The organism is Cryobacterium sp. M91, from assembly GCF_002929615.1.
Classification (GTDB): domain Bacteria; phylum Actinomycetota; class Actinomycetes; order Actinomycetales; family Microbacteriaceae; genus Cryobacterium; species Cryobacterium levicorallinum.
Genome location: NZ_PJJT01000091.1, coordinates 1 through 114,342 on the forward strand (window position 1 = coordinate 1; position 114,342 = coordinate 114,342).

Here is a 114,342-nt window from a genome sequence, read left to right on the forward strand (position 1 = left end):
TCTTCATATGGGGCGCAGTCTCCGAGCCCCTCGGCCAGTTGGAGCCGCCAATCAGCCTGACACTGCGCCCAGAACACCTCGAACTCGGCACGCTCCTCGAGTGTGGACGGCGGGTAGCCGTGAGCCGCGAAGAACGGATCGACACGGCCCGGCTGGGGAGTATCGCCGCTCTGGCTCAGAGAAGAAGTATACCAAAACCATGCGCCAGAGTCGAGAGATTCTCAGATATGTTTGGATTTATGTGCGAATATGCATTCGGGCCGACCACGCGTTGTCGAGACGGCTCAGGCCAGTCCATGGCGGTCTCGGCAAGCTCGACCAACGGAAAGAGTCGCGTTCCACAAACAGGCCACGTTTGGGAAGGCACGCTCCGGCACCCACAAAAGATCGCTTGGAAGCCCGAACGCGGGGCAATTAGTCCGTGGGTGCCTCGTAGGGGTCGACCGCCAGCACGTCGACCACGATCGCGGTGACGTTGTCTCGACCACCGTTTTCGAGGGCCGCGTCGACCATCGCTGAGACGGCATCCGCTGCCAGCTTCTTTTCGAGCAAAAAATGACGAATACCGTACGAGGTCAGTTCCTTGGTGAGCCCATCTGAGCAGACCAGGATGCGCATGCCGACCTGGATCGGCAGAATGCGATAGTCGGGAATAGGCGGTTCGTGAAAGCCGACCGCCCGGGTGATGATATTGCCGTGCGGGTGCACGTCGGCCTCTTCGCGGGTAATGCGCCCCGCATCGACGAGTTCCTGCACGACCGAGTGGTCGTTGGTGATCTGCTCGAGTACACCGTTGGACAACTGATAAACCCGGGAGTCGCCGATGTTGAAGACGATCCAACTGACGGCATCCGAAACCAGGGCCAGTGCAACCCCGGTCACCGTTGTTCCGGTGCCCTGGTCGGTGACTCCGACACCCTGTGCCATATCCTCGACGGCCAGCACGAGGGCGCGGTCAATCGAACCGGCCTCGGCGACGAGCGTTCCGGACAGCTCGGCCAGCCTGGTGACGACGGCGGCACTGGCGACATCGCCGGCCGAATGCCCCCCCATGCCGTCGGCGACGGCGAACAGCGGTGGCGCGGCGAGCAGGCTGTCTTCGTTGACCTCCCGGCGATGACCAACGTCGGTCAAGGCAGCCCACGCCAGCGTTAACGACGTTCCAACGCTGGGCAGTTCGACACGAAATTCGGTCGAACCTTGACCAATCTGGGTCACGGGTAGTGCCTTCCGAGTGTGGGGCGCGAAGCCGGCCCCGCCGTTCCAACGTTCACCGAAGGACTTGCACCATAATAACGGCACCGTCCGTTGGCACCGTACCGCACCTAATGTCCGATGTAGCTCATCACGTGCTTGATCCGGGTGTAGTCCTCGAGGCCATACATCGAGAGGTCCTTGCCGTACCCGGAGTGCTTGAAACCGCCGTGCGGCATCTCGGCCACGATCGGTATGTGGGTGTTGATCCAGACGCAACCGAAGTCAAGGTGCTTGGCAAAGCGCATCGCCCGACCGTGATCCCGGGTCCACACCGACGACGCAAGACCATACTGCACGTCGTTCGCCCAGCGCAGCGCCTCGGCCTCGTCAGTGAATCGCTGCACGGTCATCATCGGGCCGAAAATCTCTTGCTGCACGGCCTCGTCGGTCTGCAGCAGTCCGCTCACGATGGTCGCTTCGTGAAAATAGCCGGCCTGGCCGACGCGATGACCGCCGAGTTCGAGCACGGCGTGGTCGGGCAGCCGGTCGACGAAACCGGAGACCTGAGCGAGCTGGTTGACGTTATTCACCGGGCCGAACAGGATTCCCTGTGCGCTGGGAGCACCGGTGCGCGCGTTCTCTCTGGCGTAGGCGGTGAGCGCGGCGACGAATTCGTCGTGAATGCCGGCCTGCACGAGCAGCCGGGTCGCAGCGGTGCAGTCCTGGCCGGCGTTGAAGAAGCCGGCGGCGACGATACCGGCCACGGCGAGCTCGATGTCGGTATCGTCAAAGACGATCACCGGTGCCTTGCCACCGAGTTCAAGGTGGACCCGTTTGAGATCATGTGAGGCAGCTTCGGCGACGGCCATACCGGCCCGCACCGATCCGGTAATCGATACCAGCTGGGGAGTCTTGTGGTCGATCATGGCCGCACCGGTCGTGCGGTCACCGGTGATTACGTTGAGCACTCCCTTCGGCAGGAACTCCGCGGCGATCTCGGCAAGCAGCAGGGTCGCGCTCGGCGTCGTGTCGGAGGGCTTGAGCACGGTCGTATTGCCGGCGGCGAGCGCGGGCGCGAATTTCCAGACCGCCATGTTCAGCGGGTAGTTCCAAGGCGTGACCTGACCGACGACACCGATCGGTTCGCGGCGAATGAAGGAGGTGTGGTCGGTCAGATACTCGCCGGCCGCACGGCCCTCCAGATTGCGGGCGGCTCCGGCGAAGAACCGAATCTGATCGACCGAGAGCAGAATCTCGTCGTCGACGAGGGTCGAACGTGGCTTGCCGGTGTCGAGCGACTCGGCGTCGGCGAATTCCTCGGCACGCGCCTCCATCGCATCCGCTATGCGAAACAGTGCGAGCTGCCGGACCGCCGGGGTCGTTTCGCCCCAAATTTCGAAAGCGGATGCCGCGGCGCGGTAGGCAGCATCGACGTCGGTCGCGTTCGAGACCGGGCTCGAGGCATAGACCGATTCGGTCGCCGGATCGATCAGGTCAAACCGTTCCGTCGACGTCGACTCGGAGTGCTGGCCATTGATGAAGTTGCGTAGTTCGGGGGCGCTCATGCGGCCCAGTGTACCGATTTCGGTTTGAAGCACACCCAGATTCACAAATGAAATCCGCAGTGTTTTGCGAAGACTGCTACGGATTCGCTTGCTGAAGTGCATTTCGACTGACACAATCGATGCATGAATGGACAAAGGCGTGGTCACCCGCCCAAGCCGGCCCAGCTCGACGATGTGTCGAAGAAGATCATCGAACAACTGCAGGTCGACGGACGCCGGTCGTACGCGGAGATCGGCAAAGCTGTCGGCCTCAGCGAGGCGGCCGTGCGGCAGCGGGTGCAAAAGCTCACCGATTCCGGCGTCATGCAGGTTGTCGCCGTAACCGACCCGATGCAGCTGGGCTTCTTTCGCCAGGCGATGATCGGCATTCGAGCCTCGGCCGACACCCGCATTCTCGCCGAGCAACTCGCTGCGATTGATGCCGTCGACTATGTCGTACTCACGGCCGGCACCTTTGACATTCTCGCCGAGGTCGTCTGCGAAGACGACGACGAATTACTTGAACTGCTCAACTCCAAGATCCGCAACCTCGATGGGGTTCTCTCCACCGAGACTTTCGTTTATCTCAAACTCCACAAACAGTTTTATAACTGGGGAACACGGTAAAGAACATGACGCTCACCACACCCATCGATTCACCGGTTGCCTTCAGCGACGCGCACAACGCCGAGTTGCAGCAAAAGGCCAAGGATCATCTCTGGATGCACTTCTCCCGTCAGTCGGTGATGGAATCCGGCGCCGGAGTGCCCATCATCGTCAAGGGCAAGGGCCACCACATCTGGGATTCCCGGGGCAAGCAGTACATCGACGGCTTGAGCGGATTGTTCACCGTCAACGCCGGACACGGACGTAAGCGCCTGGCCCAGGTCGCCGCCAAGCAGGCCGAAGAACTCGCATTCTTCCCGATCTGGTCGTATGCCCACCCGAACGCGATCGAGCTCGCTGACCGCCTCGCCTCCTATGCGCCCGGCGACCTCAACCGCGTGTTCTATTCGACCGGTGGCGGCGAAGCCGTTGAAACCGCATTCAAGCTCGCCAAGTACTACTGGAAACTGATGGGACGCCCGACCAAGCACAAGGTCATCTCCCGCAACGTCGCCTACCACGGCACCCCGCAGGGTGCGCTGGCCATCACCGGCATTCCGGCAATGAAGGAAATGTTCGAACCGGTCACCCCCGGCGGCTTCCGTGTTCCCAACACCAACTTCTACCGCGCCGACGAAATGAGCCCGGGCCTTGGCCTCGGCGACAACCTCGAGATGTTCGGCCAGTGGGCCGCCAACCGCATCGAAGAGATGATCGAGTTCGAAGGGCCGGAGACCGTGGCCGCCGTGTTCCTCGAGCCGGTGCAGAACTCCGGTGGCTGCTTCCCGCCACCTCCAGGCTATTTCAAGCGCGTGCGGGAGATCTGCGACAAGTACGACGTGCTTCTGGTCGCCGATGAGGTCATCACGGCTTTCGGTCGCATCGGCAATATGTTCGCATCGACGACCTATGACATTCAGCCCGACATGATCACCTGTGCCAAGGGCATGACGAGCGGATACTCGCCGATCGGTGCGACCATCATCAGCGACCGCATCTACGAGCCGTTCAAGCACGGCGATACGACGTTTTACCACGGCTACACCTTCGGCGGCCACCCGGTCTCCTCGGCCGTCGCCCTGGCCAACCTCGACATATTCGAGGAGGAGAAGCTCAACGAGAACGTGCGCGAGAACTCGCCGTTGTTCCGCAAGGAGCTGGAGACGCTGCTCGACCTACCGATCGTCGGCGACGTGCGCGGTGCCGGCTACTTCTTCGGCATCGAGCTGGTCAAGGACAAGGGCACCAAGGAAACGTTCAACGACGACGAGTCCGAGCGTCTGCTGCGCGGCTACCTGTCCAAGGCGCTGTATGAGGCGGGCCTGTACTGCCGCGCCGATGACCGCGGCGACCCGGTGATTCAGCTCGCTCCCCCGCTGACCATTGGCCCGAAGGAATTCGCCGAGATCAGCGAGATTCTGCACGGCGTGCTCTCGGAGGCACCGAAGCACCTGTAGTTCGTTCGCCGGGACCTGGTCTCGCCTTCAAACGAATGCGCGACCGGGTCGCCGTCGGGCAGCACCTGCCTCAACCGCCGGCGGCCCTCGCCTCGTCGTCGTCTTCGTTGTTCTCGCCCTCGAAGGACCACAGAGCGTCGTCGCTGAGCGCGGCATCTTCGCCAAAGTCTTCGTCATTTTCGTAGCCGAAATCGTCGCTCTCCGCGTCGTCCCGGCGCGGAACCGCGAACGCCCACTCCGGCAGGTGTCCCGACCCGAGCAGCACTTCCAGCAGGTTCGCCATGCTGTACCGCGGGTCGATGGCGAGCGCTTGGTCCACGAAGAATCCGGCAACGGAGCCACTGCCGAGGGCCCAGGACAGCCAGGCGAGCATGCAGAGCGGCGCCGGTCTGGCGGAACGCGGCGCCAGCGCAACCACGGTGCGCAACAGGGTGATGGCCATCCGGATCCGGTCGACATCCGGTCGTTCCTGCCGCAGCCCGAGCATGATGTCCCCGGTATGTTGGGCGCTCGAGTCACCGGAGTCCATCTCCTCGGCCACAAGATCGTCGAGGCTACGCCCGGTCTCGTGCTGGAGCAGGACGTAGTGCAGGTTGACCTTGTGGGCGCGAACGCCTTCCTCGCGGCCGAAGGCGAACTGCACCATGATCTGGTCGCGATTGGGCGGTGACTGCACGAGCACGAGCAGCGCTGCCGCGTCATCCTCGGTGGGCGGATTGCTCCAGGTCAGCGCTTCCTCCGCGATCGCGACCGGGTCGAGCAGCGCGCCGAGGGTAGGAAACAACTCCGGGGCATTTTCGGCCCGCGCGATCAGGTGGCGGTAGCGCCGGTAGACCCGGGCGAGGCGTTCCTTGGTGGCCAGATTGACGCCGACCGGTTCCGCGCCATTCTGCAGAGTGCCGAGCGGTCGCGCGGCCGGATCGGTCGCCTCGTCGTTCAGTGGGGACTCGGCAATGTCACTGAGCGGATGCCCGCCCGCCGGGCACTGCGGGTCGAGATAACTGCCCCAGGCATCCACTGACACGCAGAGCGAATCACGCAACAGAAAACCGCTGAGTTCGAGCCGCCGGTTCAGTATCTCCGCAAAACTCTCCCGTGGGATTCCGCGGGCTTCGACGAAGGAGTCGTCCGTGTAGATGACGGGAACGACAGCGTCGACGCCGGGAATCTTGCAGAGCATCCCGGCCAGTGTCGTGGCGATGCGTTGATACACCTTCTGCGGTGCGCCATCCTCGGGCAGGTTGAAGCGCAAGGCGCCGCAGGTGCGATTGCCGCGAAACGCGACGAGAACCGCGCTGGTCTCGGGCAGAAACCCGAGCAGCTGGGGAACGAGTGCCAGAAAGTCCTGGGCCTTCTGGGCTTTAACACGGGTTGGTTGCATGCCGCCACTGTGCCCGGTCGCGCGTAAACCCGCCGCTACCGACCGCGTATCTGGGGATCACCTCGGCGGCAGGCCCCCTGTGGAGGAGACGCTCTAAACCTCGTCGGCGACCGGGGCCGCGAACTGCGCCGCATACAGCGACTGGTAGGCACCGTTCGCGGCGAGCAACTGCACATGGTTGCCCTGCTCCACGATGCGGCCAGACTCCATCACGAGAATCAGGTCGGCGTCGCGAATGGTCGACAGCCTGTGCGCGATGACAAAGCTGGTGCGTTCGGCCCGCAACGCGCTCATCGCCTTCTGCACGAGCACCTCGGTGCGGGTGTCGACCGAGCTCGTCGCCTCGTCAAGGATAAGAACGCTCGGCTTGGCCAGGAATGCCCGGGCAATGGTGAGCAGCTGCATCTCCCCCGCGCTCACGTTGCCTCCCTCGTCGTCGAGCACGGTGTCATATCCGTCCGGAAGCGAGTGCACGAACCGGTCCACGTACGTGGCTGTGGCGGCAGCGAGAATGTCTTGCTCCGTCGCATCCGGTCGGCCGTAGGCGATATTGTCGCGGATGGTGCCACCGAACAACCAGGTGTCCTGCAGCACCATTCCCATACGGCTGCGCAGGTCGTGCCGGGTCATGGTCGCCACGTCAACGCCGTCGAGCAGGATGCGCCCGGAATCAATCTCGTAGAACCGCATCATGAGGTTCACGAGGGTGGTCTTGCCGGCCCCGGTCGGGCCGACGATCGCGATGGTCTGCCCGGGTTCAGCGACGAGGCTGAGCTCTTCGATCAGCGGCTTCTCGGCGCTGTAACGGAACGACACGTTCTCGAAGACCAACCGGCCGTGCGCTTCAGTCGGCGTCTCCGCCAAGTCCGGGTCTTCGCTCTGCTCCTCGGCATCGAGCAGGTCGAAGACCCGTTCAGCGGATGCGACGCCCGACTGCAGCAGGTTGGCCATTGACCCGAGCTGCGCGAGCGGCTGGGTGAACTGGCGGGAGTATTGAATGAACGCCTGCACGTCACCGAGCTGCATGGCGCCGGAGGCGACCTGCAGGCCGCCGACGACCGCGATGGCGACATAGACGAGGTTGCCGATGAAGGTCATCGCCGGCGTAATCAGGCCGCTGATGAACTGCGCGCCGAAGCTGGCCTCATAGAGTTCGTCGTTCTTGGCCTTGAACCGGGCGTCGACTTCCTTCTGCCGGCCGAACACCTTGACCAGGGCATGGCCGGTGAAGGTCTCCTCAATCTGACCGTTGAGCTCCCCGGTGTTCGCCCACTGGGCCACGAACAGCTTCTGCGAACGCTTGGCGATGAAGGCGGTGATCACGAGGGTCAGCGGCACGGTGACGAGCGCGATCAGGGCGAGCAGTGGCGACAGGATGAGCATCATCACGATGACGCCGATCACGGTGAGCAGGCTCGTGACTACCTGGCTGAGCGACTGCTGCAGGCTCTGCGAGATATTGTCGACGTCGTTGGTGACCCGGCTGAGCAGTTCACCGCGCGGCTTCTTATCGAAGTAGCTCAGCGGCAGGCGATTGATTTTCGCCGCGATCTCTTCGCGCAGCCGGTAGACGGTACGCTGCACGACTCCGTTGAGTACGTAGGCCTGCATCCAGCTGAACACGCTCGAGAGTACGTAGAGCGCGAGCGCCCAGAACAGCACGGTAGAAAGCATAGCGAAGTCGATTCCGAGCCCCGGCGTGAGCGTCATGCCGCTGAGCATGTCGGCCTGCGTGCTGTCACCGGATGCCCGCAGCCCCGCGATCACGTCGGCCTGACTGCTGCCGCTCGGCAGCGATTTCGACACCACGCCGGAGAAGATCAGGTTGGTGCCCTCGCCGAGCAGGCGCGGCCCAAGCACCGAGAACGTCACGCTGATCACCGCGAGGGCGAACACGAGCGCGAGCCACAGGCGTTCCGGCCGTAGCTTGCCGAGCAGTCGTTTGCCCGAGGCCGTGAAATTCAGGGATTTCTCGGCGGGCAGGTTCATCCCCCCGAACGGCCCACCACCGCGCTGCGGGCGCGGAGCCGGCTTGTCGTCAGCGTGTGTCTCGCTCATGCTGCTTCCTCCGCGGTGAGCTGGGATGACACAATTTCCTGGTAGGTCGTGTTGGACTCGAGCAGCTGCTCGTGCGTTCCTCGGCCGACGATGCGGCCGTCTTCCAGCACCAGAATCTGGTCGGCGTCGATGATGCTCGACACCCGCTGGGCGACGATGAGCATGGTGGCTCCATTGGCGCTCTGTTTGAGCGCGAGCCGCAGCCGGGCATCCGTCGCGAGGTCGAGGGCCGAGAACGAGTCGTCGAAAATGTACAGCTCCGGCTGTTTCACCAGGGCGCGGGCGATCGCGAGGCGCTGGCGCTGCCCACCCGACACATTGGTGCCGCCCTGGGTAATCTTCGCATCAAGCCCGCCCTCCATTTCGGTGACGAAATCCCGGGCCTGGGCGATGGTAAGCGCCTGCCAGAGTTCCTCTTCCGTCGCATCCGGCTTGCCGTAGAGCAAGTTGCTGCGCACAGTGCCGGAGAACAGGTAGGGCTTTTGCGGTACGAGACCGATATTGCCCCAGAGCAGGTCGGGGTTCAACTCGCGCACATTCACGCCATCCACCAGAACGGAGCCGCTTGTGGCGTCGAACAGTCGCGGCAACAGGTTCACTAGGGTGGTTTTGCCACTCCCCGTACTGCCGATGATCGCCGTGGTCTCGCCGTGGCGAGCGATGAAGCTCACGTTGCGCAGCACCGGTTGTTCGGCGCCGGGATAGGCGAAGCCCACGTCGAGCAGTTCGAGCTCGCCGTGGCCGACGGTCACGTTCACCGGGTTTGCCGGCGGCACGACACTCGACGCGGTGGCCAGCACTTCGCCGATGCGGTCGGCCGAGACGGCGGCCCGCGGAATCATCACGGCCATGAACGTGGCCATCATGACCGCCATCAGAATCTGCATAAGGTAGCTGAGGGAGGCGATCAGGGTGCCGACCTGCATCGAACCGTCTTCGATGCGGAATGCGCCGAACCAGATCACGGCGACGCTCGACACGTTGAGCACGAGCATAACGATGGGGAACATGAGCGCCATCAGCCGACCCGAGCCCAGGGCCACGTCGGTGACGTCCTGGTTGGCCTTGGCGAACCAGGCAATCTCTTGCTTCTCACGAACAAACGCCCGAACGACACGGATGCCGGTGAGTTGTTCCCGCAGCACCCGGTTGACGGTGTCGATGCGAGTCTGCATCTTGCGAAACAGGGGAACCATTCGTACGACGATGAGACCAACCGCGATGAGCAGTATCGGCACGCTCACCGCGATCAGCCAGGACAGCTGCACATCCTGGCGGATCGCCATGATCACGCCGCCAATGCTGAGGATGGGCGCGGAGACGAGCAGTGTGCAGGTGGTGAGCACGAGCATCTGCACCTGCTGCACGTCATTGGTGGAGCGGGTGATCAGCGACGGAGCGCCGAACCGGGTGACCTCCTGCTCGGAGAACTCCCCCACCCGGCTAAAGACCGCCCCGCGCAGGTCACGACCGACCTTCATCGCTACCTTGGCACCGAAGTACACGGCGACGATCGCGCACCCGATCTGCGCGAGCGTGATGAGCAACATCAGCCCGCCCACACGCAGAATGTAGCCGGTGTCGCCGGTAGCGACGCCCTCGTCGATGATGTCGGCGTTGAGAGTGGGCAGAAAAAGGGAAGCAATCGACTGGGCCAGTTGAAAGACGATCACCCCGGTAAGCAGTTGCCAGTACGGCCGCAGAAAACTCACGAGCAAGGACCAAAGCACGAAACTCTCCTACTGAACGGTCTAGATGCGTGAATAGGCACCGCCCAGACCGAGGGGTCGACGCAGCTACCTCTGATGCCATAGTGCACTCTTTCCGACACGTCGTCGACCGAAATATTGCGCGCTGCGCAAAAAACGCCGACTTCGGCACAACTTCACATCAGACGTTCAGGCAAAGAGGTCCGAAATGTAAGCCACCTCGTCGGCGCTCGGCTGCCACGCGGTCGCCGCGCTGGCATTTTGACGAATCTGTTCGGGCTTGGTCGCGCCGGCAATCACACTCGTCAGCCCGGGCTGGGCGAGCAGCCAGGCGAACGTCGCCGCCAACATGCTAACGCCACGCGCGTCGCACCACTCCTGGTACTGCTCGATCACGTCCCAGGGAGCATCGTCAGCGAGGTGGCGCCGGATCATCATGATGCGGCTGTCAGCTGGCCCACCCGCACGGGAGAACTTGCCCGTGAACAGTCCGTTATAGAGGGGGAAGAACGGGAGAAAGCCCAAGCCGTAAGCGTTCACGGCCGGAAGGACCTCCTCTTCGACATCGCGCACCAGCAGGCTGTACTCGTTCTGGCTTGAGATGAATTTGGGATGCCCGTTCATTTGCGCTGTGAACTCCGCCTCCGCGATCTGCCAGCCGGCCAGATTGGAGTGGCCGATGTAGCGAATCTTGCCCTCGGTGATGAGGTCATCGAGCGTGGACAGCGTTTCCTCGATCGGTGTCAATGGATCGGCGACGTGCAGCTGATACAGGTCGATCCAGTCGGTTTGCAGACGTCGCAGCGATGCCTCAACGGCCAAACGGATGTATCGGCGCGAGCCGCGCGAGCCCCAGTCCGGACCGTTCAACCCGCCCATGTCCATGCCGAACTTGGACGCGAGCACAATCTGGTCGCGTTTGCCGCGCAGCGAGTGACCCATCAGGGTCTCGCTCAGCTCTCGCTCGGCACCATAGATGTCTGCCGTGTCGAAGAGCGTCACCCCGGCCTCGAATGCCGCATCAATGACGGCGGTCGTGCCGTCCTGTCCCTCCGACGCCGTGCCGCTGCGGCCGAAGTTGTTGCAACCCAGTCCGATCGTTGAAACGGTCAGTCCGGAGGAGCCAAGTCTGCGATATTCAATCTGAGCCATTCCTTTAGACTATGACCGTTCGGCCTGCTCGGGGCAAACCGACCGTCTCCTGCACAGCGCACCGTTGCGCGCGTTCGGCACCGATGTCCGAAATCCGCGAGCGCGCTCATTTGGGTGCGGCTACAGTCGAAATATGACCACCACGCCTCCCGCGCTCCTTCGCTTGCCGAGCCCCCTCGGGCGGCTTGAGCTCACCGCCGATGATGACGGCATCCTCTCCCTCTCGATCGAAACGGACGGTCACCTTCCGCTCGCAGAATACGCCGAGAACCCCTCCCCCGTGCTGCGACAGGCGGCCGAGCAGCTGGACGAGTACTTTGCGGGCACCCGACACTCGTTCGACCTTCCGGTGCACCTGACCCGCGGCACCGAATTTCAACGCAGCGTGTGGGCTCGCCTCTCAACTCTGGGCTTCGGCGAGGTCATCTCGTACGGTGCGCTCGGCACTGACATCGGGCGCGCCGGATCGGGCCGCGCCATCGGTGGAGCTGTCGGCGCCAACCCGGTGCCGATCATAATCGGCTGCCACCGCGTGCTCGCGACCACGGGGCGAATCACCGGTTACAGTGCCGGTCAGGGCATCCCCACCAAGGCCTGGCTGCTCGACCACGAGGGCATCATGCACCACTAGCCTGCTCCCGAAGACACGTCTGCGTGCTACTGCGCCGTGAAGATCGTCGACTTCGCCGGCTGGCCCTTGCTCGCCAAGTGCTGCTCGACGAGAAGCTGAAGTTCACCGGGCGCACCGGGTGCCAGGCTGATACCGACCGACCGGGCCCAGTCGATCAGGTCGGCAACGGCCCCGAATTCCTGCCCGCTGTCGATCAATGCCCGCGCGAATTCCCCCTTGGACTTCTTGTTGAAGTGATTGAGAGCGCGCCTCTGGCTGTCGCCGCTGTCGGCGACGACCCGCAGGTAGATCGAGTTCGGGCGCACCGGACGGGCACCCAGGGCGACATAGGCCTCCGAGCGCAAATCAAGCAACAGGCCCTCGGTTCGGCCGAGGAGCTTCTGCACGTCGGCGGCCCAATGTTGTTTGAGCGAATGCTTGTTCAAGGTCAGATCCGGCACCCGGGAGTCATGCGACAGCCGGTAGGCCGGAATCGGGTCCAGGGCAGCGAGCGGCCCGAGCAGCGCGGAATGCACGACCAGGTGGGCCTGCGCGAACTCGCGCTGCGGGACCGTCAGGGTGGCAGCATCCAACCCATCGAAGAGCACCCCGGTATAACGGTCAATGACTGGCATGGTCGGCGACCGCAGAAGCTCACGGTTGCGGTCCAGTTCGAACAGCTGGGTGCGACCGAGTTTCAGGGCGGCCATCGCCGCTTCCGGGTGCCGCGACAGGCTCACCAGCGCCCGGGCCAGGGATCGGCGCTTGACGCTGAGGGCCGGGTAGGCCAGGAGCGACCAGTCCAGGGGTACAGCTTCGCCGCCGGAGCGTTTCGTCTCCGACGGCGGTAGCAGTATCAGCAAAGGTGTTCCGTTGTTAGACGAGTTCAGCCTTGCGAGCCACGACGGTCACAATGTCGTTGTCGACGGACAGAAAGCCATCTTCAGCCTTCGCGACGACCTTGGAACCATCGGCCAGGGTGAGGCGAACATCGCCTATGGCCAGAATCGCCAACATCGGTTCGTGACCGGCAAGAATACCGATCTCGCCCTCGACGGTCTTGGCGACGACCATCGTCGCTTCGCCGGTCCAGACCTGCTGGTCGGCCGACACAACGCTGACGGACAGCGACTTTGCCATGCTTAGTCGTTCTCTTTCTGAATCTGAGCCCACTTCTCTTCGACGTCGTTGATGCCACCGACGTTGAAGAATGCCTGCTCGGCGACGTGGTCGAAGTCACCGTTGGCGATCGCCGTGAACGACTCGATGGTGTCCTTCAGTGGAACCGTGGAGCCCTCAACACCGGTGAACTTCTTCGCCATGTAGGTGTTCTGGGAAAGGAACTGCTGAATACGACGGGCACGGGAAACCGTGACCTTGTCTTCTTCAGACAGCTCGTCAACACCGAGGATCGCGATGATCTCCTGGAGTTCCTTGTTCTTCTGCAGAATGGCCTTCACGCGAACGGCCGTGTTGTAGTGATCGGCACCCAGGTAGCGGGGGTCGAGGATACGGCTGGTCGAGGTGAGCGGGTCGACGGCCGGGTAGAGGCCCTTCGACGCGATTTCACGCGACAGCTCGGTCGTGGCGTCGAGGTGGGCGAACGTGGTCGCCGGAGCCGGGTCGGTGTAGTCGTCGGCAGGAACGTAGATCGCCTGAAGGGAGGTGATCGAGTGGCCACGCGTGGACGTGATGCGCTCCTGCAGGATGCCCATTTCGTCGGCGAGGTTCGGCTGGTAACCCACGGCGGACGGCATACGGCCGAGCAGTGTGGAGACCTCTGAACCGGCCTGCGTGAAGCGGAAGATGTTGTCGATGAAGAGCAACACGTCCTGCTTCTCGACATCGCGGAAATACTCCGCCATGGTGAGGGCAGAGAGCGCGACGCGCAGACGCGTTCCCGGCGGCTCGTCCATCTGGCCGAAGACCAGTGCGGTCTTGTCGAAGACGCCGGCTTCTTCCATCTCGGCGATGAGGTCGTTGCCCTCACGGGTACGCTCACCGACTCCGGCGAATACCGAAACTCCACCGTGGTCCTGCGCAACGCGCTGGATCATTTCCTGGATCAGAACGGTCTTGCCGACACCGGCACCACCGAACAGGCCGATCTTTCCGCCGAGAACATACGGCGTCAGAAGGTCGATGACCTTGATACCGGTCTCGAACAGCTGAGTCTTCGACTCGAGCTGGTCGAAGGGCGGCGGCTTGCGGTGGATGGGCCAGCGCTCCGTGATCTCGATCTTCTCGCCCGGCTTGGCGTTCAGCACATCGCCGATGACGTTGAAGACCTTGCCCTTGGTGACGTTTCCGACCGGAACCGTGATGGGGCTGCCGGTGTCGCGCACTTCCTGGCCGCGGACAAGTCCGTCGGTCGGGTTGAGTGCGATGGCACGAACCAGGTCGTCGCCGAGGTGCAGGGCAACCTCGAGGGTGATCTCGTTCGACTCGTCGCCGATGGTGATCGTGGTCTTCAGGGCGTTGTAGATGCCGGGGATCGAGTCATGCGGAAACTCGATGTCGACAACAGGGCCCGTGACACGGGCGATGCGGCCAACAGAGCCGGCCGTATCCTCCGCGCGGACTGGCGCGGTTGCGGTGTCAGTCATTGCTCTCTCTTCTCTGGTTACTTCTTGGCGGATGAGAGCGCATCGGCTCCACCCACGATCTCGGAAATCTGCTGGGTGATCTCGGACTGCCGCGCGTTGTTCGACAACCGCGTGTAGTCCGTGATCAGCTTGTCGGCGTTGTCGCTGGCCGACTTCATCGCCTTCTGACGGCTCGCGTGCTCGGACGCCGCCGACTGCAACATGGCGTTGAACAGACGACTCTCGATGTAGACCGGGAGGAGGCTGTCCAGAACCGTTTCCACGTCGGGTTCGAACTCGTAGAGCGGAAGAACCGTGTTGTTGCCCGGTTCTTCCACACCCTCGACGACCTCGAGCGGAAGCAGTCGAACGACTTCGGGAACCTGGGTAACCATGCTCACGAAGCGGTTGTAGACGATGTGAATCTCATCGACGCCGCCATCGGAGTAGTCCGTGAGGAACGACTCGAGCAGGGCCTCGCCGATTTCCTTGGCCGTTTCGAACTGCGGCTGATCGGTGCCGCCGGTCCAGACTCGCTCAGACGCGCGGCCCCGAAACGTGAAGTAGGCGATGGCCTTACGGCCCACCAAGAAGTAGACGATGTCTTTGCCCTGGCCGCGCAGCAGCTCACTGAGCGACTCCGCTTCACGCAGAACCTGCGAGCTGAACGCACCGGCCAGGCCACGGTCGGAGGCGAAGATAACGACCGCTGCGCGCTCGATCTTCTCCGGCTCCGTTGTGAGCACGTGCTCGACGTTCGAGTACGTGGCCACGGCCGAAACGGCACGAGTCACTGCACGCGAGTACGGGGTTGACGCAGCGACCCGCGCCTGCGCTTTCTGGATGCGCGAGGCGGAGATTAGCTCCATGGCCCGAGTGATCTTCTTGGTCGTCTGGGCAGACTTGATCTTCTGCCGGTAGACGCGAAGTTGCGCTCCCATGTGTCTGCTTCCTTGTCTTTCAGTTTGATGAGATCAGTGGCACCGCAAGTCGAAAAGCGACTAGCGGCGGTGCTTGACGATCTTTTCCTGGTTGACGTCTTCGGCGGCGATGGCCTCAAACTTCTCTTTGCCAACCGAGGCGAGCGGCTTGCCCTCGCCGGTCTGGAACTCGAGCTTGAACTTGTCGACACCCGCGGTCAGAGCGGCAACGGTCTCGTCGGAGAGAACGTTGGTCTCGCGCAGGTTCTTCAGGATCTCGGTATTGCGACCGAGGAAGTCGAGCAGCTCGCGCTCGAAACGCAGCACGTCGGGAACCGGAACTTCGTCGAGCTTGCCGTTGATGCCGGCCCAGATCGAGACAACCTGGTCCTCAACGGGGTACGGCGAGTACTGCGGCTGACGCAGAAGTTCGGTTAGACGAGCGCCGCGAGCGAGCTGACGGCGGCTGGCCGCGTCGAGGTCGGAGGCGAACATCGCGAAGGCTTCGAGCGAGCGATACTGAGCGAGCTCAAGCTTGAGCGTTCCAGACACCTTCTTGATCGACTTGACCTGCGCGTCGCCACCGACGCGGGAGACCGAGATACCCACGTCAACAGCGGGACGCTGGTTGGCGTTGAACAGGTCGGACTGCAGAAAGATCTGGCCGTCAGTGATCGAGATCACGTTGGTCGGAATGTAGGCGGCAACGTCGTTGGCCTTGGTCTCGATGATCGGAAGACCGGTCATCGAACCGGCGCCGAGGGCGTCGGACAGCTTGGCACAACGCTCGAGCAGACGGGAGTGCAGGTAGAACACGTCCCCGGGGTACGCTTCGCGTCCCGGCGGGCGACGCAGCAGCAGCGAAACGGCACGGTAAGCCTCGGCCTGCTTGGACAGGTCGTCGAATACGATGAGAACGTGCTTGCCGGCGTACATCCAGTGCTGGCCGATGGCCGAACCGGTGTACGGGGCGAGGTACTTGAAGCCAGCCGGGTCGGAAGCGGGGGCGGCGACGATGGTGGTGTACTCCATCGCTCCGGCATCCTCGAGCGCACCCTTCACCGAAGCGATGGTGGAGCCCTTCTGTCCGATGGCGACGTAGATGCAACGAACCTGCTTGTTCGTGTCACCGGACTCCCAGTTGGCCTTCTGGTTGATGATGGTGTCGATCGCGATCGCGGTCTTGCCGGTCTGGCGGTCACCGATAATGAGCTGACGCTGGCCGCGGCCGATCGGAATCATGGCGTCGATGGCCTTGATACCGGTCTGCATCGGCTCGTGCACGCTCTTACGGTGCATGACACCGGGGGCCTGCAGCTCGAGGGCACGACGGGCCTCGCTGACAATCTCGCCGAGACCATCGATCGGCGCGCCGAGCGGGTCGACGACGCGACCGAGGAAGGCGTCACCGACGGGAACGGACAGAACCTCGCCGGTGCGGTGCACCTCCATGCCCTCAACAACGCTGGCGAACTCGCCGAGGACGACGACGCCGATCTCATCTTCATCGAGGTTCTGGGCCAGGCCCAGGGTGCCGTCGGCGAATTTGATGAGCTCGTTGGCCATCACGCCGGGCAAGCCCTCAACGTGGGCGATACCGTCACCGGCCGTGGTGACGTAGCCGACCTCGGTCGTCGATGTCTTGTTCGGCTCATAGGACTTCACGAAGTCCTGGAGAGCGCCACGGATCTCATCGGGGCTGATCGTTAGTTCTGCCATCATCTTCCCTTTTCTGTACGGCTGTACAGGTTCTGTCTGTTCAAGACGCTGCCGCCCTGAATCTGGTACTGCGTGGTTTACGGTGCTGCTGGTTTTGCCGAACTGCGCAAAAATCAGCTGGCGAGCTGGAGTCTCAAATCGGCCAGGCGGGTTGCAATGCTGCCGTCGATAACCAGATCGCCGATCTGTACGCGTACTCCCCCGACCAGAGCCGGGTCAACGACCTGGTTGATGGTGAGTGCACGCCCATGGCGTTCCTGGAGGCTCTTGCGCAGACGGTCGAGCTGGGCGGGCGTCAAAACGCTCGCCGAAGTGATGGTGGCAATCGACGTTCCGGCTTGGTCGGCGACAACGGATGCCGCCTGCCGCAGCAATTCGCCGATGCGACGGCCGCGAGGCTGCTGCACCAGGTGGCGAACGATTGCGAGCGTCTGACCGGACACCTTGCCGGCCAGGAGCTTTTCAACGAGGGCGGCTTTGGCGTCGATTTTGCCAAGCTTGCTGGCCAGGGCCAGTTCGAGCTCGGCGTCAGAGGAGACGGTCTTGCCGAAGGAGAACAGTTCGCCCTCGATCGACGTTTCGGTCGAAACAGACAGGGCGGATGCCCGAAGGCCCAGTTCTTCGATCCCAGCGAGCAGGTCGTCGTGGCTGGACCAGCGTTCGGCAACGGCTGCGGCGAGCAGATCCAGCGCCCGAGGCGTCACGCTCGCACCGAAGACGGCACGAACGAGGGTGACCTTGGCCGCAGCATCCGCTGATGCATCGCCAAGCGCCGACAGGAGTTGCGACGACGACCCGATCACTCGACCGGCGCCGAAGAGGCTTTCGCCCGTCGCCAGATCAGTCGTGCTGCCGGGGACGGACAGTGCCGCCCTCGATGTGGCGAGTGCTTCTCTGGTGGCGCTTCCCATTGGTTAGATCTTTCCTGCTACTGGCGCTTCGCTGGCTTCAAGTTCGGCCAGGAAACGATCGACAATGGCGCTGGCCTTGGCGTCGTCGGACAGGCTTTCCCCAATGACACCCGAGGCGAGGTCAATGGCGAGAGTGCCGACCTCACTGCGCAGGGAGACAACGGCGGCCTGGCGTTCGGCTTCGATCTGCGTCTTGGCACTGGCCGCGATGCGGCCGGCCTCGGCCGTGGCCGCTTCCTTGTGCTCAGCGACAATGCGCTGGCCATCGGTGCGGGCCTGGTCACGAATCTGACCGGCTTCGGCGCGAGCTTCAGCGAGCTGAGCCGTGTACTGCACGAGTGCAGCTTCGGCCTTGCGCTGGGCGTCGTCGGCTTTGGCGATGTTGCCTTCAATGGCTTCTGCACGATCGTCAAGAAGCTTCTGCATCTTGGGGAGCACAAGCTTCCAGAAGAAGAACAAAATCACGACAAAGCAGACCGCCGACCAAATAATGTCGTACGGCTCCGGGATGAGCGGGTTTGGCGCCGCTTCTTCCGTCGCGGCTGCAATTACTGCGTGAAGCATCATGCCTCCTAACTAAGTAGTGAAGAGGACTAGTTCGTGAAGATGAAGTAGGTCGCGATGCCGATGAAGGCGAGCGCCTCGGTGAAGGCGATACCGATGTACATCAGGACCTGCAGGCGGCCAGCCAGTTCAGGCTGACGTGCGACACCCTCAATGGTCTTGCCAACGACGATACCTACACCGATTGCCGGGCCGATGGCTGCGAGGCCATAACCGACGGTCGCGATGTTTCCGCTGATTTCCGCGAGAACGGTTGTTGCGTCCACGTGTGTTTCCTTCCGTAGTGGTGAATGCGGCGATCGCCGGATTCGTAAAGTGTCTAGTGTTCCTCAGCCAGCGCGAGCTGGATGTAGACGGCGGTGAGTAGGGCAAAAATGTAAGCCTGGAGGACGGCGATCAGCACTTCGAACAGCGTGAAGGCGAAGCCGAAGACGAGGGTGCCAGCACCGAAGAGCTTGAAACCACCATCGGCAGTGAAGAAGAAAAAATGCGTGGCGCTGAAGAACAGCACGAGCAGAAGGTGTCCGACGATCATGTTCATCATCAGTCGGAGAGTCAAGGTGACCGGCCGCACCAGGAACGTCGAGATAAATTCAATCGGCGTCACGATGATGTACAGGGCCGGCGGAACTCCGGGCGGGAAGAGCGAGTTACGGAAGAACTTGCCCGGGCTCTTCTTGATGCCGGCGTAGATGAAGGTTCCGTAGGAAATGACGCCTAGCAGCAGCGGAACCCCGATCACCGACGTACCGGCGATATTGAGGAACGGGATGATGCCCGTGATGTTCATGAACAACACCATGAAGAAGATGGTCGTCAGAAGCGGCAGAAAACGCTTGCCGTCTTTCTTACCGAGCAGGTCTTCGGCGATATTGACGCGAACGAAGTCGAGTCCCATTTCGGCCAGGCTCTGGCCGCGGGTCGGAATGATCTTCATGCGACGCGTACCAAGCCAGAACACCAGCATCAGGACCGCAACCGCGAGGAAGCGAATCAGGATGATGCGGTTAATCTCGAACGGAGTATCGGCGAAGAAGATTACATCGGGGAAGAACTCATTGATGGAGGGACCGTGGAATTCACCGTCGTCGGTGGCAGACGGGACCATCAGGTTTACGGCGATTTTTAGCAGCGCTTTCTCCTGTTTCGGGGCGGTGAGCTCTGCTCGCGCATCGACGAATATGGGCAGGTTCACTACGCTGTAAAGCATGTGCAAACCGGGGTTGGATCGGTGTTTACTCTAGCAAAGATCAGGCGCTGCGCCGAATCGAGAGCGGGATGGGTCGAGGCTTGGGTGCCAAGGTCAGTCGTCGATGGGTGCAGGGGGCAACGTGACGTCACTCGTATAGGGCATTCGACTCTTCATCACCACGACCGCATCGACCACGAGGGAGCCGATCACTCCGGCAATGATGCAGAAGAACAGCACCATTGGCTGAATCCAGGCGCGGTCCTGCAGCAGCACCAAAAGCACCAGGAAGACGACGAACTTGAGCAGCCAGCCGCCCATGATGATGCCAAAGAATCCACCGATGGCGGATTCGTTTCCGGCCACGCGGTTGGCCAGGAGAATACTGCCGGCCGTGATTCCCATGAAGGCGACCGACATGGCCGTTCCGATCAGAGCGCTGAGTACCCCGGTACCGCCGTCGACGACAAAGCCCACAATGGATCCGACCACCGCGATGGCCACGGCGACGTAGACGCCGTAGATCAGGATGCGACGCAGCACGGGGATCGAGGTGGGCTGGGTGGGGGCGGGCGTGTTGGTGCTGGTCATGCGTTCTCCTCGGCAGGCGTCGCCGCGGGGGCGGTCGCTCGTGTCGTTGCGGGGTCTGATAGTACGGGTGTGTCTGTGGTGTGCTGGGCCGCGACGTCGAGCGGGTCGAGTTGATTCAGAACGACCACCGGCAGCGGCGCCGACTGGCTGGCCCACTCGCCGGTCTTGCGGCGACCGAGCGGGGCGAGGGTGACGATGGTGCAGATCAGGAGCGAGGTCACCAGGAAGATGGTCGCGTAGCCGGTGGGAAGACCGAGGTAAACCGGCAGGATGTAGTAGAGCAGGCATCCGATGGATGCTGCGGCTGTCCACCCATAGAAGATCAGCACGGCATGCAGGTGGGAATGTCCCATATCGAGCAAGCGGTGGTGCAGGTGTTTTCGGTCGGCACTGAAGGGTGACTTGCCCGCGTGTACCCGGCGGAGGACGGCGAGCCCGAAGTCCAGCAGCGGGATGATCATGATCGCCAGGGGCAGCAGGAGGGGAATGAAGGCCGGGAACAGCTGCGAACGGTTGAGGGAGGTCAGGTCGATCTGCCCGGTGATGGCTATCGCGCTCGTGGCCATGAGCAGGCCTACCAGGAGCGCACCGGCGTCGCCCATGAACATCTTCGCTGGATGCCAGTTCAACGGCAGGAACCCCACACAGGCGCCGACCAGGATGGCAGCAATCAGCGAGGCGAGGTTGAAGTAGTTGGTCGGCGAGGTGTCACGCACGAGCAGGTAGCTGTACAGAAAGAAAACGCCGTTGGCGATGAGGGCGACGCCGGTGACGAGACCGTCGAGGCCATCGATGAAGTTGATCATGTTCATGACGACGACGATGGCGACGACCGTGACGACGATCGACGTCCAGCCGCTCCAGACCGTCAGTCCGCCGATCGGCAGGGAGTAGATCTGCACGCCCTGCCAGGCCACGAGCCCGGCGGCGATGAATTGGCCGGCGAGTTTCGTCATCCAGTCGAGGTCCCAGATGTCGTCGGCCACCCCGACCAGCACGATCAGCAGCGCTGCGCCGAGGATCGCGAGGATCTGCTGCGGGTCGGCAAAGACCAGGCGCAGCGGTGCGAATGCCCCGGCCGTGAGGTAGGCGATACCGAATGCGACCAGGATGCCGAGGAACATGGCGATTCCGCCGAGGCGCGGCGTCGGGCGGGTGTGTACGTCACGTTCCCGAATCTTCGGGTAGAGACGGTACTTGTGGCTGAGCTTGTAGACGACGATCGACAGCCCGAAGGTGACGATCGCCGAAACGAGCGCGAGCAGAATGAATACTGTCATGGGCTACCGGCTGGTATCCGTGTCGTCCTGGGAGGGTGCGGAGAGTGTGGGTGCAGCATCCGTTTCGCCTGCATCGGCGGGATCGACCGCTGCGTCGGGCGCCGCCTCCGGGGCCAGCAGTACGCCGATGACGTCGGAGATCGCGTCTCGGGAGATGACCCCGGAGCGCACGATGTGCAGCAGGCCGCCATTGGTCTCAAAGCCGGTCGCGTCGACGATGGTCGAGGAGCCCTCACCAGCCAGTCCGAAGGCGCTTGCATAGGTGTTGCCGGCCGTGCCGCCGTCGAGATAGACCTCAACGCTTTCGCCGAGGGCGGCCTCGGCGGAAAGCGCGTCGAGGGCGGCGGGCGCGCCGCTGAGGTTCGCGCTCGACACCGCGAGCGGGCCGGTTGCGGCGAGCAAGTCGAGCGCGACCTGGTTGCTCGGCATGCGCAGGGCGACGGTGCCGCGGGTTTCGCCGAGATCCCAGACCAGCGATGGCTGGGCATGGACGATGACGGTCAATCCGCCCGGCCAGAACGCCGCGACCAGGTCGCGTACGGGCTGCGGTACGTCGACGGCAAGGGCATCGAGGGTGCTGACGGTGGGAATCAGCACGGGCGGCGGCGACTGGCGCCCGCGCCCCTTCGCGTCCAGGAGCAGCTGTACGGCTTCGGCATTGAACGCGTCGGCGGCAACCCCGTAGACGGTGTCGGTGGGGATGACGACGAGGGCCCCTCGGCCGATCGCCGAGCACGCCAGTGCGATGGCCGCCTGGTATTTCGATTGGCTCGTGTCGGACTCGCCCGTGTCCGAGTCGCTCGTGCAGTCGTAGATACGTGTCATTTCCGGCAATTCTAACCCAGTGCGGTTGTGAGAAGCGGATTCCACGGCCACCGGTTGCGTCGCGCGTCGCTCAGGGGTGCAACGCCGTGGTCGCCCGGTCGCGACTCGTGTAGTCACGGTGGGTGGCCGGGGCGCGCCAACCGTCCGCGGCTAGCAGAGCCCGGATAGCCGTTCCCTGCAGTTCCCCGTGTTCGATCACGAGCACACCGCCCGGTCGCAGCAGGCGCAGGCCGGTCGCCGATACGCTTCGCACCACGTCGAGGCCGTCCGGACCACCGAACAGGGCGTGAGCCGGATCGAACAGGCGCACCTCGGGGTCGCGGGGAATCGCATCCGCTGGAATGTACGGGGGATTGGAAATGACGACGGCGACCGTGCCGTTGAGTTCGACGAAGGCGTCGGCGAGGTCACCGAAGGTGAGGGTGGCGTTGCGGGCAGCGACCTCGGCGAAGTTGCGAGAGGTCCACGGGTACGCTTCCACTGAGTTCTCGACGGCGAAGATACGGGCGTGCGGCACCTCGGTGGCCAGGGCCAGGGCGATGGCGCCACTGCCGGTGCCGAGGTCGACACCGATCGGCTCCGCGTCGGGCATCGATCGCAGCGCGTCGATGGCGAACTGGGCGACCTGTTCGGTTTCGGGGCGAGGCACGAAGACACCCGGTCCAACGTTGAGGGCCAGCGCCCGGAAGGGGGCGCGCCCTGTTATGTGCTGCAGGGGCTCGCGGGCGCTGCGGCGGGCCAGCAGGAGGTCGATGGTGGCTGCATCCGCTTTGCTGACGGGTTTAGCCAGGATGCTGGCGGCCTGCACTTCGCCGCGGCTTTGACCGAGCACGTGGCCGATCAGCAGGTCGGCGTCGACCTCCGGGTCGAGGATTCCGGCGGCGCCGAGCCGGGCAATGGCCTGGTTTCTCAGGGAAGTGACGGTGGCGGGCTGGGCAGAATCTGAAGAAGGCACGTAGTGAAATGTAACGCACCCGGCCGTTAGTGGCCGAGGGCCATAGGCTGGATAAGGCCCTACACACCATATTTTGCCGAAGATCACCGAATGAAAGTTGCTCACGTGCCCAAGATCTATTCCGACATCACCGAAGCCGTCGGTGGGACCCCCCTCGTCAAGCTGAACCGTTTGACCGCCGGGCTCGGCGCCACCGTTCTCGTCAAGCTCGAGTTCTACAACCCCTCCAGCAGCGTGAAGGACCGCATCGGCGTCGCCATCATCAACGCGGCCGAGAAGGATGGCTCGCTCAAGCCGGGCGGCACCATCGTTGAAGCGACCAGCGGCAACACGGGCATCGCCCTGGCCATGGTCGGCGCAGCCCGTGGCTACAACGTCATTCTGGCCATGCCGGAGACGATGAGCAAGGAACGTCGCGTCATGATGCGCGCTTACGGCGCCGAGATCGTGCTGACCTCCGGTGCCGACGGTATGCGCGGCGCGGTCGAGAAGGCCGCCGAGATCGTTTCCAACACCCCGGGCGCCGTTCTGGCCAGCCAGTTCACGAACCCGGCCAACCCGGCCATCCACCGCGCGACCACCGGCGTGGAGATCTGGAACGACACCGAGGGCACCGTCGACATTCTCGTCGCGGGCATCGGCACCGGCGGCACCATTTCCGGCACCGGCGGCTATCTCAAGGAGCAGAAGCCAGGCCTCAAGGTCGTCGGCGTCGAGCCGATTGACTCCCCCATTCTCTCCGGCGGCAAGCCCGGCCCGCACAAGATTCAGGGCCTCGGTGCGAACTTCGTGCCGGAAACTCTGGACCGTCAGGTCTACGACTCGATCACCGATGTCACCCTGGCCGACTCGCTCGCCACGGCGCGCAAGCTCGGCACCGATGAGGGCATCCTCGGCGGCATCTCCGGTGGCGCTGCCGTCTGGGCCGCGCTCGAGCAGGCAAAACTGCCCGAGAACAAGGGCAAGACCATCGTCGTCATCGTTCCCGGCTTCGGCGAACGGTACATCTCAACCGTGCTGTACGAAGACCTGCTCGACTAAGCCGTCAGCCCCTCCATGAATCCCCCAGAGTCAGTGAGCGTTTTCGGGCGCCTCCGCGAAGACATCGCGACGGCGCGCACCCACGACCCGGCCGCGCGCAGCAACACCGAGGTCTTCCTTGCCTACAGTGGGCTGCACGCGGTCTGGTCGTATCGGATCGCGAACCGTCTGTGGCGTCGTGGACTGCACCTGCTGGCCCGCCTCCTGTCTCAGGTGACCCGGTTTCTGACCGGAATTGAGATTCACCCGGGGGCAACCATCGGGCGTCGCCTGTTCATTGACCACGGCATGGGTGTCGTGATCGGTGAAACGGCGGTGCTCGGGAACGATGTGATGCTGTACCACGCGGTGACGCTGGGCGGCAAGAGCCGGCACGGGCATTCGCGCGGCGTGCGGCGGCATCCGTTTCTCGACGACGGAGTCACCGTGGGAGCTGGCGCCAAGGTCCTCGGCCCGATCACCATCGGTGCCTGGAGCACGATCGGCTCGAACGCGGTCGTAACCAAAGATGCCCCGCCGCGGTCGCTGCTCGTGGGGGTGCCGGCGACGATACGCCCGCAGACGCCCGCGACGGTCGAGTCCGCCCGCGGAGGCACCCTGGAGCCCGAGTACTACCTCTAGAATACGACCGGGCCCGGGCCCGGAAAGTAGGCCCATGTTCTATCGTGGGCCCGCTTTCCGGGCCCGGGCCCGGTTAGGTTAATGCGGGTGCTACTCGGGGTCGCCGAGCTCGGCCAGGCGAGTTTCCTCGTCGGCGTGGATGCAGGAGTCGATCACGGGGCCGAGGGCTCCATTCATGACGGCGTCGAGGTTGTAGGCCTTGTAACCGGTGCGGTGATCGGCGATGCGGTTCTCCGGAAAGTTGTACGTGCGGATGCGCTCGGAGCGATCCATTGTGCGAATCTGCCCCTTGCGCACGAGCGAGGCCGCCGCGTCGATTTCTTCCTGCTGACGCGCCAGGACCCGGGCCCGCAGCACGCGCATCCCGGCTTCCTTGTTCTGCAGCTGTGACTTCTCGTTCTGCATGGCCACCACGATTCCGGTCGGAAGGTGGGTGATGCGCACGGCGGAGTCGGTGGTGTTGACCGACTGGCCACCGGGACCGCTCGAACGATACACGTCGATCTTGAGGTCGTTCGGGTGCAGCTCGACCTCTTCGGGCTCGTCGACCTCGGGGAAGACCAGCACGCCGGCCGCCGACGTGTGAATGCGTCCCTGCGACTCGGTCGCCGGCACGCGCTGCACGCGGTGCACGCCGCCCTCGTACTTCAGGTGCGCCCAGACACCCTCGGCAGGGTCGCTCGAATTGCCCTTGATAGCGAGCTGGATGTCTTTGATGCCGCCAAGATCGCTCGAAGTCTGCTCGATGATCTCGGTTTTCCAGCGATTGGACTCGGCGTAGTGCAGGTACATGCGCAGCAGATCGGCGGCGAACAGCGCCGATTCGGCACCGCCCTCCCCCATCTTGATCTCCATGATCACGTCGCGGGCGTCGAGTTCGTCGCGCGGAATCAGCAGGCGTCGCAGCTTCTCAGCCGTAACATCAAGCTGTTCCACCAAATCCGGAATCTCTTCGGCGAAGGCAGCGTCTTCGTCAGCGAGTTCACGAGCGGCTTCGAGGTTATCTTCAACCGCTTTCCACTCGTGGTACGCCGCGATGATGCGACTCAACTCGGCATAGCGCCGGTTGACCTTCTTCGAACGGGCCGGATTCGCGTGCAGCTCCGGATCCGCCAACTGCGACTGCAGGTCGTCGTGCTCGGCCAGCAGCGTGAGGACGGATTCGAACATTACTTATCCTTGTCTGACCCGTTCAGGGTCGGCATCGACTTCTGAACCTGCATGAGGAATTCCACGTTCGAGGAGGTCTCCTTGAGACGGCCGAGGATGAGTTCGAGCGCCTGCTGCTGCTCGAGCCCGGCGAGGGCGCGACGCAGCTTCCAGGTGACCTTGACTTCATCCGCGCTCATCAGCATTTCTTCGCGGCGGGTGCCCGACGCGTTCACGTCGACGGCGGGGAAGATGCGCTTGTCGGCCAGCTGGCGGGACAGGCGCAGTTCCATGTTGCCGGTGCCCTTGAACTCTTCAAAGATGACCTCGTCCATCTTGGAGCCGGTCTCCACGAGCGCGGAGGCGAGAATGGTGAGCGAGCCACCGTTCTCGATATTGCGCGCCGCACCGAAGAAACGCTTCGGCGGATACAGAGCGGATGCGTCGACGCCGCCGGAGAGGATGCGACCAGAGGCCGGGGCCACCAGGTTGTAGGCGCGGCCGAGGCGGGTGATCGAGTCGAGCAGCACGACGACGTCGTGGCCGAGCTCGACCAGGCGCTTGGCGCGCTCGATGGCGAGTTCGGCGACGGTGGTGTGGTCTTCGGCGGGGCGGTCGAAGGTGGAGGCGATGACCTCACCCTTCACCGTTCGCTGCATGTCGGTGACCTCCTCTGGACGCTCGTCAACCAGAACGACCATGAGGTGAACCTCAGGGTTGTTGGTGGCGATGGCGTTCGCGATCTGCTGCATGACGATGGTCTTGCCGGCCTTGGGCGGTGCAACGATCAGGCCGCGCTGGCCCTTGCCGATCGGAGCAACGAGGTCGATGATGCGCTGGGTGAGCTTGCCCGGCTCGGTTTCGAGGCGCAGGCGCTCCGTAGGGTACAGCGGCGTGAGCTTGTGGAAGTCGACACGGGCCGCGGCCTCTTCAACGGTCTGGCCGTTGATCGAGTCGACCTTGACGATGGCGTTGTACTTCTGTCGGCCGGACTGGTCCCCCTCGTGCGGCTGGCGAATGGAGCCGACGACGGCGTCACCCTTACGCAGGTTGTACTTCTTGACCTGGCCGAGCGAGACGTAGACGTCGCTCGCACCGGGCAGATAGCCGGAGGTGCGCACGAACGCGTAGTTGTCGAGCACGTCCAGAATTCCGGCGACGGGAATGAGTACGTCATCGTCGTTGACCTCGGGCTCGAAGTCATCGCCCTGGTTCGGGCCGCGACGCTTGCGGTCACGGTACCGGTTGCGGTTGCCGCGGCCATTCATGTCGTCGTCGAGACGGTCGGGACCCTGGTTGCGATCCTGACCCTGATTACGGTCCTGGCCACGGTCGTTCTGACCCTGATTGCGGTCCTGGTTGCGATCCTGACCCTGATTACGGTCCTGATTGCGATCGGCCTGCGCCTGCGCGCGCTCCTGATTGCGTTCCTGGTTGCGCTCATTGCGCGCCTGACGCTGGCTCTGTGCGCGGGTCAGGCCCTCGTCGTTTGAGCCGTTCTGGTTGCGGTCGTTCTGGTTGTTCTGGTTGCGGTCGTTCTGGTTGTTCTGGTTGTTCTGATCAACCTGGTTACGGTCGGCGACCTGCGCACGATCGCCACCGCGGCTACGGCTGCGGCTGCGGCCCTGGCGCGGCGCGTTCGTCTCGTTGGAGTCATCGGTCGATTCGTTTGAGTCGTCTACTGCCTCGACCTGCGGGGCCGCTGCGTCGGCGGGCACCTCGACCGGCGCGGCACTGTCGGTGCCAGCATCGGCTGCGGGAACGTTGCGCTGCGACGACGCCCGACGGGACGGACGGCGGGCTGCCGGTGCAGTCTCGGCTGGCGTGCTCTCGGCCGGGGCGCTGTCGGTGGCTGCGCTGTCGGTCGGGGCGCTGTCAGCGGTGTTGAGGACGACGGCGGCCGCACCATCGAGGTGAACCGGCGCAACCTGCACGCGCTTGCGCGCCTGGCGAACCGGCTTGTCGGTGACCGGTTCGGTGTTCTCGCCGGTGTTTTCAGAAGCGGATGCCGCAGCATCCGCTGTCGGCGCGCTCGTGGCGGCCGCAGCGCCACGGGCGTTGCGTGCAATACGAGAGCCGGCGGCCGGAGCGTCGGGGAGGATGATGCCGAATCCGGAGCTGGCATCGGCATTGACGTGGGATTTGGCGGGAGCGGCGGTGCTGGTGCTGGCACGACGAGGCGCACGCTTACGCGGAGCAGCATCGATGGCCTCGGCGAGGCTCTCGACCGGTGCGGACTCGGCCGGCAACGACTCAACTACGGGAGCAACATCGAGGGGAGCAACGGTCAGGGCCGGAGCAGGGTTACTGGCCTGTTTAGTGCTGGTCTGCTCGGTATCGGCCTGTTCGGTGCCGGACCGAGCCGTTTGGATTGCGTCCACGAGTTCTCCTTTACGAAGCTTGGAAGCGCCGGAGATTCCCAGCTCGAGAGCTAGAGCCTGCAGCTCGGACACGCGAAGGGTACTGAGACGGGGAAGATCCGAGCCAGTGGCGCGGAGGTTGACATCAGTCACGAAGGGGGTTCCTTTCCCCTGCCGAACAAAAATTCAGGCCAGGAGATGTATGCAGCGACGGATGCGCTGCGGGTGATCCAATCCGACAAGTGGAGGGGATTGGTGTAAACACACACAGCTACGCACGAAATCGCAATAGCAGTGAGGTACAGGGAATGCACCGGATGTCGCCGGAGGCGGTTTCTATCGGGTGCGCTTCAACCATAGCACTCCACCACCAGTCGAATCGCCAGTCGGGCCGACGCGCACGAGGCACGTCAGCCCGATCAAAACGAGCGTTACGCGGCGCTCTCGGCCGTGCTCGCGGAAGCGAGCGGATGCACGGTGGCACCCTGCACATCAACGGCGAGCATGAGCGCGCGCCACGGGGTGTCTGACTGGCTCGCGACGAGTTCGGCTGCGACCAGACGCTGGCCCGGGTCACTCGCCAGCACCAGAATGGATGGACCGGCACCGGACACGACGGCCGCGAAGCCGGCTTCGCGCAGCAGGGTGATGAGCTTATTCGTCTCCGGCATGGCCGCGGCGCGGTAGCTCTGGTGCAGCTTGTCCTCGGTCGCGGCCAGCAGCAGCTCCGGGCTCTGAATCAGCGCGGCGATCAGCAGCGCAGAGCGCGACAGGTTGAAAACGGCGTCCTCGTGCGGCACGGAAGCTGGTTGCAGGCTGCGCGCAAGCGCGGTGGACATCTCCTGCTCAGGAACGAACACGAGAGGCTTGACGCCGCGGTGCACAACGAGCTTTTTGTGACGCGGACCCTCGGGGGTGGTCCAGGCGATGGTCAAACCGCCGAACAGTGCGGGGGCGACGTTGTCCGGGTGCCCTTCCATCTCGGTGGCGAGTACGAGCAGCATTTCGGCGTCGATGTCGACCACGCCCTCCAGCAGTCCCTTGGCCGCCATGATGCCCGACACGATGGCCGCACCGGAGGAGCCGAGGCCGCGTCCGTGCGGAATAACGTTGTGCGCGACGATGTTGAGCCCGGGCATGGGCTGACCCACGGCCTCGAAGGTGTGAATGATCGCACGCACTACGAGGTTGCTCTCGTCGGTGGGCACCTCACCGGCGCCCACTCCGTGCACCTCGACAAAGACGCCGGGTTCGCTGCGCACGGTGACTTCGAGCTGGTCGTACTTGGCCAGCGCGAGCCCGAGCGTGTCGAAACCGGGGCCGAGGTTGGCCGTGGTGGCCGGCACCTGCACCGAGACGGCGCGCCCAATCAGCGAGAGCGGACTGATCATGCCTTGCCCAGGCCGAGCACGCTGGCGATTTCGGCGGTGTCGACCGGAACGATCGTGGGCACGACGTCGGAGCCGTCGGCGGTGCGCAGCGCCCAGTTCGGGTCCTTCAGACCGTGGCCGGTGACGGTGATCACGACGGTCGAGCCCTTGGGGATGAATCCGGCCTCGGCGCGCTCGAGCAGGCCGGCCACTCCAATAGCGGATGCCGGTTCTACGAAAATTCCGACCTCGGCCGAGAGGATGCGGTGCGCTTCAAGAATTTTTGCATCGGTGATGGCACCGAAATAGCCGTCGCTCTGCTCCCGCGCGTTGAGCGCGAGGTCCCACGATGCCGGGTTGCCGATGCGGATGGCGCTCGCGATAGTGTCGGGGTTGTCGACCCGGTGGCCGAGCACGATCGGGGCGCTGCCAGAGGCCTGGAAACCGAACATGCGCGGCAGTTTCGTGGTGGCGCCGCGGGCGACCTCTTCGCTATAACCGCGAAAGTAGGCGGTGTAGTTGCCGGCGTTGCCGACCGGAACGAACTGAAAGTCCGGGGCGTCGCCGAGCACCTCGACGACCTCAAAGGCGGCGGTCTTCTGGCCTTCGATGCGGTCGGGGTTGACCGAGTTGACCAGGTGCACCGGGTAGTTGGTGGCGAGCTCACGGGCGATGTCGAGGCAGTCGTCGAAGTTGCCCTGCACCTGCAGCAGCTGCGCGTTGTGGGCGACGGCCTGGCTGAGCTTGCCCATGGCGATCTTGCCCGCGGGCACGAGCACAGCGGCGGTGATGCCCGCGTGGGTCGCGTAGGCGGCGGCGGAGGCACTCGTGTTGCCGGTCGAGGCGCAGATGACAGCCTTCGCGCCGTCTTCCATGGCCTTGGAGATGGCCATCGTCATGCCGCGGTCCTTGAACGACCCGGTCGGGTTCATGCCCTCGAACTTGATCCAGACCTTCGCGCCGGTGCGCGCGGAGAGCGCTGCGGCGGGGATGAGCGGCGTGCCGCCCTCCCCGAGGGTGATGATCGGGGTCTTCTCGGAGATATTCAGTCGGTCGGAGTATTCGTTCAGCACCCCGCGCCACTGGCGGCTGACGATTGCGCCGGGCTTGGTCAGATTGGTACTGGTCTCGCTTGGGCTAAACATCAGACTCCTTCAACTCTCAAAACGGATGCGACTTCGGTGACAACACTGTTGGTGGCCAGGTCCTGCACGGTGGCGGCGAGTGCGGCCTCCGTTGCGTCATGGGTCCCGATCACTAGGGTAGCCGTGGCCGAGCGTGCTGCACGACTCTTCGTTGCCATCACGGCCGGTGTCATGGACTGTTCCACGAGCGCCAACGAGACCTTGCGTTGGCCGAAGACGCTCGCGATGGTCGCGAGCACGCCGGGTTCGTCGGTGACTTCGAGGGTCACCGCGTACCGTGTGGTGACCCGGCCGATATCAAAGATGGGCAGTTCGGCGTAGGTCGACGCGGCAACGCCCGGCCCACCGGCAACGTGACGCCGCGCGATGGAGACAACGTCCCCGAGCACGGCCGAGGCCGTCTCCACTCCCCCGGCTCCGGCGCCGTAGAACATGAGGCTGCCGGCGGATTCCGCTTCGACGAAGACGGCATTGTTGGCGCCGTGCACAGCGGCCAGCGGATGGCTGCGCGGAACCATCGCCGGGTAGACCCGTGCCGACACCCCGTCGACGCCGTTTTCGTCGGTGACCCGTTCGCAAATGGCGAGCAGCTTCACGACATAGCCGGCCTTGCGCGCCGATTCAATCTGCGCGGGGGTGACCGACTCAATGCCTTCACGGTAAACGGATGCCAGCGGCACCGTCGTGTGAAATGCCAGACTCGCCAGAATGGCCGCTTTCTGCGCGGCGTCGTATCCGCCGATGTCGGCCGTCGGATCGGCCTCGGCGTAACCGAGCGCGGTCGCCTCGGCCAGCGCGTCTTTGAGACTGAACCCGTCGGTGTCCATCCGGTCGAGAATGAAGTTCGTGGTGCCGTTCACGATGCCGAGAATGCGCTTGACTTGATCGCCGGCGAGGCTCTCCCGCAGCGGACGCACGATGGGGATGGCCCCGGCGACCGCGGCCTCGTAGTTGATTTGGGCGCCGACCTGATCGGCGGCCGCGAACAGCTCGGGCCCGGCTTGGGCGAGGAGCGCCTTGTTGGCGGTGACAACATCCGCTCCACTATTGATCGCCAGCAAAATGTGACTGCGAGCCGGCTCGATGCCGCCCATCAGCTCGATCACGATGTCTGCGCCGAGAATAAGCTCCTCGGCGTTGGTCGTGAACAGGTCGCGGGGCAGATCGACCGTGCGTTCCGCGTTCACGTCGCGCACCGCGATGCCGACCAGTTCGAGGGTGGCGCCGACGCGGTTGGCCAGTTCAGGGCCCTGTTCCAGCAACAGGCGGGCTACCTGGGCGCCCACGTTGCCACCGCCGAGGAGCGCAACGCGCAGATTGCGGTATTCGATCTTCAAGATTCTCCTCCATTGGCCGGGCCCGTCGAAGGCATCCCGGTGTCCCGCGCGAGCAGGTCGGCTATCGTTTCGCCGCGCACGAGCACCCGCGCCGTGCCATCCAGCACGGCCACGACGGGCGCGCGGCCCTGGTAGTTGTAGTTGTTGGACAAAGCCCAGCAGTAGGCGCCGGTGGCCGGCACCGCGAGCAGATCGCCGGGGGTCACATCATTCGGCAGATAGTCGGCGTCGACGACGATGTCGCCGCTCTCGCAGTGCTTGCCGGCGATGCGCACGAGCACCGGCTCGGCCGTCGACACCCGATCGGCGAGGCGTACCGCATAGTCGGCCCCATAGAGGGCCGGGCGAACGTTGTCGCTCATGCCGCCATCGACGCTGACGTAGAGGCGCTGCGTGCCCGACACGTCGACGGCTTTGGTGGTGCCGACACGGTAAAGGCTCACGCCGGCGCGTCCGATGATGACGCGGCCGGGTTCGAACGCGACGACCGGCAGCGGGATGTTCAGCCGCGCGCACTCGGTGGCGACGATGTCGGCCAGGGCCACGGCGAGCTCTCGAATCGGCGTGGGTTCGTCGGCGCTCGTGTAGGCGATACCGAAGCCACCACCGAGGTTGAGTTCGGGCACCGGGCCGTCTTTGAGCAGGACCGCGTGCAGGTCGAGCAGCCGGGCGGCCGACTCGGCGAATCCGTCTGCACCGAAGATCTGAGAGCCGATGTGGCAGTGCAGGCCGACAAAGCCCAGCGCGGGTTCGGCGCGAATCAGCGCGACCAGCCTCGGTGCATCGGTAAGGACGATGCCGAACTTCTGGTCCTCGTGCGAGGTGGCCAGGAAATCGTGGGTATGGGCGTGCACGCCGCTGTTCACGCGCAGCCGCACGTTCTGCACCCGGCCGTTTCGCGCGGCGGCTTCGGCGACGCGGCCGATTTCAACCTCGCTGTCGATCACGATCGTGCCGACGCCCACCCGGGTGGCCTGGTCGAGTTCGGCGAGGGACTTGTTATTGCCGTGAAAGCCGAGCCTGGCCGGTTCGGCGCCACCAGCCAGCGCGACGGCGAGTTCGCCACCGCTGCAGACGTCGATATTGAGGCCCGCGGCGGTGACCCAGCGCACGATCTCGGTCGACAGAAACGCCTTCCCGGCGTAATACACCTTGACGCTCGTGCCGATCCGCGCGAACTCAGCCTGGAACACGGTGAGCAGCTCGCTCGCTTGGGCGCGGGCATCCGCTTCATCGATGACATAGAGAGGAGTGCCGAATTCGGCGGCGAGGGCCGAGGCCCTCACCCCGCCGATGAGGAGTTCACCGCTGGTGCTGCGGGCGGCCGTCGCCGGCCAGAGGCCGGGTGCAAGCGCGTTCGCGTCGGCGGGAAGGCGCAGCCAGTCGGGGGCCAGAGAATTAGGTTCAGTCGTCACGGGGAGTACCTCACGAGAGTCGAAGGGGAATCTCAGCGAGCGAACCCGGTTTGGTCCCTGAAGCCGGAAAAATTGGTCAGCCCACAAGACGGGCAGGCCTGACCAAATTCTACCGCCGCAGGTGACGACGATCGAATTAGTCGGCGCAGCTGCCGAGGGTGGTCAGCGACTGCACGGTGAGCCGCAAAGTGCTCGACTCCAGCGTAACGCGTGCTCGCTCGGGTGAAATGTCAACGTCGCTCAGTTCGACTCCCTCGGGCAGGTAGCTGGCCACGCAGACACCGATCGGGGCCTGCTGGAGGATGAGATTGACCAGCGGTGTTGCGTCGATGTCGCCGATGCCGCTGGTGACGGTCGCTTCGGTCGGGGTGAAGTTCAGGGTATCGCCGGCGGCGCTGGCCGTGGCCGTGGCGCTGTAGCCGACATCGAACTCGAACAACTTCACCGACGCGGTCAATGCAACGTCATTATCGCCGAGGGTCAGGACGGCGTCCGCCGGCGCGCTGCCGGAGGCCTGAACGAGCTGATTGAGGGCGGCCTCATCGAGGTCGAGGGTCGCACTGAGCGAGCCAATCGCCTTGGCCGTATTGGTCGACACATCGCGGGCAATGACATGAACGGATGCCGGTACGCCGTCGACAGTCAGCTTCGGCGCGGTCAGTTCCACCTCGTCAAAATTGCCTCCGATGAACTGGGCGATCACCGAGGTGCCGCCGATGGTCACGGTGACGTCCCCGGTCACGGAGGCGGGCATCCGCTTGCTGATTTCGGTTTCGGCACGGTCCTGGGCGAAAGCGCGCAGTCCGCTATCGACCAGGAAAAACGCGACCACGAGCAGAACGGCAAGCGTCCCCAGAATTATCAGCGGAACCAGACCGCGACGTTTGCGCTTGGCCACGATTACATACGCTCCGGGGCGGTGACGCCGAGCAGGTCGAGGCCGTTGCGGATCACCTGGCCGGTCGCGTCGTTGAGCCACAGACGGGTGCGGTGCAGGTCGGTGACCGGTTCGTCGCCGAGCGGGATGACGCGGCAGTTGTCGTACCAGCGGTGGTAGTAGCCGGCGACCTCTTCGATGTAGCGGGCGACGCGGTGCGGCTCCCGCAATTCGGCGGCCTGGGCGACGATGCGCGGGTATTCCTGCAGCACGCCGAGCAGCGCGGATTCGCTGTCGTGCACGAGCAGCTCCGGCGAGAACACCGAGCGCTCGACGCCGCTCGCTGCCGCATTGCGGGCGACCGAGCAGGTGCGGGCGTGGGCGTACTGCACATAGAAGACCGGGTTATCGTTCGTCTTCTTGCCGAGCAGGTCGAGGTCGATATCGAGTTGCGAGTCGCTGTTCGATCGCACCAGGGCGTAGCGGCCGGCGTCAACACCGACGGCGTCGACGAGGTCGTCCAGGGTGACGATGGTGCCGGCGCGCTTACTCATGCGCACCGGTTCGCCGTCTTTGAGCAGGTTGACCATCTGGCCGATCAGAATCTGCAGGTTCACGCCGGGCTCGTCACCGAAGGCTGACACCATCGCCATCATGCGGCCGACATAACCGTGGTGGTCGGCGCCGAGCATGATCAGGCACTGGTCGAATCCGCGCTCACGCTTGTCGAGGTAGTAGCCGAGGTCGCCCGAAATATAGGCGGGTTCACCATTGGAGCGGATGATCACCCGGTCACGATCGTCGCCGAAGGTGGTGGTGCGCAGCCAGATGGCGCCATCAGCTTCGAAAATATGACCCTGTTCGCGGAGGCGTTCGATGGCGCGGTTGACGGCGCCGGATTCGTGCAGCGAGTCTTCGTGAAAATACACGTCGAAGTCGACGCCGAAACCGTGCAGCTTGTCCTTGATCTCGGTGAACATGAGGTCGACACCGATCGAGCGGAACACTTCCTGCTGCTCGTCGCGGGGCAGGGCAGCGACGTCGCCGTCGTACTTCGCAAGCACGTTGGCCGCGATATCGCCAATGTACGCTCCTCCGTAGCCGTCTTCGGGAGTGGGCTCGTCGAGGTAGCTCGCCAGCACGCTGCGGGCAAAGCGGTCGATCTGCGAGCCGTGGTCGTTGAAGTAGTACTCGCGGGTGACGTCGGCGCCCTCGGCTTGCAGTACGCGGGCGAGGCTGTCGCCGACCGCGGCCCAGCGCACGCCGCCCATGTGGATCGGGCCGGTGGGGTTGGCCGAGACGAATTCGAGGTTGATTTTGAGACCGTCGTAGAGGTGGCCGGTGCCGTAGACCTCGCCCAGGTTGACGATGGTTTTGGCGAGTGCGCCGGCCGCCGCAGCCTCGAGACGGATATTGATGAAGCCGGGGCCGGCGATTTCAACGGATGCGACATCGCTGAGCTGTTCGAGACCGGCGGCCAACTCCGCTGCAATTTCACGCGGGTTGGTGCCGAGCGGCTTGGCGATCTTCAGCGCGATGCTCGAGGCCCAGTCACCGTGGTCGCGATTGCGCGGGCGTTCGACGGCGACGTCGGCGAGGGTGAGTCCGAGGTCTACCCTTGCCGTGTCAGTCTCGCGTCGGCGTTCGCTTACGTCCTGGATGAGATCGAAGAGGGACTGGGAGAGTTCGGCAGGAGTCACTGGACAATCGTACCGGCCCCTCCTGTTGGTAGGGTCAACACGTGACTGATACCCGCGTCTACCCCTCATTTGCCCGTACCGTTCCTCGCTTTGCGCGGCGTCGGGCAGGCCTGGTGCTCGCCGGTGGCGCTCTGTTCGCGCTCGTTCTGAGCGGCTGCGCCAGTGGTGACGAGCCGACGCCGACGAATTCTGCGGCGACGAGCACGGCATCCGCTGAACCGACCGAGAGTGCAGCGCCCTCGTCATCGCCGACGCCGGAAGCGACCGGTTCTCCGATTGAGCGAGCCTGCGATGAGCTGCTCACCCTGCAGGATCTCTACGATTTCAACCCGAATTACGGCACCGCGCCGAGCTTCGCCCCAGCCGCCGGTGGCTTGGCCGAGTCTGCGCTTGACTACAACGGACTCGCCTGCGGCTACTCGAACCAGACTAGTGGCGAGCTCATCGAGCTCTCGCTGGTGGCGCCGAACGACGTCTTGATGACCACACTCAAGCAGCAAGCGGATGCCGACAGCCAGGCCGTGCCCACCTACGGAACCCCGCCGACCGTCGACGGCTTCTTTGAATACGCCGCCGCCGGCAGCGGCCAGGCACAGGTCTTCACGGGAACCTACTGGGTCACCTTGAGCTCGCCAGCCTTCATCGAGCCGGGCGACTCCGAGCGCCTCATGTCGGCGGTGCTCGGTCACCTCGGGTAGCTGCTAACCTTGAACCACCCTGGCCCCCATAGCTCAGGGGATAGAGCACTGCCCTCCGGAGGCAGGGGCGGCAGTTCGAATCTGCCTGGGGGCACATCTGTCACGTGACAGTCCAGTTCGGACTATTGCCACCTACTTCGGACAATCCGGCTATCAAGTTCGTTGAAAGTCATGTCGTTGTCATGAGTAGACGTGATCCGAACGCGGTCCTCAGCCTGTCGCAGTTGACGTGCCTTGGCGGGATTTCCTTACGCGACAGGTCAAACGGGACAAGTTTGCTCAGACGGTGCGCGGGGCCCTGTCTTTGCGGGGGCGTTCCCGTATGAGGTCCCGCTTAGGGGCCGTCGTTGGAGTTCGGCGTGGTACTCGCTGGTCGTTCGCTTTGGTGAGAGAATCTCCCGTATGGGGGCGGCTGAGGACGATGACCTGCGCGAACTACGAGCGCGTGCTGACGGCCCTGCAGCCGCGCTGACACAGTTCGGAACATGTGGACGCAAGGCGGGCGATTCATTTGACCCGTTCTGCAACGATATGACGTCGTCGGGGAATGAGTAGTCAAATGAGGAGTGAAAATGACTAATCCCGATCTCGATGAATTGCTCGGCCAGATGCCGGGACAACTGCCCCTTGCAGCCCAGGCCGAAGCGCAGCGGATGGTGAATGCGGCCATGCCGGCGCGACTTCGACAGGGGCGTGCGCCACGGGCTCGGTGGGTACTTCCTTTGGTGGTCTCGGGCGGGCTCATACTCACGGCTGGGGCGAGCACCGCGGTGATCACCATGTCCCATTGGGGAGGCGTGAGTATGCCGATTGAGAACGTCCGTAACAATGAACCAATCCCGATCAGCTGGACCACGGAGACGGGCCACGTGCAGTCCTGCCGAGTGTGGATTGAACTTCGCAACCCTCCGCCCAACTCTGCTGAAACTCTCGACACTGCCATCACCTCCCGTGACTGGGCGGGGATGGGACAGGAACTGTATGACACGACGGCACCGGGTGTCGAAGACGACAGCGTCGGGGAGACCCGAGTGGGTCGCGGACTCGACCCCGTGGTGCGCGCGTTCGCAGCAGAAACCTTCCCTGGCGTCGGTTGGCTATCGGAGGGCGTAGGAACCGATCAAGCCGCTGTGGACGCTTGGGGCTTTACGTGCGTCCCCCCGTCCGAATGAATACCGACAAGGGTGATCGCACGGCCCGGATTGAGAACGCAGTTCGCCTCCACGCGGCACCTGTTCTCAGTTACCTTGCTCGACGGGTCGCCGAACAAGAAGATGCCGCTGACCTGCTTGCTGAGACGCTTCTGATCGTCTGGCGTAAAGCTGCGGCGCTACCCGCGGACGACGCTGAGGTTCGTCCCTGGATGTTCGGCATCGCCCGAAAAGTACTTATGCACCACTACCGTCGCGCGACCTACCAAAGAACATTGGGAGACCGACTTCGGAGCATTCTGGCCGCCACACCGCATGCAGGCTTCTCGGACCCTACAGAGTATGACGACCTGCACAAAGCCATTGCAGGTCTCGACATGGTCGACCGCGACATTATCGGGCTGGTCCACTGGGAGGGCTTCTCCCTAGTGGAGGTCAGCCGCATACTCCGCATGAAGGAAGGGACCGTTCGCAGCCGCTATCATCGCGCGCGCACCTCGCTCCGTGCGGAACTGGATCAGGGAAGCAGTCCAACCGGGAGGGCGGTCAACCCGCGAGCCCCCCAGGTTCGAGACGCTCTGGCGACCTAACACCGACCGTCTGACCTTCGATGACGTCCCGGGGGATGCAGCGAAACCAAAGTAGCGGGTCGCCTCCCACAGTTATTCTGCTCTTCGAATGAGGCCGTCCCACAGGGGGTTCGGCTTACGGGGGCGCGGGGCTGGACTTTTTTGCGAGGGTGAGCGCACGCTTCAGCAAGACTGCGATCAGTAGGATTTATCCATGCAGCTGGGTGTTGGCACGAGAGCGTCTGTGACGTTGGAGCCTGTTCGATATGAGTTTGCGACCCCTGCGGGCGATGAGTGGGATGACAATTGGCTGGTCATCAGCGGGGACGTATCGGCGCCTGACGCGGCGTGGCAGTTTGCCGTTCCGTGTTTGACGACGTTCGAAGCGAAGCGCATTTCGGCCTGGCTGCGCAGCGTGGCCAATGGCGACATCGCCGTAAGCGTCATTGGAAACGCCGGTGTTGTGCCGTCGCTCGAATTTACCGAACCGAATCTTGCGTTCAGCGTTGGCAGTTATCAGGGCGTGTCGATATCGGTCAGGGTGCACTTTGCGCTTGAAAGTATGCCTGTCGGTCAGAGTGGCGATGACCGTGATCAGTTTTGGTTCGAGATCGCAGTGACGGCTGCAGATCTTGACTCATCGGCCGATGAGTGGGACGAGGCGCTGTCAGCCTTTCCGGACCGCTAAGCGTTCCCGGGCGGCGATGCCGCTATTCTGCGGCAATAGAGCACCGCCACTCTTCTTCAATAGCCACAGGTGTGGGCGGGAAAATTCGGCTGCGTCAGCCGACGGCGATGAGTGTCGACCATGCGACATCGATCACGCAGAGACTATCGTCGGTTTCGCGGTAAAAGACGTCGCCGGGATGAGTGTCACCGGGAGTAGCCCCCTCGGGAAGACCCTCCAGGTTGATGTTCCACTGCGGATCGAGTGGTACTTGTTCATCCCAGTAGTCGGCAACGAACCGTTCCGGCTCGCCTGCGGAGCGGCCTTCCCAATCTTTTGCCGTGCCGAGGTCAGCTTCGGCGTCTTCGCAGACGAGATCGGATGTTCCGCCAGAAGCGAGGTCTTTGATGAGGTTCTCGGTAGTTTGGATAACCTAAGCACCGTCGTTCCCCCAAATTAGCGTGTCTACGGAGCATCCGCTCAAGACCAATGCGCACACAGTTGCGAATCCGGCAAGAGCGAGGGCGCAACGAGGCTTCATGCCTTGAGGCTACAAGATGGCACGTAGTCGCCTCGCTTGGAGCGGAGATTCCTAGAGCCCGCGTGATTCCCTATATGTGCCCGCTCCGCGTTCCCGATGCGGGACAACGGACCGTCAGATCGAGATTCCACCAGCATCCGTTTTGGTGTTCGCAGGATGCTCCGTCAATTCACCATGATTATCCGTCGGTCGGCATGTTTTCGGGAGTGGGACCTGTACCGTACAGTGACGATATGGGTGACTCTCCGAATCCTCTCATTCCCGCGGGGTATGACATCGCTTGGACCATAATGTCGGTCCTGCTCGTTGTCCTAGTCATCGTAGCGCTCGTCTCCATAGGGCGGGCGGCTAAACGACTTACCCCCACGCAAGCACTCATCTGGACGCTCCTGACGATTTTCGTGCCAGTCGTCGGCCCGGTCGCATGGCTCTCGATTGGTCGACGATCAGGTCCCACCCCAGTGAGGTCTCACGCGGACTAGGCACCGTTCCGCCACGGCGAGAACAGACTGCCGCGAATGACCGGTCCCGTTTCCAGGGGCGCTTCATCGCGTCTGTCTATGGGGGGCTGAGTGTCCCATAGGGGGTTCCCCTTGAGGGCTCTCTCGTGAGCGCTTTGCCGCAAGCCGCTGCGGCAGTTCTGGCACTCGCAGGGCGTCGGTCAGGCGGTGAGCAACGCGAGCGGGATGACCGCCACGCCATCCTGTCGGCGATAGGCGTGGGTGCCAGTGTTGATGATAACGAGTTCGACAATTTGGTCGGGAAGTGACTCCTTCACCCACAGCAGGTGGCGAAAGTCCTGGTCGGTGATGGCGGACTTGAGCTTGACTTCAATACCGACAGCTTCTGCGTCTCCTCGGTGGATGACGAAGTCAATCTCGTGTCGCCCATCATTGTCGCGGAAATGCGACAGCTTCGCGTCGTTCGCTGCCGCATAGGTCTGGAGGCTGAGGGCCACGAGTGCTTCGAAGAAGTCGCCGAGGCGAGTCCGGTCGCGGTTGTTCGTCGCGGGCCCGGTGGCTGACATCAGTTTGACCGCGTTGAGGCCCAGGAGGCGCGCGGCCAGTGCCGGATCGGCGAGAATGTGCTTCGGAGCGAGGGCAACTCGTGACAGGAGCTTCCTACTGGGCGACCAGGCGTCGACTTGGTCGAGCTGGTAGAGGCTGCTCAGGACGTCACGGTAGGCGATTGACGTCTTCTTCGTCGGTCCTGTTGGTTCACCTGGGTCGAGACTGGCACCGATCTTCGCGAACGTGGTTGCGGAGGCCGTGGCCGAGGCGTAACCCCGCAGCCATCCGCGCAGTAGTTCCGGCTGACGGATGCGGTGTCCCTGTTCGGTGAAGTCGTGAGTGATGACTCGCTCGATGTAGTCATCAAGCCACACAGCGCGGGCACGATCGTGCGGGTAGGCGACACGGTTCACCGCCCAGCAGGACTATGGACTCCTGCGGTGCATCAACTCCTGACCACACTCCGCGCGGCGGGAGTGACGGAAGTCCCCGAGCCCTTCGGCCTGGACGAGCAGGGCCGCGAAGTGCTCTCCTACCTCCCTGGAATCGTCGGCAACTACCCAATGCCAAGCTGGATCTGGTCGCCGACGATCCTGCACGAGGCTGGATCTTTGCTCCGACGGGTACATGACGCCGACGCGCCACTCGCACACCGGGCCGCCGCCGGCAGCTGCCGGCGCACGAGCCAATCGAGGTGGTGTGCCTGAACGACGTCGATCCCTACAACATGGTCTTCCAAGACGGGCACATCACTGGACTTATCGACGTCGAGATGGCTTCTCCGGGGCCTCGGATTTGGGATCTTGCCCGACGAGTGCGACCCTGAACCGGCAGCTCCTGGCCCTGCTCGGCACCTGCCCTTCGTGGGCCGGCAGCAGAACGTCGTCTTCCAAGGGTTCACCGGGTCGGGGAAGTCGTATCTGGGTGGCGCGCTGCCCAGGGCGGATAGGACGGCGAGGCTGGGCTCGGGCATCGCGTGGAGGCGCGGCAGGAAGTAGAGGGCGGTGCCACTGACCCCCAAGGCTAAACATTGGGTTATATCACAGCAGCCCGCGAAACGCAGTCCCCTCATGAGCCGACGTGTGATCATCTGCGGCAAGTCGTACCTTTCAATTGCACCTGTGTTGAACGCTCAATATGGGCAAAGTCATTGGTGACTACTTGGCAATCCACTACCCACAAGGAAAAGGATTTTTCATGCTTAAAAGATTTTCGGAACAGATGCGTCTCAAGCTCTTCACCGTAGCGGCTGCCTCGTCGGCGATCCTGATCGGCATGACCGGACTGGCCCTTAGCACGCCCGCTTCGGCCGCTCCCGCCCCACAAGCCAACGGTACCGCTGCTGCCGCAGTCCCCGGCGAGCTCGTCGTCGGCTACGTGGCCGGCGCCTCCGCCGACCAGCGCGAGCGTGCTCGCGAGCACGCCTCGGCACGGTTCGCCGAGCGCATCGTCGTCGCCGCCGCCGACCGCACCGAGGTCGAGCTCGTCCGTCTGCCGCAGGGCAAGAACCTGAACCAGGCGATCGCGCAGCTGAAGAGTGACCCCGCCGTCGCCTACGCCGAGCCGAACTTTGTCCTGACCCACCAGGCCACCGCCACCGACCCCATCTTCACCAGCACCAATACCTCCCAGGACCTCTGGGGCATGTACGGCGACGCCTCGACCCCCGCCAACGCCTACGGCAGCCAGGCCGCCGAGGCATGGACCGCCGGCCACACGGGGTCGAAGAGCGTCTACGTCGGCATCATCGACGAGGGCATCCAGTACACCCACCCCGAGCTCAACGGGCAGGTCTGGACCAACCCCTACGAGATCGCGGGGGACGGCATCGACAACGACGGCAACGGCTACGTCGACGACGTCAACGGCTGGGACTTCGCCAACAGCGACAACACTATCTATGACGGTGGCTCCAGAGGCTCGCTCGACAACCACGGCACGCACGTGTCCGGGACCATCGGCGCCAAGGCCAACAACGGGCAAGGCGTAGCTGGCATGAACTGGGATGTGACCCTGATCAGCGGCAAGTTCCTCGGTCGCCAGGGCGGATCCCTGGCCGACGCGGTCAAGTCGGTCGACTACTTCACCGACCTCAAGACCCGCCACGGCCTGAACATCGTGGCGACCAACAACAGCTGGGGCGGCGGCGCCTTCTCCCAGACCCTGCTCGACGCCATCACGCGCGCCAACGCCGCGAACATCCTGTTCGTCGCGGCCGCCGGCAACAGCGGCACGAACAACGACACGACGGCGTCCTACCCGTCCAACTACGACGTCGCCAACGTCATCGCAGTCGCCGCCATCGACCGCAATGGGGCGCTGGCGTCCTTCAGCCAGTACGGCGCCACGACCGTCGACCTCGGCGCCCCCGGAGTCGGTGTCTGGTCGACGACCGCCTTCAACACCTACTCGTCCTACAACGGCACCTCAATGGCCACGCCACACGTCACGGGCGCGGCCGCCCTCTACGCCTCCACACACCCCGGTGCGACAGCGGCGCAGATCAAGAGCGCGATCCTGAGCTCGGTCGTCCCGACGGCCTCCCTCAGCGGCAAGACGGTCACCGGCGGACGGCTCAACGTCAGCGGCTTCTGACTTAGAAGACGGTCAGCGGGTGTGGTCGGGGCGAGAGCCCGGACCACACCCGCTTCTCGTTGCCGAGCGCCGTCTCCAAGACTGACTGACAGTTCACGACGCCACGCTCAACAACGGGCTCGTCGTACACCACGACCGTGGACTCAATTAGCCGTCATTGCGGCTCTTCTCAGTTTGGTGTTCGGCGCCACAGCGGCGAGTGATCTGGACAGTGTGATCCTCAGCCTCGGCGAACACGTCGGCCGAGTGCTTGCGCAGGTCTGATGATCGCCGAGTCGTGGTGCGAAGGTCATTGATCAGAGTCATGTGATCATCGTGTTCGGAATGCATTCGGAAGTACAGACACTACCGGCGCTGCGCATCAGTCATGATCGCTCTGGACCAGCCGCAGTCATCCAGCGACAGTAACTACTGATAAGACATGGATACCCATGACGAAGTCATGAGCGGAATCTCTGATCGAGGTCCGACCATCTTCACTTGCGGCACGTGCCCACTTCTTGCCCACAATCGTGGCGTTATCATTGCTCAATCATGATCGCTATTGTGAGCGAAAACGACTCTTGATCGACTATTTACCGTCGGGAGGAAGACTGGAAAAGGTCCGCGGTTCGCCCTCCGGGAGGCAGGGGCGGCAGTTCGAATCTGCCTGGGGCACACTCTGAAAGCCCCGGTCACGCCAGTTGCAGCAATTGTTCGTTGCGTTCAGGCTGCAACTATCTGGGCCGATACACATCGGCGCGGTGATCCACCTGCACGACGATGATCACCAGCCGTTCCTCGACGATGTCGTAAATAATGCGATAGGGGCCACGGCGCGCGCTCCACAGACCTTCGAGTTCGCGTTGCAAAGGGTTACCAACTCGCCGCGGGCATCGGGCGAGGTCTCCGTAGACGAACTCAATTATCGCTGGCACAATCCGGGGCGGTACTCCTTGTAAATCTCGGCGGGCCGAACCAGCGAATTCGACCTCGTCGCTCTTCTCGTCGTCCGAGCTCACTTCGACGATCGACGGGGAACGTTGAACTCGGCGCGTATCTCGTCCTCGCCAATCGTGCGACCGTCGACCAGCTCCTGGCGCGCTTGGGCGACGGCAGCAAGAGTCCCGGGCCGAGAGAGCCAAAAGAGCGTCTCCTGCAACGAATTCCATTCATCGGCTCCGATCAACACCGCCACCGGGAATCCATTTTTCGTGATCGTCACCTGCTCGTGAGTGAGCGACACCGCGTCGACGAACTCACTCAGCCGGTCCTTGACCTTAGAAATCGGTAGCGTCTGCATGCCACCACCGAAGGCCCGAATCCTGGCCATGAGTAGGTCCATATAGTGGCTCTTCTTGGCGATCGTTATCTTGCGGTGAGCGAACGGATCAGTCTGCCGCGCTCTGTCGCGTGTCGTCGCGACCTTTGCGCCCCGGTCATCGGCCGGCCCACATCTCAGCGATTGGGATCTCCCGGTTCAGCACGTTCGATGCGGCGCGGTGGCCGGAGCAGAGCGCCGCGGTGACCGTGGCAGGGTCATCCGTCCAGGTCGCCTCTCCGGCGATGTGGAGCACCCCGCCGACGGGCGTCGCGAGGTCGTCGTGGTCGGCCGTGGTGGCGCCGCGCGTCATGTACGCGTAGGAACCACGAGCAAAGGGATCGTCCTGCCACGCGGTGATGTCAACCCGGGTTGGAAACTCCACCTTGTCGCCGTACAGCCTCCGCAGCTGCGCCAGAACCGAGTCGACAACCTGCAGGTCAGTCCAGTTACGGATCTCGCGGGCCGCAGGCCCGGCGGCGAAAGTCAGCAGGGTAGGCGTTCCGTGCAGGGCCGTCAGGTCGTACCAGGAGTGCCACGCGCGACCCTCGGGTCCTTGTTGCCGGATTGCAAAGACTCCGTCGTCCCAGAATTTCGTCGGAAACCGCAGGAAAATCTTCTCGAACGCGTTCATCGTCAGCCGCCCCAAGGCGCCCACGTTTGGTTCCGGGAGCGGCGGTTCGATGGTGAACTCCGGTGACTGGAGAACCCCGACGGGCACCGTCACGACGGCCGTGTCCGCCGTCAGAATGCCATGGTCTGTCGTGACCGTGACGACCGTTGAGGACCATCGCACGTGGGTGACGACGTGCTCCAGGCGGATGTCGAGTCCGGTCGCGAGGTGCGTGGCCAGTCGGTCATAGCCGTCGGGAAAAACCACCTCGTCACCCTCTATGACATCGTCGTCGAGTCCGTGGGCGGCAAGATCGTCGATCCAAACCCCGTACTGCTCTTCGCTGCGGTGCTGCAAAAACTCCCGCACACGTTCGGCCCGAGCCGGGTGCCAGCCCTGGCCAGCGAGCGCTGTCTCGGTCACGTCGCGGTAGGAGGCATCCGTTTCTGACGCAGCGACCGCCTGGACGAGCGCGGCATCAACCGAGCGGATGTCGTCGGTGAAGGCCCGCGCGGCATCATCGGGGAGTCGCTCACCGCTCGGACCGTAGTACGCGATCGGGCGGCTGTCCGGTTGGTATCCGCCGACCGTGAACTCCATGGTTGGCATCCCAAATGCTGCGGCCGCTGCTGCGACGGGGTTGTCGGTGATGCCGTGGATCCACGATGCGCCGCGGTCGGTGACGAACCCGTCGGCGCGATCCGTGTAGACCCGGCCGCCCACACGGTCGCGGGCCTCGAGCACCACGACGCGGCGACCGGCGTTCGCCAGCAGTCGAGCAGCGGCCAGCCCCGCCACCCCGGCGCCAACCACGATCGCATCGAAATGTTCCATACCTAACCTTCTCCTACGGGGGCGAGCAGCGCTGCCAAAGTCGGCTGACATTCAGCCGTGAGCCCACTCTCCCATGCTCGTCCTCCATGACGGCGGCAGGGGTCGCTGAGCGTCTGAACTTGACCGTACAGGGGATGCGCATGTTGGGTTGATGCCGCAGTCGCTGGCCGATTCCCACGGCCACCGACATTGCATTAGCTCTCGGAGTCCTCGCCGTGTTCGGCAAGGGCGTTCCCTCCCCGTCGGGCGGCACACCAGCGCCACCTGCGCACCCGCGAACAGACGGAGCTCCAGACCAGTAGCTAGACTGATTTACCTGATCGGGGAGGTTGTGGATGGCTGGAAAGAACAGCGTCGGGCCGGCCAAGCCCCAGCCGTGATCGAGGCGCTGTGAATCGGCATCGCCTCGCCGGAATCGGCGCGATCACCGTCACGTCCATTCTGTGGGGCACCACCGGAACCGCCGCGACTCTCGCGCCCGGCGTTGGGCCGCTCGCGATCGGCTCAGCGGCTCTCGGCATCGGGGGGATTCTGCAGGCCGTCATCGCCATCCCCGCGCTTCGGGCCGTCCTGCCCGCCGTGCGCGGCAATTTGCGGCTGATCGTTCTCGGCGCGGTGGCGGTCATGATCTACCCCCTGGCCTTCTACAGTTCCATGCACTTCGCGGGCGTCGCGATCGGATCGGTCGTTTCACTCGCCTCCGCGCCCCTCGCCTCCGGCCTCCTCGAATTCCTGCTCGAACACAAACGACTCAGCCGGTGGTGGGCCCTGGCGGCGGGCCTGGGAATCATCGGCAGCACGCTGCTGTGCCTGTCCAAGATGACGGATGCCGCAGAGTCGGCCGGTCAGACCGTGGCCGGCATCTCCCTCGGACTCCTCGCCGGGGCAACCTATGCCACCTATTCCTGGGCAGCACACCGCCTCATGAACCGAGGCATCAGCCGCGCAGCATCGATGGGCTTCGTGTTCGGGCTCGGCGGCACGCTCCTGCTGCCCGTGCTCATTGTCACCGGCGCCCCGCTGCTCGCATCCACCCAGGCCTTCAGCGTTGCCGCGTACATGGCGATCATTCCGATGTTCCTCGGCTACCTTCTGTTCGGCTACGGCCTGACCCGCGTCGGGGCCAGCACCGCCACAACGATCACGCTCACCGAACCGGCGATAGCGGCCATCCTCGCTGTGTTCATCGTCGGCGAACGCCTCACGACGCTCGGCTGGGTCGGCCTCGCGGTCATCGCCGGCGTCCTGGCCATCCTGGCGATTGCCCCGGCCAACGAAGTCGAGCGCAAGACCGCGACCTCAACGCAGAGAATACCCGCCGCGACCCGGTGACCGGCTCGGCGCATCCGCTCGTCAGAGGCTGTCTCGTCAACGGCTGTTCGGGCACACGAAGAGGCCTCAGTCTTTCGACTGAGGCCTCTTCGTTACTCCGATTTAACTTAGTGGCTACTCAAAGCCGGTTCCTCGAACTGGTTGCTCGTGTTGTTTACGCCGCCAGCCTTCAGCGCGGCTTCGCCGGCGAAGTACTCCTTGTGGTTGTCACCCAGGTCGGAGCCCGACATGTTCTGGTGCTTGACCGTGGCGATTCCCTCACGGATTTCGCGACGCTGCACGCCCTTGACGTAGGCGAGCATGCCCTGGTCGGCGAAGTAGCCCTTGGCCAGGTCATCCGTCGAGAGTGCGGCCGTGTGGTAGGTCGGCAGGGTGATGAGGTGGTGGAAGATGCCAGCCTCTTTCGAGCTATCGCGCTGGAAGGTGCGGATCTTCTCGTCGGCGTTCACGGCCAGTTCGGTCTCGTCGTAGTCGACGCTCATGAGCTTGGCACGGTCGTAAGCGGAGACGTCCTTACCCTCGGCGAGGAGTGCGTCGTAGGCCTGCTGACGGAAGTTCAAGGTCCAGTTGAACGACGGGCTGTTGTTGTAGACCAGCTTGGCGTTCGGAATGACCTTGCGCACCTCGTTCATCATGCCCGCAATCTGGCCGATGTGCGGCTTCTCGGTTTCGATCCAGAGCAGGTCGGCACCGTTCTGCAGCGACGTGATGCTGTCGAGCACGCAACGCGCCTCGCCGGTTCCGGCGCGGAACTGGAACAGGTTGCTGGCCAGGCGCTTCGGGCGAAGCAGCTTGCCATCGCGCTTGATGACGACGTCGCCGTTGCCGAGGTCGGCTTCGGTGATCTCGTCAACGTCGAGGAAGGAGTTGTACTGGTCGCCCAGGTCGCCGGGCGTGTACGTCACGGCAAGCTTCTGCGTGAGGCCGGCACCGAGCGAGTCGGTGCGCGAGACGATGATGCCGTTCTCGATACCGAGCTCGAGGAACGCATAGCGAACCGCGTTCAGCTTGGCGATGAAGTCTTCGTGAGGAACGGTGACCTTGCCGTCCTGGTGGCCACACTGCTTCTCGTCCGACACCTGGTTCTCGATCTGAATGGCGCAGGCGCCAGCCTCGATCATTTTCTTGGCCAGAAGGTAGGTGGCTTCGGGGTTACCGAAGCCAGCATCGATGTCGGCGATGATCGGCACAACATGGGTCTCGAAGTTGTCAATCTGCACCTGGATCGCAGCTGCCTTGGCGTCGTCGCCAACGATGCGGGCGTTGTCGAGGCCGGTGAAGAGCAGGTCGAGCTCGCGGGCGTCGGCCTGGCGGAGGAAGGTGTAGATCTCCTCGACGAGAGCGGGAACGGTCGTCTTCTCGTGCATGGACTGGTCGGGGAGCGGACCGAATTCGCTGCGCAGCGCCGCAACCATCCAGCCGGACAGGTATAGGTAGCGCTTGTTGGTGGTCTTGAGGTGCTTCTTGATCGAGATCATCTTCTGCTGGCCGATGAAGCCGTGCCATACACCGAGCGACTGGGTGTAGATGGAGGAATCTCCGTCGTACTCCCCCATGTCCTTGCGCATGATGTCGGCCGTGTACTGCGCGATCTCCAGGCCGGTCTTGAAACGGTTCTGGGCACGCATGCGGGCGACAGACTCCGGGTTGATGGCGTCCCAGCTGCTTCCAACCTGCTGTTTGAGGGCTTCGATGGCCGCGATGTCTTTCCGGTAGACAGTCATGTTAATTCCTTCGACGTGTGAGTTGGGCTGAGCCGGAACTTCTGACTCAACGAGCCGCTATCGGCTGATAAACCCAGATTGGCGCAAGAACAGTGAGTCTTTCCCAAGAAAGTCGAGAGAATAAATGCGATTCTTCTGCAATTGAAAAGTTATTCACGGAGTTGGGTGTTCTCGGGGGCATCTCCGGGCACGACGATGACCAGCCGGCACCTGGGGCACCGATGGCACTCTTCCAGACCGTCAGCGGTGTCGACGCCGTCCGGGATCATCTCGGTGCCGCAGGCCGGGCAAGCGGGACCGTCGTCGTCAAAGTCCTTCATCACACAGGCGATTTCAGGCCGGCGCCGCACAGCGGCACGACCACGGACTCGGCCGTGAGCAGGCTCGCGGCCACCGCCCAGGTGGGGCTGGCTTTGTCGAACGTCGAATCAACGGCGGCGCGCACGGCAGCGAAGCAGACAGCCGAGGTCGGCTCGACGAAGAGTCCCTCATCGGCCAATTCCTGGCGCGCGCCCGCGGTTTGCCGGTCACTGACGGAAACGATCGTGCCACCGGTGGCACGCACGGCGGACAGAATCTGCCGGCCCCGGGGAGGCGCCGCGATGGCGATACCCTCGGCGATCGTGGCGCCGCCGTCAACCGCCGCGGGCATCGCGAATCCCTGCGCCATGGCCTGTTCCAGCGGCGAACAAGCGGATGCCTGCACCGCGACAATCCGCGGCATCCGCTCGGCGAGACGAGCGGCGACCAGTTCGCTGAAGGCGAGGTAGCAGCCGAGCACCAGTGTGCCGTTGCCGACCGGAACCACCACCGTCTCGGGCAGCGAGCGCCCGCGCTGTTCCCAGATCTCATAGCCGTACGTTTTCACGCCGTGCACAAAGTACGGGTGATAGACGTGGCTCGCGTACATGACGCCGGGTCGGCCCGCTGCCCGCAGGGCCGCCGCGGAGGTATCCGCGCGCGAGCCGGGTACCAGCTCGACCGTGGCGCCGTGCGCCCGCATCTGCGCGAATTTGCCGGGCGAGGTGGATTCGGGAACGTAGACCGTACAGCCGATGCCGGCCCGCCCGAAATAGGCGGCCATCGCCGTGCCGGCGTTTCCGCTGCTGTCGACCATGGCGTTGGTCACACCGAGCCGTTGGGCGAGGGTCGCGAGCAAGACCGCGCCGCGGTCTTTGAACGAGAGCGTCGGCAGCAGAAAGTCGAGTTTGAGCTGTACGTGGGCGAGAGCGCGGGACGGCACGAGGGGCGAAAAGCCCTCTCCCAGGGTGATCGCCGGGTCGACGGCGATCGGCAGCGCCTCGGCATAGCGCCAGAGTGAGGGGGCGCGGCCGGGCAGCGCCTGGGCATCCACTTTAATGTCGAATTCGGCGACGTCGAGTAGGCCGCCGCAGGTGCAGCGCCAGACCAGGCTCGCGACCGGATAGACGGCGGCGCACTCGGAGCAGACAAGGTCAGGCATCCCTCGATGCTAGCTGCCCCGCCGTCAGCTGCCGGTGGTGAACCTCCAGATGCTCGTCGAGACGGGGTTGCCGGCCAGATCACGCACGGCACTGCTGCCGCCGGTGACCGTGACGGTGACGTTGGTGGTGGCGGCCAAGGTGTTGCCCGGGTTCAGAATCCACTGATTCGTTGTGCCGCTTCGGGAGACGACGGCGGCGATCGCAGCGCCGGTCGCGGTGTTCTTCAGCCTGAAAGTGGATGCCGCCACCCCCGCCATTCCCTCGCTGAACGTCACCGAGACACTCGCGGTGCGGCTGGCACCCGTCGCCCCGCTGGCGGGAGTGCGCGTGGTGATCGTCGGCGCTGGGCCGGTCGTGAAGCTCCAGCTGGTTGACACCAGCGGTGTGCCCGTCGCGTCACGGATTGCTGCGGCCCCGCCGGTGAGGCTGACGCTGTATTTGGTGTCCGGCGCGAGGGTCGCGGTCGGATTGAGCGTCGCGACCCGGGTGGTCGCGTTGTAGCTGACCGCGGCGGAGAGAACCGTGCCGGCCGGATTCTTCACCCGCATCGTTGTCGTCGACACCCCCTGCACGGCTTCGCTGAAGGTTGCGGTCGCGTTGGCGGTCTGCGCGACCCGGGTGGCCAGGCTGACCGGTGGTTTCGCCGTGACGGTCGGCGGGACCTCCGCCGCCACGATCGGGCTTAGAAAACCGCTCCTGGCGGTGTTCCAGTGCGTGGCCAGGTAGTTCGACGCGGGCGGCGTGCCCGAGAAATAGTAGTCCTCGTCGTGACAGTCGATGGCCCATTCGGTGCCCGGGCAGGTGAAGGTCAGGGTGCCGCCCGCGGCGAAGTGCGGCCCGCCGTCGTCGTAACACATGAGGTCGGCCTCGTCGTAGCAGTGGCCGGCCTGGCTGGAATGCGGCGCCGAGTACTGCACCGCCCCGATATTGTGGCCGATTTCGTGGACGATCACGAGCAGGTCCAGGTAGGCCGACATCGAATAGCGCGGCCGGGTGTCGTTGTTGGCGTTCAGCGCGGGATTCGGCTGGTCGTCGATCGAGAGCTCACCCTGACCCCCGTAGGGATAGACATCCTGAATCTGATCGATATAGGTGATGTACAGACGATCATTGGCGATGAAGTCGACCGGTCCCAGCCCGAATGCGACCTGATTTTGCAGGCTCCAGACGTAGTCGTTGAAGTCGTAGGTGGCGTCGGATCCGACCGGCAGCAGGGTCACGTTGCGCACCGTGACGTCGACGCCGTTGGTGCACAAAAAGCGGTAGTTCTGGCTGGTAGCGGCATCCGCTGCCTCGAGATTGTTGTTCACTTGCCGCATCACGTCACGCAGGGGGGCCAACATTGTTGCGTACCGGTTGGTGCGATCCTGCGGAACCCCGTAGATCACCTCGATGCGCGTACCACTCACACCGCCGGCGCTGCACAGTGCGGTCAGCTCAGAGGCCGGTGCGGCGGGAACGCTCTCTTCTGCCGCAGCGGCTGTCTGTTTCAGCCTGGCCGCGCCGCCGAACGCCTCGACCGGGTCGGGTCCGTGGCTGCACAGGAGGGTCTTGGCGACCGTGATCTTGAGCTTGGCGCACAGTTTGGCCAGATCGGGGGCGGTCTGCACTGTGGTCTGCACTGCTGTCGGCGTTGTGACGGCGTCGGCGGCATTGGCTGGCAGCGGTGCAAACGCGGTGACGAAAATGGCACCCAACGCGAGCACGGCGAGACTACGGCGAATAATGCGGGACGGCTTCGGAGCGCGAACAAATGTCATCTTCGTGTCCTTCCGGTGCTGGCCACGATTCGACCCCAACGATAATGCGGTTCGCCCACCCCTTCAAGGGCCGGCGCGCCATAGTGTGGGAGCCATGATGGTTCACCGCTACTGGCGCATCGCGCTGGTTGCGCCCGTGATCGGGTTCCTCCTCGGTGCCGCCGTGGTGGGAGTGATGTCCTTGGGCAGTAACCCCCAGGCGCGAGCCGGCCAGACGATCGAAGGCGTCGTGCGGGCGATTCTGGGCTTCGGTGCCGTCGGCCTGGTCGTCAGCATCGCCGCGCTGGTCGGCGGCGTCGTTCTGGTTGGCGGCCTCGACCGGCACCTCGCAAAATCGTCGGGTGCGCGCACCGCCCTGGCCTCCCTCGGTGCGGCCGGTGGCGTGCTGATTCTCGGAATCGTGTTCGCCACCGTGCAGGGGATAATCGGAGCGGGCTGGGCGTACCTCATCATCACCTTCACCGTGGCGCTCGCTACCGCGGCGGGGATCGCGGCAGCGTTTCTGGTGCACCGGGCTGAGCGACGAAGCGAGCGCACCCGGCCAGAGCGGCTGGAGCATCCGCTGCCCAGCGCCTGGGTCGATTTCTAGAATGCCGGTGCGAACCGTCGCAACGTAGGGTGGGCACATGATAGTTCGGCGCTACTGGCGCATCGCGGTGTTCGCACCGATCGTGGGGTTTCTGATAGCGGCCTGCGTCGCAGTCGTCATGACCGACGCCGGCAGCGGTGAAACCGAGTTTCGGTTCTGGTTTGTCGTGCGTTCCATGGCGAATTATGGCGTGATCGGCCTCGTTATCGGGGCGGTCGCTTTGCTGGGCGGTCTCGTGGCGGTGGCGATTGCTGATCGAAAGCTCACTAAATCGCGGCGCCTGCGCACGACAGCGGCCGCATTGGGCGCGATGGGCGGTGTGGTGTTGCTGTCCCTGACGATCGCCGCAGTCTTGACGATGCTGGACGACGGACTGTATGCGGGCATCACCATCGCCTTCGGCGTGGCCTTTGGCGCGGCGGCAAGCGTGGTGGCGGCCGTGATGGTGCTCTACGCGGATCGTCACACCCGCTAGGCCGCAGCAAACCGCTTCTGCGAGCGCGCTTTGGCGTTCTCGGCCTCGATTTCCCGGTTTTTCGGCGGTGCGGAGCTCACCAGATCTTCGAGCAGGTGCCGAGAGATGCGCGCTATCTCGTGCACGGCCAGCTCAAAGGCTTCTTCGTTCGCCTTCGACGGATGAGTGGGCTGGGCCGAGTTCTGCGGCCGGCACATTCTGGTCGACGCGGGCGTGTTCGTGCCGCGTGGCCGAACCGAGTTCCTGGTCGAGCAGACCCTGGCGCTGTGTCCACCCGAGGCAGTCATCGTTGATCGCTGCTGCGGATGCGGCAGCGAACGGGTGGCGAGCTGATCGCGTTCCCCGGGCAGGTCGACGGCCCTCTCTCGCTGCACGATGGTGGGCGTCGACGACAGCACGATGACGCGCTCGGCCAGGTACACGGCCTCGTCGATGTCGTGCGTGACGAACAGGGTCGTGATCTTCACGTCGCGCAGTGCTTCGAAGCTGGTGCCGCGACAGGCCAACCGCGGCGGCAAACTCAGGGCCGAGCGAAGCGTAGTTCTGGATAATCTCCCGAACAGCGTCTTCATTAGCGGATGCATACGCAAACAATTCCGCGAGCGCCGCCCGGAAACTCGTGACGAGGTGAGGGTTGGTCTGGGTGCAACAAACGCTGAGCTCCTCCGACATGGTCGGGGAGGTTACTGAATCAGGTACTGGCTGACAACGACGCACAGGCGTTCAAAATGAAACTTCATTGTCAATCTATGAAAAGTAACGGCCAGTGCCAAACAATGTCAAGGTCTCGTCAGATGGTAATGATCACGTTACCTGAGCGAAACATCCGCTCCACAGGCTGACTGTGCACTCATTGCGAGCACCGGACCGGCGTTCAACCGACAGTGATGACTGAATTCTCTTGTCATCTAATGAAATAAGTGTTTTACTAAATGCAATTGTGAGTGGCATGGAAACACGAGGAGCTTGACATGAGCGCAGTACCCGGCAAACCAGACACGACCACGCGAACGGCCGAGCGTGCCCTCGCTCTGCTCAGCGTCGTCTGCGAGCGAGGCTCACTCACCCTCGGTGAAGCCGCGAAAGCGGTCGATCTCTCCGCCAGCACAGCACTTCGCCTCTTGCGCACCCTCGAGGCAGCCACTTTTATTCGCCGTGACGACGAGGGCTCCTACCGCCCAGGAGTGGCGATCGTGCAGCTCGGCGTACTCGCCCTGAGTCAGGAATCACTCGTGGCGCTCTGTCGCGATCCGATGACGCGAATTGTCGAACAAACCGGAGAATCCGCGTATCTGAGCATCCCGGCCCCGGGACGACAGGGCCTCTACGTGGCCATTGTCGAAGGAACCCACTCCGTTCGGCACTCGAATTGGGTGGGCCGCAAGTTTCCCCTTGACTCGAGCGCCTCGGGGAAGGCCCTGCAGGGCGGCACCGGTGACACCGGCTACTGCGTCGTGAGTGACGGTGTAGAGCGTGACGTCACGGCAATAGCGGTACCGATCAGCGTCGGCGACCGCATCGTGGGCGCCCTCAGTGTGGTCGTTCCGAGCTACCGCATCACCACGTCAAGTATCGAACGTATCGGCCAGCTCTTGCTCGGCGAAGCGCGCCAGCTCTACGCCCGCTGATCACCCTGAAACTTTCCCGCACCATCCACTGCCCCGCCAGAACAAGGGAGCCCCACCTATGACTCACACCTCGTCGCACCCGACCACCCACACCCCACGCCCCGTTCGCGCCGCCCGCGGCACCGAACTGACCGCGAAGAGCTGGCAGACCGAGGGCCCGCTGCGCATGCTCATGAACAACCTCGACCCCGAGGTTGCCGAGCGCCCCGACGACCTCGTCGTCTACGGCGGAACCGGCAAAGCCGCCCGCAACTGGGAGTGCTACGACGCGATCGTGCGTACCCTCGAAACCCTCGAGAAAGACGAAACCCTGCTCGTACAGTCGGGCAAACCGGTCGGCGTGTTTCGCACCCACGAATGGGCGCCGCGGGTGCTGATCGCCAATTCCAACCTCGTCGGCGACTGGGCCACCTGGCCGGAGTTTCGCCGACTCGAGCACCTGGGGCTCACCATGTACGGGCAGATGACCGCTGGATCGTGGATCTACATCGGCACTCAGGGCATTCTGCAGGGTACTTACGAAACCTTCGGCGCCGTGGCCACCAAGAAGTTCAACGGCACCCTGGCGGGCACGCTGACCCTCACCGGCGGGGCCGGCGGCATGGGCGGCGCGCAGCCGCTCGCCGTCACCATGAACGACGGCGTTGTGCTCATTGTCGACGTCGACCCGGCGCGGTTGCAGCGCCGCGTCGATCACGGTTACCTCGACGAAATGACCGACGACATCGACGACGCCATCGCCCGGGTGCTCGCGGCCAAGGCGGAACTCCGCGCTCTGTCGGTGGGTCTGGTCGGCAATGCCGCGACCGTGTTCGCCGAATTGCTCTCCCGCAAAGTGCCGATCGATATCGTGACCGACCAGACCAGCGCGCACGACCCGCTCTCCTACCTGCCCGAGGGCGTCACCGTCGAGGAATGGCACAGCTACGCGGCCGAAAACCCGGAGGAGTTCACCGTGCGCGCCCGCGCCGCCATGGCCAAGCAGGTCAAAGCGATGGTCGAATTTCAGGATGCCGGTGCCGAGGTCTTCGACTACGGCAACTCGATTCGGGCCGAGGCGAAGCTCGGCGGCTACGAGCGGGCGTTCGAGTTTCCGGGGTTCGTGCCCGCCTACATTCGCCCGCTGTTCGCCGAGGGCAAGGGCCCGTTCCGCTGGGTGGCCCTCTCCGGCGACCCGGCCGACATCGCCGCCACCGACAAGGCCATTCTGGAGCTGTTTCCGAACGACGCCGGGCTGCACCGCTGGATCACCAAGGCCGAAGAAAAGGTGCAGTTCGAGGGCCTACCGGCCCGCATCTGCTGGCTCGGCTATCAGGAACGCCACCTGGCCGGGCTCAAATTCAACGAGATGGTCGCCTCCGGCGAGCTGCGCGCCCCGATCGTGATCGGCCGCGACCACCTCGACTCCGGCTCGGTCGCTTCGCCCTACCGTGAGACCGAGGGTATGTTGGACGGCTCCGACGCGATCGCCGACTGGCCGCTGCTGAACGCGCTGCTCAACACCGCCTCCGGCGCGACCTGGGTCTCCATTCACCACGGCGGCGGGGTCGGAATCGGCCGCAGCATTCACGCCGGGCAGGTCATCGTCGCCGACGGCACCCCGCTGGCCGCGGAGAAGATCGCGCGTGTGCTCACCAACGACCCGGGCACCGGAGTGATGCGGCACGTCGACGCCGGCTACGAGCGGGCCAAGGAAGTGGCCCGCGACCGCGGCCTGCGTGTGCCCATGTGGGAGGACTAAACGTGCTCGCCGGTCTCGCCGAGATCGCCGAGGTCGGCCGCGACCACCGGCGCGGCGGGTACTCCCGCCATCTCTGGCAGGTGGCCGACCTCGAACTGCGCTCCTGGTTCGTCGAACGCGCCGAACGGCTCGGCCTGCAGGTCGAAACCGACCGCAACGGCAACCTCTGGGCCTGGTGGGGTCAGCCAGGACCGGATGCGGTCGTCACCGGCAGCCACCTCGACTCCGTTCCCGGCGGCGGCGCCTACGACGGGCCGCTCGGCGTGATCTCTTCGCTCGAGGCCATCGGCCGGCTGCAGGCGAGCGGGTTCGTGCCGACCCGGCCGTGCGCGGTGCTGATGTTCGCCGAAGAAGAGGGCTCCCGTTTCGGCATCGCCTGCCTCGGCTCGAGGCTGCTCACCGGAGCGATCGACGCCGATCAGGCCCGCGCCTTGACCGACCGTGACGGCGTCACGCTGGCCGAGGCCGCCCGGAAAGTTGGTGTCGACCCGGCGCACCTCGGCGTTGACCTCGTTGCACTAGAACGCATCGGACTGTTCATCGAACTGCACGTCGAACAGGGCCGCGGCCTGATCGACCTCGACCAGCCGGTGGCCGTGGCATCATCGATTCTGGCCCACGGTCGCTGGCGCCTCACCGTCACCGGCCAGGGTAATCATGCCGGCGCGACCACCATGATCGAGCGCCGCGACCCGATGGTCGCGACTGCCCAGGCCATCGTGGGTGTGCAGGCCGCCGCTCTGGGTCGCCCGGGAACCCGGGCGACGATCGGCCGCATCGAAGCGATCCCCGGCGGAACCAACGTTATCGCCAGTTCGGTGCACGCCTGGCTCGACGCCCGCGCCGAGACCGACGAAGAAACCCGCCTGCTCGTGGCCGACATTGCAGCCCGCGCCCAGCAGGCCGCCCAGCAGAACGGATGCTCCGCCACCCTCACCGAGGAATCCTGGGCCGGCGCCGTGCAGTTCACCCCCGGCTTGCGCGAGCGGTTCGCGCAAGCGCTCGGCCAGGTGCCGCAACTGTCGACCGGAGCCGGCCACGATGCCGGCGTGCTCGCCGCCCACGTGCCGAGCGCAATGCTGTTCGTGCGCAACCCGACCGGAATCTCCCACGCGCCGGAGGAATTCGCCGAAGCCGCGGACTGCGTGGCCGGCATCGACGCGCTCGAACTGCTGCTGAGGGATCTGCTATGAGCAACTTCTGGTGCGAAACCCTGCTGATCGACGGGGTCGCCGTGACCGGGGTGAGGGTCGAGGTCGACGATCACGGTCGCATCTCTCGGGTTCAGATTCACGGGGCGGAGGCCGCGGACATCCGTTTGGGAACGGTGCTTCCGGGGTTCGGTAATGCGCACTCGCACGCGTTTCACCGGGCCTTGCGCGGCCAGACCCACACCGAGGGTGGCGATTTTTGGATTTGGCGCGAGCGGATGTACCGGGTCGCCGCGCAGCTCGACCCCCTGAAGTACCAGGCGCTGGCGACGGCGGTGTTCGCCGAGATGCTCGTGAGCGGCTACACCGCCGTCGGTGAGTTTCACTACGTGCATCACCGCGCGAATGGCGAACCGTATGAGACGGAGCACGCCATGGAACTGGCGCTTGCGGCGGCGGCGCGGGCCGTCGGCATCCGTTTGGTGCTGCTCGACACGGTGTATCTGCAGGGCGGATTCGGGCAGGAGTTGGCACCCGAACAGCGGGCGTTTGGCGACTTTGACGCGGCGGGCTGGCTGGCCCGATGGCACTCGCTGCGCGCAGCACTGGGGAACGACGACCTCGTGACGCTCGGCGCCGCGCTGCACTCGGTGCGTGCCGTCACGCCCGAGGCGATGCGTGAAGTGCTCGCCGGGTTGCCGGCGGACGTTCCGCTGCACGTGCACCTGTCGGAGCAGCCGCAGGAGAACGCGGATTGCCTCGCGGCGTATGGCCTGACCCCGACCGGTGTGCTCGATTCGCTCGGCGCCCTCGGACCGCGACTGAGTGTGGTGCACGCAACGCATCTGAGCGACGCGGACCGCGCGCTGCTCGGCGACGCCGGCGTGACCGTCGTAATGTGCCCGACCACCGAGGCCGATCTCGGCGACGGAATCGGTCCGGCGCTCGCCCTGGCCGAGGCGGGCTGCCCGATTGCCCTAGGCTCCGATCAGCACGCCGTCATCGACCCGTTTTTGGAGATGCGCGGATTGGAAATGGGCGAGCGGCTGGCCTCGCGACAGCGCGGACGCTTTGCCCCGACCGCCCTGCTCACCGCGGCCACGAGCGCCGGTTATGCCTCGCTCGGGCTCGGCCGTCTCACGATGCGCGAGGGCGACCCGTGCGATCTGGTCGAGATCAGCACCGCCGGCGTGCGCACGGTCGGATCGTCTGTCGAGCAGCTTCCGCTGACCGCGACCGCCTCCGATGTGCTGCGGGTCATCGTGGGCGGGCAGGTCGTGGCCGATGGAGGTCGGCTGGTCGGCGGCGCGCGGCCGTCGGAGCTGATGGCCGACGCGCTTGGAAGGCTCGGCGAATGAGCGGCACCGAGCTCATCACCGGAATCGGTGAGCTGACCACGCACGATGAGTCCGGCGAGCGTCGGCACGACGCGGCACTCGTGATCGGCGACGGCCGCATCCTCTGGATCGGTGCGGCCAGCCAGGCTCCGGCTGCCGATCGTCGAACGGATGTCGATGGCCGCGCCGTTCTGCCCGGTTGGGTCGACTCGCACACCCACCTCGTCTTTGGCGGCGACCGTTCGGCAGAGTTCGAAGCCCGCATGGCCGGCCAGAAGTACGCCGCCGGCGGCATCAACACGACCGTCGCCGCAACCCGCGCGGCGTCCGAGGAGCAGCTTGTAGCCACAGCGCTGGGCCTGCGCCACGAAGCCGAAACGCAGGGCACCACCTTTCTCGAGACCAAAACCGGCTATGGGCTCGACGTGGACAGTGAAGCGCGGTCGGCCCGGGCCGCCGCCCGTGTCGCCGACGTCGTCAGCTATCTCGGCGCCCACATCGTGCCGACCGGGCTGGATCGTCGCGACTACCTCGACCTCGTCACCGGGCCGATGCTCGCCGCGGTGCTTCCCTACGTGCAGTTCATCGACGCGTTCTGCGAGCAGGGCGCGTTCGACGTGGAAGAAACGCGGGAGGTGCTGCTGGCCGGCCGGGCCGCCGGCCTCGGGCTGCGCGTGCACGGCAACCAGCTCGGCTTCAGTGGCGGCGTGCGGCTGGCCGCTGAACTCGGCGCGCACAGCGTTGACCACTGCAACTACCTGGAGCCATCCGATATCGACGCACTGGCGGCGTCGGCCACGGTCGCCACGCTGCTACCGGCCTGCGACCTGTCCACCCGGCAACCGTTTCCGCCGGCCCGCCAGCTGTTCGACGCCGGTGTGACCATCGCCCTGGCGACCAATTGCAATCCAGGCACCTCGTACACCACGTCAATGCCGTTCTGCGTGGCGACCGCCGTGCTGCAGATGGGGCTGACCGTGACCGAGGCGGTCTGGGCGGCGACCCGTGGTGCGGCCGCGTCGCTCGGCCGCGATCAGGGAACGGATGCCGTCGGCTCGCTGCGGGTCGGCGGCCTGGCCGACCTGCAGGTTCTGAACGCCCCGTCGATCTCGCACCTGGCCTACCGCCCCGGCGTGCCGCTGACCGCAAACGTCTGGAGACGGGGAGTGCGGGTGGCCTGAACCGCGAAAGCGAGAAAATAGCTGCTTCAGCACACCCGAAGCAACCTTTTTCCCGCTCTAGCGAGACGCGGCAAACTACGCTGGGGGGATGACCTCTGGCCCGATCACCCCTCCCCTGGCAACCAAGAAGCCGCAACGCCGCGAGCACCACAACGACGTCTACGTCGACGATTACGAGTGGTTGCGCGACAAGGACAGCCGCGAGGTCATCGCCCACCTCGAGGCCGAAAACAGCTACACCGCGGCCCGCACCGCCACCCAGGAACCACTCCGGCAGCAGATTTTCACCGAGATCAAGAACCGCACCCAGGAGACCGACCTGAGCGTTCCGGTGCGTCGCGGCGCCTTCTGGTACTACACCCGGACGGTCGAGGGCCAGGAATACGGCATCCACTGTCGCGCACCGATCAGCGGCCCGGATGACTGGGCGGCGCCCGTGCTCGGCACCAACCAGAGCGTGCCCGGCGAGCAGATCCTGCTCGACGACAACGTCGAAGCAGCCGGCCACGAGTTCTTCTCGCTCGGCAGCTTCGACCTCAGCGACGACGGCACTCGGCTGCTCTACGCCGTCGACGTGGAGGGCGACGAACGCTACACGATTCGGGTGCGCACCATCGCGACCGGCGAGAACCTGCCAGACACGATCGAAAACACGAGCGCCGGCGCCCTGTTCGACCCGAGCGGACGCTACCTCTTCTACACCACCGTCGACGACGCCTGGCGCCCGGACACCGTATGGCGGCACGAAATCGGTGCCGCTGAAGTCGCTGACGCCAGCATCTTTCACGAGCCCGACGAACGATTCTGGGTGGGCGTCGGCATCACCCGCAGCCGCAAATTCCTCATGATCGAGGCCGGATCCAGCGTCACGACCGAATCGTGGGTGCTCGACGCGAGCAACCCCACCGGCGACTTCGCCGTGGTCTGGCCGCGCCAGGACAACGTGGAATACGATGTCGAGCACGCCGTGATCGCCGCGGAAGACCGCCTGCTGATCGTGCACAACGGCGGCGCGGCCGTCAATTTCGAACTGGTCAGCGTCGCAGCCGCAGACCCGCAAGGCGAAAAGCGGATGCTGCTGCCGCACGACCCGCAGATCCGGCTGGAAAGCGTCGATGCCTTCGCCGACTTTCTCGTCGTGGAGTACCGCCGCGACGGCCTCACCCGCCTCGCCATCGACCGACACGACGCGAGCGGCCTGACCGAGCTCGACTTCGACGAACCGTTGTTTGCCGTCGGTTCAGCCGGCAACCCGGAGTGGACCCAGCCGACCCTGCGGTTTGGCTTCACGAGCTTCATCACCCCGCCAACGGTCTACGACCTCTTCGTCGCGACCGGCGAACGACGCCTGCTCAAGCAGCAGCCCGTGCTCGGCGGCTACGATCCGGCGCTCTATGAGCAGCGCCGCGAGTGGGCGACCGCCGAGGACGGTACCCGGGTGCCGATCTCGCTGGTCTACCGCCGCGACCTCGTTACGCCCGGAACCCCGGCGCCGACCCTGCTCTACGGCTACGGATCCTACGAGCACAGCATCGACCCCGGCTTCGGCATCGCCCGGCTCAGCCTGCTCGACCGCGGCATGATCTTCGCCATCGCGCACGTGCGCGGCGGCGGCGAACTCGGCCGCACCTGGTATGAAACCGGTAAAACCACGACCAAGCGCAACACCTTCACCGACTTCGTGAGCTGCGCCCGGCACCTCATCGACGCAGGCTTCACCACCCCGGCCCGGCTGGTCGCCGAGGGCGGCAGCGCCGGCGGACTGCTCATGGGTGCCGTCGCCAACCTCGCGCCCGAGCTGTTCGCCGGCATCCTCGCCGAGGTGCCGTTCGTCGATGCGTTGACCTCGATTCTCGACCCGTCACTGCCGCTGACCGTGATCGAGTGGGACGAATGGGGTGACCCGTTGCACGACGCCGCGGTGTACGCCTACATGAAGTCCTACTCCCCCGTCGAGAACGTGCGGAACGTCGCCTACCCGGCGATTCTCGCCGTGACCAGCCTGAACGATACCCGGGTGCTCTATGTGGAGCCGGCCAAATGGGTGGCCAAGCTGCGCGAGGTGGGAGCGGATGCCCTGCTCAAGACCGAAATGTCAGCCGGCCATGGAGGAGTCTCCGGTCGGTACAGTGCCTGGCACGAACGCGCGTTCAACTACGCCTGGGTGCTCGACACCGCCGGCCTGAACATGCCCGAGAGCTAGAAATGTCAGAGGGCACCCCAGCATGGAAGCGGCTGGTGCTGCCAGGGGAACCGCCGGCATCCGCTGGTCTGCGCATCGGCAATTTTGGGCAGCCGAGACCGCTGGCTACGGGACTGAAAGTGCCGATGGGGCTGCAGTTCGAGCTGCGCGAGCAGACTCCGCGCACCAACGACCGCTGGCGCGGTCCGACCGCTAAACCGGTGAAGGCGCTCGTGGCCGGGCACGGCGACTATCGGCTCGGCGTTCGGCCGGTCATCCACAATGCGCAGGGCAACTGGGTGCGCAGCAACGTCACCTGGAGCCACCTCACTTTTCAGCTCAACCGGTTCAACCTCGACCCCGAACACCACCGCTGGATCTCCCAGTTCGCCGCCCTGTACAAGGCCGTGCGCGAGGTTTACACGAGCCAGGAAACCGACTGGATCTACCTCGACAACTTCACCAGCCCGCTGCTGTGGCCGCTGCTGCGCGAGGCCGAGCAGCTCGGCATCGGCTTCGTCGGCAACAAAAAAGACGTCGTCGTACGCATCGGTTCGCTCGCCGAAATCAGCCTCGACGCCTCGCAAACGGATGCTGCCGGCCCGCTGCTCCTGCAGTCCCGCCTGCAGATCGACGGCGTCGACCATCCGCTCGAGGCCGCCGGAGTCATCGCCGGCCACGGTATCTACAGCGTGCGCTTCGGCACGCCGACCGTGTTCACGCTCGCCCCGGCCGCCGGCCCGCTGAGCGGCGAACAGCGTCACCTGGTCGGGCAGGTCGAGGCGGCGAGCGTTCCCGCCGAAGACACGGTCGAGTTTCTCGGCACGGTCTACCCGGCCCTGCAGCGCACGGTCGCGGTCACCAGCATGGATTCCTCGGTGCGCTTTCCCGCGGTAATGCCCGACGACTTTGAGCGCACCGAAACGCCCCACCTCGTGATCACGACGGTCGAGACCGACCAGCGCGACTGGTTCGACCTCGGCGTGATCGTCACGGTCGGCACGATCACGGTGCCGTTCGGCCCACTGTTCAAGGCCCTCGCGAAGGGGCAGACCCGCCTGAAACTGGTCGACAACAGCTATCTCTCGCTGCAGAGCCCTGAGTTCGAGCAGCTGCACGAGCTCATCAACGAGGCCCGCGCGCTGCACGAATGGGAGACCGGCCTGCGCATCAGCCGCTATCAGGCCAGCCTGTGGAGCGATTTTGAGGATCTCGCCGATGAGACCGTTCCGGCCGTGTCGTGGCGAGCGGCCGCCGCCGGTCTGAAAGATCTGACCGGGATCGACCCGGTCGACCTCCCCGCTGGCGTGCACGCGACCCTCCGGCCATACCAGCAGGAGGGGTTCGCCTGGCTCGCCTTCCTCTGGAAGCACCAGCTCGGCGGGGTGCTCGCCGACGACATGGGGCTCGGCAAGACCCTGCAGACCCTCGCGCTGCTGGTGCACGCGCGCGACTCGAGGCCGTTTCTGGTGGTGGCGCCGACATCCGTTGTCATGAATTGGCTGAACGAAGCCACCCGGTTCGCTCCCGGGCTGCGGATACGCACGGTGACGGCGACCGAGGCCAAAAGCCGCACGCAGCTCGCGGATGCCGCCGCCGACGTCGACGTGCTCGTCACCTCCTACGCTCTGTTCCGTCTCGACTTCGACGCATACCAAGCCCTGAATTGGGCCGGCCTCATCCTCGACGAGGCGCAGTTCGTGAAGAACCGCACCAGCCGCGCCTACGCCTGCGCAAAAGAGCTGAACACACCGTTCAAACTGGCGATCACGGGCACTCCGCTGGAGAACAACCTGATGGACCTGTGGTCGCTGTTCAGCATCGTCGCACCCGGCTTGTTCGCGTCCGCGCGCAAATTCACCGAGAACTACGTGCGGCCGGTGACCCTTGGATCGAGCCCGGAGCGGCTCGCCAAGCTGCGCCGGCGCATCCGCCCGCTGATTTTGCGCCGCACCAAAGAGGTCGTCGCCCGCGATCTACCGCCGAAACAGGAACAGGAACTGCCAATCGCGCTGAACCCGGCGCACCAGAAGCTCTACGACACGTTCCTGCAGCGCGAACGGCAGAAACTGTATGGGCTGATCGAGGACCTCGACAAGAACCGCTTCATTATTTTTCGCTCACTCACCCTGCTGCGACTGCTGAGCCTCGACGCCTCGCTGGTCGATCAGAAGTATGCCGGCGTGCGCTCCAGCAAGCTCGACGCCCTGTTCGAGCAGCTCGACGACGTCATCGCCGAGGGGCACAAGGCCCTGATTTTCAGCCAGTTCACGTCGTTTCTGAAGCTCGCCGCCGCCCGGCTGGACGCTCTGGGCGTTCCGTACTGCTACCTCGACGGGTCGACGCTACGGCGCAGCGAGGTGATCGACCGGTTCAAGAGCGGCGCGACCCCGGTGTTTCTGATCAGCCTGAAAGCCGGTGGCTTCGGCCTCAACCTCACCGAAGCCGACTATGTTTTTCTGCTCGACCCCTGGTGGAATCCGGCGACCGAGGCGCAGGCCGTTGACCGCACCCACCGCATCGGCCAAACCCGCAACGTCATGGTCTACCGGATGGTCGCCACCGGCACGATCGAGGAGAAGGTGATGGCGCTCAAGGCCCAGAAGGCACAGTTGTTCAGCGCGGTGCTCGACGACGACGCCCTGTTCAGCACCGCGCTGACCGCCGACGACATTCGCGGCCTGCTCGAGCCCTGACCGCCGCCCCTGGTCAGAGCGTCACCGCCACTTCCGTTGGCCGGCCCGGAAGAAAGCCGGCGGGAGAGGCTAGACGTCGCTTGAGGCTGACCACAGGTTGATGCCGTTGTCGACGGCATGCACGTCGATCGCGGTCAACTCCGCAGCGCTGAACTCGAGGTTCTGCAGAGCTCCCACGTTCGTTTCGAGCTGGGCGACCGACGATGCGCCGACGAGCGCGCTGGTCACTTCGGAGTTGCGCAGGACCCAGGCCAGGGCCATCTGGGCGAGCGACTGACCGCGCTCGACGGCGATCTCGGTCAACGCCCGGATGTGCACGAGCGCCTCGGTGCTCACCATGGACTTCTTGGCCGAACCCTCCCGCGCGACGCGGGAGTCCGAAGGGATTCCCCCGAGGTAGCGGTCGGTGAGCAGCCCCTGCGCCAGCGGCGAGAACGCAATGCAACCCGCTCCGATGTCTTCGAGGGTATCGAGCAGATCGCCCTCAACCCACCGGTTGAACATGGAGTACGAGGGCTGGTGAATCAGCAGCGGTGTGCCGAGGTCGGCCAAAATCGCCGCGGCCTGGCGGGTGCGCTCCGGCGAGTACGAGGAGATCCCGGCATACAGGGCGCGGCCACTCGTGACGGCGGTGTGCAGCGCGCCCATCGTCTCTTCGAGCGGGGTGTCTGGATCGGCGCGGTGGGAGTAGAAGATGTCAACGTAGTCGACGCCCATGCGGCCTAGCGACTGGTCGAGGCTCGAAAGCAGGTACTTGCGGCTGCCGAAGTTTCCGTAGGGGCCCGGCCACATGTCGTAGCCAGCCTTGGTCGAGAGCACGACCTCGTCACGGTGGGCGGCGAAGTCTTCGCGGAACAACTGACCGAAGTTCGTTTCGGCTGAGCCGTACGGGGGGCCATAGTTGTTGGCGAGGTCGAAGTGGGTGATGCCGAGGTCGAAGGCCCGGCGCAGAATGGCCCGCTGCGTTGCGAGCGGCTTGTCATCGCCGAAATTCTGCCACAGTCCGAGGGAAATGGCGGGAAGTTTGAGGCCGCTGCGTCCGACGCGACGGTAGGGCATGGACTCATATCGAGAGTCATTGGGAAGATAAGTCATTCGATTATTCTTCCACTTCCAGGCCACGCCACGCCACGCCAGAGGCTTGTACGAAAGCTCGCCTGCGAATCAGTGCGCCGCTTCAGTGTCAGCCCAATCGGGTTTGATGTGTTCGCGCAGGTACTCGGCGAACCCCGCCGGGGCTCGGCCGACGCGTCGTCCCGAGGTCAGCACCGGAATCAACGCCGTGCGTGCCTCGGCGACCCCCAGTTCACGCAGGGCTGCCACGAGAAGCCTGTCTTCATCGCAATCGACCGGCGCAAATTCGCCGGCGGCCAGGTACAGATCAGCCCGCACGCCCAGATTGCCTCCGTGAACGTGCGGATGCCCCTCACCGATCATGTGCAGGGACTCCCAGTTCACCAGCTCGTGGGCGGCCAGGTCGTCGTCGGGAAGCACCGTTCCGAGCACCAGATCGACACCGTTGCGGGCAAACGCCAACTGTGTGATCAGCCAGTTCGGCGGCACGGCCGAGTCCGCGTCGGTGCTGGCGATCCAGATTCGCTCGGCTTGGCCATCACCCACAGCGGATGCCGCCGCACCCGACGCCGAGACCGCTTCCAGCCGGCGCAGCGCGCGCTGCACACCGAACCGACGCGCCACGCCGACGGCGCCGGCCTCAATTTCAACTCGGTCGAAGTCGGGCCAGAGTGCGGCGACTCGGGCCGATAAATCGGTGCACTGGTCCAGGACCAGCAGCACCGACACCGCTGGGCGGTCCGGCTGCGGCAGCACGGTGAGCGCGTCGATCGCCACGGCGAGTGCTGCCAGGGCGCGCGGCAGCAGGACCTCCTCGTTGCACACCGGCACCACGATGGTCACGAATTCGGGGCTCGACGGACTTGTTTGTACGCTCACGGCACGAGGCCGTCGCGCTGCGCGACCGAGAGTGCGGGCCGGGGTTCATACACCTCGAGCACGAAGTCGCGTTCGAGGTGATGCACGGTGCGCTGCAGCCCGACCACGTGGGTGAGCTGCGTGTGCACAGCATCGCCAGTGAGGGGACACTCCGCTACCGGGTGTCGCCAATGGCAGGCCACCAGAACCCCGTCGGGGGCGAGGCTGGCCCGGCAGCGCTCGAGCAGTCGCCGCAGGTCGGCACTGGAACAGTAATATCCGACCTCGGACAGCACAATCAGGTCGAACTCCCCCTCCGGCCAGTCCGCCGGAACCGTTCGCCGCTCAAACCTCACGCCGGGCTGGCCGGCGAGTCGCGCTCGTGCAATGCTGAGCGGCTGTTCGATCAGATCAATGCCGAGCACGGTGTCACACCGTTCGGCCAGCTCGGCCGTGAGCACACCGTTCGAGCAGCCGAGTTCGAGGGCTGCGCCGAAGCGCTGCCGGGGCAGCGCCGCGATCAGAGCGGCTCGTTTGCGCTTCTCGTACCAGCGGGTCTCGAACCCCCACGGATCCGGACCCGAGGAATAGATCGAGTCAAAGTACCCGGTCGTGACCGTGTGATTCGGGTCGGCGGGTGCGGGGGCATCCGTTTGCGGGCGCGCTGGCGCTCCTCCGGATTTTTTCACGGTCACCTCGATGAGGGTCTCGAAGGTGCGCGTGAAATGTTCCTGAAAACCGGCCGGTAGGATCGCTTCGTCGCCGAACGAATCCGACAACGGGCCGACCTGACTGCGATGCAGCGCCAGAGCGCGCGCCTTGGCCTTGCGCTCGGTCGGCAGCAGATCAAAGACGCGCACGGTGGCGTCCGACCAGATGGGGGCATCCGGGTTTGACCAGTGCCAGGCCCAGATCGGGTAGTCGAACAGGCGGGCGCTGCGTTCTCGTGCGGCTCGGTCTGCGGCCGCGCTGGCTGCCGCATGATCCGGATGCTCATCGGCTCGCCACGGTGCCACCACCCAGGTCGACGCGTCCACGTCGCCGATCGCCTCGATGATCGCCCCGGCGGCCAGGTCGATGTGCTCGGCGAGTTTGCCGTCGGGGAGCTCGAGCAGGTGCACCTGCGCGTTCGGTGCCAGGTGTGCGAGAGCATCCGTCACTTCGATGCGGCGAATCTGGGCGAGTCGGGCCAGGTCGTGGGTCGGGGAGCTCGGGTGAGACGCCTCGCCGTTGCTGAGTACGATGACCACGATCGGCACGTCGAGCCCCGCAACGTGCGCGATCAATCCGCCAACGCCGAGGCTTTCGTCGTCCGGATGCGCCGCGACCACGACGAGACGGCCGAGCCCGTCCGTGCTCAGCGCGGCGAACCGGTCTGGCCAGTTCGCTGCCTCCCAGCTCTTCTCTGGTGTTCCGCCATCGAGGTTGTTGAATGTCACCACGGTGCACTCCCCTTCGTTACGAGCATGCGTCCCAACGCAGCGTCATCGTGCTCGGCATGGTGCTGGCGTACGTACAGCTGCAGATCGGCGACCCGCTGCGCGTGCCGATCGTTCAGGGCCAGCGGCGCCGGTCCGAGGGCATGCCCGATATGGAATATGACGTCTTCGGCCGCGCGGGCGACGATCCCGCGAACCCGGGCGGCCAGGAGGGAACCGGCCGGTCCGTCGGCCTCGCCGGCATCGATCGCGGCCGCGGCCGCGGCCAGTGCCGTCGCCGCAGTGGTCACTGCCACGTCGACAGCGCCGAGATGGGCGAGCGCAATCTGGTCGGGGGCGCGCCCCTGGGTCGAGTCGTAGAGGGTGCGCGCCAGGCCGACGGCACCGCCGCACCACACGGCGGCGACTCCGATACCGCCCCACGCGAACCCAGGCCGGCGCAGGTACCAGCCCGCATCACCAACCGCATCGGCCCCAACACCGTCGAAATCGACCGGGCCGCTCGTCACCTGCGGCAGGCCGCGGGCGATCCACAGCTCGTCATGTACCGTAATGCCGGCCTGCCGCAGGTCGACGGCGAACAAGCGTCTGCCGTGGTCGCCGACGTGGGCGGTGACCAGCGCGTGAGTCAGCAGTCCCGCGAGGGAACACCACGGCTTGGTGCCGTCGAGCCGCCAGCGGTCGCCCTCTGGCGTCGCTGTGAGCACGGTGCCGGCGGTCTCCGCGGCGAACACGCCCCAGGTGTGATCGGACTGGGCGTCCTGGCCGGCCTGGGCGAGAATCGCCCGCGCATCGAGGTGCGCCTCGGCCACTCGTGCTGCCGTGAGGTCGGCCAACGCGAGCGTGCACAGCGTGTCGAACAGAACGGCCGTTTTTCCCTCCCCCGGGCGGGGAACGGATGCGAGACCGCTCGCCAGTGCAGTCGCCCGCTGCGCGTCACCGTTGACCTCTAACGCAGCGGCACTGAGCGGGCCCGGTGGAAGCTGCGATTCAAGCCTCATCACTCCCCCTCGACCCACGCGGCATCAACCGATGTGTTACGACACCCGCGAGGTGGATTTCAGTGCTGCGCGCTTGCGTGGTTTACGGTTCTCCGCACTGACCATCCAGGAATACTGCTCGAGCTTCTCAATAAACGCGTGCAGAATATCCGCGCTCGTGGGGTCTTCCTCATCGACCTCATCGTGCACCTTGCGAATATTGTCGACGGTGGCATCGAGTCGTTCGGTGATGAGCGTCACCGTCTCCGCCGTGTCGACTTCGCCATCGGGAAACTTGGGCAGATGGGTGGTTTTGGTGACCGTCTCGCTGCGGCCATCGGGCATGGCGTCGAGGGCGCGCATCCGCTCGGCTACTTCGTCGGAGAATTCGCGCGCATCGAGAATGATTTCGTCGAGTTGCAGGTGCAGGTCGCGAAAGTTCTTTCCAACGACGCTCCAGTGCGCCTGTTTTCCCTGCACGTGCAGCTCGATCAGGTCGACCAGAACGGACTGCAGGTTATTACTGAGTGTTTCTGAGGCTTTCATGGTGTCCTCTCAATTGGGGGGAATTTGACTCGAGACTATATCACCGGAGGCGAATCCGGTCCAGAATTCCATCACTCCCATTGGGCGGCCGCTGACCCGACGTGTGGCCCCCGGTTTTCGGGCGTGCTGATGGCTGCCTGCCCGTCAGTCGCCTCGCGGCGGGCGCGGCTTGCTGTACTTCTTGTGTGCGGTCTGCGGAGCGGTACCGAGAATTCGTGCGATGTCGGCCCAGGAGCATCCGCCGTCGCGCATGGCGTTGACCGCCGCGGTCACCCGGAGGTTGACCTCCACCCGATCGCGCACCGCCCGTTCCAGTTCGCGTTCGAGAGCTCGGTACGGACGCGCAATGTGCGGGGCGACGTCTTCCGCGCGCGGAAAAACGGACGCGGATTCGTTGGGCTGGTCGTTATTGGCGGGCGCAACACTGGTCATTGAGAAACCTTTCCATTGATGCAATGTAGGCCTCGGGCGGTGCCGCGTCAACGGGTTTACACAGACACGGTGACGTATCCGGTTACAGGGCTGCTGGCATGCCTTCGAACGCGCGTGCGCCTGTGGCAGAATCGTCTGCATGACACACGACAAGCGCCCCGGCACGGTCGTTTCGGTCAGCCGCGACGACCTGCACCGGTTCAGCAAGCCGGCGGTGGGCAGCATCCGTTTGCTGGCTGGAATCGGAGTCGAGGGCGATTCCCACGCCGGAGTCACCGTGCAGCACCGCTACGCGAAGAAGCGCAACCCATTGGCACCGAACCTCTGCCAGGTGCACTTCATGGCCGCCGAGCTGTTCGACGACCTCGTGCCGACCGGGTATACCGTGACGCCGGGCGAGCTCGGCGAGAACGTGACCACCGCCGGAATCGACCTGATGACCCTACCGCTCGGCACCCGGCTGCATCTCGGCGCCGAGGCCGTGGTCTCGATCACCGGCATGCGCAGCCCATGCTCGCTCATCAACGGCTACCAAAAAGGCCTGATGAAGCAGCTCATCACAACGGATGCCGTCGGCACAGTGCACCGCCGCGGCGGCATCATGGGCGTCGTCGTCACCGGCGGGGTCGTGAACCCGGGCGACGGCATCCGGGTGGAGCTACCCGCCGGCGAACACGTGCCCCTCGGGGTCGTGTAGCAGGACCCATAGCCGGGGTATCCCGCGACCGGGCCCACGCCCGCATCCGCATCCGCATCCACATCCGCCCCCCGGGCCCACGCACGCATCCGCCCCCGGGCCCACCTTAGGGAACGGGGCCCACGATAGAACATGGGCCCCGTTTCCGGGCCCGGGCCCCGGACAGAAAAGGGTCGGGCTACTCGGCGTCGGCGGAGGTGTGGAACCACGGCGGGTAGACCGCGACCTTGGGCTTGAACGCGCTTGCCTTCAGAATGCCCCGAACCGTCTCGCGCACATTGTCGTTGCAGACGCCGATGAGCGTCACCAGCTCCATTGGGACAGCATCGGGAACGAGCAGCTCGGCTTCGAGCATCATCGCGCCGTCGGCTTCGGCGCGGAGCGTCTGCAGCATGCGCTCGGCCGTGGCCGGTGTGGCACCGAACCGGGTGAGCGATCCGGCCGCATCACCGTTGGTGACGGCGACCAGGCTGGGAACGAGGGGGGTCTCGTCGTCGGTGGTGGAAGCATCCGTTACAGCGGCGAGCCCGTCGTTGATCTTCTTCACGGTGCTCACGAGCATGACGAAGGCGAAGGCCTCGGAGCCGTGGGCGTCGAGGGCGAGGCGCGGGTCGGTGGACTCGGCACGAATGCTCTCCCACACGGTCGCATTCGGCGACAGGAAGAACGGCACGTACTCTGCGACACTGCGTTCAGTGCCAGCGACGAGGACGTCGCGACGCGATTCGCGCGTGGCGGGCGCCGAGATGTCCACGGCGGGTCGGGTGGTGAGCGCAGCGTTGGCCAACAGGCATCCGTCGCGCAGAATGGCGGCGAGGTTGCTGATGTGGGTGAGGTGGTACACGCGCTGCTCGTCGACGTTGTCGGTCGAAGCCTTCTCGGCGCGCACCGGGCGGGGAGCGCCGGCCACGCGAACCGGGCGAGCCGCGCGGGCGGGCGGTGTAGCCGCCGTGGGCAGCGGGTCGCGCAGGGACGACAGCTTGGGAGCGCGGGTCTTCTTCACCGGCACCAGGGGCTCAGTAACGACTTTGGGATAACACAGGGCGCACAATTTGCCCTCAAGTCCGTGGATGCATTCGTCGTCCAAGTGCCAAAACCTTTCTCTTCGCGGCTCGCGCCACCCGGAAAAGCCGAACGTGCATACCGCCTATCAACGTTACGTTCATTTAGGCCCGGGCGGTGACCGTTCTTAGCTTTTCGGTGACTCCACGTGAACGATCAAACCGTCAGGCGTGACCTCAATGCGCAGCGAGTCGAGCCCGGGCACGACCAGATCGGCGTCGAGCTCGGCGGCTGGGTAGGTTCCGGTGACGGCGATCGTGGTGCAGCCGGCGGCGCGGCCGGCCTGCAGACCGGCGGGTGCGTCCTCGATCACCAGGCAGCGGCTCGGGTCTACGCCAAGCCGCGCCGCCCCCTCCAAAAACGGGTCGGGCTCGGGCTTGCCGTTCGGAGTGTCATCGATGGTCACGATCACCGCGGGTGCCGGAAAAGCGGATGCTGCCAGCCTCGCTTCGGCCAACGGCCGGGCGCAGGACGTGACGATCGCGCGCCGGGCTTCGGGCAGGCTCGTCATGAGCGCGGCGGCGCCGGGCAGCACGATGATATCGTCCGTGTCGGCTGTTTCGAGCGCGAGGACGCGGGCAATGGCTTCGTCTACCCGGTCGGCCGGTACCAGTTCCTCGATAATGTCGCGCGCCGGACGGCCGTGGGCGGTGTCGTCCTTCGCCACTCCCCATTCACGCGCCCAGGCAGCCCAGGAGCGGTCGACCGCCGGCGTGGAGTCGATGAGGGTGCCGTCCATATCGAACAGCACGGCATCGAAGGTGCGCCCTTGCAGAACGTTCTCGGTGGGCAAGCTCGCGTGGGGCATCCACTGTCCTTTCGTCGATTTGTCGGGTGACTGCCGTGCAGCGGCCCCGCATTAACGGTAGCCCACGCGTCCGCGACGTCGGTTGGTGTGGTCTGGGCCGGTATCGTTGGGTGCAACAACCGAGCTGGGAGACCGTACCGTGTGGACGACCGTTCTGGTGATTGCGGCCGTGCTGATCGGCTCGAGCATGCAGCGCATCACCGGCATGGGGTTCGCCCTGGTCGCTGCGCCCTTTCTGGTCCTGCTGTTGGGGCCGATTGACGGTGTCATCGTCGTCAACGTCTGCGGGGCCCTTACCGCCGGGGTGATCCTGACGCGCGTGTTTCGAGACGTGGACTGGCGGCGCTACGGAATTCTGGCGGCCTGCGCCGTGATCGGCATCGTGCCGGGCTCCTACGTTTTGCAGTTCGTACCGGTGGCGTGGCTTGAGATCTCGATCGGTGTACTCGTGGCCGCCGGGCTGACCGTATCGGTGAATCTCGGCCGGGTGGTCGTGCGGGACCGGCTGAGTTTTCGCGTGATAGCCGGCATGACCAGCGGGGTCATGAACACGACGGCCGGCGTCGGCGGCCCGGCAGTGAGCATCTACGCGATCGCCACAGGCTGGCCGCAGCGGTCCTTCGCCGCGACCATGCAGCCGTACTTTCTGACCATCGGGCTGGCCTCGTTGTCGTCCAAATTCGCCCTCGGATCCGCCGGCGTGCCGGAGCTGCCCGTGCTGGTCTGGATTCTGATCGGGTGTGCCTGCATCGTCGGGCTCATCGTCGGCGACCTGCTGTCGCGGGTGATCGAGCCGCACGTAGCCCGCCGCCTGCTCGTGATAGTGGCGTACCTGGGGTCGTTTGCGACGATCGTGCGCGGCGTGCTCGAGCTGCTCGCCTGACCGCGCGAGACGCCGCGGGGCTAGATCGTGAAGTCGGCGCCTTCGACCGTGACGGACTCACCGGTAGCGGGATTGGCCAGGTGATGCGCGGCATCCGTTTGCATCGGTTGTTCGTCAGGGTAGGTAGCCGTCACCAGAATGGGCATGTGATCTGAGGTGCCCTGCGGAAGGGTCTCCACGTTGGTGATCGCCAGGCCCATCGAGGTTGCGAGGTCGAAGTGTCCGCGAAAGAACTTGTACCGGGTGTAGGTGCGGGTGTCGCTGAGGGTCAGGTCGTAACCGGACTGGTTGACCTTGTTGCCGAGCTTGCCCTGGAAGATCGGGTAGTTGTAATCGCCGACCATCAGGGTCGGCAGACCGGGGCCGAGCAGACTGAGCTCTTCGTGGGCGGTGCGAATCTGTTTGCGGCGCAGGGAGTTGAGCGCGGTCAGCGGCGCTGCGTGAAAGGATGCGACGACGAGCTCCCGCTGGGCGACGTTGTCGATCAGGCGGGTGGCGATCAGGCGCTCGTGTGCCGGCGCCGCCAGGTGATCATGCAGGGATTTCTTCAGCGCGAAGGCCTGCGTCTTGATCGCCGTGTAGCGGTCCCGGTTGTAGTAGATGGCCAGGCCCAGCCGGTTGCGCCGGGTCGCGTCGGCGAGGTGCAGAGTGCCGACCTCGGCCGGCAGGTCGATGGTGTTGCATTCCTGCAGGCAGAGAATGTTGGGACTGTAACGCTCGGACAGCGCGACCAGTTCGCCGCTGGCACGATTCTTGCGGAGGTTGTAACTAATGACCCTCATGGCACCCGTCTCAGACTTGATGGCTTTGAGACAAGCCTACGGCTCTCGCCCGCGTTGAAATTGAACTTCTATCGCAAATTGGGATATGCGCAGGCGGCATCCAGTCTGCGCCGGGTTAGCCGGCACCGACGATGAACATCGTCGCGATGAAGACCAGACCGGCCGCCAGAAAAGTGATCGTGGTGTAACCAAGAATGTCGCGCATTTTCAGCCCGGCGATCGCCAGAAGCGGAAGCGCCCAGAACGGCTGAATCATGTTGGTCCACTGGTCGCCGTAGGAGACGGCCATGATGGCGACGGAGGGGTCAACGCCGAGCCGTTCGGCCGCGTCGAGCATGATCGGGCCCTGCACGGCGAATTGGCCGCCGCCGGAGGGCACGAAGAAGTTCACCAGTCCGGCCGCCAGCAACGCCATCACGCCAAACGTCGCCGGAGTCGACACGTTCACGAAGAAGTCAGAGAATACCCCGATCAGCCCGGATCCGACCATCATGCCGAGGATGCCGGCGTACAGCGGAAACTGCAGCAGGATATCGCCGACGTTGGAGGCGGCATCCTTGGTCAGCCGAATCAGTTCGAACGGGTTACGCACCAGCAGGAATATGAGCGCGAGGAATGTCCAGTTGACGATGTCGAGCGTGAGGGTACCGCCCTCGACGAAGTGAACGACCAGGTAGGCGACGAGGGCGAGCCCCACGATCAGGGTCATTATGCGGCTGGCATCGAGCCGGTCAGCGGGCGTCACGACCGGTTCCTCGGCGACCTGCTTATCGCGGGCATCGACCTCAAGCACGAAGATCGGGGCGTTACGCCGCGGGGCGACGAGGGCCAGCGCCAGCGCGACCACCACGATGGTGGCGACGGCCGCCAAAATATTCCACAGCGAGAATGTGGTGTCGCTGAGCGAAATGGTGCGCCCCAGTTGCTCGGCCAGGAAGGAGCCCTCGGTGGCGGCGGTGAGCGGTCCCGACCCGGAATATCCCATGTGCCAGATCACAAAGCCGGAGTAGCCGGCGGCGACCAGGAGCGGGAAGTGCACCGGAACGCCCTTCGCGCGCAGCTGAAAAGCCACCTCCTTGGCGAGCAGCCCCCCGACTACGAGGCCGAGGCCCCAGGTGATCAGGCACGCCACCGCGGCGATGGTGAAGACGAAAACGTAGGCCTGAAGCGCCGTGCGTGGCACAGCACCCAGACGAACCAGCAGCCGGTGCACCGGGGTCGTGTTGGCCAGAATGTGCCCGAGCAGCAGCACGAGGGCCATCTGGGTCATGAAGGCGAGCAGCCCCGCGAGACCGTCGCCCCAACTCCGCACGACATCAATCGGGCCGGAATCGGTGAGCACCAGGGCCAGAATCGCCACGATCACGGTCAGCACGATCACGAACACGAGCGCGCTCGGAATGAATCGTTCGACGAGCGAATTTATCGGGCGCATGAACGCAGCGGCTGGGCCGCTGGCGCGCTTCTCGGTGGCAGTTGACACGATGGTTCCCCCTGATTTGCTACAACATTGTTGCTCAGGGCGTCTGCACTGACGTATTAAACGTAGCAGGCGGGTCGTCCGTTCCCCCGTCGGGGCACCTGTGGCTGGGTCGAAACGTAGACTTGACCTGCCGCACAGCGGCAACCGTGAGGGAGCAGCATGACCCAGAACGACATCGTTCTTATTCGCCACGGGCAGACGGAATGGAGCATCTCCGGCCAGCACACCGGGCGCACCGACGTTCCACTGACCGATTTCGGCCGTCAACAAGCGGATGCCCTCGGCGAGATGCTGGACGGCCAGCATTTCGATCGGGTCTACTCCAGCCCGCTCGTGCGCGCCTGGGAGACCATGGAGCGGGCCGGGTACTCCAGCCAGGGCGTGGCGAGCGACGACGTGCTCGAATGGGACTACGGGGTCTATGAGGGCCGACGCACCGTGGACATCCGCTCTGAGATACCCGGCTGGACCGTGTGGGCTAACCCAATTGTGGGCGGTGAGACCGTTGATGAGGTGGGGGCGCGAGCCGACCTCGCGATCGAGGAATGCCTCGCCGCCGAGGGTCGTGTCGCCGTCTTCGCCCACGGACATTTTCTGCGTATCATGACCGCGCGCTGGATGGGCCTGCCGGCAATCGCCGGCAAGAACCTCAGCCTCGGCACTGCAACCGTCTCCACCCTCGGCTGGGAACGCGAGAACCGGGTGCTGCAGATGTGGAACGACGCCTGCCATCTGAGCTCGATGGACCCGGTGGTCTGACGCAGCACGGACCAATACCCCTAGTTCGGGGTAGGAAGATTCTTTGTGTTGAAACCGTTGTCGTTGGGGCGTGCGAACGGAACTGCGACCGACGTGTTCATGTTTCAGCTCTCTCTGGACCGGCAGCAGGCCTCGGCCCAGAACCTGACTTGGCAGGTGGCCGCGCCCGTCGAGCAAGCCACCGGGTGAGGACGTGGGTAACGTATTGTCCCCACGCCCTCGCCGGTTCAGCGCACCGGCACCCAGGTACCCTTCACGCGCTCGGTGATCAGGGACGCCCGCAACTCGGCGACGACGCGCAGGTCGGCCACCACGTGGGCGCCGATCCGCAGGGCCGACGCCGCGTCATCCGCTGTGAAACGCACGATGACCCGGGCCGCGCCGGCGACGATGGTGAGGTCGGAGGCCTCCACCGTGGTGAATTCGGCCGCCGCCGCTGCGGCCCGCGGCACGACCGAGGCGGGTTCCGTTCCCGGGTGCAGGGAGTCGATACTCATGGTGACGCGATAAGAAGGCATGGTTTCAGGGTACGGGTACTGCTTTACTGATTGGGTCCCTCATCCCCAAGTTCGGAGACCCATGACTTTCACGGCCACGATCGTTGCCCAGGTTCAGCGCACCAAGCCCGATGCCCTGTGGGCCATCGCGACCGCACTCAGCCGAGAGGTCAGTGGCACATCGGCCGCGGACGCGTTCATTGCACTGCCGGACGGCGGTCGGGTCGAGGTGGAGATTGCCAAGTTCGGCGAAAGCCTGCCGTTGGCGATCGACGTCGTCGATGCGCGCGGCGCGGCCGAGGCGCGGGCATCCGCTCAGAATATTCTGGACCTGCTGGAGCAGTCCACCGGTTGGCAGGTTGACCACCTGCACGACTGAAACGGATGTCCACCCGCGGCACACAGGCGCGCCGCCTAGGATCGTTAGCATGACTGAAACCATTGCCCCCGCTGCTCGCATCACGATGTATGGAGCCCAGTGGTGCGGCGACTGCCGTCGTTCCAAGTCACTGCTCGACCGCCTCGAGGTGGACTACGACTATGTCGACCTGCTGCTCGTCGAGGATGGCGCCGACCGCGCCCGCGCCATCAGCGGCCGCACCAACATTCCGGTCATTGTGTTTCCCGACGACACTCACATGGTGGAGCCGAGCGACGCCGAGGTGCGCACGAAGCTCGTGGCGCTCGGCCGCATCAGCTGAGCATGCCCGGCGACTGACCGGCTTCGTGCTACTGTCAAAAATCGCAGATACCAATGGGGGTCGCACCATGCACGCAATAACCGCCCAGCCGACTCGACGCCTTCCGCTCTCGTTGTGGGTGAGCATCGTTCTGTTCGTGCTGTACAGCGCTCTGGGCATCGCCGTCTGCGTGTCACTCCCGACCGACCCCCGCCTGCTGTTTGCGCTGCTGACCGTGTCGCCACTGTTGTTCATCGGCATGGTCGTCTCGGTGGTTGACATCGTGCGCACCCGCAAACGCGGCGACGCCGGGCAGACCTATACCCGGTTGCAGTGGGGTGGCCTCATCCTCGTGGTTGTGGCGATGCCGCTCTGGCTGGCCATTGCCATTCTGATCGTCTCGTTGATCTAGTGCCCTCCAAAGAGTTTTTCTACCGTTAACAGCCGGGTCCTGGCACGTCACCGCGAGCATTCTCGGCGACTGGATCAACAACTTGCCGTCGCGCGGCTGAGACGGCGGATCGCCGTCAACAAAGCGCTGGAGCACCCTCGAACGGATGCTCCAGCGCTTCAGCGGGCTAGTCGGTCAGCGGCGCACGATGGAGCGCAGCAGCCGTACGGCGACCGACAGGGACGCCATGTCGTCCTGCGCGAGGGAGTTGACCTCCTCGAACACGCTGCGCGCCCGGCCGAGCTGTTCGGCGTTGAGTGCTTCCCAGGCGAGGAGGCGCTCGTCGGGGGCGCCGGCATCCGTTTCATCGAGCACGGACCTGGCCATGTCGGCGACCGTGGAGTACAAGTCGTCGCGCAGGGCAGCACGGGCGAGGGCCTGCCAACGGTCCTTGCGGGGCAGCTTGGTGATGCGCTCCAGCAGGTTGTCGACACCGAACCGGTTGTACACCGCATAGTAGATGGCCGCGACTTCGGTGACCGGAAGGTTGGACCGGGCGGCGACCTTGGCCACGTCCAGCAGCGCGTACGCCTCGAAGAGTTCCGACCAGCGGCGACCGAGATCGTCGGGCAGGCCCCATTCTTTGGCCTGCTCCTGCTGGGTTTCGAGGCGTTTGAGGTCGGCGCCCTGCAGGTATTCCCCGAGGTGCTCGCGCATCAGCGCGACCTGCGGCTGGTACTTTGCGATCACCCCGGCGACGGGCATATTGCCCCCATGGTTAACCTGCCAACGCACCGCACGGTCGAGCAGCCGGCGAATGTCGAGGTGAATCGCCGTCCACTTCTCGGTCGGGAACGATGACGGCAGCGCGTTGAGCTCGTCTACCATCTCGTTCAACTCGAAAATCTCCCGGAGGGCCACGAAGGCTCGCGCGATCGTTGCCTGGTTCGCCGACGTCTCCTCCATCGTGCGGAACGCGAAGGTGATGCCGCCCAGGTTGATCATGTCGTTCGCTACGACCGTCGCGATGATCTCCCGGCGAAGCGGATGCGTATCCAACTCGGCATCGAAACGTTCAGACAGGTGCGTCGGGAAATACCGGCGCAGGGTGCTGCCGAACCACGGGTCATCGGCCAGATCGCTGTCGCGCAGCGCGTTGGCCAGTTCGATCTTGGCGTAGGCCGCCAGCACGCTGAGCTCGGGGCTGGTCAGCCCCTGGCCCTGGTCGAGGCGCTCGCGCAGCGTGGCCGTCGTCGGCAGTGCCTCGAGCTCACGCTGCAGATCGCCGGATGCTTCGAGCCAGTTCATCAGGCGCTCGTAGCTCGGGCTCCAGTTATTGACGAGGACCCGGTCGTTGAGCAGCAGAATGTTCTGATCGACGTTATCGACCAGAACCAGGCGGCCGACCTCGTCGGTCATCTCGGCCAGAAACTCGGCCCGTTCGGCGGGGTCGAGCTTGCCGGCGGCGACCATACGGTCCACGAAGATCTTGATATTGACTTCGTGGTCGGAGCAGTCCACTCCGGCCGAGTTGTCGATCGCGTCGGTGTTGAGAATGACGCCATTGAGGGCAGCTTCAATGCGCCCGAGCTGGGTGAAGCCGAGGTTTCCTCCCTCACCGACGACCTTGACTCGCAGGTCCTTGCCGTCGACGCGAATGGAATCGTTGGCCTTATCGCCAACCTGCGCTGCGGTCTCGGTGCTGGCCTTCACGTAGGTGCCGATTCCGCCGTTGTAGAGCAGATCGGTCGGGGCCAGCAGAATTGCGCGCAGCAGCTCCGGCGGGCTCAGGTGCGTCGTGCCCTCGGGCAAACCGAGCACGACCTGTACCTCAGCCGAGATCGGAACAACCTTGGACTGGCGCGGAAAGACGCCGCCGCCGGCGCTGATCAGGTCGGTCGCGTAGTCGGCCCAGGAGGAACGCGGCAGTTCGAACAACCGCTTGCGCTCGGCAAAGGAAAGCGCCGGGTTGGGGGTCGGGTCCAGGAAGATGTGGCGATGGTCGAAGGCCGCGACGAGCTTGGTGTGCTTGGAGAGCAGCATGCCGTTGCCGAACACGTCGCCGGACATGTCGCCGACGCCGACCACGGTGAACTCCTCGGACTGGGCGTCGACGCCGAGCTCGCTGAAGTGGCGTTTGACCGACTCCCACGCGCCCTTGGCCGTGATGCCCATCTCCTTGTGGTCGTATCCGACCGAACCGCCAGAGGCGAAGGCGTCGCCGAGCCAGAAACCGTACTCAGCGGCGAGTTCGTTGGCGATATCCGAGAACGAGGCGGTTCCCTTGTCGGCCGCGACGACGAGGTAGGTGTCCGCGTCATCGTGGCTGACCACGCGGTTCGGCGGAACAACCCGTTCACCCTCGGGCGTTGCCACGAGGTTGTCAGTCAAATCGAGCAGCCCGCGCACGAAGGTTTGGTAGCTCGCGATGCCCTCGGCCATCCACGCCGCCCGGTCCAGTGCCGGATCTGGCAGCTTCTTGGCGAAGAATCCGCCCTTGGCACCGGTCGGCACAATGACGGCGTTCTTGACCGTCTGCGCTTTGACCAGCCCGAGCACCTCGGTGCGAAAGTCCTCGCGGCGGTCCGACCAGCGCAGGCCACCCCGGGCAACCTTGCCGAACCGCAGGTGCACGCCCTCGACGCGCGGCGAGTACACCCAGATTTCGTACATCGGTCGCGGTGAGGGCATCTGCTCGATCTGCGACGGATCGAGTTTAATGCTCAGATACGGCTTGTACTGGAAGAAGTTAGTGCGAAGCGACGCTTCGATCAGCGTGATCAGGGTGCGCAGCACCCGGTCGGCGTCGAGGGTCGCGACCTGCTCCATGGCCAGGGTGAGCTGGTCGCGCACGTCGGCGACGCGCAGCATCCGCTCATCGTCGGCGAGATCTGGGTCGAATCGGGCTTCGAATAGTGACACCAGGCCACGCGTAACGGCCGGGTTGGCGAGCAGGGCGTTGGCGACGAAACCGTAGGAGTTGGTGTTGCCGATCTGGCGCAGATATTTGGCGTAGCTGCGCAGGATGACGACGCGGTGCCACGGCAGGCCGTCCTGCAGAACCAGGCGATCGAGGCTGTCGGACTCGATGGCGCCGCTGATCGCAGCACCAAACGAGTCGGCCAGCAGAGTCCCGGTCGCGATCGGGTCGACTCCGGCCGGGTAGTGCAGGCCCAGGTCGTACAGGTAGAAGCGGCGCCCGTCAGCGGTTTCGATGTCGAACGGCACCTCGTCGAGGACCTCGATGCCAAGGTTCTGCAGAAACGGCAGAATCTGGCTGAGGCTCTTCGGCTCGGTCATGTACAGCTTGATGCGGGCGTCTTCGGCGGGGTCACCGACACTGTGAGGCCGGTAGACGTGCAGTCCAGGGCGGGTGCGCGGGTCAGCGGATGCTCTCACCGGCGCAGCGCAGGCCTCGAACCGCCCGATGTCTTCGAGGGCATCGGCAATTTCATAATCGACCCGGTAGCTATCGGGAAAAGCTTCAGCCCAGACAGCGGCCAGGCGCTCGGCTTCCTCGACCGAGTGTGTCTCGCGAAGTTCGTCGCTGATCCCCTCGGGCCAGGACCGCACGGCCATGGCGAGACGGTGTTCCAGGGCGGCGGCATCGACCGTGTCGGCGGCGACATCCTTGGGCAAGCGGATGCGATAGAACAGTCTCGCGAGTGCCGATTCGGTCATGCGCGCTTCGAAGTCGAGGGCCTCCGAGTGGAAGGTCTCCTGCAATTCCTTCTCAATGCGCAGGCGCACGGCGGTGTTGTAGCGGTCACGCGGCAGGTAGACCAGGGCCGACATGAACCGGCCGTAGATGTCGGGGCGCAGGAACAGCCGGGTGCGTCGGCGCTCCTGCAGACGTTGGATGGCGAGCGACGCAGTGATCAGGTCGGGGACTTCGATCTGGAACAATTCGTCACGCGGGTAGGTTTCCATGATGCCGAGCAGGTCTTTGCCGCTGTGCGACTCGAGCGGAAAACCGACCTCGGTCATGACGGCCTTGACCTTTTCGCGCAGCACAGGAACGGCAGTGACCGAGCTCGTGTAGGCGCTCGCGGCGAACAGGCCGATGAAGCGCTGTTCTCCGCTGACCTGACCGGCGGCGTCGAAACTCTTGATGCCGATGTAGTCGAAGTAGGCGGGGCGATGCACGGTGGAGCGCGAGTTGGCCTTGGTGATCACCAGGGCGGTGCGCTCGCGCGCTTTCTGCCGACCGGCATCCGTTAGATGCTGAATCTGGTGACGATCGTCGGCGGAACGCAGCAGGCCAAGGCCGCTGCCGTCGATCAGGGTGAGGACGTCTTCGCCGTCCCGCGTCTCGAGGTTGTATTCGCGGTAGCCGAGAAAGGTGAAGTTGCCCTCGTCGAGCCAGTGCAACAGCTGCTGGGTTTGGGCGAGGTCCTTGACCTGATCGGCGCCGACGACCTTGTCGAGGGCGTTCGCGATCTGCATCGCCTTGGTGCGCATGAGCGGCCAGTCCGCGACGGCGGCGCGAACATCGCCGAGAACGGCTGTCACGCCAGCCACCAGCAGGGCCTGCTCCTCGTCGCTCGCACTGTCGATCTCAATGGCGATCCACGATTCGAGGTGCGAGGCGTCATCGCCGGTGGCGATCAGGTGGGCAATATTGGGCATCGCCGAGGTATCACCGCTGGAGACGCCAACACCGGCCGGAATGCGGTTGATGTCGACGAGTTCATTGCTGGCCTTGCTGCGGGCCACGATGAGCAGCGGGTGCACGACGAGGTGGATGGCGGAGTGCTGGCGCACCAGCTCGGCGGTGACCGAATCCACCAGGAAGGGCATGTCGTCGGTGACGATATAGATGACGCTGCGTCCGGGCTCATTCTGAATCTCGACCGAGGCCGTTTTGGGCACCCGGTACTGCGCGACCTTCCAATGGGCTCGCGCTCGGGCTTGCAATACTGGCGGGGAATAGTGCGCCGCGTCTTCGTCCGTCAAATGCTCATAATAATCAGTTATGAACGACTCGAGTGTGGGGTCTACCGGGGCTAGACCCGTAGGGGTGAAACCAGACGACATCGAAAAAACGCCTCCATCAAATATCTGCGCAGGGCTCCTGCAACGGGTACTTCGGTGTACCAGTCGAACTCAAACGTGGAGTTCCCTTACTTTCTCATCGTAGCGCTGGCCCCAGCGCCCCAGCCGTGCCGCCGCAGAACCTGCGGCGGCACGAAAGAACTGATGAGCGGCCCGATCTTCGCTACGGTTTGGTGTCGACGGCGGTCGGTCAGTACCAGCCGACGGACTGCGAGTGCGACCAGGCCGCACACGGCGTTCCATAGGAGGAGGCCTTGATATAGCCCAGGCCCCAGCTGATCTGCGTCGTGGCGTTGGTGGCCCAGTCGGTGCCGGCCGACGCCATCTTGCTGCCCGGCAGCGCCTGCGGAATGCCGGTCGCACCGCTGCTGGAGTTCAGGGCCGAGTAGGACCAGCCCGATTCCTTCTGCCACAGCCGGTCGAGGCAGCTGAACTGATCCTCGCCCCAGCCGTACTGGGAGGCGGCCATTGAACGCGCTGTGGCGCGGGCACCGTCGACGGTATTGCCGCCCGCGAGGGACTCCATTCGAGCGGCTTCAGCGGCGGCGGCCGCAGCGGCCTCGGCTGCAGCAACTTCAGCTGCGACCCGGTCGACTTCGGCGGTGGCCGCAGCAACTGCGGCGGTCTGCGTCTTCGCCTGGGCCGTGAGGTCTTCGAGCTGGTCGATCGGCATGATCTCGTAGCTGGCGAGCGAGCTGGCTACCGAGGTGAGGGTGGAGGCATCCACTTTGCTCACGCTGGCGGCAATGACCAAGTTGGCTTGCGAGAGGGCAGCGGATGCGCTGTCGCGGCTGAGTGCCTCGCCGCGCTGGGCGTAATAGTCGAGTTGTTCGATCTGGCGGCCGGTGCTCTCGGCGAGTGCGGTCGTGGCTGCGATGCTGTCTTGCTTGGCATCAGCCGACTGGGCGGCGAATTCGCTGCCGGCGACGAGGCCGGTGACGACCAGCACGGCACTGGCGGCGAAGATAATCTGGTGCCCGCGTTTTGGGGATTTGCGGACGGTACGAGCATGGGAAGTTTCGAAGTTTTTTTGGCGCATATCCTTCATCGGGAGCGAGGACGCGGCGCTAGGTACGCCGGCTCGCCGGGTTTCGGGCTCGCGCGCTTCGGGTCGGCGCGGGCAAGGTCGCTAGCTTGCACCGCATTTTTGAACGAAACCTCACGATTTTCTCCGAATACCCTGACTTTCGGTCACGATCGCTCAGCCGTGACATACTTTGCGACCCGCGGGGTACCTAAGAGGGGTTCGTGGCGAGGGTGAGCAGCCGGGGCAATGCGTAGGTCCAGTCGATGCGTTCCTGCTCGCGGCGCACGTTTCCCTCCGAGCGGATGCGCCCGAGCGCGGTCTGCTCCCCCGCCGTCAGCGTCGAATACGTTCCGCCGGCGGCCTTCGGTTCCGGCACCCAGAGGTCGCGAAATTGCAGCAGGGTCGCCTCGTCCATGAGTGTGCTCGTGACGTTGTCGCAGCCCGAGCGGAGCGCGTGCAAAATGGTAAATCCGTCGGAGTCGAGGTCGCCCCAGTAGATGACGCGGCCCGTGTTTATCCACGGGATGGCGCCTAGGCGAGGCGCTGCATAGCCGCCGCCGTGCACGACGACGGCCTGGAACGCGCAGGCCATGGGCCGGCTCGATTTCGACGACCTGCCGGGCGAGCGGGAGTACTCCGGTTCGGGGGCCGACAACCAGTCCACACTCACCAACGTCATGTTCACCGACGCGCTGGCCCCGCGCCTGTCGGAAACCGGAGTCACCGCGAACGCCGTGCATCCGGGGCTCGTGAGTACGAGGTTCGGCGTCGAGGATCCCGTGCGGGCCCAGCGCCTGCTCGTGCCACTGTTGCGACCGTTCATGAAGCCTCCCGCAAAGGGCGCAGTCACCTCGATTTACGTGGCGACCACTTTTGAGCGGGGGGGTCCGCCTGCTACTTCACCAATAAGCGGCCCAGAAAGTCGTCGGCCGCCAGCGACGACACCGCGGCTGCGGCCCGGCTCTGGCAGGTGAGCGCCGATTTGGTGGGCCTGCCCGGTATCCGGGAGCGTTCGCCGCGAACGGATGCCGCCCGCCCGGTATAAAAGCCGGCTCCCGGGCGCTCTCTGCGCATAACTCCTGCAATTTGTTAGCGCCGCGCGACGAAAAAACGTCCCCGTAATTCCGAGGTGGAATGTCGCCCGCGGCCCAAATCGCAGGGGTTGTGCCGCTCTGGGCCGTGAAACGGATGCCGCAGCCGGCACCGCCGACCGCTCCGACCGGCCCTGGAACACGCGGGGACGGGTCGACTGCAAGTTTTTGCCGGACGACCAAACGGCTACGCTCCGTTCAGAACCCGCGACGCCCCGCGAACAGCGTGTGCAGCAGGGGGACGACCGACGCGACCATTAAGACGGTGCCCAGCACCGCATCATCCGCTCGCAGCAGCACGCCGGCGATGAGCAGGGCGCCGAACAGGAGCGCCGACACGGCTTGCCGCAGGGTGCGCTCGAGGCGGGCGACGCGCTTCTCGAGACCCGGGCTGGCAACCGCAACGGAGCCGTCTTCGATCCGGGTGATCAATCCGTCGAGGCGCTTGGGCAGGCGAACGGCGATGCCGACCGTCTCCGTTGCCTGCTTCGCGATGTCCTGCACGAAGTTGCCGCTCTCGTCGCGCAGCAGCTGCGCCGCGTAGGGCTCGACCGAATCCCAGAGGTTGAAGGCGGGATTGAGCGCGCTGGCCACGCCGGAGGTGAGCGACATGGCTCGGATGATGAGCAGAAAGTTCTCGGGCAGCTGGAACGGCAGCGAGCGCACCACGTCGCCGAACTGCACCGCGAATTCGCGGAACTCTCGCGGGTCCACCTCGCGCAACTCGGCGAAACCCATACCACCAAACCGGGCGAACAGAGTGGTCATGGCCCGTTCGAGCTCGGTCGTCTCGGCCGAGGGAAGGAGCACGCCGACATCGTTCATGGCATTGACCAGGCCGCGCCCATCGCGTGAGGCGGCCGCGATGAGCATTTTGCGCAGTCCGGTACGCGTGCTCGTGGGCACCTCGCCCATCATGCCGAAGTCAATGAAGGTGAGTTGCCAGCCGCGCTCGCTGTCGGCGTCCGGGGTGACGAAGATGTTGCCGGGGTGCGGATCGGCGTGAAAGAAGCCCCTCGTGAACATCTGGTCGAACATGACCTCGGCGAAGACCGGAGCCACCTCGGCCGGGTCGATGCCGGCCTTGATCAGGGCGTCGACGTCGGTGATCTTGATCGCCGTGACATCTTCGAGAGTGAGCACCTTGCGGGTGGTTCGTTCCCAGACGACACCGGGAACGCCGACTCGGTCGTCATCGGGAAAGGCCGCTGCGAAACGTTCGGAGCTGCTCGCCTCGTGCAGGTAGTCGATCTCTTCGAGACTCGTCTGTGCGAACTCTTCGACCAGCGCCGGCATGTCGACCCGGTTGGAGACGAGTTTCACATGGCTGAGCCAGCCTCCCACCTTGCGCAGGGCGGCAAGGTCGACGTCGATGATTTCGTCGATTCCCGGGCGCTGCACCTTGATAATGACCCCGTCGAGCCCCGTGTCAGCAGCATCGAGCGCGGTGAGCCGGGCGCGATGTGCCTGCCCGAGGGATGCCGCCGCTACCGGAGTCTCGTCGACCGACGTAAAGGCCCGTTCGAGCGGCATGCCCAGCTCCGCCTCGACAGCAGCGCGAATGGCCGCAAACAATACCGGCGCGACTTCGTCCTGCAGCCCCTCGAGCTCTTTAGTGATCTCGGGTGGCAGCACGTCAAGGCGCGATGACATGAACTGCCCGACCTTGATCATGAGACCGCCAAGGTCGGCCGCGAGCACGTGAAAACCCTTCGCGAAGCGCTGCATCCGCTTGGAGCGCGTGCGCTCGGCGATCTTCACCAGCCCGATGCGAGGCAGGAACAACTCGAACCACCACGTTATGGCGAGATACCAGCTGGCAAAACGCAGAATGCGGCGGTACCGGGCGCGCATGTTGCCCGCGCCCGAATTCGAATCGTAGCTACCTCGACGAGCCAGCGGCACCCGTCAGTCCTGGGCGAGGATCGAGTAGAGCTTGCGACGCGCGTCGTCGAGCACGGTTGCAGCCTCTTTGATCTGTTCCGGCGATCCGGTGCGACCCACCTGAGCAGCAGCCTGGGCGAGTTCGATGCCCGCCTTCGGCAGCGCAGTGTGGGTGTGTGACCCGGTAGAGCTCGTCGCGGCCCACGGGGCGCTCGTGTCGGCGTCAGCGACTGCCGCGCGACCCTCATCGGTGAGCGAGTAGATCTTGCGACCGTTGTTCTCTTCGGCGCTGATCAGGCCCTCATCAGCCAGTAGCTGCAACGTGGGGTAGACCGAGCCGGCGCTGGGCTTCCAGGTGCCGCCGCTGCGCTCTTCGATTTCGTGGATGATCTGGTAGCCGTGCATCGGCTGCTCCGCCAGCAGGGCGAGCACCGCCGTGCGCACCTCACCGCGACCGGCTCGGGTGGCTGTGCCTGCCTGCTTCTCGAATCGGGAGCGGAACTGTTCCATGGCCTGCCAGATGCCGTCCATGTTGGCGGCGTTGAACCCGCCGGTGGGGAATGTGTTGCCCATGATTGCCTCCTCGGTATGACGTGCGAACGATACACAGCGATAGGTCTAACGATACCCAGCGATGGCCTCGAGCGTTACCCCAGAACGGATGCTCAGGGCTGGCTCCCAGACACCGCCGACCGATCATGGCAACTCTGTGTCAGGCGCCGTTTGCGTGCCTCAGCGCCAGCATCCGCTTGGAGCGTGCGCGTTGGAACAGCACGAGAAATGCGACGAGGGCCGCGGCACTGACCGCGCTGGCCACCCACACGTACCAAGCCTGCCCGGCTATCGCGAACAACACCAGGCCGACGGTGATCACCAGCGACATTATGGCCAGGGTGAGGTAACGTCCGTCGGCCTTCTCAAACGGATTCCGGAGTTCGAGTGGCGGCTGGGTCAGCGGTTCCCAGACAACAATAAAGAACGTGGCCACCGGCCCGAGAAACAGCGAGAGAACGAACCAGTTCCAGCGGGAACGGTTCTTCTGTTCGGCCAGGCCCGCATTCACCAGGGCTAACACGAACCACCCGCCACCGTTCAGCCACCAGTTGTTTTGCTGCACAGTCTGGGTGACGATCTCGCTTACGAAGTTGGGCATGCGTCATGCTCCCACGAATGGCGTCTCACGTGGGCGGGACAATCCCTTCAGCGCACCACCCGATACGTCACGTGGGTGACCAGCTCTCGCTCCACCGAGCTGACCTGTTCCAGGTTGAGGTGTTCCAGTCCCGCCAGCAAGGGCTCGCCGGCGCCGAGCACCGCCGCCGCTACGTGCAGCCGCAATTCGTCGATCAGCCCGGCGGACAGAAATTGCCGCGCCGTCGCGGCCCCACCCGCAATCGCCACCTCGCGATGGCCCGCAACGGCGCGAGCCTGCTCCAGCGCCGCCAGGATGCCAGCGGTCACGAACGTGAAGGTCGTGCCGCCTTGCATCACGAGCGGAGCCCGCGGGTAGTGCGTCAGTACGAACACCGGCGCGTGGTACGGCGGGTCGTCGCCCCACCAGCCCGTCCACTCGTCGTCCCACTCGCCACGGCCAGGCCCGAACATGTTGCGCCCCATGATGTAGGCGCCCGCGGTCGCTATGGCGGCGATCTCGGCGGCGTTCTCATCGGGCCGCTCGAAACGCCAGCGGGCTAGTCGTTCGCCGTCCTCGCCCAGCGGATGCTGCAGGCTCTGATTCACGCCGGCCGCGTAGCCGTCCTCCGAGACCATCATGTCGCAGGTCACTGTCATTTTTGTGTGCTCCTTTTTATGTGGTGCGGAACGCTTATCGCGGCGTTCGCAACCGAATTGCACCCTTGGCGGTTGACGGGTCGACCACGACGCCGCCCTGGGTGATCTGTAATTCGCCGCGGGCGACCATGCGTCGTGCGGCTCGTCGGGCAGGCTCCATCAGGTCGCGCCACTCCTCGCCGCCGATGGCGCGCGCCGCGTCAGACGGACAGATCGTGGCATCGTGCGCGCTTTTGTGCAGCAATGACACGATGGTCGTTTCGAGCTGGAGGTCTGTCGTGTTGATCCCGTGTGAGCGGCAGGCTGCCGAGCAGTACTTCACCGAGTCCCAATTGTTGGCCCACTTCGCACGCCACTCGATGCGTCGCCCACACGACGCGCAGGTCTTATCCGCCCGGTCGGTTACGGGGTCAGCATCGGAACGGTGCCGTTGACGGTGGGCCATGGCCTCTATCTTGCCCGGAGTCCTGCAATCGTGCCAGGTGTGTCTCCCGCACCGATCCCGGCACGGGCGACCTGCGAGAATGGAACCACCATGAAGACCCTTCTCAACATCATCTGGCTCGTGCTGTCAGGCTTCTGGCTGTTTCTCGGCTACATGCTGGCAGCCGCAATCATGTGCATTCTCATCGTGACGATCCCCTGGGGAATCGCCGCGGCACGCATCGGCGTCTACGCGCTCTGGCCGTTCGGCAAGACCGTGGTCGACGCCCCGGGCGCCGGAGCCGCGTCACTGTTCGGCAATGTCGTCTGGGTGATTCTGGCCGGCTGGTGGATCGCCCTCGAGCACCTGCTCTCGGGCATCGCCCTCTGCGTGACGATCATCGGCATCCCGTTCGGCATCGCCAACTTCAAGCTGATTCCGGTCGCGCTCATGCCGCTCGGCAAGCAGATCGTCGACACGCCCTAACAAAGCGGATGCCGCCTGCTCCGTCGCCAAATCACGCCGGAGCCGGCGAACAACCGGAAGTCAGCGCAGAGGGAACGCCCCCGCCAGCCGGGCCAGGGCGGCCTCTCCCACGATCGGAATTCCGTAGTCGCGGGCCTTGCGCGCCTTGCCCGAGAGCGAGTCCGGGTCGGCGGCCACGAGCAGCGTCACCTTTTTGGTCACCGCACTTTTCGGCGCGAAGCCGCGGGCCAGCAACTCCGACTCCCAGTCGCTGCGGGGTCGGGTCATCTCGCCGGTCAGTACCACGAGGTCGCCGAGGTGCAGTTCGAAGTGTGTACTCGTCACGGTGACGACTGCCGTTTCCGGCTGGTCGAGTGCGGCGTCAAGGGCATCCGCTGAGATGTCGAGCAGGTTGGCGACGTCGACGAGGTCGGCCATCTCATCCGTTGTGAGCACGCCGTCGGCCCAGGCGATGCGGGCGAGCGCGGCGAAATACTCCCCGTGCAGCAGCTCGCACCGGTGGCGGCTGAGGCCGAGCTCCTCGGCGAGCTGTACGAGCGCCTGCGCTTCGTGGGCGGAGAGCTTTCGGTCCAGCAGGCAGCGATCGAGCAGGGCGAGGTAGTCCTGGTGTTCGGCCGGCCCGGTGATCTCGGGCAGCCGCACACTGATGCGTTCCAGAAAAGCGGATGCCGTCTGCTCTGTCGCGAAATCCGGCCGCGGGTACCACGGGCGCTCCGGCAACGACAGGGTCGGCCAGCGGTAGGCGGCGGCACGGTCGAGGGCGTCGGCCCACAGGATCGGATCGGCGGCACCGGTGATGTAGTGGCTGAGCAGTTGGGCGGTGGCGCAGGTATCAACCGAGGCTCGGTGGGCACCGGTGAGATCGATGTCGTAGGCGGCGCAGCAGTCGGCGAGCGACCGGCCGGTGCCGGGTAGAAAGTCGCGGGCGAGCTGCATAGTGCACAGGCTGATCACCGGTTCGAAAATCGGGTAGCCGGCGCGGGCGAGTTCGGCGAGTAAAAAGCGGGTGTCGAACGCGGCGTTGTGGGCCACAATGACGCGGCCGTCCAGCAGCGCCACGAGCTGTGGGGCAATCTCGACGAAGCTGGGCGCATTCATGACATCGGCGGCGCGCACGCGGTGAATATCCTGACGACCGAGGTCCCGCCCGGGGTTAATGAGCGTCTCCCACTGCCCTTCGATCTGTCCGTCAGCGCTGACATGCGCGACGGCGACCTCGATGGCGCGGTCTTGGCCACCCGCGAAGAGTCCGGTGGTCTCGAAGTCGATGACGGCGAAACCGGGCATGGTACTCCTGAGCTGAGGGTGGTGGTTCTAAGACTGTAGCGAGGAGGCAGGCGCAACCGCGGCCCACAGACGAGGGCATCAGCGGTTGCGGCGGTGAAGCCGTTTAGCCCAGGCTCGCACGGTGGGCCGCAGCATCGAACTCTGCAGTGCGCTGCCGAAGTTGCAGCGCCTTCAGCGACGCGGCGAAGGCTCGTTCAAACGCGGCAGCATCCTTCGAGCGGATGCCGTAGAGCCGACTCACCCACTCCCCCACGTGCAGCTCGATCCGGCTCCAGAGCAGGCCGCGGGTGACGGTGACGATCTCGACATCCTCGACTGCGGTCACGATAGGGACGCCGCCCAGGGTGACCGTGAGGGTGCCGCCGTGGAGTTCGATTTTCCAGTCGCCGGAGCTGGTGAGAGCCTTGCCCCAGGCGGATGGCTGCCAGGTTGGCGGCATGCTGGCTGTCCTCTCGCTAGCTCGACGCGTTCGATCCGGTTGCAGGACGCGGCTGACTGGCCGTGCATTCCAACAATGGTCCTGACTACGCGAGGCGGGCTTCAACCCGCACTTCGCGCTCTAGTTGACACGAAGTCGGCCCGCGACCCTCGGACAGGGCCGATTTGGGAGGGGTTCTGGCGAATCAGAGCGCCTCGGCTTCGTGGGTGGAGAGCTGCCGGTCGCGCAGCACGAGGTAGTCCTGGTGTGACGTCGAAGGCGGCGTTGTGGGCCACGATAACGCGGCCGTCGAGCAGCACCACGCGCTACTAGTACACGTCCCGCCGATGGCCGACGGTGACCACGACCACCACCAGAATGTCGTTTCGAATGGTGTAGAAAATGCGATAGCTGCCCACCCGCACCCAATAGCCGTCCCGTCCTTGCAGCGCTCTCGCCCCGGGCGCTCGAGGGTCTTCGCCCAGCAGGGCGATGGCGCCATGTACCCGACCGCGGTCCTGCGGATCAATGCGACGCAAAGCTTTGACCGCTGCCGGACGCAATTCGATCCGGTATTTGCTCACATCCAGCCGAGATCCGCTTTGACCTGCTCCCAGGGAATGTTGTCACCCTCGTCGGCCATCGCCACATCAAACGCCGCGACATCCTCAGCATCCACAAGCGCTTCTTGCATGCGCGCGTACTGCTCGGGGCTGACCAGCACAGCAGCGACTTTTCCGCGACGCTCCAAGAAGACGGCCTCTGAGCTGGCCTGGGCAATCAACTCGGGTAGGCGCGCCCTGGCGTCGGTGACGCTTGACTTCGACATGCCTCAAATGTACATCAGCGTGATGGCGATGTACATGTGCAGATCTGCAGCCGGGCGCACGGCAAGGGCCAGACGGCGTTCGTTAGGCGCCGTCCGCGTGCGCTCGTGCCGCCATCCGCTTTGCACGGGCACGTTGAAAGAGCACGAGAAGTGTCACGAGGCCGGCGGCACCGACACCGCTGGCGGTCCACACGTACCAGTCGTTGCCCCGCACACATTGCGGCCGCGCCCACCAGAGGGCAGGCGGCCGCCTCAAGAACTTGGTCATAACCGTTCGCGAAAGACAATGTCACCGGATAACCGGTTGTCAGCGGTTGCGACGGTGCGGCGTGAACGGTTTGCGGTACCCGCCGACCGGCTTCACGACCGGCACCGATTCGCTGCCGTCGAGCGCCAGCGTCGTCTTGCAGCGCGGATAGCGGGCGCAGCCAAGAAAGGGGCCGCGCTTACCGGTGCGCTCGACCATGAACCCGCGACCACAGCGCGGGCAGACGATGGACTTCAATTCCTCGCCGATCGCGTTGGTGCGCAGCACGCCCTGGTCGCGAATGAGCTCCAGCACGAAGCGGGATTCACGTTTGTCGATGGTGACCAGCAATGCGCTGCGCCGGGCGCGGGTCAGCGCAACATAAAACAGGCGCCGCTCTTCAGCCTTCGGAAATTCTTCGGCCTGCGGCATAGCGAGGCGCAACACCGGGTCGTTGGGGATAGTGCTCGGAAATCCCCACTTTCCCGACACCAGACCGGCAATCACGACGTAATCAGCCTCCCCTCCCTTTGAAGCGTGGATGGTCGCGAACGACATCTCGAGCAGGTCAGAGAGGTGTTTACAGCCGTCCAGATAACTACTTTGGTGGCGGTATCGACCGAGCACGAGCACCGACACCTTGCGCCCGTTCGCACTGGGGATGGCGCCGCTGGCCACCCGGCCGTGCAGCTCAGTCAAACGATGACGGATGCCGGCCGCTAAGGCCTTGTCGGCTTGCACCGTCATGATCTCCACCGTGGGTGCGAACTCGGCGGTCGACGAAACGACGCTCTTGGTGATTTGCGCCGGATTCTGCAAAACGAAGGTGCTGGAGACATCCGCTATGGATTGCGGAAACCGAAAGGTGCGCTCGAGGCGCATGACGTCGCTCGGGCCGAACCAGCTCTCGAAGCCGGTCATGACCGAGAGGTCGGCTCCGGCGAAGCGGTTGATGCTTTGCCAATCATCACCGACCGCGAATAGGTGGCGGCCGGGTGCGGCGACGAGCGCCCGAACCAAACGGGCTCGGGCGAAGCTGGCGTCCTGAAACTCGTCGACCATCACGAGTTCGTAGGGGCTCTCCCAATCGCCGTTTTCGAGGTGCTGCGCGGCAAGGGTGAGCATGTCTTCAAAGTCGATGCAGTCATCCGCACGGAGTTTCTCGTTCCATTCTCGGCGGATTACCGCGAATAGTTGCAGGAACGACGCATCGCGGTAACGCACGGGGCCATGAGCCTGCTCGGCCAGGCGAGCGCTGAGCTGTTCGTCGGTGAGACAGTTGCTTTTTGCGTGCAGCAGGAACGTGCGAAAGGTACCCAGCAGAAGCGCGTTTTCGACGGGCTTCTGGCCAGCGGCGAGGCGGCCAGCGTCGGGCTGCAGCGTGATGCCGCGCTCGGTCAGTTCGTGGCCCAAGTTGGTCAAGGCGTTTCCGCCCCAGAGCTCAGCCATGGTTGTTTCCAGCAGGGTGGTGCCGTTGCTGCGATGGATGCGCCGCTTCCATGCCACACCATCGAGATAGTCCTCGAACGGCGATAACCCATCGGCATCAATTGCCCAATGCTCGTGGTACGCGTGGATGGCCGGGTAGAAAAAATCCGGCCGGTACTGCACGTGCTCGGCGTCGACGGTTTCGATTTCGTATCGCTGCTCGTAGATGTAGTCAACGCCGTTGAAGAACAGCCAGTCGGCGATCATGCGCTCTCCGGCGCTCTTGACGGTTTCACCCTGCGACGTTGTGAAACCCTCACCGGAATCGGACTTCGCCCCGTCATCATCCCGGTAATCGCGGGCAAGCACGGCGCGAAAGAAGTCCCACTCCGAGCGAAACACGACGTCGGTCGCGCGCAGCCGATCCACGATCAGGCCGAGCTGTTCGATATCACCGCCGCCGTCGAGCCAGGGCGCCAATGACGGCTTCCGCCCGGTGGCCTGGCCGATGATTTCGAGACCGAAGGCGTGAAAAGTGCGGGCGACGACCTTGTCGGCATCGAGACCGAGCGGTCCGAGGCGGTCGCGCGTGCGCTGTTGCAGTTGTTTGGCGGCCGCCGCGTTGAAAGCAAGCATAAGAATCTTGTCGGCCGGAATGAGGTTGCGGTGCAGGGCGTAACCGGCCTTGGCGACCATGGTGGAGGTTTTGCCCGAGCCCGCCGAGGCGACGACCAGCATGCGGTTGTCGAAGCAGATCACGGCGCGGGTCTGCTCGGGCGTCAGCGGCGAGGATTCCACGCTCTCGAAGAACTCGCGACATTCATCCGTTTCGGACTCGAGGTGGTTCTGGTTTTCCCGCGCGATCACGTCGAGCACGTCTTCTGCCCACAGAACGATCGTGTCGGCGATGCCGGCGGTCTGCTCGGCGATATGGCTGCGCAACAGGGGCTCATCGAGCAGATGGCAGAAGCCCACGGCGGTCTTGCGCGCAGCCCAGTCCGTGCTGAATTCGGTGGTGAGCCACCCCTTGGTCTGCAGGTGTTGGCTGAGGGCGGCGGTAAAGCTGTTCAACCAGAGCGTTGCCTGATACGCCGCCGCATCAAATTCCGCGATGAGCTGCCGCAGGTACAGCGACTGGCGCGACGCAGTGAACGCCTGGTCAAACGCTGCCGCGTCGGTCGAGCGGATGCCGCGGAGCCGGGTACCCCGCTCACCCAACTGCACATCGATCCGGCTCCAGAACAGTCCGCGGGTGACGACCACGGTCGACACGTCCTCGACCGCGGTCGCGGTCGAGGACGTGTCACCGCCGACGGTGACGGTGACGATGTCGTCGTGGAGCGCGAGTTGCCAGTCGCCGGACTTGGTGAAGGCTTTGCCCCAGGCGGACGGCTGCCACGACGGAAGTGCGTGTTTGGTCATCGGGACTTGACCAGGAGCTTGATCGTGCGTGCGCCGAAGCCGATGAGGGCAAGCGGAATTGTGAACATGAGGAACGTTTGGGCCAGGGAAGTCATGCTTGCGATCGAGGCCGTGGGAACGTTCGAGGCGCTCATCCCATATTGCTGCGCGACGTAGCCGGCCCCGGCAACGAGAACGTTGAAGCCCAGCGCCATCCAGAAGAGCTTCAGGCCGTTGTGCCGAAATACCTGCACGATGCCGTCAAGCAGCCAGGAGGCAACGAACGGCAAGATTCCCGCCCACAGCATCACGGCTGTCATTCCTGCGAATTGCGATGCCATCATGGACGAGAAAATGGTCGACTCCGGGTTACTACATCTCTGTCACGTCGGATTCATCCCTGCGTTGTCTGCTCACCGCACGTTTCCGTGAAACAGCGACCTATCGGACATGAGGCATTTGCGCGTAATCCGAACTGTAGCGACACATTGTGGCGTCCCGCGGCCCTCGGACAGGGCCGATTTAGGGAGGTTCTGGAGCATCAGAGCGCCACGGTCTTGATCCCCGCCGACAGGCCCGCAGATCGCTCATCGAGGGACGGCGCTAGCGCTCACGTAGACGTCGGCGGGCATTTCTCGTTGGAGGTCCCAGGTGATGGCGATCGGCTTTTCGCCTGCATGCTTGAGGTAGTTGACGCGACCAAGACAGGTGTAGGTGCCGACCATTCCCTCGTCGTCCTTACCGTCGTGGCGGGTGAAGAGCAGAACGTTTGAACCGCCGGGCCTGCCATTTATATAGCGGCTTCCAGTCGCGCTCTCGACGGTTGTCCCATTTTGAGATTCCCAGTGGAACAGGGAGGCGTTGAGGGCATAGTCGCGGTACATCGTGTTCGGCGAAAAGTCCTTTTCGGACTTATGGAGCGTCACGAGTAGGGCATCAGTCAACGTCTCGGCGCACCAGGCCACACCCTCACGGTGGCTGTCGACGCGGCCGCCCGTCTCCAAGTTTGCGTAGCCGAGTGCTGCCAGAATCTCTTCCCGGCGATACGAAGCGTGGCTGAACATCGGCACGTCTTCCAGCCCCTTCCCGAGGGCGAGCGGCACCCGCCGGGAGGCATCCGCGCTAAAGGCCACGATCTGCTGAATCTCCGAGCAGACAGTCCGCGTGGCCCGAAGCTGAATCAACGCAGCCTCATAAGACGCGAACTTGTTACCGTCAGGCCACAAAGTGAAGACAAGCATGCGCGCATATCGCTGGTCCCGGACGGACAGCTCCGCGTAGGCCGGGCACCCCGGTGTCGAGAGCCGAGTGTAGGCATCCGCTCGCTCGGGGTCGTCGACGTGCACGAAGGCAACCATCCGTTTGAGAAGCTGTTCCTCGCTTTCAGACATGATTGCATCGTCACCAGTCGGCCCACTCAAACCGGCCTCTCGGGACAAATCGGTCCAGGTCCACCTGCTATAGATCTCGCGAATCCCCCGCTCGGCGTCTTCGAGGTACTCCGCGAGCAGGTATTCGTGTACCGACGGACGGGTCGATGCGTGTGAGCGGATGTCCGCAACGACGTCTTTCTTGAATTTGAGCTGCGAGCTGATGCTTTCCAGGACGACCTTTCGCGCAACCCGGTCCAACACGAGTTGCGACCCCGACGGCAAGAACGGGAACCCTGCCGCGGCCTCGCGCCTTAGACGGCTGCGGCCAAAACCCGTCAACGCCCGATAGCGCGTATCGAGACGATATTCGCGGCGGTGCTGACCGATGTAGTCGAGCACGGTCAAAACTGCCTTGCCTTGCGCACGTCTTAATCCACGTCCGAGCTGCTGCAGAAAAATCGTCGGGCTCTGAGTGGGGCGCAACATCAGGATCGTGTCGACGACCGGTATGTCGAGTCCCTCATTGAGCACGTCCACCGCGAAAATACAGCTGATCTCGCCGTGGCGTAGCCGACGCAGTGTCTCTTCGCGTTCCGCCGACGGAGTCGTGCCGGTAACACATGCCGACGTAATATTTGCCTCGTTGAACTTGCGTGCCATGTACGCAGCGTGGGTTACGGAGACGCAGAATCCGATTGCTCGCATCTGGTGAACGTCCGTCACTTTGTCCGCCAGCGTCACCAAAATCTTGGCTGTCCTAGCATCGTTACCCGTGTAGACCGCGTCGAGGCCAGCGTCGCTGTAACTACCTCGCTTCCACTCAACTGACCTGAGATCGACGTCGTCTGAGATGCCGAAGTAGTGGAACGGGACCAGAATGTCAGCTTCGAGGGCGTCCCAGAGCCGGAGTTCGGCCGCGGCACGGCCGGCGAAGAAATCGTTCTTGATGTCGACACCATCCGCGCGCTCCGGCGTGGCGGTGAGACCGAGCAGTTCCTTGGGCTGGAGGTGTTCCAGCAGGCGCCGGTAGGTCTTCGCTTCGGCGTGATGGAATTCGTCGATGATGACCACGTCAAAGTGTTGGGGATGGATGTTCTCTACCCCGTAGGAGTTCAAGGACTGCACACTCGCGAAAACGTGGTTCCACCGCTCGGGCTTGCCTCCGGCGACAAACAGCTCCCCGAAGGTGCCGTCCATGAGAATTTGGCGGAAGACTCGTTGTGTCTGTTCAAGGATCTCCTTCCGGTGAGCGACGAACAGGATCTTCAGGTCAGAACCACGGGCCCGAAGCAGGTTCTGGTAGTCGAGCCCGGCGACGATCGTCTTGCCGGTACCGGTCGCGGCGATAATTAGGTTTCGGTGGCGACCGTGCACGTTTCGCTCGGCCTCGAGCGATTCCAGCATCGCCTGCTGGTACGGGTACGGTCGGACCTCAATGTTCGAGAGGTCGATGGAATCGCCACGGCCGTAATTCGCGCTGCGCCCCAATGCCATGTCGAGGCGTTCGGAATCGCGGTCCGGATCGTAATTCTCAAACGATGGGTCGTTCCAATAGCTGTCGAACGTCGCCGAAAATTTATGGATGAGCGCCGGCGTGCTGATCTGCGAGAGCCGTACGTTCCACTCCAGCCCGTCCACGAGGGCGGAGTGGGAGAGATTGGAACTCCCGACGTACGCCGTGTTGAAACCGGTCTTCCTCCGAAAAAGCCACGCCTTGGCATGCAAGCGGGTGGACTGGGTCTCATAGTTCACTTGCACTTCAGCGCCATACTTGGCCACGAGCTTGTCCAGCGCCTTGCGCTCGGTCGCTCCCACGTAGGTCGTCGTGATGACTCGGAACGGAATCTTGCGTTCGTGAAGTTCGATGAGAGCGTCTTCGAGAACACGGATGCCGTGCCAGCGCACGAAGGCGCAGAGAAGGTCCACCTCATCTGCGCTCGCAAGCTCGGCCCGCAATTCAGCGCCCAGACTGGGCTCGTCTCGAGCGTTCGTGAGAAGGGCCGAATCGCTCAGCGCTGTCGCCGGGCGCTCGATCGCTTTTGCGCCGGTGCCGGGAGCGCTCAGCTGGAGCAGCTGACGTAACTCCCCGGGTTCAAAAGATTCATCGGACTGCAGGCCGGCGAGCACGCGGTTGACGAGCGCAACCCGATCAGCGGGATCGATGCCGGTCAGCGCCCGACGGGCGGCATGGGCGAGGAATCGGGCGAGGAACTCGGGGGCCTCCGCATCGACGATTTTATCGGTCGTCTTTCTTGCAGTCTCGGCGCGTACGGCGAGTTCACTCGTCAGGGAACCGGTGATGAGCGTCTCATAGAGCCCGAAGGGCATCGGTTCGGTCATTGGGTAATTTTCTGAGGACCCGCGAGGTCGGCCCGTGCAGGCTCATGGTCGCGGCTCGTTCTCGTACGCACACGTCTCATGTTGGCAATCCCCCAAGTATTTCTAGCGCCTGGTACTTCTGCCTACGACCATAGCAACGACCAGGCATTGGACTCCGTCCAGCACCACCTTGGTGTTCGGGCGTCGTCTCTCAGGCCCGTGGCTGGCACAAATTCCGGTTCCTTTGTGGCATCAGAAATTTCCAGTGACGTTCTCCGCCAGCGCTATTAGCTGTGGAAGAGCCACGAATACTCCGATTGCGGTCACCGTTGCAATGCGGAGCAGCTTCCAGCTGATGTGCCGAACGCGCGCAGATCGAAACTCGCCATCCAGCTTGGTGTACTGCGCCATAAAGTTCGGGGGGAGTGCAGACGTGACGGCAGACCAGGTCTCCGGCGCATCGACGATCGCCGCGAGTTCGACCAGTTCCGCTTCGGCAAGAATTACGGGCCGTTTCAGAAGCCAACGCCGCAAGTTGTACGCATCCAAGATTTTCACTTCCTCGGGCTGCTTCTTGATCGTGATCGACGCGGGGCCGACCAGCGCGATCACGGCCTGCGCGGGCGGGAGCTGCGGCATCCGCTCTCGAAGGATTTTGGTGACGCGCGTGGCCTCGAACGTGGAGTTTCGAAGGTAGGGCTGCTTTTGGCCGTTGACCTGGAACGCTCGTTCGGCGATCCAGATCTTCTTGCCCCGATGGTGCTTGGTGTTGATGGTGAAGATGCCGCCGGGGCCGACTACGAGGTGGTCGATGTCGGCGCCGGCTGTGCCGATGGGGAGAGCGTGGAAGACTCGCCACTCGGGCGGGAGCCGGCTGAGAATTCTGCCGACCTCGATCTCGCCCTGGGCACCGCGGTACCAGGCGACGCTGTCGGCGGCCAGCGGGGAGATTCCCCAGAACCGAGCGAAACGCGTGCGCGGTGGCATCGACAGCTGCTGGCGTAGTAACTCTTCGATGACCGATTGGGCGGCGATCTGATCGCTCATGCCCGGTAGCTGTGTTGTCACTCATCCCCCGATGATTAGTGCCACTTTAGCGAATCCGACACCGAGCCAGTCTGCGCTAGGCGAGAACCGCGGCGAGGTGCTGGTAGGCATCCACTTGATGTGTTGCACGCCGGATGCGCTCGGCCGGATCTCTGTGCCAGAGCGCCTGAGCTCCCGGATGGTAGGTGGAGATGACGGTGAGTTCATTGGCCGTATTCGGCGCGCGCCGCAGCACCCGGTGCCACGATCTGAGGGCGTCTCCGCCCTGAAGCAGCACGACCTGCACGGCTGGTGCCAGGTGGAGCATTTCGAGGATGGTGTCAACGCCGGCCTCTAACTCGGCGGCCTTGGGGGCGCGATTGATGTACCAGGGGTAGGCGTTCCACGGCAGAATATCGCAGGCACTAACGCCGACTGACGCGAAGCGCGCGCACTGCCGTTCAGCGGTTGGGTCATCGTTTTCGATGCTGATGAACCCACTGCCCTTGTCTTTGCGTGTGGCAGGGCCTGGATCGCGCAGCACGGAGAGTACGCGAGCGTTAATGCCACCGTGAATCGGTGCGACGTAAGGAACCCAGAGGTCTGGCGTGCTGATCTCGTCGACGTAGTCGTTGATCGGCTTGATGTGCCGATCGAAACGATGCTTCACCTGCTCAGCGAGGTAGGCGGGTTCCTTCATGCGTCGGGTCATGGGGTGAACGTACCCGGGGTTGCGGCAGTTCGCGAGGCTACCCGGGTGTTTGGGCCGCCCGACTGACGCACGGGTCGCTAGTCGGTCACTAGCAGGCAAGGGGCGAGAGTCATTCGCGCGTTCAGAAGCAAGAGTCCCTCCGTGCTCGCGATTGAGCTTCGCGTGACTGCGATAACGGCGGCGAACCCGCAGTGAACCGGGCGACAAGCCCGGTCACTTTAGCCAGTCGTCCGACGCAACGGGGATCATCCGCTGGTGAATTGGGAGAGCCGATCACGGTTGCCGCTCAGTCGGGCGGGGGCGTGCCCAGTCTGGGCATCAGGATCGGAGGCATCGGCGTTGTGATGCGCGCCGGCTTTCCCGCTGCCAGATTCTGCGCCTGGCCACGAATGTAACCCGGCACGTGTTTCGAAATCGACTGGTGCGCGGGCAACTCCCGCGTCGCTGCAATCACGGCGTCCAGGGTCTGAGCGATGACCTCTCGGGCGCGCGAAGACTCGAGGCCCCAGACACGGGCCTCGTCGACCAGGTGATCGAGAGTGACCCGCGTGATGACGCGCTCGCCGCTGATGGACATCGCCAGCTCCAGCGGTGCCTCAAACCCGAGAGCGAGCGGCGCGGCATCGTAGAAGGGAGCCAATTGTGAGCGGCCATCATCAAAGCGGAGGAGCGAAAAATTCTTCGCATGCGCGTCGGTGTTGCCAGCCGCGACGTTGAGCACTGTGTATCGAAGCAGCTTCTCGCGGTCTGGTTCTGTGCGGTCGAAGATGCTGCGGTCGCGGTCGAGCACCGAAGCGATCGCGGCCAGGCTGGCACCGCGGTTGCTGCGCTCGAACCTGTCGTCCCCGCCCCACGGGAGCGCCAACGCCTGCGCCAAGTCCTCCTGATGAATTCGCTCGATGCTGGAATTCGTGATTCGTCGGTCATAGCGCTCGACGACCAGCACCGGCGTCTGGCCGATCGTGTCCACCCACGAATCGAAGTGAAGGAGGCCGAGCGCCCGAGCGACACCCAACACGTAGTTCTCACCCTCGACGAGATGGCGATTTTCTTCGGAGACCGGTTTGAGGATGTGGGTGGAGGGTTTCGTACCGTTACCCGCGATCCAGCGGCCATCAGAACGGGTGAGGGCGAGTTTTCGTTGGAAGCCGGGCAGCGCGGAACCGCCGCCGCCAAGAATGTAGCCGGCCGCCTGGCTCAGCAACTGCACGAGTTCGGACTCCTCGAGCAATCGGGGTTGCCCTGTCACGCGGCCCGCGCCGATCGTGAGCGCGCCGATGAGGTCTGCCCCGACAGCACCGAAGATGCCGATCAGGTCGTTGCTGCGCACCTGGAGCGCATTGGCCAGTAGGTCGAGCCAGCGCCCCTCCGGCAGTAGTGCGCCGAAGAAGGACTCCGTGGTGTCGACATTCGACGTGCCGACGGGGAGGGAGGCCGACAGCGGCGTCGAACGCAGGGGCCACCGCGCGAGGGCGTCGTTGCTCCAGTCGAACAGGGCGCGACCGCGGGGCGCGCGGGTGAGGTCGCCGATGTGTACGCCATAGAGCTCGACGCGCAGGGCGGGGTCACTCATCATCGACCGGCGACGTCGACTGCGCCGAAAGGGCAATTCCGAGCTTCGCCAGGATCTCGAAGTACCGCTCATCAGCCCTCTTGGGCTTTCCGGCCTCGAGTTCGGAGACGTAGCGCTGGGTTGTGCCGAGGGCCACCGCCAATTGCCGCTGGGTCATACCGTGCTGAAGACGGATGCGCCGCGTGAAGTCGCCGAGGTCAACCGCCGACCGAATTTGAGCGATCATCGCACCTCCGCTTCATTATTACCGAACGGTAGTAGCCTAGCATTCGATTACCGATAGGTAATGATTGGCGTGCAATTACTTTTCGGTAATACGGCTCTTAGACCGCATGCTCCGCGAGAATCGACTCCAGCGTCCTGCCCAGATATCGCGCGGACTTCTCGAACTTCTTCGTGAGCCGTGCTCGCGCCTCAGGCGACAGCCCCGTTTGGCCTACACGTGACGACGGTCTTCACGACTCACACCATAGAACGGGTAAGTCAACCTGGCGAGGGTAAGACCAAGGATCGCGGCTAGCGTCGAGCGCGCTGGCGTTGGACGGTACACAAGACTCATGAATTACACAAGATACACAGAGATATACAAGGCGCACAGCGGATGCCATGGGGTCGGTCCCTGACAGCACCGAACGCAGCTGGACACCCCAGGAACCCGGCCGTAGCGCGATCGTCACGAATGTGTACACATTCGATACCACACATCGTCGACTCTATACATGACCGTTGCCGCCGCCTTTTCTGTTCTTCCGAGTCGGGAGATCCGCACCGAGCTTCCGAAAGCCCTAGAACGATTTCGTGCTGAGCCTCGGGTCAGGTAACGAGGACAAACCCTGAGCCGAAGTAAGGAGTCTTGCCAGACTCGATTAGGGGCAGGGAATCTTGGTGTAGCGGCGACCCTTGTTATCAACGGAGGTTCCGTTGTTGCCGTAGGCGCGGCATCCGGTGTAGTTGTCGACGCTGGGGACGGCGGGCGCAACATAGGGAGCGACGTAGGGGGCAACATACGGTTGCTCGGCGGCCCGCTGGGCGGCGAGAGCTTCTGCGGTGGCGGCCGCTTGCGCATCGGCGGCGGGCGGCGGGGACGACTGGGAGGCTTTGCTCAGGTTTGGCTGGGCACAATAGAAACCCCAGCCAAACCGAAGGGCCCCCAATGAGCAATTTCCAGCGCATTCTGAGCATGGCAGCCAAGGCCCTTGACCAGAAAGGGCAGCCGTCCTCCGGCGGGTCAGGCAAGACGGATTGGCGCGCGATGGTGCGCACCGCAGCCGACAAGGTCACCGGAGACAGCAGGCCCCCGGCGAACAACGAGCAGCGCAGCGCAGCTCCCCTTGCTGGTTCGAACGTGAGCGCGCAAGACCGCGCGGCTATCGCCCGTTACGACTACCTGCTGCAGACCGCGCAGCCGCAGCAGCTCGAGCAGGTACACCGCGACGCGTTCGCGCGGCTCACTCCGACGCAACGCGACGAGGTCAATTCCCAGTTGCGCGCAGAGCTGCCCACCAACGAATACCCGGCATCGTCCAGCCCGGACGACCTGGCCCGGTCGGCCACCCGCGGCGAAGCCCAGAATCCCGGGTTCCTGAAGAAACTGTTCGCGAAGCCGTCCGGCCGAGGAGTCGGCGGCGCTCTGGCTGGAGCCGCTGTCGGGCTCGGGGCCGGCGGGCTACTCGCCGCCGTCGCCGGTGGCGCGGTGCTCAGCACTGTGGCCGGGCCTCTTCTGGAACAGGCGGCCGGCTTTGGCGTCGATTTCGAGAACCTTGCCGGCGGTCTTGAGGGAGTCACCCAGGGCGTCGATGTTGAGAGCCTCACCGGCGGTCTTGAGGGAGTCACCCAGGGCGTTGCCGACAGCGCGGGCGAGTACGCGACCGGGCTGGGCGAGCAGGTGAAAGATCTGGGATCGAACTTTGAGATCCCCGGTCTCTCAGCACTCGGCAACCTGTTTGGCCGCGACTAGGCAGTACCGACAAAGCTGGCTGCCAGCCGACACGGACTCGGCCGGGGTCTCAACCCCAAGGCTCTCGTCTTCTTCCTCGCGTTCATGCCGCAGTTCATCCAGCCGGAACAGCCGCCGCGCCCCCAATATCTCGCACTGACCGTCAGCGTAGTACTGATCGACATCGTCGTGATGTGGCTGTTCTTCGCGGTGGCGGCGAGATCGTTCCAGCGCTTCACGAACACCACTCGCGGCCAGCTCATTCTCAACCGCACGTTCGGCCTGCTGTTCATATCCGTCGCGCTGCTGCTGGCGCTGGTGCACTGAGCGGGTTTACCCGGGCGCGCCTGACCATCAGCGCTCTCGGAATGAGCCAGCCGGTCGTCGTCGGGTCCCCGCGCGGATCGCCGAGCAAGCCTCCGCCCGACCGGTTCCCTACAACGCGAGCGCAGGCTCCCCCAGCGCCCGCATGACCGAGTACAGGTCGGCTTTTCCCTCGAAGCCGATCCCGGGCAGGTTCGGCATCGTGATGAAGCCGTTTACTACTTCCGATCCATCAGGAAAACCGCCGAAGGGCTGGAACAGGTCGGGATAGCTCTCGTTGCCACCGAGGCCGAGGCCGGCCGCGATGTTGAGGGACATCTGGTGGCCGCCGTGCGGGATGCAGCGCGAGCGGGACCATCCGTTCTGCTCGAGCATATTGAGGGTGCGCAGGTATTCCACGAGCCCGTAACTGAGCGCGCAGTCGAACTGCAGCCAGTCTTTCTCGGGTCGCAGGCCTCCGTAGCGAATGAGGTTGCGGGCGTCCTGCATGGAGAACAGGTTCTCGCCGGTAGCGATGGGCTTGTCATATGCGGCGGCAACCGCCGCCTGCGCCTCGAAGTCTAGGGGATCGACGGGCTCTTCGTACCAGAACAGGTCGTACTGCGAGAGCGCCCGAGCGTATTCCACGGCGGTCGCCTGGTCGAAACGACCGTTGGCGTCTACGGCCAGCCGCTGATGCGGTTCAAGCATGCCCAGCACGGCTTCGATGCGCTGCAGGTCGTCGGCAAGCGGCGCTCCGCCGATCTTGGCCTTCACTACGGTGTAGCCGCGGTCGAAATAGCTCTGCATCTCATCGGTCAGGCCGGTGAGGCCGCGCCCGGGCTGGTAGTAGCCGCCGGCGGCGTAGACGAAGACCTCACGGTTGGGCGTTCCCGTACCGAAACGCTCGGCCAGCAGCTGAAACAGCGGCTTCTCCTCGATCTTGGCCACGGCATCCCAGACGGCCATGTCAACCGCGCCCACCGCGACGGATCGCTCACCATGCCCGCCGGGCTTTTCGTTGGCCATCAGGGTGTTCCAGATGCGTTCCGGTTCGAAGTTGTCGCGCACCGGGTCGAGCAGGTCGACCGGGTCGGCCGCGAGCAGGCGCGGCAACAGACGCTCGCGAATGATGGCACCCTGGCCGTAACGCCCGTTGGAGTTGAAGCCATAGCCCACGACCGGGCGGCCATCGCGCACGACGTCGGTGACAACGGCGACCACGCTCAGGGTCATCTTGCTGAAGTCGATGAAGGCGTTGCGAATCGGCGAGCTGATCGGCATGGTTTCTTCGCGTACGTCGACGATTCTCATCGCAGCACAGCCTCGGCGGTCACGGTAGCGAATGCATCGGCGAGGGCGTCGGAAACCTCTTCGGTGGTGGCGCGTCCGCCGAGATCGGGAGTGCGCACATCCGTTTCGAGCAGCACGTGGCCCATGGTGTCGACGAGCGCGGCGCCCGCTTCGGGGTGGCCGAGGTGGTCGAGCATCATCGACGCCGCCCAGACCTGACCGAGCGGGTTGGCCTTTCCTTGACCGGCAATGTCCGGTGCCGAGCCGTGCACCGGCTCGAACATTGAGGGGAACTCGCCCTCGGGGTTGAGGTTGGCCGAGGGCGCGATGCCGATGCTACCGATGATGGCCGCGCCGAGGTCGGTGAGAATGTCGCCGAACAGGTTGGAGGCCACAATTACGTCGAAGCGGCCCGGGTCCAGCACGAACAAGGCTGCGAGGGCGTCAATGTGGTATTCCGAGATCTCCAGCAACGGATGCTCCTGCCCGAGTTCGCGCAGAATCTCGTCCCAGAACGGCATGGTGTGAATGATGCCGTTGGACTTGGTGGCGCTGGCGAGTCGTCCCTCGCGCTGTTCGGCGAGGTTGATGGCATAGTTCATGGCTCGGGTCACGCCGAATCGGGTGAAGATCGATTCTTGAATAGCGACCTCCTGCGGCAGGCCGCGGTAGAGGCGACCGCCGCTTTCGGAGTACTCGCCCTCGTTGTTTTCGCGCACCACCTGAAAGTCGATGCCCCCGGCGGGCACCTTGCGCAGTGGGCTTTCAATACCCGGGAGCAGCTTGATGGGACGCAGGTTGATGTATTGCTGGAAGGCGCGGCGGATGGGTATGAGCAGGCCCCACAGCGATACGTGGTCAGGAACGCCGGGAAACCCAACCGCGCCGAGCAAAATCTGGTCACACTCGGCGAGCTGTTCGATGCCGTCGGCGGGCATCATGGCTCCGGTGCGGGCGTAGTACTCGCAGCTCCAGTCAAAATTTTGCCATTCGAAGGCGAACCCGAAACGGTGGCCGGCCAGCTCGAGCAGGCGCTGTGCCGGGGGCATCACTTCGGTGCCGATTCCGTCGCCGGGAATGACGGCAATGCGGTGGGTGGGAATGGTCATGGGGTTACCTCCAAGTTTGGATAGTTCGTTGGGGAAGGGTGAAGTTTTGAATGCGCCACATTTCTTACGCGCCGGCGCCCGAACCACCCTCGTGCACGCTCACGGTCGGCTCGATGCCGTCGGCGCCGACCACCTCGCGCCAGGCCTCAAAGCCCCCTTGAAAGGCCACGATTCCAGCCTCGGGCAGCGAGATCTCGATCGCTTCCAGAATCTCGGTCGCCGACACCCCGAGGTCCAGAGCCACCCGGATATGGCTTTGGATGTGCCCCTTCGCCGCGCGCATCACCGTGAGGCTCACGATGAAGATGAGCTCCTTGGTACGACGGTCCAGGGTGCGCTGGTCGAGGTACGCGGCTGACACCAGGTGGTTCGCGGCCTGCAGCACCGGAAAATCCTGTTTCGCCATCACCTTGTGGTAATCGAGCACATAACCACGCTTGCGGGCCATCTCGTCGATGTAGTCCTGCGGGTTCTCAGACATGATTCACTCCTTCATTTCAGATCGAAGCTCGACCTGGTTGACGACTTCGACATAACGCACGACCTCGGTGTGGTCTAAGGGCAGGGTGTGGTCTAACGGCACGTTGTCCCCGAGCACCCGGCGGGCCTCGGTGAGCACCCCTACGGTCGTGTCCGTGATCGGCGTGCTCATTCCGGCACCGAGCGCCTGAGCGATCGCCACGTCCTTGAGCATGAGGTCGAGCGAGAAACCGGAATCGAACGTGCCGTTCAGCACGTGTTTGGCGTACTTCACCTCGGTGGCCTGGCTGCGCCCGGTCGACGAATTCACTACGTCCAGCATTACCGCAGCGTCGATGCCGAAGGTGCGCGCCACCGTGAAGATCTCGGCCGCAGCCGCGAGATTGGTGGCCGACAACAAATTATTGAGCGCCTTCGCGGCGTGCCCGGACCCGCTCGGCCCCACCACGGTGATGCGGGTGCCGAGCGGAGCCAGGTGCTCCATCGCCCGCTCCCGATCAGCCGCGAGCCCGCCCACCATGATCGACAGCTCCCCGATGCTGGCCTTTGCCACCCCGCCGGACACCGGGGCATCCACGAACGCGATCCCGGCGGAAGCGGCCTGCGCGGCCAGCCGCTGCGTGCTCGCCGGCTCCGACGAGCCCATGTCGATCACGAGCACACCGGGCTCGAGCTGGGCGAGCAGCGCTACCACGACGGATTCGACGATGCGGCTGTTGGGGAGCATCAGGATCACCGTGCGGATGCCTGCCGGAAGCTCCTCGAGCCTGGCCAGTGCCCGACCGCCCACCGCGGCGGCGAGCGTCGCGCTCGCCGCCGCATCCACGTCATAGAGCAGCACGTCACGACCGGGCGCATAGCGGCGAACCATCGGGTCGCCCATTTTGCCTAGGCCGATGAACAGTGTGGTCATAATGTCTCCTTTGACAGTGTGGAAAAGTACAGTACTCAGGCCACGGGCACCGGGGGCGGAGTGGTTCGAGCCAGCACCACGGCGATGTATCCGGCCACAATCTGCACCGCGCCCACAATGATCCACAGCGCGACCTCGGGTACCGCCGCGTAGAGCAGGCCGAATGCGAGCGGGCCGGCGCCGCTGCCGACGTAAGTACCGATCTGCATGATGCCCGTCGCGCTTGGCGTAGCCGGACCGGCCACGCGGGACACCACAAAGTGGGTGAGTCCGGGCCAGCCCCAGCCAATGCCGAGAGCAAGCAGCATGCCCACCACGAAGGTCCACTGGGTGTCGACAGCCATGAGCAGCACCCCCACGCCGCCAACGCACATCATGGTGGCCACGGTCGCGAGCGCGAATTTGCTGTTTGCCCGATCAGCGATGCGTCCCACGATGACGCGCACGGTGACGCTGAGCAAACCGCCTACGCTCAAGAGGGTGCCCGCCCACGCTAGCGGCAGGCCGCGCTCGATGCCGGTGATCACCGCATACGCGGTGACGGCGCCGGTGGCCGCGGCGGAGAGCGTGGTGACGCTCGTCATCAGCAGCAGGTACTTCATCAGCGCCGGCGTCAGCGGCACGTGTGAGCCGCCTCGTCGATGGCGCGAGAGCTCCCCGCGCGGCACCGACCACCAGAACAGCACGCCCACCGCGAGCGCGAACAGGCTCGCCAGACCGAATCCCCAATGCCACCCCAGGGTGAGCGCGAGCGCGGGCACGGCCAGCCCGGCCAGGAACGCGGAGAACGGGATCGCCGATTGCTTAATACCGAACGCGGTCGCGAGCATGCCGCGCCGCACCCGCAGGTTGATCAGCTGATTCGCCGCCGGGTGACTGATGCCATTGGACACCCCACCCACTCCAGCCCACACCAGCAGCCAGGCCCACGACGGCACTAAGAATGCGGCGCCCGCGAGGCTCAGCGCGCCGACGACCAACCCGAGGAGGGTTGCCGAGCGTATGCCCGACCACGACACAAGCCGGCCGGCCAGCAGGGACATCACCGCGGCCGCACCCCAGTAGCTGGCCACCGCCGCGCCGAGCACCCACTGTGGGGCCGGCACATCGCGCTGGATCTGCACGAACAGGGCGCCAAGCAAGAACACCGGCAGCCCGCCAGTGATGGTGGCGCCCGCCGCGAGCACCACCGCACGGGAGCCCGACTCGCGCCGGCGCATCACTTACGCACGAGAGGCAGTGAGGGTATCTCTGGGCACTGCTACGCCTCCGCCGAGCACTGTGGAGTCGTCGAGCTCGGACACGCTTGCGGCCAGTGCCTTCGCCGCGGGCGCCCCGATCAGCCCTTCCGCCTTCTGCACGATGTCGGCCCAGGTTGCCCGGTCGCCCGGCGCCCCACGGAAGGAATTTTCGCTCTTCTCGATCACGGTTCCGTTTCGGAGCACAACCTGCACTTCGGCCTGCCACCGAGCCGGGAATGCGGCCTCGAGCGAGTCGCTGCGATAGCACTCGACCTTTTCCATCCACTCCATGAGCTCCGCGGCCACGGCAGGTGCGTCGTCGAACTGGTCGACAGTGGCGCGCCCGGTTGCGAGCGCGACCGCCGCGCCGAACGGCATATTGAACTGGGCGTCCACCGGCGTGTTGACCACGAGTTTGCGTGCCGCGGGCTCAGAAACGAGCGAGGCACCGGCCCGGATCACGCCGACTCGGATGCGTGCGACATCGTCGATGCCGAGCTCAGGGTTCTGCTCGCGAATGTCGCGCAGCAGATCGATGTTGCCGTGCATATAGCGGCAGCAGGGGTAGAACTTGATCGAGGTGTCGAGCGCGCTACGGCCGAATTCGAGCGCCAGCTGTCGGCCCTCGACCACGCCCGCGCCGTACTGCACGAGAAAGCCGTCTCGGCCCTCGATGGCCGTGGCCGGTGCGGTGAATCCGGCGGCGGCGAGCTTCGCAGCGCGAATACCCGTGGCCGCGGCATGCCCGGCGTTGAGCCGTTTGGTCCAGGAGCCGTCGGCCAGAAATTCGAGCGAACCAGACGCCATGTTCGCCGCCAGTCCGAGGGCATGCGCCGTCTGCTCCACCGTGAGACCGAGCAGCCGGGCCGCCGCCGCCGCGGCACCGAGGCAGCCGGCCACCCCCGTGGGGTGAAAGCCGCGCCCGTAGCTCTCGCGGGCACCGAGCAGCACGCCCACCGTGCACATCACGTCGTAGCCCACGATGGCGGCCCGCAGTACCTCGCCGGTGAGCGACTGCCGCGTGCTGGCGAGAGCGAGCACTGCCGGGAAGATGACGACGCCGGGGTGCAGCGAGGACTCCTCAAAGGTGTCATCGAGTTCGAGGCCGTGTGCGGTGATGCCGTTCACCAGGGCGGCGCTTTCCACCGTGGCGAAGCCGCTCTTACCAGCTCCATCCACTCCGTGCAGGGCGGCCGGGAAGAAGGCCGTCGGCTGCTCCGATATTTCGACGGCAGCGCGGGCAGCCACCGCCGAGTCGCGGTGAAACCCGCCGCCGGTGATGGCGTGGTAGTCGAGCAGCAGCAGCCGCATCCAGTCTGCAAGCTCGGGCGACACTGTGTGGTCGGCCACGGCGTGGACGGCGAGACGGTGTGAGACGGTACTCATGTCGGTGCCTTTCGTAGCAATCACGGCAGCAGGCGGGTGGGGCTGAGCCCCACGAAGGTGCGGTCGTCTTTCTGGAAGAAGTCGTTTCCTTTGTCGTCGACCACCAGGAAGGCGGGAAAGTTCTCGACCTCCACGCGGAAGACGGCTTCCATGCCGAGCTCGGCGTAGTCGATGACCTCGACCGAGCGGATGCAGTCCTGCGCCAGCCGCGCGGCGGGGCCGCCAACCGAGCCGAGGTAGAACCCGCCGTTGGCATGGCAGGAGGCGGTGACGGCGGCGGAGCGGTTGCCCTTGGCGAGCATCACCAGCGAGGCCCCGAGCGCCTGAAACTCGGCCACGTAGCCGTCCATGCGGCCGGCCGTCGTTGGCCCAAACGACCCCGACGGCATTCCCTCCGGCGTCTTGGCCGGGCCGGCGTAATAGATGGGGTGCTTGAGCAGGTAGTCGGGCACGCCCTCGCCGCGCGCAATCCGCTCGCGAATCTTCGCGTGCACGATGTCGCGACCCACGATGAGTGTGCCGGTCAGTGAGAGCCGCATGCTCACCGTGCAGGCACTGAGCTGGGCGCGAATCTCCGCCATGGGCACCGTGAGGTCGATGGCAACGGATGCCGACGCGTCCGTTATTTCTGCCAGCCCGGTGCTCGGAATGAACCGGGCCGGGTCGCGTTCGAGTTCTTCGAGGAACACCCCCTCCGGAGTGATACGGCCGAGGACCTGACGGTCGGCCGAGCATGACACCGCGATCGCAATGGGCAGCGAGCCGCCGTGGCGCGGCAGGCGCACCACCCGCACGTCGTGGCAGAAGTACTTTCCGCCGAACTGGGCGCCGAAACCGAGCTGGGTCGTGAGCTCGAACACCTTCTGCTCGAAGTCTTGGTCGCGATAGCCGTGTCCAGCGTCGCTGCCCTGCTCGGGCAGGGTGTCGAGATAGTGGGCCGAGGCGAGCTTGGCGGTTTTCAGGGCGAATTCTGCGCTGGTTCCGCCGATCACGACGGCGAGATGGTACGGCGGGCAGGCCGCGGTTCCGATACTTTCGATCTTCGCCTTCAGGAACTCGAGCATTCTCTTCTCGTCGAGGATCGACTTGGTCTCCTGATAGAGGAAGGACTTGTTGGCGCTGCCGCCACCCTTCGCCATGAAGAGAAACTCGTATTCCAGCCCCTGCCCGAGGCCGATCTCGATCTGCGCCGGCAGGTTGTTCTGCGTATTCGCCTCGGTCCACATATCGACCGGGGACATCTGGGAGTAGCGCAGGTTGAGGTCCTGGTACGCCTGATAGACGCCGTGGCTGAGGCTGCGAGCATCCGTTCCGTCGGTCTGGATGCGATGGCCCCGTTTGGCGGAGATGATGGCCGTTCCGGTGTCCTGGCACATGGGCAGCACTCCGCCGGAGGCGACGTTGGCGTTCTGCAGCAGGTCGAGTGCCACATATCGGTCGTTCGCCGAGGACTCCGGGTCGTCGATGATGCGGCGCAGCTGGGCCAGGTGGCTGGGACGCAGAAAGTGGGCCAGGTCGCGAAAGGCCGCATCGGCGAGGGCCTCGATCGCGGACTGGTCTACCTCGAGCACGGCCTCTTCTCCGCTGCCGCGCACCCTGTAACCGGCCACGTCGAGGCGGCGCATCGGGGTGTCGGTGGGGCCGAGCGGCAACTGGTCGACATAGCTGAACTCAGCCATCACAGCACGCCCGCGCCGGTGAGCTCGTCGATGGCGGCGGCGCTGTAGCCGAGGGCGCCAAGGATCGACCGGGTGTCGGCACCCACGTCGGGCACCCGGTCCATGCGCACCGCCTGGCCCACCACGGTCACGGCCGGGAGCAAAGCCCGCACTTGTCCAGCCGAAGTCTCGACGGTGCGCCAGCGGTTTCGCGCGCTGAGCTGCGGGTGAGTGAGGACGTCTTTCACTTCGCGCTGACGTGCAAAGGCCACCGTCGACTCGGCGAGGCGGCGTTCCATCTCCGGCCCATCGTGGGCGGCGAAGACCGCATCGACCACGGCATGCAGCTCGGTGCGGTGGGTCAGGCGCACACTGCTGGTGGCGAAGCGCTCGTCGTTGATCAGATCCGGCCGTTCCAGCACACCGGCGCAGAACGACGCCCACTCGCGGTCATTCTGCACCGAGAGCACGACGTCCACGCCGTCTCCGGCCCGGAACGTGCCGTAGGGGGCGATCGACGCATGGCTGGTGCCAGCACGGGCCGGGGCGGTTCCGCCGTATTCGGTGTAGTAGAGGGGAAAGCCCATCCACTCGACCACGGAATCGAAGAGGCTCACCTCGACCTCTGACCCTTCACCGGTGCGCTCGCGGTGAAACAGGGCGGTGAGAATTCCGGAGAGGGCGTACATGCCAGCGCCAATATCCGCCGTCGGAATACCAGTCTTGGCGGGAGCCTCCGCGGTGCCCGTGATCGCCACGAGTCCGGCCTCGCTCTG

Annotated in this window: 105 protein-coding genes, 1 tRNA gene and 4 pseudogenes (1 of these 110 only partly in view); 33 read left to right on the plus strand and 77 right to left on the minus strand. The window is 64.6% G+C overall.

Going from position 1 to position 114,342, the window contains the following annotated elements:
- Positions 1–414 precede the first annotated feature (414 nt).
- Both CXY80_RS17315 and CXY80_RS17320 read right to left on the minus strand, forming a co-directional pair.
- Positions 415–1,218 carry a PP2C family serine/threonine-protein phosphatase gene (locus CXY80_RS17315; RefSeq protein ID WP_104133212.1) on the minus strand — a complete coding sequence of 268 codons (804 nt, stop codon included), beginning with the start codon at positions 1,216–1,218 and terminating at the stop codon, positions 415–417.
- A gap of 107 nt (positions 1,219–1,325) precedes the next feature.
- Entirely contained in the window at positions 1,326–2,762 is a 1,437-nt protein-coding gene (locus tag CXY80_RS17320) for a gamma-aminobutyraldehyde dehydrogenase (protein ID WP_104133385.1), read from the minus strand.
- A 123-nt stretch (positions 2,763–2,885) separates the two neighbouring features.
- Here CXY80_RS17320 and CXY80_RS17325 point away from each other — a divergent pair, with 123 nt between their 5' ends.
- Positions 2,886–3,368, plus strand: a complete 483-nt coding sequence (locus tag CXY80_RS17325; protein ID WP_092448738.1) for an Lrp/AsnC family transcriptional regulator — start codon at positions 2,886–2,888, stop codon at positions 3,366–3,368.
- A gap of 5 nt (positions 3,369–3,373) precedes the next feature.
- Positions 3,374–4,804, plus strand: a complete 1,431-nt coding sequence (locus tag CXY80_RS17330) for an aspartate aminotransferase family protein (RefSeq protein WP_092448739.1) — start codon at positions 3,374–3,376, stop codon at positions 4,802–4,804.
- Between the two features lie 70 nt (positions 4,805–4,874).
- Here CXY80_RS17330 and CXY80_RS17335 read toward each other — a convergent pair whose 3' ends face one another.
- From CXY80_RS17335 to CXY80_RS17350, 4 genes are all read right to left on the minus strand, one after another.
- Positions 4,875–6,185, minus strand: a complete 1,311-nt coding sequence (locus CXY80_RS17335) for a DUF4192 domain-containing protein (RefSeq protein ID WP_104133213.1) — start codon at positions 6,183–6,185, stop codon at positions 4,875–4,877.
- Positions 6,186–6,278: 93 nt separating this feature from the next.
- On the minus strand, positions 6,279–8,243 hold the full coding sequence (locus tag CXY80_RS17340; RefSeq protein WP_104133214.1) for an ABC transporter ATP-binding protein: 1,965 nt from the start codon (positions 8,241–8,243) through the stop codon (positions 6,279–6,281).
- A complete protein-coding gene (locus CXY80_RS17345; RefSeq protein ID WP_104133215.1) occupies positions 8,240–9,973 on the minus strand; it encodes an ABC transporter ATP-binding protein in 1,734 nt (577 codons plus the stop codon). Before CXY80_RS17345 ends, CXY80_RS17340 begins: the two co-directional genes overlap by 4 nt.
- 168 nt (positions 9,974–10,141) lie before the next feature.
- A complete protein-coding gene (locus CXY80_RS17350) occupies positions 10,142–11,104 on the minus strand; it encodes an aldo/keto reductase (protein ID WP_104133216.1) in 963 nt (320 codons plus the stop codon).
- Between the two features lie 133 nt (positions 11,105–11,237).
- Between CXY80_RS17350 and CXY80_RS17355 the strand changes: the two genes are divergently transcribed.
- Positions 11,238–11,735, plus strand: a complete 498-nt coding sequence (locus CXY80_RS17355) for a methylated-DNA--[protein]-cysteine S-methyltransferase (protein WP_092448742.1) — start codon at positions 11,238–11,240, stop codon at positions 11,733–11,735.
- A 26-nt stretch (positions 11,736–11,761) separates the two neighbouring features.
- On the opposite strand, the gene CXY80_RS17360 is transcribed toward CXY80_RS17355, so the two are convergent.
- From CXY80_RS17360 to prmC, 13 genes are all read right to left on the minus strand, one after another.
- Entirely contained in the window at positions 11,762–12,577 is an 816-nt protein-coding gene (locus tag CXY80_RS17360) for a YaaA family protein (RefSeq protein WP_092448743.1), read from the minus strand.
- A 13-nt stretch (positions 12,578–12,590) separates the two neighbouring features.
- Positions 12,591–12,854 carry a F0F1 ATP synthase subunit epsilon gene (locus CXY80_RS17365; RefSeq protein ID WP_092448744.1) on the minus strand — a complete coding sequence of 88 codons (264 nt, stop codon included), beginning with the start codon at positions 12,852–12,854 and terminating at the stop codon, positions 12,591–12,593.
- Between the two features lie 2 nt (positions 12,855–12,856).
- Positions 12,857–14,320 (minus strand): F0F1 ATP synthase subunit beta, encoded by a 1,464-nt coding sequence (gene atpD, locus CXY80_RS17370; protein ID WP_092448745.1) that lies wholly within the window; start codon positions 14,318–14,320, stop codon positions 12,857–12,859.
- A 17-nt stretch (positions 14,321–14,337) separates the two neighbouring features.
- Positions 14,338–15,240 carry a F0F1 ATP synthase subunit gamma gene (locus tag CXY80_RS17375; RefSeq protein ID WP_092448746.1) on the minus strand — a complete coding sequence of 301 codons (903 nt, stop codon included), beginning with the start codon at positions 15,238–15,240 and terminating at the stop codon, positions 14,338–14,340.
- A 60-nt stretch (positions 15,241–15,300) separates the two neighbouring features.
- Positions 15,301–16,938, minus strand: a complete 1,638-nt coding sequence (gene atpA / locus CXY80_RS17380) for a F0F1 ATP synthase subunit alpha (protein ID WP_092448969.1) — start codon at positions 16,936–16,938, stop codon at positions 15,301–15,303.
- Positions 16,939–17,051: 113 nt separating this feature from the next.
- The gene (locus tag CXY80_RS17385) at positions 17,052–17,849 is read right to left on the minus strand and encodes a F0F1 ATP synthase subunit delta (RefSeq protein ID WP_104133217.1); all 798 of its coding nucleotides are present in this window, start codon (positions 17,847–17,849) and stop codon (positions 17,052–17,054) included.
- A 3-nt stretch (positions 17,850–17,852) separates the two neighbouring features.
- Positions 17,853–18,413 carry a F0F1 ATP synthase subunit B gene (locus CXY80_RS17390; protein WP_092448970.1) on the minus strand — a complete coding sequence of 187 codons (561 nt, stop codon included), beginning with the start codon at positions 18,411–18,413 and terminating at the stop codon, positions 17,853–17,855.
- 29 nt (positions 18,414–18,442) lie between these two features.
- A complete protein-coding gene (gene atpE, locus CXY80_RS17395) occupies positions 18,443–18,679 on the minus strand; it encodes an ATP synthase F0 subunit C (protein ID WP_092448748.1) in 237 nt (78 codons plus the stop codon).
- Between the two features lie 53 nt (positions 18,680–18,732).
- Positions 18,733–19,521, minus strand: coding sequence for a F0F1 ATP synthase subunit A (atpB, locus tag CXY80_RS17400; RefSeq protein ID WP_233195466.1), 789 nt, complete (start codon positions 19,519–19,521; stop codon positions 18,733–18,735).
- 195 nt (positions 19,522–19,716) lie between these two features.
- Entirely contained in the window at positions 19,717–20,193 is a 477-nt protein-coding gene (locus CXY80_RS17405) for a hypothetical protein (protein ID WP_092448750.1), read from the minus strand.
- Positions 20,190–21,473: an MraY family glycosyltransferase gene (locus CXY80_RS17410; protein ID WP_092448751.1), complete on the minus strand. Its 1,284-nt coding sequence runs from the start codon at positions 21,471–21,473 to the stop codon at positions 20,190–20,192. Before CXY80_RS17410 ends, CXY80_RS17405 begins: the two co-directional genes overlap by 4 nt.
- Positions 21,474–21,476: 3 nt before the next feature.
- Positions 21,477–22,298 carry an L-threonylcarbamoyladenylate synthase gene (locus tag CXY80_RS17415; protein ID WP_104133219.1) on the minus strand — a complete coding sequence of 274 codons (822 nt, stop codon included), beginning with the start codon at positions 22,296–22,298 and terminating at the stop codon, positions 21,477–21,479.
- A 70-nt stretch (positions 22,299–22,368) separates the two neighbouring features.
- The gene (gene prmC, locus CXY80_RS17420) at positions 22,369–23,253 is read right to left on the minus strand and encodes a peptide chain release factor N(5)-glutamine methyltransferase (protein WP_092448753.1); all 885 of its coding nucleotides are present in this window, start codon (positions 23,251–23,253) and stop codon (positions 22,369–22,371) included.
- A 90-nt stretch (positions 23,254–23,343) separates the two neighbouring features.
- Here prmC and cysK point away from each other — a divergent pair, with 90 nt between their 5' ends.
- Positions 23,344–24,294: a cysteine synthase A gene (gene cysK, locus CXY80_RS17425; protein WP_104133220.1), complete on the plus strand. Its 951-nt coding sequence runs from the start codon at positions 23,344–23,346 to the stop codon at positions 24,292–24,294.
- Between the two features lie 15 nt (positions 24,295–24,309).
- Positions 24,310–24,915: a serine O-acetyltransferase EpsC gene (gene epsC, locus CXY80_RS17430; protein ID WP_198415516.1), complete on the plus strand. Its 606-nt coding sequence runs from the start codon at positions 24,310–24,312 to the stop codon at positions 24,913–24,915.
- Positions 24,916–25,005: 90 nt separating this feature from the next.
- Here the strand turns inward: epsC and prfA are convergent, their stop codons facing one another.
- The 8 genes from prfA to argS all read right to left on the minus strand — a co-directional run bounded on the left by prfA (position 25,006) and on the right by argS (position 36,268).
- Positions 25,006–26,085 carry a peptide chain release factor 1 gene (gene prfA, locus CXY80_RS17435; RefSeq protein WP_092448756.1) on the minus strand — a complete coding sequence of 360 codons (1,080 nt, stop codon included), beginning with the start codon at positions 26,083–26,085 and terminating at the stop codon, positions 25,006–25,008.
- The gene (gene rho, locus CXY80_RS17440; RefSeq protein WP_104133221.1) at positions 26,085–28,577 is read right to left on the minus strand and encodes a transcription termination factor Rho; all 2,493 of its coding nucleotides are present in this window, start codon (positions 28,575–28,577) and stop codon (positions 26,085–26,087) included. The genes prfA and rho overlap by 1 nt, the downstream gene beginning before the upstream one ends.
- Before the next feature lie 278 nt (positions 28,578–28,855).
- Complete coding sequence (thrB, locus tag CXY80_RS17445) at positions 28,856–29,815, minus strand: homoserine kinase (protein ID WP_092448758.1); 960 nt, start codon at positions 29,813–29,815, stop codon at positions 28,856–28,858.
- Positions 29,812–30,939: a threonine synthase gene (thrC, locus tag CXY80_RS17450; protein WP_104133222.1), complete on the minus strand. Its 1,128-nt coding sequence runs from the start codon at positions 30,937–30,939 to the stop codon at positions 29,812–29,814. Before thrC ends, thrB begins: the two co-directional genes overlap by 4 nt.
- A complete protein-coding gene (locus tag CXY80_RS17455) occupies positions 30,939–32,276 on the minus strand; it encodes a homoserine dehydrogenase (RefSeq protein ID WP_233195445.1) in 1,338 nt (445 codons plus the stop codon). Before CXY80_RS17455 ends, thrC begins: the two co-directional genes overlap by 1 nt.
- A complete protein-coding gene (gene lysA, locus CXY80_RS17460) occupies positions 32,273–33,691 on the minus strand; it encodes a diaminopimelate decarboxylase (protein ID WP_104133223.1) in 1,419 nt (472 codons plus the stop codon). Before lysA ends, CXY80_RS17455 begins: the two co-directional genes overlap by 4 nt.
- A gap of 136 nt (positions 33,692–33,827) precedes the next feature.
- Positions 33,828–34,589 carry a DUF2993 domain-containing protein gene (locus CXY80_RS17465; protein WP_158251698.1) on the minus strand — a complete coding sequence of 254 codons (762 nt, stop codon included), beginning with the start codon at positions 34,587–34,589 and terminating at the stop codon, positions 33,828–33,830.
- A 2-nt stretch (positions 34,590–34,591) separates the two neighbouring features.
- Entirely contained in the window at positions 34,592–36,268 is a 1,677-nt protein-coding gene (gene argS, locus CXY80_RS17470; protein WP_104133224.1) for an arginine--tRNA ligase, read from the minus strand.
- Positions 36,269–36,309: 41 nt separating this feature from the next.
- On the opposite strand from argS, the gene CXY80_RS17475 reads away from it, so the two are divergent.
- The 6 genes from CXY80_RS17475 to CXY80_RS17505 all read left to right on the plus strand — a co-directional run bounded on the left by CXY80_RS17475 (position 36,310) and on the right by CXY80_RS17505 (position 40,376).
- Complete coding sequence (locus tag CXY80_RS17475) at positions 36,310–36,966, plus strand: iron ABC transporter ATP-binding protein (RefSeq protein WP_104133225.1); 657 nt, start codon at positions 36,310–36,312, stop codon at positions 36,964–36,966.
- Positions 36,967–36,988: 22 nt separating this feature from the next.
- Positions 36,989–37,060, plus strand: a tRNA-Arg gene (locus CXY80_RS17480).
- A 478-nt stretch (positions 37,061–37,538) separates the two neighbouring features.
- Positions 37,539–38,138, plus strand: a complete 600-nt coding sequence (locus tag CXY80_RS17485; protein WP_146070763.1) for a hypothetical protein — start codon at positions 37,539–37,541, stop codon at positions 38,136–38,138.
- Positions 38,135–38,707, plus strand: a complete 573-nt coding sequence (locus CXY80_RS17490) for an RNA polymerase sigma factor (RefSeq protein ID WP_104133227.1) — start codon at positions 38,135–38,137, stop codon at positions 38,705–38,707. The genes CXY80_RS17485 and CXY80_RS17490 overlap by 4 nt, the downstream gene beginning before the upstream one ends.
- A 193-nt stretch (positions 38,708–38,900) precedes the next feature.
- Complete coding sequence (locus tag CXY80_RS17495) at positions 38,901–39,374, plus strand: hypothetical protein (RefSeq protein ID WP_104133228.1); 474 nt, start codon at positions 38,901–38,903, stop codon at positions 39,372–39,374.
- An 810-nt stretch (positions 39,375–40,184) separates the two neighbouring features.
- On the plus strand, positions 40,185–40,376 hold the full coding sequence (locus CXY80_RS17505; protein ID WP_233195468.1) for a PLD nuclease N-terminal domain-containing protein: 192 nt from the start codon (positions 40,185–40,187) through the stop codon (positions 40,374–40,376).
- 179 nt (positions 40,377–40,555) lie between these two features.
- On the opposite strand, the gene CXY80_RS17510 is transcribed toward CXY80_RS17505, so the two are convergent.
- Positions 40,556–41,317 (minus strand): ATP-binding protein, encoded by a 762-nt coding sequence (locus CXY80_RS17510; protein ID WP_104133229.1) that lies wholly within the window; start codon positions 41,315–41,317, stop codon positions 40,556–40,558.
- Positions 41,318–41,601: 284 nt separating this feature from the next.
- On the opposite strand from CXY80_RS17510, the gene CXY80_RS20855 reads away from it, so the two are divergent.
- Both CXY80_RS20855 and CXY80_RS17525 read left to right on the plus strand, forming a co-directional pair.
- On the plus strand, positions 41,602–41,730 hold the full coding sequence (locus tag CXY80_RS20855; protein WP_369828729.1) for a phosphotransferase: 129 nt from the start codon (positions 41,602–41,604) through the stop codon (positions 41,728–41,730).
- 371 nt (positions 41,731–42,101) lie between these two features.
- On the plus strand, positions 42,102–43,499 hold the full coding sequence (locus tag CXY80_RS17525) for a S8 family peptidase (protein ID WP_199182289.1): 1,398 nt from the start codon (positions 42,102–42,104) through the stop codon (positions 43,497–43,499).
- 147 nt (positions 43,500–43,646) lie between these two features.
- Here CXY80_RS17525 and CXY80_RS17530 read toward each other — a convergent pair whose 3' ends face one another.
- From CXY80_RS17530 to CXY80_RS17545, 4 genes are all read right to left on the minus strand, one after another.
- A complete protein-coding gene (locus CXY80_RS17530) occupies positions 43,647–43,805 on the minus strand; it encodes a hypothetical protein (RefSeq protein WP_233195446.1) in 159 nt (52 codons plus the stop codon).
- Positions 43,806–44,215: 410 nt separating this feature from the next.
- The gene (locus CXY80_RS17535) at positions 44,216–44,500 is read right to left on the minus strand and encodes a type II toxin-antitoxin system RelE/ParE family toxin (protein ID WP_092448779.1); all 285 of its coding nucleotides are present in this window, start codon (positions 44,498–44,500) and stop codon (positions 44,216–44,218) included.
- Entirely contained in the window at positions 44,497–44,811 is a 315-nt protein-coding gene (locus CXY80_RS17540; RefSeq protein ID WP_277871241.1) for a type II toxin-antitoxin system Phd/YefM family antitoxin, read from the minus strand. Before CXY80_RS17540 ends, CXY80_RS17535 begins: the two co-directional genes overlap by 4 nt.
- Before the next feature lie 106 nt (positions 44,812–44,917).
- Positions 44,918–46,246 (minus strand): NAD(P)/FAD-dependent oxidoreductase, encoded by a 1,329-nt coding sequence (locus tag CXY80_RS17545; protein ID WP_092448780.1) that lies wholly within the window; start codon positions 46,244–46,246, stop codon positions 44,918–44,920.
- 164 nt (positions 46,247–46,410) lie between these two features.
- On the opposite strand from CXY80_RS17545, the pseudogene CXY80_RS19225 reads away from it, so the two are divergent.
- Together CXY80_RS19225 and CXY80_RS17550 are read left to right on the plus strand one after the other, a co-directional pair.
- Positions 46,411–46,485 (plus strand): annotated as a pseudogene (locus CXY80_RS19225) (Na+/H+ antiporter NhaA); the annotation flags it as partial.
- A 151-nt stretch (positions 46,486–46,636) separates the two neighbouring features.
- A complete protein-coding gene (locus CXY80_RS17550; protein WP_104133232.1) occupies positions 46,637–47,578 on the plus strand; it encodes a DMT family transporter in 942 nt (313 codons plus the stop codon).
- A gap of 107 nt (positions 47,579–47,685) precedes the next feature.
- Here the strand turns inward: CXY80_RS17550 and CXY80_RS17555 are convergent, their stop codons facing one another.
- From CXY80_RS17555 to CXY80_RS17565, 3 genes are all read right to left on the minus strand, one after another.
- Positions 47,686–49,302 carry an isocitrate lyase gene (locus CXY80_RS17555; RefSeq protein WP_092448782.1) on the minus strand — a complete coding sequence of 539 codons (1,617 nt, stop codon included), beginning with the start codon at positions 49,300–49,302 and terminating at the stop codon, positions 47,686–47,688.
- 319 nt (positions 49,303–49,621) lie between these two features.
- Positions 49,622–50,764 carry a threonine synthase gene (locus CXY80_RS17560; protein ID WP_104133233.1) on the minus strand — a complete coding sequence of 381 codons (1,143 nt, stop codon included), beginning with the start codon at positions 50,762–50,764 and terminating at the stop codon, positions 49,622–49,624.
- Positions 50,765–50,788: 24 nt separating this feature from the next.
- A complete protein-coding gene (locus CXY80_RS17565; RefSeq protein WP_104133234.1) occupies positions 50,789–52,525 on the minus strand; it encodes an Ig-like domain-containing protein in 1,737 nt (578 codons plus the stop codon).
- Positions 52,526–52,619: 94 nt separating this feature from the next.
- Here CXY80_RS17565 and CXY80_RS17570 point away from each other — a divergent pair, with 94 nt between their 5' ends.
- Positions 52,620–53,114 carry a hypothetical protein gene (locus tag CXY80_RS17570; protein WP_104133235.1) on the plus strand — a complete coding sequence of 165 codons (495 nt, stop codon included), beginning with the start codon at positions 52,620–52,622 and terminating at the stop codon, positions 53,112–53,114.
- A 37-nt stretch (positions 53,115–53,151) separates the two neighbouring features.
- Positions 53,152–53,589 (plus strand): hypothetical protein, encoded by a 438-nt coding sequence (locus tag CXY80_RS17575; RefSeq protein ID WP_104133236.1) that lies wholly within the window; start codon positions 53,152–53,154, stop codon positions 53,587–53,589.
- Here CXY80_RS17575 and CXY80_RS19230 read toward each other — a convergent pair.
- Both CXY80_RS19230 and CXY80_RS20345 read right to left on the minus strand, forming a co-directional pair.
- A pseudogene (locus CXY80_RS19230) lies at positions 53,586–53,756 on the minus strand (DUF2277 family protein); the annotation flags it as partial. The gene CXY80_RS17575 and the pseudogene CXY80_RS19230 sit on opposite strands and share 4 nt — an antisense overlap.
- 141 nt (positions 53,757–53,897) lie before the next feature.
- A pseudogene (locus CXY80_RS20345) lies at positions 53,898–54,050 on the minus strand (ABC transporter ATP-binding protein); the annotation flags it as partial.
- Between the two features lie 510 nt (positions 54,051–54,560).
- On the opposite strand from CXY80_RS20345, the gene CXY80_RS17590 reads away from it, so the two are divergent.
- From CXY80_RS17590 to CXY80_RS17620, 7 genes are all read left to right on the plus strand, one after another.
- On the plus strand, positions 54,561–55,217 hold the full coding sequence (locus tag CXY80_RS17590; protein WP_104133237.1) for an IclR family transcriptional regulator: 657 nt from the start codon (positions 54,561–54,563) through the stop codon (positions 55,215–55,217).
- A 58-nt stretch (positions 55,218–55,275) separates the two neighbouring features.
- Positions 55,276–56,958 carry a urocanate hydratase gene (hutU, locus tag CXY80_RS17595; RefSeq protein WP_104133238.1) on the plus strand — a complete coding sequence of 561 codons (1,683 nt, stop codon included), beginning with the start codon at positions 55,276–55,278 and terminating at the stop codon, positions 56,956–56,958.
- A 2-nt stretch (positions 56,959–56,960) separates the two neighbouring features.
- Positions 56,961–58,151: an allantoate amidohydrolase gene (locus CXY80_RS17600; protein WP_104133239.1), complete on the plus strand. Its 1,191-nt coding sequence runs from the start codon at positions 56,961–56,963 to the stop codon at positions 58,149–58,151.
- Positions 58,148–59,467 (plus strand): formimidoylglutamate deiminase, encoded by a 1,320-nt coding sequence (locus CXY80_RS17605; protein WP_104133240.1) that lies wholly within the window; start codon positions 58,148–58,150, stop codon positions 59,465–59,467. The genes CXY80_RS17600 and CXY80_RS17605 overlap by 4 nt, the downstream gene beginning before the upstream one ends.
- On the plus strand, positions 59,464–60,627 hold the full coding sequence (gene hutI / locus CXY80_RS17610) for an imidazolonepropionase (RefSeq protein WP_104133241.1): 1,164 nt from the start codon (positions 59,464–59,466) through the stop codon (positions 60,625–60,627). The genes CXY80_RS17605 and hutI overlap by 4 nt, the downstream gene beginning before the upstream one ends.
- Before the next feature lie 88 nt (positions 60,628–60,715).
- Positions 60,716–62,830 carry a S9 family peptidase gene (locus tag CXY80_RS17615; protein WP_104133242.1) on the plus strand — a complete coding sequence of 705 codons (2,115 nt, stop codon included), beginning with the start codon at positions 60,716–60,718 and terminating at the stop codon, positions 62,828–62,830.
- Positions 62,831–62,832: 2 nt separating this feature from the next.
- Positions 62,833–65,505, plus strand: a complete 2,673-nt coding sequence (locus CXY80_RS17620) for a DEAD/DEAH box helicase (protein WP_104133243.1) — start codon at positions 62,833–62,835, stop codon at positions 65,503–65,505.
- Positions 65,506–65,574: 69 nt separating this feature from the next.
- On the opposite strand, the gene mgrA is transcribed toward CXY80_RS17620, so the two are convergent.
- From mgrA to CXY80_RS17650, 6 genes are all read right to left on the minus strand, one after another.
- The gene (mgrA, locus tag CXY80_RS17625) at positions 65,575–66,600 is read right to left on the minus strand and encodes an L-glyceraldehyde 3-phosphate reductase (protein WP_104133244.1); all 1,026 of its coding nucleotides are present in this window, start codon (positions 66,598–66,600) and stop codon (positions 65,575–65,577) included.
- Between the two features lie 69 nt (positions 66,601–66,669).
- A complete protein-coding gene (locus CXY80_RS17630; RefSeq protein ID WP_104133245.1) occupies positions 66,670–67,458 on the minus strand; it encodes a glycosyltransferase family 2 protein in 789 nt (262 codons plus the stop codon).
- Complete coding sequence (locus CXY80_RS17635) at positions 67,455–68,879, minus strand: PIG-L family deacetylase (protein WP_104133246.1); 1,425 nt, start codon at positions 68,877–68,879, stop codon at positions 67,455–67,457. The genes CXY80_RS17630 and CXY80_RS17635 overlap by 4 nt, the downstream gene beginning before the upstream one ends.
- Complete coding sequence (locus CXY80_RS17640; protein WP_104133247.1) at positions 68,873–69,877, minus strand: acyl-CoA dehydrogenase family protein; 1,005 nt, start codon at positions 69,875–69,877, stop codon at positions 68,873–68,875. Before CXY80_RS17640 ends, CXY80_RS17635 begins: the two co-directional genes overlap by 7 nt.
- A gap of 36 nt (positions 69,878–69,913) precedes the next feature.
- Positions 69,914–70,402 (minus strand): Dps family protein, encoded by a 489-nt coding sequence (locus tag CXY80_RS17645; RefSeq protein WP_092448803.1) that lies wholly within the window; start codon positions 70,400–70,402, stop codon positions 69,914–69,916.
- A gap of 144 nt (positions 70,403–70,546) precedes the next feature.
- Positions 70,547–70,834, minus strand: coding sequence for a hypothetical protein (locus CXY80_RS17650; RefSeq protein WP_092448804.1), 288 nt, complete (start codon positions 70,832–70,834; stop codon positions 70,547–70,549).
- Between the two features lie 139 nt (positions 70,835–70,973).
- Between CXY80_RS17650 and CXY80_RS17655 the strand changes: the two genes are divergently transcribed.
- Positions 70,974–71,531, plus strand: a complete 558-nt coding sequence (locus CXY80_RS17655; RefSeq protein ID WP_104133248.1) for an MOSC domain-containing protein — start codon at positions 70,974–70,976, stop codon at positions 71,529–71,531.
- Positions 71,532–71,709: 178 nt separating this feature from the next.
- Here the strand turns inward: CXY80_RS17655 and CXY80_RS17660 are convergent, their stop codons facing one another.
- The gene (locus tag CXY80_RS17660; protein WP_104133249.1) at positions 71,710–72,618 is read right to left on the minus strand and encodes a DarT ssDNA thymidine ADP-ribosyltransferase family protein; all 909 of its coding nucleotides are present in this window, start codon (positions 72,616–72,618) and stop codon (positions 71,710–71,712) included.
- Positions 72,619–72,720: 102 nt separating this feature from the next.
- On the minus strand, positions 72,721–73,401 hold the full coding sequence (locus CXY80_RS17665) for an HAD-IA family hydrolase (RefSeq protein WP_104133250.1): 681 nt from the start codon (positions 73,399–73,401) through the stop codon (positions 72,721–72,723).
- Between the two features lie 139 nt (positions 73,402–73,540).
- Here CXY80_RS17665 and CXY80_RS17670 point away from each other — a divergent pair, with 139 nt between their 5' ends.
- On the plus strand, positions 73,541–74,284 hold the full coding sequence (locus tag CXY80_RS17670) for a sulfite exporter TauE/SafE family protein (protein WP_092448808.1): 744 nt from the start codon (positions 73,541–73,543) through the stop codon (positions 74,282–74,284).
- Between the two features lie 20 nt (positions 74,285–74,304).
- Here CXY80_RS17670 and CXY80_RS17675 read toward each other — a convergent pair whose 3' ends face one another.
- Together CXY80_RS17675 and CXY80_RS17680 are read right to left on the minus strand one after the other, a co-directional pair.
- Positions 74,305–75,066: an endonuclease/exonuclease/phosphatase family protein gene (locus CXY80_RS17675; RefSeq protein ID WP_233195448.1), complete on the minus strand. Its 762-nt coding sequence runs from the start codon at positions 75,064–75,066 to the stop codon at positions 74,305–74,307.
- Positions 75,067–75,181: 115 nt separating this feature from the next.
- Positions 75,182–76,501, minus strand: coding sequence for a short-chain fatty acid transporter (locus CXY80_RS17680; RefSeq protein ID WP_104133388.1), 1,320 nt, complete (start codon positions 76,499–76,501; stop codon positions 75,182–75,184).
- A 207-nt stretch (positions 76,502–76,708) separates the two neighbouring features.
- Here CXY80_RS17680 and CXY80_RS17685 point away from each other — a divergent pair, with 207 nt between their 5' ends.
- On the plus strand, positions 76,709–77,308 hold the full coding sequence (locus tag CXY80_RS17685; protein WP_104133251.1) for a histidine phosphatase family protein: 600 nt from the start codon (positions 76,709–76,711) through the stop codon (positions 77,306–77,308).
- 227 nt (positions 77,309–77,535) lie between these two features.
- Here the strand turns inward: CXY80_RS17685 and CXY80_RS17690 are convergent, their stop codons facing one another.
- Positions 77,536–77,826, minus strand: a complete 291-nt coding sequence (locus CXY80_RS17690) for a hypothetical protein (RefSeq protein WP_092448811.1) — start codon at positions 77,824–77,826, stop codon at positions 77,536–77,538.
- A gap of 61 nt (positions 77,827–77,887) precedes the next feature.
- On the opposite strand from CXY80_RS17690, the gene CXY80_RS17695 reads away from it, so the two are divergent.
- The 3 genes from CXY80_RS17695 to CXY80_RS17705 all read left to right on the plus strand — a co-directional run bounded on the left by CXY80_RS17695 (position 77,888) and on the right by CXY80_RS17705 (position 78,897).
- The gene (locus tag CXY80_RS17695) at positions 77,888–78,184 is read left to right on the plus strand and encodes a hypothetical protein (RefSeq protein ID WP_092448812.1); all 297 of its coding nucleotides are present in this window, start codon (positions 77,888–77,890) and stop codon (positions 78,182–78,184) included.
- A 49-nt stretch (positions 78,185–78,233) separates the two neighbouring features.
- The gene (locus CXY80_RS17700) at positions 78,234–78,506 is read left to right on the plus strand and encodes a glutaredoxin domain-containing protein (RefSeq protein ID WP_092448813.1); all 273 of its coding nucleotides are present in this window, start codon (positions 78,234–78,236) and stop codon (positions 78,504–78,506) included.
- 67 nt (positions 78,507–78,573) lie between these two features.
- Positions 78,574–78,897: a hypothetical protein gene (locus tag CXY80_RS17705; RefSeq protein WP_092448814.1), complete on the plus strand. Its 324-nt coding sequence runs from the start codon at positions 78,574–78,576 to the stop codon at positions 78,895–78,897.
- Positions 78,898–79,071: 174 nt separating this feature from the next.
- Here the strand turns inward: CXY80_RS17705 and CXY80_RS17710 are convergent, their stop codons facing one another.
- The 9 genes from CXY80_RS17710 to CXY80_RS17745 form a co-directional block, all read right to left on the minus strand.
- Positions 79,072–83,913 carry an NAD-glutamate dehydrogenase gene (locus tag CXY80_RS17710; RefSeq protein WP_104133252.1) on the minus strand — a complete coding sequence of 1,614 codons (4,842 nt, stop codon included), beginning with the start codon at positions 83,911–83,913 and terminating at the stop codon, positions 79,072–79,074.
- Between the two features lie 208 nt (positions 83,914–84,121).
- The gene (locus tag CXY80_RS17715) at positions 84,122–84,970 is read right to left on the minus strand and encodes a hypothetical protein (protein ID WP_104133253.1); all 849 of its coding nucleotides are present in this window, start codon (positions 84,968–84,970) and stop codon (positions 84,122–84,124) included.
- 196 nt (positions 84,971–85,166) lie between these two features.
- Positions 85,167–85,781 (minus strand): Wadjet anti-phage system protein JetD domain-containing protein, encoded by a 615-nt coding sequence (locus tag CXY80_RS17720; RefSeq protein WP_104133254.1) that lies wholly within the window; start codon positions 85,779–85,781, stop codon positions 85,167–85,169.
- 71 nt (positions 85,782–85,852) lie between these two features.
- On the minus strand, positions 85,853–86,032 hold the full coding sequence (locus CXY80_RS19235; RefSeq protein ID WP_134479324.1) for a hypothetical protein: 180 nt from the start codon (positions 86,030–86,032) through the stop codon (positions 85,853–85,855).
- 215 nt (positions 86,033–86,247) lie between these two features.
- Positions 86,248–87,903: an AarF/ABC1/UbiB kinase family protein gene (locus CXY80_RS17725; RefSeq protein WP_092448819.1), complete on the minus strand. Its 1,656-nt coding sequence runs from the start codon at positions 87,901–87,903 to the stop codon at positions 86,248–86,250.
- Positions 87,904–87,957: 54 nt separating this feature from the next.
- Entirely contained in the window at positions 87,958–88,506 is a 549-nt protein-coding gene (locus CXY80_RS17730) for a PadR family transcriptional regulator (RefSeq protein ID WP_104133255.1), read from the minus strand.
- 139 nt (positions 88,507–88,645) lie between these two features.
- The gene (locus tag CXY80_RS19785; RefSeq protein ID WP_198415519.1) at positions 88,646–89,086 is read right to left on the minus strand and encodes a hypothetical protein; all 441 of its coding nucleotides are present in this window, start codon (positions 89,084–89,086) and stop codon (positions 88,646–88,648) included.
- Positions 89,087–89,133: 47 nt separating this feature from the next.
- Positions 89,134–89,724 (minus strand): dihydrofolate reductase family protein, encoded by a 591-nt coding sequence (locus CXY80_RS17740; RefSeq protein WP_104133256.1) that lies wholly within the window; start codon positions 89,722–89,724, stop codon positions 89,134–89,136.
- Positions 89,725–89,758: 34 nt separating this feature from the next.
- Positions 89,759–90,169 carry a DUF2256 and DUF3253 domain-containing protein gene (locus tag CXY80_RS17745; protein ID WP_092448822.1) on the minus strand — a complete coding sequence of 137 codons (411 nt, stop codon included), beginning with the start codon at positions 90,167–90,169 and terminating at the stop codon, positions 89,759–89,761.
- Between the two features lie 90 nt (positions 90,170–90,259).
- Here CXY80_RS17745 and CXY80_RS17750 point away from each other — a divergent pair, with 90 nt between their 5' ends.
- A complete protein-coding gene (locus tag CXY80_RS17750; protein ID WP_104133257.1) occupies positions 90,260–90,634 on the plus strand; it encodes a YccF domain-containing protein in 375 nt (124 codons plus the stop codon).
- Positions 90,635–90,694: 60 nt separating this feature from the next.
- Here CXY80_RS17750 and CXY80_RS17755 read toward each other — a convergent pair whose 3' ends face one another.
- The 12 genes from CXY80_RS17755 to CXY80_RS17810 form a co-directional block, all read right to left on the minus strand.
- Positions 90,695–91,921, minus strand: coding sequence for an exonuclease domain-containing protein (locus CXY80_RS17755; RefSeq protein ID WP_104133258.1), 1,227 nt, complete (start codon positions 91,919–91,921; stop codon positions 90,695–90,697).
- 103 nt (positions 91,922–92,024) lie between these two features.
- The gene (locus tag CXY80_RS17760; RefSeq protein WP_104133259.1) at positions 92,025–92,360 is read right to left on the minus strand and encodes a hypothetical protein; all 336 of its coding nucleotides are present in this window, start codon (positions 92,358–92,360) and stop codon (positions 92,025–92,027) included.
- Positions 92,361–92,668: 308 nt separating this feature from the next.
- Positions 92,669–92,923 carry a type II toxin-antitoxin system RelE/ParE family toxin gene (locus tag CXY80_RS17765; RefSeq protein ID WP_104133260.1) on the minus strand — a complete coding sequence of 85 codons (255 nt, stop codon included), beginning with the start codon at positions 92,921–92,923 and terminating at the stop codon, positions 92,669–92,671.
- Positions 92,920–93,168 (minus strand): type II toxin-antitoxin system Phd/YefM family antitoxin, encoded by a 249-nt coding sequence (locus CXY80_RS17770; protein WP_104133261.1) that lies wholly within the window; start codon positions 93,166–93,168, stop codon positions 92,920–92,922. Before CXY80_RS17770 ends, CXY80_RS17765 begins: the two co-directional genes overlap by 4 nt.
- 307 nt (positions 93,169–93,475) lie before the next feature.
- Positions 93,476–96,265 (minus strand): UvrD-helicase domain-containing protein, encoded by a 2,790-nt coding sequence (locus CXY80_RS17775; protein ID WP_104133262.1) that lies wholly within the window; start codon positions 96,263–96,265, stop codon positions 93,476–93,478.
- Positions 96,262–96,588 (minus strand): hypothetical protein, encoded by a 327-nt coding sequence (locus CXY80_RS17780; protein ID WP_146070765.1) that lies wholly within the window; start codon positions 96,586–96,588, stop codon positions 96,262–96,264. The genes CXY80_RS17775 and CXY80_RS17780 overlap by 4 nt, the downstream gene beginning before the upstream one ends.
- A gap of 243 nt (positions 96,589–96,831) precedes the next feature.
- Positions 96,832–99,957, minus strand: a complete 3,126-nt coding sequence (locus CXY80_RS17785; protein WP_104133264.1) for a DEAD/DEAH box helicase — start codon at positions 99,955–99,957, stop codon at positions 96,832–96,834.
- Between the two features lie 231 nt (positions 99,958–100,188).
- Positions 100,189–100,983 (minus strand): nuclease-related domain-containing protein, encoded by a 795-nt coding sequence (locus tag CXY80_RS17790; protein WP_104133265.1) that lies wholly within the window; start codon positions 100,981–100,983, stop codon positions 100,189–100,191.
- Positions 100,984–101,059: 76 nt separating this feature from the next.
- Positions 101,060–101,674: a uracil-DNA glycosylase gene (locus CXY80_RS17795; protein ID WP_104133266.1), complete on the minus strand. Its 615-nt coding sequence runs from the start codon at positions 101,672–101,674 to the stop codon at positions 101,060–101,062.
- A 286-nt stretch (positions 101,675–101,960) separates the two neighbouring features.
- Positions 101,961–103,247, minus strand: a complete 1,287-nt coding sequence (locus CXY80_RS17800; protein ID WP_158251700.1) for a type II toxin-antitoxin system HipA family toxin — start codon at positions 103,245–103,247, stop codon at positions 101,961–101,963.
- Complete coding sequence (locus CXY80_RS17805) at positions 103,240–103,473, minus strand: helix-turn-helix transcriptional regulator (protein ID WP_092448833.1); 234 nt, start codon at positions 103,471–103,473, stop codon at positions 103,240–103,242. Before CXY80_RS17805 ends, CXY80_RS17800 begins: the two co-directional genes overlap by 8 nt.
- 640 nt (positions 103,474–104,113) lie before the next feature.
- On the minus strand, positions 104,114–104,401 hold the full coding sequence (locus tag CXY80_RS17810) for a hypothetical protein (protein WP_092448834.1): 288 nt from the start codon (positions 104,399–104,401) through the stop codon (positions 104,114–104,116).
- Here CXY80_RS17810 and CXY80_RS17815 point away from each other — a divergent pair.
- Positions 104,401–105,204, plus strand: coding sequence for a hypothetical protein (locus CXY80_RS17815; protein WP_092448835.1), 804 nt, complete (start codon positions 104,401–104,403; stop codon positions 105,202–105,204). The genes CXY80_RS17810 and CXY80_RS17815 overlap by 1 nt on opposite strands.
- A 48-nt stretch (positions 105,205–105,252) precedes the next feature.
- Positions 105,253–105,510 (plus strand): annotated as a pseudogene (locus tag CXY80_RS17820) (LysE family transporter); the annotation flags it as partial.
- 108 nt (positions 105,511–105,618) lie between these two features.
- On the opposite strand, the gene CXY80_RS17825 reads toward CXY80_RS17820, so the two are convergent.
- The 8 genes from CXY80_RS17825 to CXY80_RS17860 all read right to left on the minus strand — a co-directional run.
- Positions 105,619–106,800: a mandelate racemase/muconate lactonizing enzyme family protein gene (locus tag CXY80_RS17825; RefSeq protein ID WP_104133268.1), complete on the minus strand. Its 1,182-nt coding sequence runs from the start codon at positions 106,798–106,800 to the stop codon at positions 105,619–105,621.
- Positions 106,797–107,888 (minus strand): tartrate dehydrogenase, encoded by a 1,092-nt coding sequence (locus tag CXY80_RS17830; protein ID WP_174775305.1) that lies wholly within the window; start codon positions 107,886–107,888, stop codon positions 106,797–106,799. The genes CXY80_RS17825 and CXY80_RS17830 overlap by 4 nt, the downstream gene beginning before the upstream one ends.
- Positions 107,889–107,952: 64 nt before the next feature.
- Positions 107,953–108,369 carry a carboxymuconolactone decarboxylase family protein gene (locus tag CXY80_RS17835; RefSeq protein WP_092448838.1) on the minus strand — a complete coding sequence of 139 codons (417 nt, stop codon included), beginning with the start codon at positions 108,367–108,369 and terminating at the stop codon, positions 107,953–107,955.
- A 3-nt stretch (positions 108,370–108,372) separates the two neighbouring features.
- The gene (locus CXY80_RS17840; RefSeq protein WP_104133269.1) at positions 108,373–109,281 is read right to left on the minus strand and encodes an NAD(P)-dependent oxidoreductase; all 909 of its coding nucleotides are present in this window, start codon (positions 109,279–109,281) and stop codon (positions 108,373–108,375) included.
- A 35-nt stretch (positions 109,282–109,316) separates the two neighbouring features.
- Complete coding sequence (locus CXY80_RS17845; RefSeq protein ID WP_233195469.1) at positions 109,317–110,501, minus strand: CynX/NimT family MFS transporter; 1,185 nt, start codon at positions 110,499–110,501, stop codon at positions 109,317–109,319.
- Positions 110,502–110,504: 3 nt separating this feature from the next.
- Complete coding sequence (locus CXY80_RS17850) at positions 110,505–111,908, minus strand: MmgE/PrpD family protein (RefSeq protein WP_104133271.1); 1,404 nt, start codon at positions 111,906–111,908, stop codon at positions 110,505–110,507.
- Positions 111,909–111,928: 20 nt separating this feature from the next.
- Entirely contained in the window at positions 111,929–113,587 is a 1,659-nt protein-coding gene (locus tag CXY80_RS17855; protein ID WP_092448842.1) for a FumA C-terminus/TtdB family hydratase beta subunit, read from the minus strand.
- A protein-coding gene (locus CXY80_RS17860) for a CaiB/BaiF CoA-transferase family protein (RefSeq protein ID WP_104133272.1) crosses the window boundary here: on the minus strand, positions 113,587–114,342 show its 3' portion. The gene runs 432 nt beyond the window's last position; only the last 756 of its 1,188 coding nucleotides appear in the window; the start codon falls outside the window, past its right edge; it ends in the stop codon at positions 113,587–113,589. Before CXY80_RS17860 ends, CXY80_RS17855 begins: the two co-directional genes overlap by 1 nt.

Excerpts from the sequence above, each read along its gene's own strand:
- CXY80_RS17375 (WP_092448746.1), bottom strand. The coding sequence starts at position 15,240 with ATGGGAGCGCAACTTCGCGTCTACCGGCAGAAGATCAAGTCTGCCCAG.
- CXY80_RS17410 (WP_092448751.1), bottom strand. The coding sequence starts at position 21,473 with ATGACAGTATTCATTCTGCTCGCGCTCGTTTCGGCGATCGTCACCTTC.
- CXY80_RS17565 (WP_104133234.1), bottom strand. The coding sequence starts at position 52,525 with ATGACATTTGTTCGCGCTCCGAAGCCGTCCCGCATTATTCGCCGTAGT.
- CXY80_RS17640 (WP_104133247.1), bottom strand. The coding sequence starts at position 69,877 with ATGAGGCTTGAATCGCAGCTTCCACCGGGCCCGCTCAGTGCCGCTGCG.
- CXY80_RS17840 (WP_104133269.1), bottom strand. The coding sequence starts at position 109,281 with ATGACCACACTGTTCATCGGCCTAGGCAAAATGGGCGACCCGATGGTT.
- CXY80_RS17675 (WP_233195448.1), bottom strand. The coding sequence starts at position 75,066 with ATGAGGGTCATTAGTTACAACCTCCGCAAGAATCGTGCCAGCGGCGAA.
- atpD (WP_092448745.1), bottom strand. The coding sequence starts at position 14,320 with ATGACTGACACCGCAACCGCGCCAGTCCGCGCGGAGGATACGGCCGGC.
- CXY80_RS17340 (WP_104133214.1), bottom strand. The coding sequence starts at position 8,243 with ATGAGCGAGACACACGCTGACGACAAGCCGGCTCCGCGCCCGCAGCGC.
- CXY80_RS17540 (WP_277871241.1), bottom strand. The coding sequence starts at position 44,811 with ATGGCCAGGATTCGGGCCTTCGGTGGTGGCATGCAGACGCTACCGATT.
- CXY80_RS17615 (WP_104133242.1), top strand. The coding sequence starts at position 60,716 with ATGACCTCTGGCCCGATCACCCCTCCCCTGGCAACCAAGAAGCCGCAA.
- CXY80_RS17750 (WP_104133257.1), top strand. The coding sequence starts at position 90,260 with ATGAAGACCCTTCTCAACATCATCTGGCTCGTGCTGTCAGGCTTCTGG.
- CXY80_RS17620 (WP_104133243.1), top strand. The coding sequence starts at position 62,833 with ATGTCAGAGGGCACCCCAGCATGGAAGCGGCTGGTGCTGCCAGGGGAA.
- CXY80_RS17845 (WP_233195469.1), bottom strand. The coding sequence starts at position 110,501 with ATGCGCCGGCGCGAGTCGGGCTCCCGTGCGGTGGTGCTCGCGGCGGGC.
- CXY80_RS17405 (WP_092448750.1), bottom strand. The coding sequence starts at position 20,193 with ATGACCAGCACCAACACGCCCGCCCCCACCCAGCCCACCTCGATCCCC.
- CXY80_RS17795 (WP_104133266.1), bottom strand. The coding sequence starts at position 101,674 with ATGACCCGACGCATGAAGGAACCCGCCTACCTCGCTGAGCAGGTGAAG.
- CXY80_RS17740 (WP_104133256.1), bottom strand. The coding sequence starts at position 89,724 with ATGACAGTGACCTGCGACATGATGGTCTCGGAGGACGGCTACGCGGCC.
- thrB (WP_092448758.1), bottom strand. The coding sequence starts at position 29,815 with ATGATCAGTCCGCTCTCGCTGATTGGGCGCGCCGTCTCGGTGCAGGTG.
- CXY80_RS17760 (WP_104133259.1), bottom strand. The coding sequence starts at position 92,360 with ATGCCGCCAACCTGGCAGCCATCCGCCTGGGGCAAGGCTCTCACCAGC.
- hutI (WP_104133241.1), top strand. The coding sequence starts at position 59,464 with ATGAGCGGCACCGAGCTCATCACCGGAATCGGTGAGCTGACCACGCAC.
- CXY80_RS17700 (WP_092448813.1), top strand. The coding sequence starts at position 78,234 with ATGACTGAAACCATTGCCCCCGCTGCTCGCATCACGATGTATGGAGCC.
- CXY80_RS17720 (WP_104133254.1), bottom strand. The coding sequence starts at position 85,781 with ATGAACGGTCGCAACAGTGGCACGAGCAGGCGCTGGGCCCGCACGGGA.
- CXY80_RS17605 (WP_104133240.1), top strand. The coding sequence starts at position 58,148 with ATGAGCAACTTCTGGTGCGAAACCCTGCTGATCGACGGGGTCGCCGTG.
- CXY80_RS17690 (WP_092448811.1), bottom strand. The coding sequence starts at position 77,826 with ATGCCTTCTTATCGCGTCACCATGAGTATCGACTCCCTGCACCCGGGA.
- epsC (WP_198415516.1), top strand. The coding sequence starts at position 24,310 with ATGAATCCCCCAGAGTCAGTGAGCGTTTTCGGGCGCCTCCGCGAAGAC.
- CXY80_RS17850 (WP_104133271.1), bottom strand. The coding sequence starts at position 111,908 with ATGAGTACCGTCTCACACCGTCTCGCCGTCCACGCCGTGGCCGACCAC.
- CXY80_RS17655 (WP_104133248.1), top strand. The coding sequence starts at position 70,974 with ATGACACACGACAAGCGCCCCGGCACGGTCGTTTCGGTCAGCCGCGAC.
- CXY80_RS17680 (WP_104133388.1), bottom strand. The coding sequence starts at position 76,501 with ATGCGCCCGATAAATTCGCTCGTCGAACGATTCATTCCGAGCGCGCTC.
- CXY80_RS17575 (WP_104133236.1), top strand. The coding sequence starts at position 53,152 with ATGATAGTTCGGCGCTACTGGCGCATCGCGGTGTTCGCACCGATCGTG.
- CXY80_RS17590 (WP_104133237.1), top strand. The coding sequence starts at position 54,561 with ATGAGCGCAGTACCCGGCAAACCAGACACGACCACGCGAACGGCCGAG.
- CXY80_RS17805 (WP_092448833.1), bottom strand. The coding sequence starts at position 103,473 with ATGATCGCTCAAATTCGGTCGGCGGTTGACCTCGGCGACTTCACGCGG.
- CXY80_RS17725 (WP_092448819.1), bottom strand. The coding sequence starts at position 87,903 with ATGCGCGCCCGGTACCGCCGCATTCTGCGTTTTGCCAGCTGGTATCTC.
- thrC (WP_104133222.1), bottom strand. The coding sequence starts at position 30,939 with ATGTTTAGCCCAAGCGAGACCAGTACCAATCTGACCAAGCCCGGCGCA.
- CXY80_RS17365 (WP_092448744.1), bottom strand. The coding sequence starts at position 12,854 with ATGGCAAAGTCGCTGTCCGTCAGCGTTGTGTCGGCCGACCAGCAGGTC.
- CXY80_RS17530 (WP_233195446.1), bottom strand. The coding sequence starts at position 43,805 with ATGACTCTGATCAATGACCTTCGCACCACGACTCGGCGATCATCAGAC.
- CXY80_RS17335 (WP_104133213.1), bottom strand. The coding sequence starts at position 6,185 with ATGCAACCAACCCGTGTTAAAGCCCAGAAGGCCCAGGACTTTCTGGCA.
- prfA (WP_092448756.1), bottom strand. The coding sequence starts at position 26,085 with ATGTTCGAATCCGTCCTCACGCTGCTGGCCGAGCACGACGACCTGCAG.
- CXY80_RS17525 (WP_199182289.1), top strand. The coding sequence starts at position 42,102 with ATGCTTAAAAGATTTTCGGAACAGATGCGTCTCAAGCTCTTCACCGTA.
- CXY80_RS17745 (WP_092448822.1), bottom strand. The coding sequence starts at position 90,169 with ATGGCCCACCGTCAACGGCACCGTTCCGATGCTGACCCCGTAACCGAC.
- CXY80_RS17730 (WP_104133255.1), bottom strand. The coding sequence starts at position 88,506 with ATGGGCAACACATTCCCCACCGGCGGGTTCAACGCCGCCAACATGGAC.
- CXY80_RS19235 (WP_134479324.1), bottom strand. The coding sequence starts at position 86,032 with ATGCGCAGAGAGCGCCCGGGAGCCGGCTTTTATACCGGGCGGGCGGCA.
- CXY80_RS17705 (WP_092448814.1), top strand. The coding sequence starts at position 78,574 with ATGCACGCAATAACCGCCCAGCCGACTCGACGCCTTCCGCTCTCGTTG.
- CXY80_RS17555 (WP_092448782.1), bottom strand. The coding sequence starts at position 49,302 with ATGACTGTCTACCGGAAAGACATCGCGGCCATCGAAGCCCTCAAACAG.
- CXY80_RS17650 (WP_092448804.1), bottom strand. The coding sequence starts at position 70,834 with ATGACCAGTGTTGCGCCCGCCAATAACGACCAGCCCAACGAATCCGCG.
- CXY80_RS17505 (WP_233195468.1), top strand. The coding sequence starts at position 40,185 with ATGTCGGTCCTGCTCGTTGTCCTAGTCATCGTAGCGCTCGTCTCCATA.
- CXY80_RS17830 (WP_174775305.1), bottom strand. The coding sequence starts at position 107,888 with ATGACCATTCCCACCCACCGCATTGCCGTCATTCCCGGCGACGGAATC.
- cysK (WP_104133220.1), top strand. The coding sequence starts at position 23,344 with ATGAAAGTTGCTCACGTGCCCAAGATCTATTCCGACATCACCGAAGCC.
- atpA (WP_092448969.1), bottom strand. The coding sequence starts at position 16,938 with ATGGCAGAACTAACGATCAGCCCCGATGAGATCCGTGGCGCTCTCCAG.
- CXY80_RS17855 (WP_092448842.1), bottom strand. The coding sequence starts at position 113,587 with ATGGCTGAGTTCAGCTATGTCGACCAGTTGCCGCTCGGCCCCACCGAC.
- CXY80_RS17485 (WP_146070763.1), top strand. The coding sequence starts at position 37,539 with ATGACTAATCCCGATCTCGATGAATTGCTCGGCCAGATGCCGGGACAA.
- CXY80_RS17710 (WP_104133252.1), bottom strand. The coding sequence starts at position 83,913 with ATGTCGTCTGGTTTCACCCCTACGGGTCTAGCCCCGGTAGACCCCACA.
- CXY80_RS17560 (WP_104133233.1), bottom strand. The coding sequence starts at position 50,764 with ATGCCTGACCTTGTCTGCTCCGAGTGCGCCGCCGTCTATCCGGTCGCG.
- CXY80_RS17415 (WP_104133219.1), bottom strand. The coding sequence starts at position 22,298 with ATGACACGTATCTACGACTGCACGAGCGACTCGGACACGGGCGAGTCC.
- CXY80_RS17545 (WP_092448780.1), bottom strand. The coding sequence starts at position 46,246 with ATGGAACATTTCGATGCGATCGTGGTTGGCGCCGGGGTGGCGGGGCTG.
- CXY80_RS17695 (WP_092448812.1), top strand. The coding sequence starts at position 77,888 with ATGACTTTCACGGCCACGATCGTTGCCCAGGTTCAGCGCACCAAGCCC.
- CXY80_RS17835 (WP_092448838.1), bottom strand. The coding sequence starts at position 108,369 with ATGTCTGAGAACCCGCAGGACTACATCGACGAGATGGCCCGCAAGCGT.
- CXY80_RS17495 (WP_104133228.1), top strand. The coding sequence starts at position 38,901 with ATGCAGCTGGGTGTTGGCACGAGAGCGTCTGTGACGTTGGAGCCTGTT.
- CXY80_RS19785 (WP_198415519.1), bottom strand. The coding sequence starts at position 89,086 with ATGCCCAACTTCGTAAGCGAGATCGTCACCCAGACTGTGCAGCAAAAC.
- CXY80_RS17775 (WP_104133262.1), bottom strand. The coding sequence starts at position 96,265 with ATGACCAAACACGCACTTCCGTCGTGGCAGCCGTCCGCCTGGGGCAAA.
- CXY80_RS17800 (WP_158251700.1), bottom strand. The coding sequence starts at position 103,247 with ATGAGTGACCCCGCCCTGCGCGTCGAGCTCTATGGCGTACACATCGGC.
- CXY80_RS17390 (WP_092448970.1), bottom strand. The coding sequence starts at position 18,413 with ATGCTTCACGCAGTAATTGCAGCCGCGACGGAAGAAGCGGCGCCAAAC.
- atpB (WP_233195466.1), bottom strand. The coding sequence starts at position 19,521 with ATGGTCCCGTCTGCCACCGACGACGGTGAATTCCACGGTCCCTCCATC.
- mgrA (WP_104133244.1), bottom strand. The coding sequence starts at position 66,600 with ATGACTTATCTTCCCAATGACTCTCGATATGAGTCCATGCCCTACCGT.
- CXY80_RS17645 (WP_092448803.1), bottom strand. The coding sequence starts at position 70,402 with ATGAAAGCCTCAGAAACACTCAGTAATAACCTGCAGTCCGTTCTGGTC.
- CXY80_RS17490 (WP_104133227.1), top strand. The coding sequence starts at position 38,135 with ATGAATACCGACAAGGGTGATCGCACGGCCCGGATTGAGAACGCAGTT.
- CXY80_RS17570 (WP_104133235.1), top strand. The coding sequence starts at position 52,620 with ATGATGGTTCACCGCTACTGGCGCATCGCGCTGGTTGCGCCCGTGATC.
- CXY80_RS17785 (WP_104133264.1), bottom strand. The coding sequence starts at position 99,957 with ATGACCGAACCGATGCCCTTCGGGCTCTATGAGACGCTCATCACCGGT.
- CXY80_RS17780 (WP_146070765.1), bottom strand. The coding sequence starts at position 96,588 with ATGATGGCATCGCAATTCGCAGGAATGACAGCCGTGATGCTGTGGGCG.
- CXY80_RS17330 (WP_092448739.1), top strand. The coding sequence starts at position 3,374 with ATGACGCTCACCACACCCATCGATTCACCGGTTGCCTTCAGCGACGCG.
- CXY80_RS17755 (WP_104133258.1), bottom strand. The coding sequence starts at position 91,921 with ATGCCCGGTTTCGCCGTCATCGACTTCGAGACCACCGGACTCTTCGCG.
- CXY80_RS17790 (WP_104133265.1), bottom strand. The coding sequence starts at position 100,983 with ATGAGCGATCAGATCGCCGCCCAATCGGTCATCGAAGAGTTACTACGC.
- CXY80_RS17350 (WP_104133216.1), bottom strand. The coding sequence starts at position 11,104 with ATGGCTCAGATTGAATATCGCAGACTTGGCTCCTCCGGACTGACCGTT.
- CXY80_RS17685 (WP_104133251.1), top strand. The coding sequence starts at position 76,709 with ATGACCCAGAACGACATCGTTCTTATTCGCCACGGGCAGACGGAATGG.
- CXY80_RS17665 (WP_104133250.1), bottom strand. The coding sequence starts at position 73,401 with ATGCCCCACGCGAGCTTGCCCACCGAGAACGTTCTGCAAGGGCGCACC.
- CXY80_RS17385 (WP_104133217.1), bottom strand. The coding sequence starts at position 17,849 with ATGGGAAGCGCCACCAGAGAAGCACTCGCCACATCGAGGGCGGCACTG.
- CXY80_RS17770 (WP_104133261.1), bottom strand. The coding sequence starts at position 93,168 with ATGTCGAAGTCAAGCGTCACCGACGCCAGGGCGCGCCTACCCGAGTTG.
- CXY80_RS17355 (WP_092448742.1), top strand. The coding sequence starts at position 11,238 with ATGACCACCACGCCTCCCGCGCTCCTTCGCTTGCCGAGCCCCCTCGGG.
- CXY80_RS17715 (WP_104133253.1), bottom strand. The coding sequence starts at position 84,970 with ATGCGCCAAAAAAACTTCGAAACTTCCCATGCTCGTACCGTCCGCAAA.
- CXY80_RS17320 (WP_104133385.1), bottom strand. The coding sequence starts at position 2,762 with ATGAGCGCCCCCGAACTACGCAACTTCATCAATGGCCAGCACTCCGAG.
- CXY80_RS17815 (WP_092448835.1), top strand. The coding sequence starts at position 104,401 with ATGAGCAATTTCCAGCGCATTCTGAGCATGGCAGCCAAGGCCCTTGAC.
- CXY80_RS17325 (WP_092448738.1), top strand. The coding sequence starts at position 2,886 with ATGAATGGACAAAGGCGTGGTCACCCGCCCAAGCCGGCCCAGCTCGAC.
- CXY80_RS17825 (WP_104133268.1), bottom strand. The coding sequence starts at position 106,800 with ATGAGAATCGTCGACGTACGCGAAGAAACCATGCCGATCAGCTCGCCG.
- hutU (WP_104133238.1), top strand. The coding sequence starts at position 55,276 with ATGACTCACACCTCGTCGCACCCGACCACCCACACCCCACGCCCCGTT.